General features: G+C 69.2%; 91 protein-coding genes and 5 riboswitches (1 of these 96 running past the window's edge). Of the genes, 56 read left to right on the plus strand and 35 right to left on the minus strand.

Translation table 11 applies throughout. The features are described 5' to 3' along the window. From O9Y01_RS17505 to O9Y01_RS17560, 12 genes are all read left to right on the plus strand, one after another. Nucleotides 1-7,668: amino acid adenylation domain-containing protein (locus tag O9Y01_RS17505; protein WP_442952768.1), on the plus strand; the 7,668-nt coding region annotated here is incomplete at its 5' end. A 7-nt stretch (nt 7,669-7,675) separates the two neighbouring features. Then, the gene (locus tag O9Y01_RS17510) at nt 7,676-8,449 is read left to right on the plus strand and encodes a hypothetical protein (RefSeq protein ID WP_269632898.1); all 774 of its coding nucleotides are present in this window, start codon (nt 7,676-7,678) and stop codon (nt 8,447-8,449) included. A gap of 181 nt (nt 8,450-8,630) precedes the next feature. After that, nucleotides 8,631-9,419, plus strand: a complete 789-nt coding sequence (locus tag O9Y01_RS17515; RefSeq protein WP_269632899.1) for an alpha/beta fold hydrolase — start codon at nt 8,631-8,633, stop codon at nt 9,417-9,419. After that, nucleotides 9,416-9,832: a hypothetical protein gene (locus O9Y01_RS17520; RefSeq protein ID WP_269632900.1), complete on the plus strand. Its 417-nt coding sequence runs from the start codon at nt 9,416-9,418 to the stop codon at nt 9,830-9,832. The genes O9Y01_RS17515 and O9Y01_RS17520 overlap by 4 nt, the downstream gene beginning before the upstream one ends. A 138-nt stretch (nt 9,833-9,970) precedes the next feature. Further along, on the plus strand, nt 9,971-11,362 hold the full coding sequence (locus tag O9Y01_RS17525; RefSeq protein WP_269632901.1) for a thioesterase domain-containing protein: 1,392 nt from the start codon (nt 9,971-9,973) through the stop codon (nt 11,360-11,362). Between the two features lie 96 nt (nt 11,363-11,458). Then, the gene (locus O9Y01_RS17530) at nt 11,459-12,145 is read left to right on the plus strand and encodes a YIP1 family protein (protein WP_269632902.1); all 687 of its coding nucleotides are present in this window, start codon (nt 11,459-11,461) and stop codon (nt 12,143-12,145) included. 1 nt (nt 12,146) lies between these two features. Continuing rightward, nucleotides 12,147-13,364, plus strand: coding sequence for an efflux RND transporter periplasmic adaptor subunit (locus tag O9Y01_RS17535; RefSeq protein WP_269632903.1), 1,218 nt, complete (start codon nt 12,147-12,149; stop codon nt 13,362-13,364). Between the two features lie 30 nt (nt 13,365-13,394). Then, on the plus strand, nt 13,395-14,120 hold the full coding sequence (locus O9Y01_RS17540) for an ABC transporter ATP-binding protein (protein ID WP_269632904.1): 726 nt from the start codon (nt 13,395-13,397) through the stop codon (nt 14,118-14,120). Further along, nucleotides 14,117-15,424, plus strand: coding sequence for an ABC transporter permease (locus tag O9Y01_RS17545; RefSeq protein ID WP_269632905.1), 1,308 nt, complete (start codon nt 14,117-14,119; stop codon nt 15,422-15,424). Before O9Y01_RS17540 ends, O9Y01_RS17545 begins: the two co-directional genes overlap by 4 nt. 69 nt (nt 15,425-15,493) lie before the next feature. Then, the gene (locus O9Y01_RS17550) at nt 15,494-16,801 is read left to right on the plus strand and encodes a TolC family outer membrane protein (protein ID WP_269632906.1); all 1,308 of its coding nucleotides are present in this window, start codon (nt 15,494-15,496) and stop codon (nt 16,799-16,801) included. A gap of 187 nt (nt 16,802-16,988) precedes the next feature. Then, nucleotides 16,989-17,109: riboswitch (glycine riboswitch) on the plus strand. Between the two features lie 575 nt (nt 17,110-17,684). Next, nucleotides 17,685-18,419 (plus strand): hypothetical protein, encoded by a 735-nt coding sequence (locus O9Y01_RS17555; RefSeq protein WP_269632907.1) that lies wholly within the window; start codon nt 17,685-17,687, stop codon nt 18,417-18,419. 49 nt (nt 18,420-18,468) lie between these two features. Then, on the plus strand, nt 18,469-19,047 hold the full coding sequence (locus tag O9Y01_RS17560) for a C39 family peptidase (protein WP_269632908.1): 579 nt from the start codon (nt 18,469-18,471) through the stop codon (nt 19,045-19,047). 77 nt (nt 19,048-19,124) lie between these two features. On the opposite strand, the gene O9Y01_RS17565 is transcribed toward O9Y01_RS17560, so the two are convergent. Then, entirely contained in the window at nt 19,125-20,249 is a 1,125-nt protein-coding gene (locus O9Y01_RS17565) for a branched-chain amino acid ABC transporter substrate-binding protein (RefSeq protein WP_269632909.1), read from the minus strand. A gap of 336 nt (nt 20,250-20,585) precedes the next feature. Between O9Y01_RS17565 and O9Y01_RS17570 the strand changes: the two genes are divergently transcribed. Both O9Y01_RS17570 and O9Y01_RS17575 read left to right on the plus strand, forming a co-directional pair. Next, a complete protein-coding gene (locus tag O9Y01_RS17570) occupies nt 20,586-21,857 on the plus strand; it encodes a putative Na+/H+ antiporter (protein ID WP_269632910.1) in 1,272 nt (423 codons plus the stop codon). A gap of 263 nt (nt 21,858-22,120) precedes the next feature. Next, nucleotides 22,121-23,023 (plus strand): LysR family transcriptional regulator, encoded by a 903-nt coding sequence (locus tag O9Y01_RS17575; protein WP_269632911.1) that lies wholly within the window; start codon nt 22,121-22,123, stop codon nt 23,021-23,023. On the opposite strand, the gene O9Y01_RS17580 is transcribed toward O9Y01_RS17575, so the two are convergent. Then, nucleotides 23,009-23,707, minus strand: a complete 699-nt coding sequence (locus tag O9Y01_RS17580) for a glutathione S-transferase family protein (protein ID WP_269632912.1) — start codon at nt 23,705-23,707, stop codon at nt 23,009-23,011. The two genes, O9Y01_RS17575 and O9Y01_RS17580, sit on opposite strands and share 15 nt — an antisense overlap. 330 nt (nt 23,708-24,037) lie before the next feature. Here O9Y01_RS17580 and O9Y01_RS17585 point away from each other — a divergent pair, with 330 nt between their 5' ends. Then, complete coding sequence (locus O9Y01_RS17585) at nt 24,038-24,664, plus strand: pyridoxamine 5'-phosphate oxidase family protein (RefSeq protein ID WP_269632913.1); 627 nt, start codon at nt 24,038-24,040, stop codon at nt 24,662-24,664. 91 nt (nt 24,665-24,755) lie between these two features. Next, a complete protein-coding gene (locus tag O9Y01_RS17590) occupies nt 24,756-25,097 on the plus strand; it encodes a hypothetical protein (RefSeq protein WP_269632914.1) in 342 nt (113 codons plus the stop codon). A 16-nt stretch (nt 25,098-25,113) separates the two neighbouring features. On the opposite strand, the gene O9Y01_RS17595 is transcribed toward O9Y01_RS17590, so the two are convergent. Next, nucleotides 25,114-26,016, minus strand: a complete 903-nt coding sequence (locus O9Y01_RS17595; protein WP_269633231.1) for a LysR family transcriptional regulator — start codon at nt 26,014-26,016, stop codon at nt 25,114-25,116. 138 nt (nt 26,017-26,154) lie between these two features. On the opposite strand from O9Y01_RS17595, the gene O9Y01_RS17600 reads away from it, so the two are divergent. The 16 genes from O9Y01_RS17600 to cobA (O9Y01_RS17675) all read left to right on the plus strand — a co-directional run bounded on the left by O9Y01_RS17600 (nt 26,155) and on the right by cobA (O9Y01_RS17675) (nt 39,894). Next, nucleotides 26,155-26,703 carry a carboxymuconolactone decarboxylase family protein gene (locus O9Y01_RS17600; RefSeq protein WP_269632915.1) on the plus strand — a complete coding sequence of 183 codons (549 nt, stop codon included), beginning with the start codon at nt 26,155-26,157 and terminating at the stop codon, nt 26,701-26,703. Between the two features lie 54 nt (nt 26,704-26,757). After that, nucleotides 26,758-27,240, plus strand: a complete 483-nt coding sequence (locus O9Y01_RS17605) for a nuclear transport factor 2 family protein (protein WP_269632916.1) — start codon at nt 26,758-26,760, stop codon at nt 27,238-27,240. 72 nt (nt 27,241-27,312) lie between these two features. Next, entirely contained in the window at nt 27,313-28,218 is a 906-nt protein-coding gene (locus tag O9Y01_RS17610) for an HD-GYP domain-containing protein (RefSeq protein WP_269632917.1), read from the plus strand. A gap of 480 nt (nt 28,219-28,698) precedes the next feature. Beyond that, the gene (locus O9Y01_RS17615; RefSeq protein WP_269632918.1) at nt 28,699-29,583 is read left to right on the plus strand and encodes a hypothetical protein; all 885 of its coding nucleotides are present in this window, start codon (nt 28,699-28,701) and stop codon (nt 29,581-29,583) included. A gap of 190 nt (nt 29,584-29,773) precedes the next feature. After that, nucleotides 29,774-29,995, plus strand: a riboswitch (cobalamin riboswitch). Between the two features lie 297 nt (nt 29,996-30,292). Next, the gene (locus O9Y01_RS17620) at nt 30,293-30,934 is read left to right on the plus strand and encodes an energy-coupling factor ABC transporter permease (RefSeq protein ID WP_269632919.1); all 642 of its coding nucleotides are present in this window, start codon (nt 30,293-30,295) and stop codon (nt 30,932-30,934) included. Then, nucleotides 30,931-31,746 carry a precorrin-4 C(11)-methyltransferase gene (cobM, locus tag O9Y01_RS17625; RefSeq protein ID WP_269632920.1) on the plus strand — a complete coding sequence of 272 codons (816 nt, stop codon included), beginning with the start codon at nt 30,931-30,933 and terminating at the stop codon, nt 31,744-31,746. The genes O9Y01_RS17620 and cobM overlap by 4 nt, the downstream gene beginning before the upstream one ends. After that, a complete protein-coding gene (locus tag O9Y01_RS17630) occupies nt 31,743-32,663 on the plus strand; it encodes a sirohydrochlorin chelatase (RefSeq protein ID WP_269632921.1) in 921 nt (306 codons plus the stop codon). Before cobM ends, O9Y01_RS17630 begins: the two co-directional genes overlap by 4 nt. Continuing rightward, the gene (locus O9Y01_RS17635; RefSeq protein WP_269632922.1) at nt 32,660-33,346 is read left to right on the plus strand and encodes a precorrin-8X methylmutase; all 687 of its coding nucleotides are present in this window, start codon (nt 32,660-32,662) and stop codon (nt 33,344-33,346) included. The genes O9Y01_RS17630 and O9Y01_RS17635 overlap by 4 nt, the downstream gene beginning before the upstream one ends. Then, complete coding sequence (locus O9Y01_RS17640; RefSeq protein WP_269632923.1) at nt 33,343-34,476, plus strand: cobalt-precorrin-5B (C(1))-methyltransferase; 1,134 nt, start codon at nt 33,343-33,345, stop codon at nt 34,474-34,476. Before O9Y01_RS17635 ends, O9Y01_RS17640 begins: the two co-directional genes overlap by 4 nt. Next, a complete protein-coding gene (cbiE, locus tag O9Y01_RS17645; RefSeq protein ID WP_269632924.1) occupies nt 34,463-35,782 on the plus strand; it encodes a precorrin-6y C5,15-methyltransferase (decarboxylating) subunit CbiE in 1,320 nt (439 codons plus the stop codon). The genes O9Y01_RS17640 and cbiE overlap by 14 nt, the downstream gene beginning before the upstream one ends. Beyond that, nucleotides 35,772-36,614, plus strand: a complete 843-nt coding sequence (gene cobI / locus O9Y01_RS17650) for a precorrin-2 C(20)-methyltransferase (RefSeq protein ID WP_269632925.1) — start codon at nt 35,772-35,774, stop codon at nt 36,612-36,614. The genes cbiE and cobI overlap by 11 nt, the downstream gene beginning before the upstream one ends. Further along, nucleotides 36,595-37,353, plus strand: coding sequence for a cobalamin biosynthesis central domain-containing protein (locus tag O9Y01_RS17655; protein WP_269632926.1), 759 nt, complete (start codon nt 36,595-36,597; stop codon nt 37,351-37,353). Before cobI ends, O9Y01_RS17655 begins: the two co-directional genes overlap by 20 nt. Further along, nucleotides 37,350-37,748 (plus strand): cobalamin biosynthesis protein, encoded by a 399-nt coding sequence (locus O9Y01_RS17660; protein ID WP_269632927.1) that lies wholly within the window; start codon nt 37,350-37,352, stop codon nt 37,746-37,748. The genes O9Y01_RS17655 and O9Y01_RS17660 overlap by 4 nt, the downstream gene beginning before the upstream one ends. Continuing rightward, on the plus strand, nt 37,741-38,745 hold the full coding sequence (gene cobJ, locus O9Y01_RS17665) for a precorrin-3B C(17)-methyltransferase (RefSeq protein WP_269632928.1): 1,005 nt from the start codon (nt 37,741-37,743) through the stop codon (nt 38,743-38,745). Before O9Y01_RS17660 ends, cobJ begins: the two co-directional genes overlap by 8 nt. Beyond that, nucleotides 38,742-39,134, plus strand: coding sequence for a (2Fe-2S) ferredoxin domain-containing protein (locus O9Y01_RS17670; RefSeq protein WP_269632929.1), 393 nt, complete (start codon nt 38,742-38,744; stop codon nt 39,132-39,134). The genes cobJ and O9Y01_RS17670 overlap by 4 nt, the downstream gene beginning before the upstream one ends. Next, on the plus strand, nt 39,124-39,894 hold the full coding sequence (gene cobA, locus O9Y01_RS17675) for a uroporphyrinogen-III C-methyltransferase (RefSeq protein WP_269632930.1): 771 nt from the start codon (nt 39,124-39,126) through the stop codon (nt 39,892-39,894). The genes O9Y01_RS17670 and cobA (O9Y01_RS17675) overlap by 11 nt, the downstream gene beginning before the upstream one ends. Nucleotides 39,895-39,910: 16 nt before the next feature. Here the strand turns inward: cobA (O9Y01_RS17675) and O9Y01_RS17680 are convergent, their stop codons facing one another. Next, the gene (locus tag O9Y01_RS17680; RefSeq protein ID WP_269632931.1) at nt 39,911-41,443 is read right to left on the minus strand and encodes a phytase; all 1,533 of its coding nucleotides are present in this window, start codon (nt 41,441-41,443) and stop codon (nt 39,911-39,913) included. A gap of 23 nt (nt 41,444-41,466) precedes the next feature. After that, entirely contained in the window at nt 41,467-44,013 is a 2,547-nt protein-coding gene (locus tag O9Y01_RS17685; RefSeq protein ID WP_269632932.1) for a TonB-dependent receptor, read from the minus strand. A gap of 177 nt (nt 44,014-44,190) precedes the next feature. On the opposite strand from O9Y01_RS17685, the gene O9Y01_RS17690 reads away from it, so the two are divergent. After that, the gene (locus O9Y01_RS17690; protein WP_269632933.1) at nt 44,191-45,111 is read left to right on the plus strand and encodes a diguanylate cyclase domain-containing protein; all 921 of its coding nucleotides are present in this window, start codon (nt 44,191-44,193) and stop codon (nt 45,109-45,111) included. Next, nucleotides 45,108-46,178 (plus strand): AraC family transcriptional regulator, encoded by a 1,071-nt coding sequence (locus tag O9Y01_RS17695; RefSeq protein ID WP_269632934.1) that lies wholly within the window; start codon nt 45,108-45,110, stop codon nt 46,176-46,178. The genes O9Y01_RS17690 and O9Y01_RS17695 overlap by 4 nt, the downstream gene beginning before the upstream one ends. Before the next feature lie 39 nt (nt 46,179-46,217). Here O9Y01_RS17695 and O9Y01_RS17700 read toward each other — a convergent pair whose 3' ends face one another. Then, on the minus strand, nt 46,218-46,442 hold the full coding sequence (locus tag O9Y01_RS17700; RefSeq protein ID WP_269632935.1) for a hypothetical protein: 225 nt from the start codon (nt 46,440-46,442) through the stop codon (nt 46,218-46,220). Nucleotides 46,443-46,616: 174 nt separating this feature from the next. Next, nucleotides 46,617-47,759 (minus strand): branched-chain amino acid ABC transporter substrate-binding protein, encoded by a 1,143-nt coding sequence (locus tag O9Y01_RS17705; RefSeq protein ID WP_269632936.1) that lies wholly within the window; start codon nt 47,757-47,759, stop codon nt 46,617-46,619. 167 nt (nt 47,760-47,926) lie between these two features. After that, nucleotides 47,927-48,020, minus strand: a riboswitch (glycine riboswitch). A 207-nt stretch (nt 48,021-48,227) separates the two neighbouring features. Here O9Y01_RS17705 and O9Y01_RS17710 point away from each other — a divergent pair. The 5 genes from O9Y01_RS17710 (at nt 48,228) to O9Y01_RS17730 (ending at nt 53,328) form a co-directional block, all read left to right on the plus strand. Then, nucleotides 48,228-49,631 carry a class II fumarate hydratase gene (locus O9Y01_RS17710; protein WP_269632937.1) on the plus strand — a complete coding sequence of 468 codons (1,404 nt, stop codon included), beginning with the start codon at nt 48,228-48,230 and terminating at the stop codon, nt 49,629-49,631. Between the two features lie 180 nt (nt 49,632-49,811). Further along, the gene (locus O9Y01_RS17715) at nt 49,812-50,225 is read left to right on the plus strand and encodes an acyl-CoA thioesterase (protein ID WP_269632938.1); all 414 of its coding nucleotides are present in this window, start codon (nt 49,812-49,814) and stop codon (nt 50,223-50,225) included. Between the two features lie 22 nt (nt 50,226-50,247). Beyond that, complete coding sequence (locus O9Y01_RS17720; protein ID WP_269632939.1) at nt 50,248-51,417, plus strand: acyl-CoA dehydrogenase family protein; 1,170 nt, start codon at nt 50,248-50,250, stop codon at nt 51,415-51,417. Nucleotides 51,418-51,422: 5 nt separating this feature from the next. Further along, on the plus strand, nt 51,423-52,046 hold the full coding sequence (locus tag O9Y01_RS17725) for a prephenate dehydratase domain-containing protein (RefSeq protein ID WP_269632940.1): 624 nt from the start codon (nt 51,423-51,425) through the stop codon (nt 52,044-52,046). Between the two features lie 562 nt (nt 52,047-52,608). Then, a complete protein-coding gene (locus tag O9Y01_RS17730) occupies nt 52,609-53,328 on the plus strand; it encodes an autoinducer binding domain-containing protein (protein ID WP_269632941.1) in 720 nt (239 codons plus the stop codon). A gap of 34 nt (nt 53,329-53,362) precedes the next feature. Here O9Y01_RS17730 and O9Y01_RS17735 read toward each other — a convergent pair whose 3' ends face one another. The 11 genes from O9Y01_RS17735 to O9Y01_RS17785 all read right to left on the minus strand — a co-directional run bounded on the left by O9Y01_RS17735 (nt 53,363) and on the right by O9Y01_RS17785 (nt 63,799). Further along, the gene (locus O9Y01_RS17735) at nt 53,363-53,707 is read right to left on the minus strand and encodes a four-helix bundle copper-binding protein (RefSeq protein ID WP_269632942.1); all 345 of its coding nucleotides are present in this window, start codon (nt 53,705-53,707) and stop codon (nt 53,363-53,365) included. A gap of 92 nt (nt 53,708-53,799) precedes the next feature. Continuing rightward, nucleotides 53,800-54,363 carry a TetR/AcrR family transcriptional regulator gene (locus O9Y01_RS17740; RefSeq protein WP_269632943.1) on the minus strand — a complete coding sequence of 188 codons (564 nt, stop codon included), beginning with the start codon at nt 54,361-54,363 and terminating at the stop codon, nt 53,800-53,802. A gap of 335 nt (nt 54,364-54,698) precedes the next feature. Continuing rightward, nucleotides 54,699-55,391 (minus strand): glutamine amidotransferase, encoded by a 693-nt coding sequence (locus tag O9Y01_RS17745; protein WP_269632944.1) that lies wholly within the window; start codon nt 55,389-55,391, stop codon nt 54,699-54,701. Further along, nucleotides 55,388-56,065: a glutathione S-transferase family protein gene (locus O9Y01_RS17750; RefSeq protein WP_269632945.1), complete on the minus strand. Its 678-nt coding sequence runs from the start codon at nt 56,063-56,065 to the stop codon at nt 55,388-55,390. The genes O9Y01_RS17745 and O9Y01_RS17750 overlap by 4 nt, the downstream gene beginning before the upstream one ends. A 25-nt stretch (nt 56,066-56,090) precedes the next feature. Then, nucleotides 56,091-57,317: a cystathionine beta-lyase gene (gene metC, locus O9Y01_RS17755; RefSeq protein ID WP_269632946.1), complete on the minus strand. Its 1,227-nt coding sequence runs from the start codon at nt 57,315-57,317 to the stop codon at nt 56,091-56,093. Continuing rightward, entirely contained in the window at nt 57,314-57,967 is a 654-nt protein-coding gene (locus tag O9Y01_RS17760) for a pyridoxine/pyridoxamine 5'-phosphate oxidase (protein WP_269632947.1), read from the minus strand. The genes metC and O9Y01_RS17760 overlap by 4 nt, the downstream gene beginning before the upstream one ends. Nucleotides 57,968-57,974: 7 nt before the next feature. Then, the gene (locus tag O9Y01_RS17765; RefSeq protein ID WP_269632948.1) at nt 57,975-58,877 is read right to left on the minus strand and encodes an HpcH/HpaI aldolase/citrate lyase family protein; all 903 of its coding nucleotides are present in this window, start codon (nt 58,875-58,877) and stop codon (nt 57,975-57,977) included. Between the two features lie 33 nt (nt 58,878-58,910). Beyond that, nucleotides 58,911-59,309, minus strand: a complete 399-nt coding sequence (locus tag O9Y01_RS17770; RefSeq protein ID WP_269632949.1) for a hypothetical protein — start codon at nt 59,307-59,309, stop codon at nt 58,911-58,913. A 42-nt stretch (nt 59,310-59,351) separates the two neighbouring features. Continuing rightward, nucleotides 59,352-60,938: a DHA2 family efflux MFS transporter permease subunit gene (locus O9Y01_RS17775; RefSeq protein WP_269632950.1), complete on the minus strand. Its 1,587-nt coding sequence runs from the start codon at nt 60,936-60,938 to the stop codon at nt 59,352-59,354. Next, nucleotides 60,935-62,221 (minus strand): efflux RND transporter periplasmic adaptor subunit, encoded by a 1,287-nt coding sequence (locus O9Y01_RS17780; RefSeq protein WP_269632951.1) that lies wholly within the window; start codon nt 62,219-62,221, stop codon nt 60,935-60,937. The genes O9Y01_RS17775 and O9Y01_RS17780 overlap by 4 nt, the downstream gene beginning before the upstream one ends. A gap of 48 nt (nt 62,222-62,269) precedes the next feature. Further along, on the minus strand, nt 62,270-63,799 hold the full coding sequence (locus O9Y01_RS17785; RefSeq protein WP_269632952.1) for an efflux transporter outer membrane subunit: 1,530 nt from the start codon (nt 63,797-63,799) through the stop codon (nt 62,270-62,272). 87 nt (nt 63,800-63,886) lie between these two features. Here O9Y01_RS17785 and O9Y01_RS17790 point away from each other — a divergent pair, with 87 nt between their 5' ends. Continuing rightward, a complete protein-coding gene (locus O9Y01_RS17790) occupies nt 63,887-64,717 on the plus strand; it encodes an AraC family transcriptional regulator (protein ID WP_269632953.1) in 831 nt (276 codons plus the stop codon). A 15-nt stretch (nt 64,718-64,732) separates the two neighbouring features. Here O9Y01_RS17790 and O9Y01_RS17795 read toward each other — a convergent pair whose 3' ends face one another. Continuing rightward, nucleotides 64,733-66,742 (minus strand): MaoC/PaaZ C-terminal domain-containing protein, encoded by a 2,010-nt coding sequence (locus O9Y01_RS17795; protein WP_269632954.1) that lies wholly within the window; start codon nt 66,740-66,742, stop codon nt 64,733-64,735. Between the two features lie 110 nt (nt 66,743-66,852). After that, complete coding sequence (locus tag O9Y01_RS17800) at nt 66,853-67,938, minus strand: 3-deoxy-7-phosphoheptulonate synthase (RefSeq protein WP_269632955.1); 1,086 nt, start codon at nt 67,936-67,938, stop codon at nt 66,853-66,855. Nucleotides 67,939-68,293: 355 nt separating this feature from the next. On the opposite strand from O9Y01_RS17800, the gene O9Y01_RS17805 reads away from it, so the two are divergent. Continuing rightward, a complete protein-coding gene (locus O9Y01_RS17805; RefSeq protein WP_269632956.1) occupies nt 68,294-69,949 on the plus strand; it encodes a M64 family metallopeptidase in 1,656 nt (551 codons plus the stop codon). Nucleotides 69,950-70,081: 132 nt separating this feature from the next. Continuing rightward, nucleotides 70,082-71,002: an AraC family transcriptional regulator gene (locus O9Y01_RS17810; protein WP_269632957.1), complete on the plus strand. Its 921-nt coding sequence runs from the start codon at nt 70,082-70,084 to the stop codon at nt 71,000-71,002. Between the two features lie 22 nt (nt 71,003-71,024). Here the strand turns inward: O9Y01_RS17810 and O9Y01_RS17815 are convergent, their stop codons facing one another. Both O9Y01_RS17815 and O9Y01_RS17820 read right to left on the minus strand, forming a co-directional pair. Continuing rightward, on the minus strand, nt 71,025-72,083 hold the full coding sequence (locus O9Y01_RS17815) for an FAD:protein FMN transferase (RefSeq protein ID WP_269632958.1): 1,059 nt from the start codon (nt 72,081-72,083) through the stop codon (nt 71,025-71,027). A gap of 23 nt (nt 72,084-72,106) precedes the next feature. Continuing rightward, nucleotides 72,107-72,541 carry a c-type cytochrome gene (locus O9Y01_RS17820; protein WP_269632959.1) on the minus strand — a complete coding sequence of 145 codons (435 nt, stop codon included), beginning with the start codon at nt 72,539-72,541 and terminating at the stop codon, nt 72,107-72,109. Nucleotides 72,542-72,791: 250 nt separating this feature from the next. Here O9Y01_RS17820 and nosZ point away from each other — a divergent pair, with 250 nt between their 5' ends. The 8 genes from nosZ to O9Y01_RS17860 all read left to right on the plus strand — a co-directional run bounded on the left by nosZ (nt 72,792) and on the right by O9Y01_RS17860 (nt 85,287). Further along, nucleotides 72,792-74,714, plus strand: coding sequence for a TAT-dependent nitrous-oxide reductase (gene nosZ / locus O9Y01_RS17825; protein WP_269632960.1), 1,923 nt, complete (start codon nt 72,792-72,794; stop codon nt 74,712-74,714). A 217-nt stretch (nt 74,715-74,931) separates the two neighbouring features. Further along, the gene (locus O9Y01_RS17830) at nt 74,932-77,595 is read left to right on the plus strand and encodes a NosR/NirI family protein (RefSeq protein ID WP_269632961.1); all 2,664 of its coding nucleotides are present in this window, start codon (nt 74,932-74,934) and stop codon (nt 77,593-77,595) included. After that, nucleotides 77,592-78,875, plus strand: coding sequence for a nitrous oxide reductase family maturation protein NosD (locus O9Y01_RS17835; protein WP_269632962.1), 1,284 nt, complete (start codon nt 77,592-77,594; stop codon nt 78,873-78,875). The genes O9Y01_RS17830 and O9Y01_RS17835 overlap by 4 nt, the downstream gene beginning before the upstream one ends. Further along, nucleotides 78,856-79,803, plus strand: coding sequence for an ABC transporter ATP-binding protein (locus O9Y01_RS17840; protein WP_269632963.1), 948 nt, complete (start codon nt 78,856-78,858; stop codon nt 79,801-79,803). Before O9Y01_RS17835 ends, O9Y01_RS17840 begins: the two co-directional genes overlap by 20 nt. After that, nucleotides 79,800-80,627: an ABC transporter permease gene (locus O9Y01_RS17845; protein WP_269632964.1), complete on the plus strand. Its 828-nt coding sequence runs from the start codon at nt 79,800-79,802 to the stop codon at nt 80,625-80,627. The genes O9Y01_RS17840 and O9Y01_RS17845 overlap by 4 nt, the downstream gene beginning before the upstream one ends. Next, nucleotides 80,624-81,172 (plus strand): nitrous oxide reductase accessory protein NosL, encoded by a 549-nt coding sequence (locus O9Y01_RS17850; RefSeq protein ID WP_269632965.1) that lies wholly within the window; start codon nt 80,624-80,626, stop codon nt 81,170-81,172. Before O9Y01_RS17845 ends, O9Y01_RS17850 begins: the two co-directional genes overlap by 4 nt. An 8-nt stretch (nt 81,173-81,180) precedes the next feature. Beyond that, nucleotides 81,181-81,843: a nitrous oxide reductase accessory protein NosL gene (locus O9Y01_RS17855; RefSeq protein WP_269632966.1), complete on the plus strand. Its 663-nt coding sequence runs from the start codon at nt 81,181-81,183 to the stop codon at nt 81,841-81,843. A 120-nt stretch (nt 81,844-81,963) separates the two neighbouring features. Next, entirely contained in the window at nt 81,964-85,287 is a 3,324-nt protein-coding gene (locus O9Y01_RS17860) for an EAL domain-containing protein (protein WP_269632967.1), read from the plus strand. On the opposite strand, the gene cobA (O9Y01_RS17865) is transcribed toward O9Y01_RS17860, so the two are convergent. From cobA (O9Y01_RS17865) to O9Y01_RS17900, 8 genes are all read right to left on the minus strand, one after another. Next, nucleotides 85,266-86,066 carry a uroporphyrinogen-III C-methyltransferase gene (gene cobA, locus O9Y01_RS17865; protein ID WP_269632968.1) on the minus strand — a complete coding sequence of 267 codons (801 nt, stop codon included), beginning with the start codon at nt 86,064-86,066 and terminating at the stop codon, nt 85,266-85,268. The two genes, O9Y01_RS17860 and cobA (O9Y01_RS17865), sit on opposite strands and share 22 nt — an antisense overlap. Beyond that, on the minus strand, nt 86,063-88,855 hold the full coding sequence (locus O9Y01_RS17870; protein WP_269632969.1) for a nitrate reductase: 2,793 nt from the start codon (nt 88,853-88,855) through the stop codon (nt 86,063-86,065). The genes cobA (O9Y01_RS17865) and O9Y01_RS17870 overlap by 4 nt, the downstream gene beginning before the upstream one ends. A gap of 4 nt (nt 88,856-88,859) precedes the next feature. Further along, entirely contained in the window at nt 88,860-89,255 is a 396-nt protein-coding gene (gene nirD / locus O9Y01_RS17875) for a nitrite reductase small subunit NirD (RefSeq protein ID WP_269632970.1), read from the minus strand. Between the two features lie 9 nt (nt 89,256-89,264). Beyond that, entirely contained in the window at nt 89,265-91,691 is a 2,427-nt protein-coding gene (gene nirB, locus O9Y01_RS17880) for a nitrite reductase large subunit NirB (protein ID WP_269632971.1), read from the minus strand. 66 nt (nt 91,692-91,757) lie between these two features. Beyond that, nucleotides 91,758-92,582, minus strand: a complete 825-nt coding sequence (locus O9Y01_RS17885; protein WP_269632972.1) for an ABC transporter ATP-binding protein — start codon at nt 92,580-92,582, stop codon at nt 91,758-91,760. A gap of 10 nt (nt 92,583-92,592) precedes the next feature. After that, nucleotides 92,593-93,471 carry a nitrate ABC transporter permease gene (gene ntrB / locus O9Y01_RS17890; protein WP_269632973.1) on the minus strand — a complete coding sequence of 293 codons (879 nt, stop codon included), beginning with the start codon at nt 93,469-93,471 and terminating at the stop codon, nt 92,593-92,595. Nucleotides 93,472-93,507: 36 nt separating this feature from the next. Then, nucleotides 93,508-94,704, minus strand: coding sequence for a CmpA/NrtA family ABC transporter substrate-binding protein (locus O9Y01_RS17895; RefSeq protein ID WP_269633232.1), 1,197 nt, complete (start codon nt 94,702-94,704; stop codon nt 93,508-93,510). 340 nt (nt 94,705-95,044) lie between these two features. Beyond that, nucleotides 95,045-95,689: an ANTAR domain-containing response regulator gene (locus O9Y01_RS17900; protein ID WP_269632974.1), complete on the minus strand. Its 645-nt coding sequence runs from the start codon at nt 95,687-95,689 to the stop codon at nt 95,045-95,047. Nucleotides 95,690-95,931: 242 nt separating this feature from the next. Here O9Y01_RS17900 and O9Y01_RS17905 point away from each other — a divergent pair, with 242 nt between their 5' ends. Both O9Y01_RS17905 and O9Y01_RS17910 read left to right on the plus strand, forming a co-directional pair. Further along, entirely contained in the window at nt 95,932-97,713 is a 1,782-nt protein-coding gene (locus O9Y01_RS17905; protein WP_269632975.1) for an immunoglobulin domain-containing protein, read from the plus strand. A gap of 674 nt (nt 97,714-98,387) precedes the next feature. Further along, entirely contained in the window at nt 98,388-100,757 is a 2,370-nt protein-coding gene (locus tag O9Y01_RS17910; RefSeq protein WP_269632976.1) for a M4 family metallopeptidase, read from the plus strand. Nucleotides 100,758-100,877: 120 nt separating this feature from the next. On the opposite strand, the gene O9Y01_RS17915 is transcribed toward O9Y01_RS17910, so the two are convergent. Beyond that, entirely contained in the window at nt 100,878-101,924 is a 1,047-nt protein-coding gene (locus tag O9Y01_RS17915; RefSeq protein ID WP_269632977.1) for an extracellular catalytic domain type 1 short-chain-length polyhydroxyalkanoate depolymerase, read from the minus strand. A 39-nt stretch (nt 101,925-101,963) separates the two neighbouring features. Next, nucleotides 101,964-102,449, minus strand: coding sequence for a hypothetical protein (locus O9Y01_RS17920; protein ID WP_269632978.1), 486 nt, complete (start codon nt 102,447-102,449; stop codon nt 101,964-101,966). Between the two features lie 551 nt (nt 102,450-103,000). On the opposite strand from O9Y01_RS17920, the gene O9Y01_RS17925 reads away from it, so the two are divergent. From O9Y01_RS17925 to O9Y01_RS17935, 3 genes are all read left to right on the plus strand, one after another. Next, nucleotides 103,001-104,734, plus strand: coding sequence for an ABC transporter permease (locus O9Y01_RS17925; protein WP_269632979.1), 1,734 nt, complete (start codon nt 103,001-103,003; stop codon nt 104,732-104,734). Between the two features lie 19 nt (nt 104,735-104,753). After that, a complete protein-coding gene (locus O9Y01_RS17930) occupies nt 104,754-106,079 on the plus strand; it encodes an ABC transporter ATP-binding protein (RefSeq protein WP_269632980.1) in 1,326 nt (441 codons plus the stop codon). Nucleotides 106,080-106,202: 123 nt separating this feature from the next. Then, nucleotides 106,203-109,559: an amidohydrolase family protein gene (locus tag O9Y01_RS17935; RefSeq protein ID WP_269632981.1), complete on the plus strand. Its 3,357-nt coding sequence runs from the start codon at nt 106,203-106,205 to the stop codon at nt 109,557-109,559. Nucleotides 109,560-109,661: 102 nt separating this feature from the next. Here the strand turns inward: O9Y01_RS17935 and O9Y01_RS17940 are convergent, their stop codons facing one another. From O9Y01_RS17940 to O9Y01_RS17950, 3 genes are all read right to left on the minus strand, one after another. Next, nucleotides 109,662-111,221 (minus strand): DegQ family serine endoprotease, encoded by a 1,560-nt coding sequence (locus O9Y01_RS17940; protein WP_269632982.1) that lies wholly within the window; start codon nt 111,219-111,221, stop codon nt 109,662-109,664. Between the two features lie 76 nt (nt 111,222-111,297). Then, nucleotides 111,298-112,713 carry an ATP-binding protein gene (locus tag O9Y01_RS17945; RefSeq protein WP_269632983.1) on the minus strand — a complete coding sequence of 472 codons (1,416 nt, stop codon included), beginning with the start codon at nt 112,711-112,713 and terminating at the stop codon, nt 111,298-111,300. Further along, nucleotides 112,710-113,369 (minus strand): response regulator, encoded by a 660-nt coding sequence (locus O9Y01_RS17950; RefSeq protein WP_269632984.1) that lies wholly within the window; start codon nt 113,367-113,369, stop codon nt 112,710-112,712. Before O9Y01_RS17950 ends, O9Y01_RS17945 begins: the two co-directional genes overlap by 4 nt. Nucleotides 113,370-113,479: 110 nt before the next feature. Next, a riboswitch (glycine riboswitch) is annotated at nt 113,480-113,583 on the plus strand. 9 nt (nt 113,584-113,592) lie between these two features. Beyond that, nucleotides 113,593-113,701: riboswitch (glycine riboswitch) on the plus strand. A gap of 61 nt (nt 113,702-113,762) precedes the next feature. On the opposite strand from O9Y01_RS17950, the gene gcvT reads away from it, so the two are divergent. After that, nucleotides 113,763-114,461: the 5' portion of a glycine cleavage system aminomethyltransferase GcvT gene (gcvT, locus tag O9Y01_RS17955; protein ID WP_269632985.1), read on the plus strand. 426 nt of this gene lie beyond the right edge of the window; 699 of the gene's 1,125 nt are visible here — the first part of the coding sequence; the start codon lies at nt 113,763-113,765; its stop codon lies beyond the right edge, outside the window.

Consider the following 114,461-nt stretch of genomic DNA (forward strand, 5'->3'; position numbering starts at 1 on the left):
GGCAAGGTGGACCGCAAGGCGCTGCCGGCGCCGGCCGATTCGGACTATGCAGCGCGGGGCTACGAGGCACCGCAGGGCGAGGTGGAGACCGCACTGGCGGCCATCTGGGCCGAGCTGCTGCAGCTGGAGCGCGTGGGCCGCCACGACAACTTCTTCGAGCTCGGCGGGCATTCGCTGATGGCGGTCACGCTGGTCGAGCGCATGCGCCAGGCCGGCCTGCACGCCGATGTGCGGGCCCTGTTCCTGCAGCCCACGCTGGCCCAGCTGGCCGAGGCCGTGGGAGGAGCAAGCCTGGACGTGGTGGTGCCGCCCAATCTGATCCCCGAGGGCGCGACGGCCATCACGCCGCCGATGCTGACCCTGGTGCAGCTGGACCAGGCCGCCATTGACAGCGTCGTGGCCGGCGTGGAAGGCGGCGCGGCCAATGTGCAGGACATCTACCCGCTGGCCCCGCTGCAGGAAGGCATCCTGTTCCATCACCTGATGGAGAAGGAGGGCGATCCCTACCTGCTGCCCAGCCTGCTGGGCTTTGCCAGCCGCGAGCGCCTGGAGCGCTTCGTGGGGGCGCTGCAGCAGGTGATAGACCGTCATGACATTCTTCGCACGGGCATGGCCTGGGAAGGGCTGGAGCAGCCGGTGCAGGTGGTGCGCCGCCAGGCGAGGCTGGCGCTGGACTTCGTCGAGCTGGACCCGGCCCAGGGCGATGTGGCGCAGCAGCTGCAGCAGCGCTTCGATCCGCGGCATTACCGTCTGGACGTGCGGCGCGCGCCGCTGCTGGAGGCCCATGCGGCCCAGGACCCAGAGCAGGGCCGCTGGGTGCTGCTGGTGCTGGCCCACCACCTGGCGATCGATCACACGACGCTGGAGCTGCTGGTCGAGGAGGCTCAGATCATCGAGCAGGGCCGCCTGGAGGCGCTGCTGGCGCCGGCACCCTTCCGCAACTTCGTGGCCCAGGCCCGCCTGGGCGTGAGCCAGGCGGAGCACGAGGCCTTCTTCCGGCGCATGCTGGGCGGCATTGACGAGCCGACCACCCCCTTCGGTCTGGGCAGGGCCGGCGCATCCGACTTCGATCTTGCCGAGCATCGCGAGGTCCTGGCCACCCCCCTGTCGGCCCGCCTTCGAGAGCAGGCCCGGCGGCATGGCGTCAGTGCCGCCAGCCTCGTCCACCTGGCCTGGGCCCTGGTGCTGGCCCGAAGTACCGGCCGCCGCGAAGTGGTCTTCGGCACAGTGCTGTTCGGGCGCATGCACAGCGGTGATCAGGCCAGCCGGACGCTGGGCATGTTCATCAACACCCTGCCTGTGCGCATCGACATCGACGAGCTGGAAACAGGTCTGCGCCTGGCTGAGGTCCATTCCATGTTGGCGGAGCTGCTGCGCCACGAGCACGCGCCGCTGGCCCTGGCACAGCGCTGCAGCGCCGTTGACGCGCAGTCGCCGCTGTTCACCTCCTTGCTCAACTATCGCCACAGCCCGCTGCCGCAGCCGACCCCGACCGAAGACGGGCAGGGCGCAGCGGACGAGGGCATGGAGCTGCTGGGCGCTTCCGAGCGCACCAACTATCCGCTGACCCTGGCCGTGGACGACCTGGGACAGGACTTCCTCCTGACCGCCCAGTGCCGTGAGGGCCTGGCGCCGCAGCGGGTCTGCGCCCACATGGTGGAGGCGCTGTCCGTGCTTGCACAGGCGCTGGAAACCGGTCCGGAGCTGCCTGTGGCCTGCCTGGAACCTTTGCCGGCGGCGGAGCGCGAGCAGGTCCTGCGGGCCTTCAACGCCACGGACCGCGTCTATGAAGAGGGTGAACGCTGCCTGCACCATGGCTTCGAGGCCCAGGTGAAACGCACACCCGATGCGCCGGCCCTGAGCATGGATGGCGAGGTGCTGAGCTATGCCCAGCTGAATGCACGCGCCAACCGGCTGGCCCATCACCTGAGCGCCGCCGGCCTGGCGCCTGACGATCGCGTCGGTGTTTGCGCCCAGCGCAGCATCGACCTGGTCGTGGCCCTGTACGCCGTGCTCAAGGCCGGTGCGGCCTATGTTCCCTTCGATCCCACGCATCCGCCAGAGCGGCTGCGGCACATGCTGGAAGATGCCACGCCCGTGGTGATGCTGATGGACGATGCGGGCGAGGAAGCGCTGAGCCAGGCCGGTGCCACGGCAATCCCGGCCCTGTGTCTGCATCTGCAGCGCGATGCGGTGCAGTGGGCGCAGGCCTCGGCGGAGGATCCATTGCCGACGGCACCGGGCTCCGACCATCTGGCCTACGTCATCTTCACCTCCGGTTCAACCGGCAGGCCCAAGGGCGCGATGAACACCCACCGCGCCGTCGTCAACCGGCTCTTGTGGATGCAGCAGGCCTATGCGCTGGACGCCACAGACGTGGTCCTGCAGAAGACGCCGTTCAGCTTCGACGTCTCGGTGTGGGAGTTCTTCTGGCCGCTGATGGTGGGAGCCCGACTGGAGCTGGCACGCCCTGAGGGCCACAAGGATCCCCTGTACCTTGCCGAGCTGATCGATGACGCCGGCGTGACAACGCTGCACTTCGTGCCCTCCATGCTCCAGGTCTTCCTGGATCATGCCGAGCCCGGGCAGGGCAGGCGCCTTCGTCATGTGGTGTGCAGCGGTGAGGCCCTGCCTGCGGGGCTGGCCCGCCGTGCGCTGTCACACTGGCCGAGCGCCGGGCTGCACAACCTCTATGGCCCGACCGAGGCGGCCGTTGACGTCAGCGCCTGGAGCTGCAGGGCCGATGACGCCCGCGCCTTCGTGCCCATTGGCAGGCCCATCGCCAATACGCGGCTCTACATCCTGGACGCTGCCTTGCGGCCGCAGCCCTTGGGCGTGGCGGGCGAGATCCACATCGGCGGCGTGCAGGTCGGGCGCGGCTATCTGAACCGGCCCGAGCTCACCGAGGACCGCTTCATCGCCGATCCCTTCGAGGACCGCCCCGGTGCCAGGATGTACAAGACCGGGGACCTCGGCCGCTGGCTGGAGGACGGCAGCATCGAGTATCTCGGTCGCAATGACTTCCAGGTGAAGATCCGAGGGCTGCGCATCGAGCTGGGCGAGATCGAGGCCTGTCTGGCCGAGCTGGTGCCCGAGGTGGTGGTGCTGGCGCGTGAGGACGAACCCGGGCAACAGCGTCTGGTGGCCTACTACACCGGCGAGGCCGAGGCCGGGCAGCTGCAGGCCCATGCTGCCAGCACCTTGCCCGCCTATATGGTGCCTTCCGCCTATGTGCGCCTGCCCGAACTGCCGCTGAATGCCAATGGCAAGCTGGACCGCAAGGCGCTGCCCGCGCCGGACGCAGACGCCCTGCTGAGGGCCGCCTATGAAGCACCGCAAGGCGAGACCGAGATTGCCCTGGCGGCCATCTGGGCTGAACTGCTGCAACTGGATCGCGTCAGCCGCCACGACAACTTCTTCGAGCTGGGTGGCCATTCTCTGATGGCCGTCACGCTGATCGAGCGCATGCGCCGCGAGGGCCTGCACGCCGAAGTGCGGGCACTGCTCACGGCGGCGTCGCTGGCGGATCTGGCGCGGCTCGTCGGTCGAGAAAGCAGCCAGGTGCAGGTGCCCCCGAACCTGATCCCCGACGGCGCCACGGCGATCACGCCAGAGATGCTGAGCCTGGTTGCACTCGACCAGGCCGCCATCGATCGCGTGCTGGCCGATGTCGAAGGTGGTGCGGCCAATGTGCAGGACATCTACCCGCTGGCCCCGCTGCAGGAAGGCATCCTGTTCCATCACCTGATGCATCAGCAGGGCGATCCCTATCTGCTGCCCACGGTGCTGGGCTTCCCCGACCGCCAGCGCCTGGACCAGTTCCTCGCTGCCTTGCAGCAGGTGATTGCACGCCATGACATCCTGCGCACCGGCATAGCCTGGCAGGGCCTTGAGCAGGCGGTGCAGGTCGTGCGGCGCCAGGCCCCGCTGAATCTGGAGATCGAAACCCTGGACGCTGGCGCCGGTCCCGGTGAGCAGCAGCTGCGCGCACGCTTCGATCCCCGACTGCACCGTATCGATGTGGCAAGGGCACCCCTGCTGCGTGCGCATGCCGCCGAGGACCCGGCCAGCGGCCGCTGGCTGCTGATGCTGCTGGCGCATCACCTGGTGATCGACCACACCACGGTTGAGCTGCTGACCCGCGAGGCCTTCCTGATCGAACAGGGCAGGGCGGATGAGCTGCAGGCCCCTGTGCCCTTCCGCAACTTCGTCGCGCAGGCGCGGCTGGGCAGCAGCCGGCAGGCTCACGAAGAGTTCTTCACCCGCATGCTGGGTGACATCGACGAGCCCACCGCCCCCTTCGACGTGCTGGATGTCCAGGGCGATGGCAGCCAGATCGACGAACACCGCCGCCTGCTGCCGAACGCCCTGGCCACGGCCGTGCGCCAGCAGGCCCGGCGACTGGGCGTGGGCACGGCCAGCATGATGCACCTGGCCTGGGCGCTGGTGCTGGCCCGCGTGACCGGGCGGCGCGACGTGGTCTTCGGCACCGTCCTGTTCGGACGCATGCAGGGCGGTGAGCAGGCGGACCGCGCGCTGGGCTTGTTCATCAACACCCTGCCGCTGCGCGTGAGCGTCGACGATGGGGCCCTGGTGCACAGCCTGCGCAAGGTTCACCGGGATCTCGCCCGGCTGCTGCATCACGAGCATGCTTCCCTGGCCCTGGCGCAGCGTTGCAGCCGGGTGGGGACGCTGGCGCCGCTGTTCACCTCGCTGCTCAACTACCGGCATGCGCCGGCCGAACGGAGTAGCGAGGCGGATGGCTTCGACTGGGACATCGAAGACTTCGGTGGCGAGGAGCGCAGCAACTACCCGCTGGGCGTTTCCGTCGACGACCTCGGCGATGCCCTGGCCGTCACGGTGCAGGCGCTCTCTCCCATCGACGCCGGCCGCGTGGCGGCCCTGCTGGAGCACTCGCTCTTGGCGCTGACGCAGGCGCTGGAATTGTCGCCTTCAATGGCGGTGCAGTCGCTGGACATCCTGCCCGAGCAGGAGCGCGCGTGGCTGCTGGCGCAGGGCGGCGTCGGGCGCGCGGCGCAGGACGTACCAGCGCTGTGCCTGCACGAGCGCTTCGAGCGGCAGGCACAGGCGCGGCCGCGGTCCGAGGCGGTGGTCCATGGCGAGCTGCGGCTGAGCTACGGGGAACTCAATGCGCGCGCCAACCAGCTGGCCCGACACCTGCGCGCCCTGGGCGCGGGTCCTGATCGCTTCGTGGGCGTCTGTGCCGGCCGCAGCCCGGAACTGGTGCTGGCCCAACTGGCCATCTGGAAGACGGGGGCGGCGTACCTGCCGCTGGATCCTGCCTATCCCGCCGACCGGCTGCGCTACATGCTGGAGGACAGCCGGCCCATGGTGCTGCTGTGCCAGGGTGAGGCCGCCCTGCAGACACTGGAGGCTGCAGGCTGGCAGCAGCCCGTGATCGACCTGCAGGCCGATGCCGCGGGCTGGAGCGCCGAATCCGAGGCCAACCTGAGCCGGGAAGAGATCGGCCTGCAGATGCACCATCTGGCCTACCTCATCTACACCTCGGGTTCCACCGGGCAGCCCAAGGGCGTGATGAACGAGCATCTCGGGCTGAGCAATCTGGTGGACGCCCAGGCCGAGGCCTTCGGTGTCCGCAGCGACAGCCGCCTGCTTCAGTTCGCCTCGCCCAGCTTCGACGCCAGCATCTCCGAGCTGGCCCTCGCGCTGGCCAGCGGTGCCACGCTGTGCCTTGCCGATCCTGAGGAGATGATGCCGGGCCGGGCGCTGCTGGGCACGCTGCAGCGCCTTGCGGTCAGCCATGTGACGCTGCCGCCCTCGGCGCTCGCCGCCTGCGAGGAGGCGGGCATGCCCTTTGCAGCCCACACCCTGATCGTCGCGGGCGAGGCCATCGCGCCCAAGGCGGCCCAGGCCTGGGCCGCTCGGCTCAGGCTGATCAATGCCTACGGCCCCACGGAGACGACGGTGTGCGCCACCACGCATCACTGCCTTCCCCAGGTGCCGATGGGCAGTGCGGTGCCCATTGGCCGTCCCATTGCCAATGTCAGCGTCTACCTCCTGGATGCCCAGCGACGCCTGGTGCCGGCGGGCGCCACCGGGGAGATCTATATCGGAGGGATCGGCGTGGCGCGAGGCTACCTCCATCGAGAGGACCTGACGGCGGAGCGCTTCCTGGACGATCCCTTCTGCCCCGGTGGTCGCATGTACCGCAGCGGTGACCTCGGCCGCTGGCTTCCGGACGGGACCATCGAGTTCCTCGGTCGCAATGACCAGCAGGTCAAGGTGCGCGGCTTCCGCGTCGAACTGGGCGAGGTCGAGGCCCGGCTGGCCGGGCACGGCGCGGTACGCGAGGTCTGCGTCACCGCCCGTGCAGACAGCATGGGCGCCTTGCGACTGCTGGCCTACTACACCGCCCACGGCAGCCCTGCCGAGGCGGAGGCGGAAACCGCCGCGCTGAGGCAGCATGCAGCGGCCGCACTGCCGCACTACATGGTGCCCAGCGCCTTCGTTCGCCTGGAGGCCTTCCCGCTCACGCCGAACGGCAAGATCGACCGGCGTGCACTGCCGGCCCCGGGGGCCGAGGGCGCCAGCGCGCTCCAGCCTCCCCAGGGTGCCATGGAGCTGGCCCTGGCCAGGATCTGGGCTGATCTGCTGGAGCTGGATCAGGTCGGCCGTGACAGCCACTTCTTCGAGCTGGGCGGCCACTCGCTGCTGGCCGTGCAGCTGATGGCCAGGATCCGGGGGGAGTTGGATGTCGAGTTGCCGCTGGCTGAGCTCTATCTGCATCCGACGCTGGAGGCGTTGGCCCGGCACATGGAGAACCGCCAGCCGATGGTCGCGGCGCTGACCGCCGTCCGTGCCCAGGGCAGCCAGCGGCCGCTGTTCGTGATGCATGCCCTGGACTGCACAGGCGACTACGCTGTCGAGCTGGCCCGCCGACTCGACCCGGACCTGCCCGTCTACGCCCTGCCGGCGCCGGGCCTGCGCGAGGGCGAGCAGCCGCTGCGCACGATTGAGGACATGGCGCGCCACTACATCCGGGCCCTGCGCAGTGTGCAGGCGCAGGGGCCTTACCGGCTGGCCGCCTGGTCGGCGGGCGGCCAGGTGGCCTACGAGGTGGCCCGGCAGCTGATGGTGCAAGGGGAGACGGTGTCCTTCCTCGGCCTGATCGACACGCTCTACCGGGCCCATGCCATCGTGGACGCGCAGCGCCAGTGGCTGGGCGCTGGCCAGCACCCCCTGGAGCGGCGTGAGTGGGCCTTCCTGCTCGTGATGCTGCAGCACGACCTCGGCATGCCGGCCAGGGAAGTCAAGCGCTTGGCCAAGCTGGACAGCATGGACGCAGTGCTGGCCAAGCTGGTCGAGGATGAAGGGCTGCCGCCTTCCACGGATCTCGCGGGCTTCAGGCGCCGGCTCTGCACGCAGAACGCCTTCGTGGAGGCTATCGAGGCCTACCAGGCCCAGGCGCTGGACCTGCGGGTGCACCTGTTCGCCGCAAGCGAATCGTTGCAAGTCCAGGCGCTGGGCTGGGACCAGCTGCTGGGAAGTCGCCTTAGCATCGTCCGTTTCAAGGCAAGCCACCAATCCATTATGAAAACTCCCGTCATCGACGAACTGAGTGCGGCACTGCAGGCAGCCCTGCACAGTGACGTCCAGTCCCGCGAGACGGTCATCGCATCATCCTGAAGGTCCCATGAGAAAGATCAATTCATTGCATTTCATCGCCGTCGCGGCCTGTCTGATGGCCGGGGGCTCCGTCATGGCCGCTGATTCGCCGGCTGCGGCCCCGCTGGACCAGCGCTCCTATGCCGGGGTGCTCAAGGGCATCGAGGCTTTCGCCGCACACCGGGCTCTGGCGCCCAATGCCTCCCTGAGCTTCCAGCTGTATCCACGCCGGCAGGAGGCCGGGGCGGTCCGGCCGACGCTGGCCATCGTTTCCGGAGGGGCGCGGACGCCGCTGACGCTGGAGGCGGACGGCTCCTTCAAAGTGCCCGTGCGCCCCGACCTCAACGGACCGGGCGCCATGCTGCAGTCCAATCAGCCCGAGGGCAGCTTCGCCTGGCGCCCCGTGGTGCGCACACCCGGTCTGCCCGCCCATGTGAGGCGACTGGGCGATCTGCGCCTGCAGTGCCGGGTGGACCTGAACGCGGGCCTGATGGTGGTGCCGCCCAGCCGCGCCAATCAGGCCCTGATGGCATCAAACCCGGGCAGGGCCTGCGAGATGTCCCAGGCCTTCTACCCGATCTTCGCCGACCGGCCGGTGTTCGAGGTGACGCTGGTGTCCGGCAGCCGACGCCGCGTGCTGCTGACCCAGGAGTCGCTCTACGGCATGGGTGCGCCGGCCAGCCGCCTGCCGCTGCTGGACTGGCCGCATCTTCGCGACCGGGTGGTTCGCTTGCCCTTGCACGACAGCGCCTGGCCGGACGACACGCAAGTGGTCTTCGAATACCTGGAGCCGCTGCCTTGAGCCAGGTGCGGCCAACACCCCTACAAGCACTTTTTTTGAAATCCAATCCATGAAGCAAGCATCCAACTCCCTCCTGTTCATGGCCGGCGACGCTGCCGTCCTACCTGCCCCTTCAGCCCGGTCCCGGCGCGGCTTGGGCGCGCAACTATGCTCAGCCATCGCCCTTGCGGCCCTGGCAGGCTTGGCCGGCTGCGCCTCCGAGCCCACGCGGCCGGAGTCCTCGGACGCCGGCCTGGACAGCAGCAAGGGACGGGTCTTCACCGAGCGCAGCTATCTCCGTGCAGGCAGCCGTCTGCCGGCCGTGGTGCTGCAGGCCGGCCTGCAAGACGACAAGAGCGCCTGGAAGAGCGTGATCCCCGGGCTGTCCCAGCAGCACTTGGTGATTGCCTTCGACCGCCCGGGCCGGGCCGACACGCCCTCGACCGATGCCTCCAGGGACCCCTGCACCATTGCCAGCGAGGAGCGCCGCCTGCTCCAGGACGCCGGTGTGCCGCCGCCGTACATCCTCGTCGGCCACTCCCTGGGGGGGCTCTACCAGTATGTCTTTGCCAAGATGTATCCGGAGGACGTCGCAGGGCTGGTGCTCCTGGACCCCACCCATCCGCGTCACTGGGAAACGGTGCAGGCCGAGGCGCCCGGCGCCGCCCTGCTGATCAAGGGTGTGCGGGCCATCGCCTTCAGCAGCGCCGACCGGCGTGAGTTCGACCAGCAGACCGACTGCCTGCAGCGCATCAACACCCGACAGCCGCTGCGCCAGCCTGTGCGCCTGCTGGTGAGCGGCAAGTTCAAGATGGAGGAGCGGGGCAGCTACGAGCGCATGCTTCAGGGCCTGCGCCAGGACTGGGTGTCCATGACGGGCGCCCGCCGCGGGGCGGAGCTCATTGCTGACTCGGGGCATTACATCCAGAAGGACAGGCCCGATACCGTGATCTCGGCGGTCCAGCAGCTCAGCGCGGAGGTTCGCAAATGAGGGACGCTGGCACCCAAGACCTGGCGGCGCAAGGCCGCCTGCGCGGCCCCTGGCAGGCGCTCGCACTGGCCTCCTTGCTGGCCCTGACCGGTCTGCAGGGCTGCGCGACGGCGGATCTCGGCGGCGGCCAGGCTGCCGCCCGCAAGGCGCCGGAGCAGGTGCTGGTCGTGAACAAGACAAGCCGAGCCGAACTGGTGCAGGCCATGGGGGAGGGCGACAAGGTGCGCTTTGACAGCGGCTGGGAAGCCTGGGTGTACGTCGACAAGCCAGGCGTTCCGTTGCTGGTCGGCCTGATCCCTGTGGTCGGCGAAATCTCCGACGTGATGGAGATGACGGGCACCCGGCGCGAGCTGACAGTCATCCTCGACGACAAGGGCATCGTCCGCAAGTACAAGCTGCGTGCCTCGGAGTGATCCCGAGGGCCACATCTTCAATTGGGAGAACACGACATGGTGAACAAAGAGGGCGAGGCCATCGCCGCTCACCTATTGAGCGACGATTCCCTGCGGGCTGGCTTTGTGCCGCTTCGACAGGGTGGGAGGCAGACGCCGTTGTTCGTTGCACAGGGCCGGAGTACAGGCCAGATCGACCTGCAGGATCTCAACAAGTACCTGTCGGGCGCCATGCCCGTCTACCTGCTGGGACGCCATGCCGGCCGCCATGCCGCCACGCGCGAGGGGCAGGCCGCCAGCATGTTGCGCACCATCCGGCGCATTCAGCCGAACGGGCCCTATCGGCTCGCTGGCGTTGGCGCCTTCGGCATCCTGGCCTACGAGATCGCGCTGCAGCTGCTGGGTCAGGACCAGGAGGTCGAGTTCATCGGCCTGCTCGGGCCGCAGCCGGACCTCGCCGCGGACCTGCCCATGCCGGCCGCGGCGCTCTCGGTCCACCTGTTCGCCCCTGGCGAGCAGGCCGGCTGGAGCGGCAGCCTGCCAGGGCTTCAGCTGGCACAGCAGGGGCCAGGCCTTGGCGCGCGGGCCACTGTGCGCGCATTGGCCGCCCAGCTGATGGTCTTGCAGGCCAAGCCCGAGACTGGCCGCCCCCGTGCGCCAGAACTGGACTACCAGCCCCATATCGTCATCCAGTCCGGGCGACAGAGCCCGCTCAACAGGCATGCGCCGCTCTTCTGCATTCCGGGCGCCGGAGACAGCATCACCGGCTTCGCAGCGCTGGCAGGCGCCTTGGGGCCGGACTGGTCGGTGCACGGCTTGCAGCCGCGTGGTGTTGACGGCCTGATGGTCCCGCATGCCAGCGTCGAAGCCGCGGCGGCCCAGTGCATGAGTGCCATCGAGTCCGTACAGGGCAACGGGCCCGTGCATCTGCTCGGTCATTCCTTTGGCGGCTGGGTCGCCTTCCATATCGCCGGCCTGCTGCAGGCGGCCAACCGGCCTGCGGCATCCCTGACCCTGATCGACAGCGAGGCCCCGGGGACGCAGGGCACGCTCGGCCGTGAGTACACCCCGCTGGAGGTGATGGAGCAGTTCATCGAAAGCCTGGAGCTGGTCGCCGAGCGCTCCCTGGGGCTCAGCAGCGCTGCGCTGGCGTCTCTTGACGACGCCGGCCGGCTCCAGCAAGTGTTCCAGGCGGCGGTCCGGGTGGGCCTGCTGCCGGCACGGGCGCGTCCGCAGCTGTTGCAGGGACCGCTGCGGACCTTCGGCGCGGCGCTGCGTACCGTCTATCAGCCGGGCCCCAGCTGCACGGTGCCGGCGCGTCTGGTCCTGGTTCCAGATTCGCGGCTGCCGGCTCAGGAGGTGGCGCGCAAGGCCGCGGCCATGGCGCAGGGCTGGCGCCAGTTGCTGCCGCAGCTGAGCCAATGGGACGGTCCGGGCAACCACATGACCATCCTGCGCGCCCCTCATGTCAAGGCGCTGGCCGATTGGTGGCTGAGCGACCGGAGCGCCGCGCCCGCCAGCAGACCGTCCACACTCAACATGGTCATCTGACAACGGCACAATCGCGCCGCGAGAATTCCGGGCCTGGCTTGGCCGGTCCGTGATCGCCTGCGCCCCGTTCTTACAAATCAATTAACAAGGCAGATCATGAACAATCTACAAATTGCCAGTCAAATCCTGCTCGAGCCGCAGGCCGCCTTCAACGCGCTGGGGGAGCGCCCCCGCTTCTGGTTCCCCCTGCTGCTGCTGGTGCTGGGCTCCGCAGTCGGCCTCTTCGGCTACTTCCAGATGGTCGACTTCAACTGGCTCAACGACAACATCCTGCGCCCGGCCAGCCAGTCGGGCAGCGACGCGGAGTCCTCCCCCTTGTTGTCCCGCGGCGTCGTCATCGGCACCTCGACGGCAGCCGTGCTCATCGGTCTGACCGTGGCCAGGCTTTTGGAGAGCAGCTACTTCCTTCTGGCCGGCCGCATGGCCAATATCGAGCGCTCCTTCAGGCACTGGATGGCCCTGAGCTGCTGGAGCGCACTCCCGCTGCTCCTGATCCTGCTGGTCTCCATGGGCTTCATGCTGATGCATCCGAACGGGCAGGTGGCTCAGGAGGAGCTCAACGTGCTGTCGCTCAACGAGCTGCTCTTCCATGTCCAGCGCAACAGCCCCTGGCATGGCTGGCTGTCGACCCTGACCATCCTCCATCCCTGGGTCTGGTGGCTGAGCGCAATCGGGGTGAAGGCCTGGAGCGGCCGGTCCATGGCCTTTTCCGTGGCTTTCTCCATGGTCCCGTGGTCGGTCTACTACGGTGTTTGGGCCCTGATCATCCTGGTGCGCGCATAACATGAGCAAAAGCAAGAAATGGGCGGCCGCTGCCGCGATCGCCCTGGTCCTGGTCGTGCCGGTCGGCGTGAAGCTGGCGCGCGGCAAGCAAGTCAAGGACGTCGAGACCGAGAAGGTGGTGCTGCGTGCGCCGTCGCCGTCCATCCTGGCCTCGGGCACCCTGGTCTACGAGAGTCAGGTCACCCTGGTGCCTGAGATCATCGCCCGCGTCAACGAGGTGCTGGTCAAGGAAGGGGACGCGGTGCGCAAGGGGCAGCTGCTGATCCGACTGGAGGACGAGTCCCCTCGCGCGGAGACCTTGCAGCTGCAAGCCAGTCTGCGCCAGTCGGAGCTGCAGGTGGAACGCCAGCGCGTGAACCTGGAAGCCCTGACGGTGCGTGCCAAGCGCTATGCCGAGCTGCGCCGCCATGATCTCGTCGAGCCGACGAAGTACGACGAAATGCAGGCCCAGGTGGACCTGGCCGCCGTCGAGCTGCGCACCGGCCGGGAGACGGTCAAGCAAGCGCAGGCGCAGCTGCGTCAGGCCCAGGACCGCCTGGCCAAGACGGAGATCCACGCGCCCATCGACGGCAAGGTGACCCTGGTCAGCATCAAGCCCGGCGAGACGGCGGTGCCGGCGGCCGTCAGCATCGCAGGCTCGACCCTGATGACCATTGCCGATACGAGCAGCACCTTTGCCGAGATCAACGTCGACGAGACCGATGTGGCTCGGCTGTCCAAGGGGCAGGGGGTTCGCATTGTTCCCGCCGCCTTTCCCGACCGCGCCTTCCGTGGTCGTGTGGAGCAGGTCGCCATGGCCCCCAAGCAGAACCCGGGCCAGAGCCGCAGCTACCCCGTGCGGGTCAAGCTGGAGAACGAGGGCCTGCCCTTCCATCCAGGCATGAGCTGCCGGGCCGAGATCGCCGTGAGCCAAAGCGGCGAGGCCAAGAATCCCGGTGTTCCGGTTCAGGCCGTCCACTATGAATCCAGCGAAGGACGCGACGACAAGACCCGCGCCTTCGTCTTCGTCATGGACAATCGCCGCGCCGTGCGCCGTCCCGTGGAGATTGGCCTGGCCGATGACACCTTCATCGAAGTCACCCGCGGACTGAAGACCGGCGAGACCGTGATCACCGGTCCGGCGAAGACCCTGCGCTTCCTGTCCGACGGCGAGGCGGTGCGCAGCCAGGACCGTGCCGAGGCCCGTGACAGTCACCAAAAAGGCGGCAAGCCGTCCTGACCAGCCGGCCTTGAGCCAAGAGACACCGTCGTGATCGAACTCAGAGACATCCACAAGACCTACTTCCTCGGTGACGCGAGCTTTCCCATCCTTCAGGGGGTCGACCTCCACATCGACCGCGGCGAACTGGTGGCGCTGACCGGCGCCTCCGGATCGGGGAAATCCACGCTGATGAACATCATGGGCTGCCTGGACACGCCCACGCAGGGCAGCTACCGACTGGTCGGCGAGGACGTCGCCAAGCTCGGCGAAGACCAGCTGGCGCGGGTCCGCAACCGACGCATCGGCTTCATCTTTCAGAGCTTTCACCTGCTACCGCGGCAGACGGCCCTGGCCAATGTGGCGCAGCCGCTGGTCTACCGCGGCATCGCCCCGGCCCAGCGCGAGGCCGCCGCCCGGGCTTGCCTGGAGCGCGTCGGCCTTGGCCATCGCGTGGACCACAAGCCCAACGAGATGTCCGGCGGCCAGCGCCAGCGGGTGGCTATCGCCCGTGCCCTGGTCGGCCGGCCGCACCTGCTGCTGGCCGACGAACCCACCGGCAACCTGGACAGCAGGACCAGCGACGAGATCATGTCGCTGCTGGCCGAGCTGCATGCCGGCGGCCTGACGGTGGTCATCGTCACCCATGAACCTGAGATCGCGGCGCGATGCCAGCGCGTGGTGCGCCTGCGCGATGGCCGCATTGACCAGGATTCACGCCGGCCCATGGCCAGCCCCGCCCCCGAAGTCGTTAGCCCGGAGATGAGCACCTCATGAACACAGCAAGCCAGACCGAGGCCCCGGCGGCCTTGGACGACTTCACGGGCGAGGAGGGCAGCGATCAGCGGGTCGGGCTCTATGCCTTGCAAGAGGCCATGCGCTCCGCCCTGGCCAGCATCCGGGCCCACGGCCTTCGCAGCTTCCTGACCATGTTGGGCATCATCATCGGCGTGGCGTCTGTCATCGCCGTGGTGGCCCTGGTGCAGGGGCTGTCCAGCTCGATCTCGCGCCAGTTCCAGAGCCTTGGGGGCAACGCCCTGACCGTGCGCGCAGAGACGCCGCTGGAGGACGAGCTGCGCGGCAAGATCAATCGCTTGCGCCTGACCGACCTGGACCAGATCAAGCACGGCGTGGACGGCATCCGGCACATCACCCCCATCGTCGCGGGCGGTGGCGGCAACGTCGAGATCCGCAACGGCCCCAATGTGGGCACCGGTGTCATGCTGGGGACCACGAGCCGCTACCAGGACGTCCAGCAGTCCTACCCGCGCTACGGCCGCTTCCTGACCGACAGCGACGACGACACGCGACGGCGCGTCGTGGTGCTGGGCGAGCGGCTACGGCGTGACCTGAAGCTCCCGGCCGACCCGTCGGGCCACTACATCCAGATCGGCAACGAGTGGTTCAAGGTCGTCGGGCTGATGGAGCCGCGCGGCGAGATGTTCGGCGTCAGCCAGGACAACTACCTGCTGATGCCCTACCACACGGCACTGTCCGTCACTGGCGTGACGGACCAGCCCGACCTGTCCATCACCTTCACAGTGACGGACATGGACCAGGCGGGCGCCGTCAAGGCACGCGTGAGCAGCCTGTTGCGCCGCGCTCACCAGCTCAAGCAGGGGCAGGCGGATGACTTCATCGTGGAGTCGGCCGATTCGCTGGCCAAATCCTTCAAGGAGATCACCACCATCGTGACGCTGGTGGTCGCGGGGGTGGTGAGCATCTCGCTGCTGGTCGGGGGCGTGGGCATCATGAACATCATGCTGGTGTCCGTCACCGAGCGGACCCGGGAGATCGGCATCGTCAAGGCCCTGGGTGCGCCACGGCACTTCATCCTGATGCAGTTCCTTATGGAAGCCGTGGTACTGGCGATGCTGGGCGGCCTGATCGGCGTGGCCGCCGGCTACGGCCTGGGCTTTGGCATTGCCAAGCTGATTCCCAACTTCCCCGATCCCACCGTGCCCTGGTGGGCTGTGGCGGGGGCCTGTGGCTTCTCAGGCTTCGTCGGCATGGTGTTCGGCATCATCCCAGCCAGCAACGCGGCCGGTCTCGCACCCATCGAAGCCCTGCGCTACGAATAGCAACTCAACACAATCGCCAGCTCTATGCTTTTGAAGCCATTTCTCGCGAGGCGCACGCACCTCGCTCTGGTGCTTGCCGTATCGGCAGCTTGCGGCCAGGTCCATGCGGAGGACCTGGTCCAGGTCTTCGATGCGGCCTACAAGCAGGACGCCGGTCTGCGGGCCGCCCAGCGCCAGCGCGATGCGGCCCTGCCGCGCGCTGCGCAGACCCGGGCGCTGTTCCTGCCCGCCATCAGCCTTGAAGGAAGCAGCACACGCAGGCGGCAGAGCCTCCCCTCCGGCGAGGTCGCGTCCGATAGTGCTCCGCTTTACGGCACCACCACGACGGCGAACCTGGTGCTGCGCCAGGCGCTGTTCAACCGCCAGCACACGGCGGACCTGAGGCGCTCAGGCATCGAGGAGCAGTTGGCACAGCGGGACTACGAGCTGACGCAGCAGGCCTTCATCGTCCAGGTGGCTAGGGCCTACTTCGACGTGCTCTCGGCTCAGGACGTTCTTACGGCAACCCAGGGGAGCAAGGAGTCCATCCATGGGCAGCTCAACGCAGCCCAGCTCCAGTACAAGGCCGGCACCGGCATCATCACCGATGTGCGCGACGCCCAGGCGCGCTTTGACCTGGCTGCGGCCCAGGAGCAGGCCGCGGAGAACGAGCTGCGCATCGCTCGCCTGGCCTTGGCCAGGTTGGCAGGGCGTCCCGGGCTCAGCCCGGCACCGCTGGCCCAGCCTGTGGTGCTGCCCGAACTCGAACAGCGCGAGCTGGCATCGTGGGCCGCCGATGAGGCCGAGCATCCAATCCTGAAGCGTGCTCACTTGACGCTGGCTGCCGCCAGGGCCGGCACCGAGCGGGCCCGCGCAGGCTCCCTGCCTACCGTGGAGCTGGTGTCCTCGCTCGGCTACAGCCGTCAGACAGGCGCTGCCGCTCAGGCCCAGGGCCTTGCCGGTTCCACGCGCCAGGCCAGTATTGGCGTGGAGCTGAACCTGCCCATCTTCGCGGGGCATGCCATCGACAACCGCCTCCGGGAGACCCTGATCCTGGAGAGCAAGGCGGAGGACGAGTTGGAGGCAACGCGGCACTCCGTCGCTGAAGCCACCGAGCGTGCCTACTTCCAGATGCAATCGGCCCGTGCGCAGCTCAGCGCGCTGGAAACAGCCGCCATCTCCAGCCAGCAGTCGCTGGAGGCCACCCAACGTGGCTACAGGGCCGGCGTGCGGCTGAGCCTGGATGTGCTCAATGCCGAGGCCCAGCGCTACGAGACCCAGCGCGACCTGGCCAAGGCACGCTATGCGCTGCTGATGGGCCAGCTCAGGCTGCGCGAGGCCACCGGACAGCTGCGCGCGGAGCATCTGGAAGAACTCAACAAGGCTCTGGCACGCTGAGGGCAGTGTGCTGCCTTGCCATCGTCTAGGGGAATCTACCTGCGGGAAAGCTCCCTAATGACAGAGCTATGACTGTTGGCAATATCGCGCTGCGAATCCAGGAGAGTGACCGTGCTGGCCAAAAGCCTCACGGGACGCCGAAGGCGCAATCTCCCATACACGCTCAGGCCCCGTACTGGACTCGCAATCAGCCGACACTGGAGAGTGGATCACGCGGACATGCCCATGGCCGGTGATCCCACCGAAGGAGCAAGCGGAAGGCAGCGCCTCCCGCGAATCTCTCAGGTACCAAGGACAGCGGGAGCGGCGCGAAGTCTTCACAGGCCAGACCGGGGCTGATCGCTCCGCAGCCTGTGCAGGCTTTGTGATGCAAACCCCTGTCCGGAGTGTCTGATATGTCGTCGGCAGCCCTCCCGCTCCTTTCGACCCTCCCCGCCCGTGCGCCTCGACCTGTGTCCATTTCCCAGTGGGCCAGGCTGGCGCGGGCAGCCCATGGACCGGATGCGGTCCGGGGTCAGGTCTTGCCTGTCCTGCCACCTCGGAGACGCCATCAGCGATGGCGCCGCGTGACCGGCTGCGCCTGACCCCCATCGCCTGACTGCAGCGCAGGCACATCACCCGCAGACATCGACTGGATCCGCTCCCGGGCGGGCAGGCCGCGCCTTGGCGCCTGCCGATCCGCCATGGCGCAGCGCGCCGTCGCACGCATATCGCCGCTGAATGAGTAACGATGCAAGTGAGCGTCCAGCAATAGAGATGCCACTGCACAGCACGTCGAAGCGCCGCCAGGAGAAGGGCGGTCTTCCACGAACCGCCGGGCGGGCCGTACAGGCTGCCTGCCGGCGGGACCCAAGCAGTACCCATCGCAACCGAAGGAGACATCATGTTCAAGAAGAAAGCATTGGTCCTGCCAGGCGCGCTGCTGTGCGCCTTGACGCTGGCCGCACTGCCGGCCTCCGCCGTACCCGCCGGCGGCGAGCGAGGCAACATCGCTCAACGCCAGTCCGACCGCAACCAGGCGCTGATGGCAGCCCAGCGCGGCCTGGGCGAATACCAGCAGCGCAAGCAGCAGTACTACGCCGGCCTGTCCCCGAGCCACATGGCGCTGGAGGTGTCCGATGTCCAGGAGCTGTCGCAGGCCCGGATCGGCGCAGGCTTCGAGATGCACACGGTCAGCCCGCAGGAACTGGCCGCCGGTCGCACTGACCTCAGCGCCATGGCAACGCCGACGGGCAGCTGGCGCTTCGTCGTGCAAGTCGGAGAGCGGCCGGTCGGTCTGGTGACCGTGCAGAAGGCGGAAGGGCGCTGGCAGGCCGTCTCCTTCGGCGGGGCGGGGTTGGCCCGTGAGCTGGATGCGCTGCGCCAGGTCCATGGCAATGCCGACGGCAGCAATCTGCGTTTCATCCGCGTCTACCAGGCTCAGTCGGACCTGCTGGAGGTGGTGTCCGGCAAGGATGGCAGGGCCCGCTACGCGACGCTGCAGTCTGCCCGCGCCGCCCTGCTGCGCCATGGCCTGGCCGCGGGTTCAGGCGAGGCCAACGCTGGCCTGGTGGAAGCGCCGCAGCTGCTCGATCCGCTGCGCACGGCCGTGAGCAAGAACCTGGACACGCTGCGCTGAGCCGCCAGCACACCGACGAACCTTCCCCAAAGAATCGAATGGAGATCGCATGAACGCGAATCTGAAGAAGACGCTGGCCGGCCTGGGTCTCAGCCTGCTCATGCCCCTGGCCTTCGCCCAGTACAAGGCGCTGAACGTGCCCCAGACCATCCAGGAGCACAGCCAGTGGTGCTGGTCGGCCTCCAGCAAGGCCATCATCAGCTACTACAAGACGCCCCCGAGCCAGTGCAGCATCGTCAACTGGGCCTTCGGCATCAACTACGCCTGCGGCAACGGCACCTTCAACTGGAGCAGCTACGCCAACCAGCCCAATGCACTGTACGGCTCGGGTGGCAGTGCCCAGGGCGTGCTGGCCAACTGGGGCATCGGCACCAATGCCTATGCCTATGCCTCGTCCTGGAACGCCATCGTTTCAGACATCAACTACAACAAGCCCTTCATGATCCGCTTCGGCTGGAGCTCCGGTGGCGGGCACATCATGGTCGGGACCGGCTATGAAGTCTGGAACGGCGGCTACTACGTGCTCTACATGAACCCGTGGCCCGGCGAAGGCAATTCGGAAGACAGCTACAACTGGATGGTCTCCGCCAGCGACCACGCCTGGACGCACACCTTGCGCGTGCGCTGACGCCTGTCGACTCCGCCGCAGCACGAGGAGATGAGAGAGGGCTGCGGCGGAGTGGGGCGCTGGATCGGCGATGGGCCTCAGAGGCTCTTCAGCGCCACGACGTCCTTGCCCTTGAAGGTGAAGACCGTGACCGCCGACTGTTTCAGGTCATGCTTCGCGTCATAGGCATATTCGCCGGCCACGCCCATGTAGCTGGACTTCGCGAGGTGCTCGCTGAGCTTGCCCGGGTCGGTGGACTGCGTGGCCTCGATGGCCGATGCGAGCAGGTTGGCGCCGTCATAGAAGGCGGCGGCGTAGGTCAGCGGATCGCGCTTGAACTCGGCGCGATAGCGCTCGACGAACTTCTTGCCCTTATCGCTGCGGTCGATGATGGAGCCACCCTGCGTGCAGTACACGTTCAGCTCGGTGTTGAGCTGGGACAGCGTGGCCGTCTCCGACGAGCAGATGCCGTCACCACCCAGCAGCGGCGTGGCAATGCCCAGCGAGCGCATTTGGCGCAGCATGGGGCCGGCCTGGGCCGAGTAGCCACCGTAGAAGACGGCGTCCGGCTTGGCCGCCTTCACCGAGGTGAGGATGGTGTTGAAGTCGCTGGCCTTGTCGTTGGTGAATTCCTTGGCGACCACCTTGATGCCGAGCTTGCTGGCCTGGTCCACGAACTCCTGTGCCACGCCCAGGCCGTAGGCCGTGCGATCGTCGATGACGGCCACGGTCTTGATCTTCAGGTCCTGGGCCGCGTACACGGCCATCTTGGCGCCGAGCTGGTTGTCGGTCGCGCCGATGCGGAACAGGCGGGCATGGCCCTGCGTGGTGATGCGCGGATTGGAGGCCACCGTCAGCACCAGCACGCCGCCTTCGGCGAAGATCCGGGAGGTGGGCATGGTGACGCCCGAGTTGTAGGGCCCCAGGACGAACTTGATCTTCTTGTCGACCAGTTGCTGCGCCACCTGCACGCCCTGGCGCGGATCCGCGGTGTCGTCGTTCACGTCGAGATCGAACTGCACGGCCTTGCCGCCCACCTTTATCCCCTTGGCATTGAGCTCCTTGATGGCCAGCAGCGCGCCATCGCGGTTGTCCGTGCCGTTGCCGGCCTGCGGGCCCGTGGTCGGGCTCATGAAACCGATGCGGATGCGCTCCTGCGCCTGCGCGCCGAAACAGGCCAGACCCGCGGCGAGCAGCAGCAGGTTCAGGGAATACTTCTTCATCAAAGGTCCTCTTGGTCAGTGGATGGGCAGGGCATGCCCCATGCTCCGGGCCGCCGCAGGCCATGTGCAGGGCCGCAGCACCGGAAGGGAAAACGCGGATGGCGGCACTTTAGGCGATGTGCAAGCGCCGAGCCTTGAGGAATGCTAAAGGCAGCCTCTTGCACGGCCCTTTCCCGCGGGCTCGCGGGAACGCCCCTGCTGGCGAGGGCGGGCCGACCTGTCGCTTGCGCGGTGCGGGGAGGGCGGTGGCAATGGTAAATTCCTGCCTTGGGTGTCAGGTCTTGCGGCCTGGCAGGTTGAGCGCAGGTCGGGCCGCCGCGCGGAGTTTCCACGACCATGCACACCGACACCCTCATCTCCTACGTCGCCCTGGCCCTGTTCGTCCTGGCCCTGGCCCACACCTTTGCCGCCAAGCAGTTCGAGCGGCTGTCCCATCGCTACCCGCAGCACGCCGGCCTGTTTCATCTGCTGGGCGAGGTGGAGGTGGTCTTCGGCTTCTGGGCCCTGGTGCTGATCCTGGCGCTCGCCGTGCTGAAGGATGGCGTCAGCGCCTTGCACTACGCCGAGTCCCGCAACTACACCGAGCCGCTGTTCGTCTTCGTCGTGATGGTGGTGGCTGCCTCGCGGCCGGTGATCGACCTCGTACAGCGGGCGATCGCCTTCGTGTCCCGGCTGATCCCGCTCCCAGGCGCCGTCTCCAGCACCTGGCTGGGCCTGGCGGTGGTGCCGCTCTTGGGATCCCTGGTCACCGAGCCCGCCGCCATGACGCTGGCGGCCCTGATGCTGGCGCCGGTGGTGTTCCGGTCCGAGGTGCCCGAGCGGCCGAAGTACTTCGCGCTGGGCGTGCTCTTCGTCAACGTGTCCATCGGTGGCACCCTGACGGCCTATGCGGCGCCGCCCGTGCTGATGGTGGCCGCGACCTGGCAATGGGACAGCGCCTACATGCTGGCCCACTTCGGCTGGAAGGCCGTGCTGGCCGTGCTGCTCAACGCCACGCTGGCGACCTGGGTGATGCGCAAGCACCTGCAAGAGATTCGCGCAGACGCGCTGGAGGAGGGCGCCAGCGTGCCTGCGCCGGTGCCGCTGGCCGTGGCCCTGGTGCATGTGCTGCTGCTCGCGGGCGTGGTGGTGCTGGCCCATCATCCGGTGGCCTTTCTGGGCCTGTTTCTGATGTTTCTGGGCTTCAGCCAGGCCTATGAGCGCTACCAGAGCCCGCTGATCCTGAAAGAGGCGCTGCTGGTGGCCTTTTTCCTGGCCGGGCTCGTGGTGCTGGGCGGCATGCAGGCCTGGTGGCTGCAGCCCATCGTCTCCAGCCTGGAGCCGCTGGCCCTGTTCTTCGGCGCCATCGGCCTCACCGCCATCACCGACAATGCAGCGCTGACCTACCTCGGCTCGCTCATCGCCGGCATTCCGGTGGAGGCCAAGCACGCGCTGGTCGCTGGTGCCGTGGCCGGCGGTGGCCTGACGGTCATCGCCAATGCGCCCAATCCGGCGGGCGTGGCGCTGCTCAAGCGTGGCTTTGCCGACGAGTCCATCGGCGCCATGGAGCTGCTGCTAGGCGCCCTCGTGCCGACGGCCCTGGCAGCGATCGCCTTCCTTGCGCTGTGAATCCGGCTCCCGCTGTCTGGGCGTAGCAGTCGTAGGGCGGCTCTGGGCTGGGTGGCGTATGCCTGACAGTGCCTCGCCGGCATCTTGAAATTGTCGACAATGTGCATTATGTAAACCAAAGAATATGACTGGAAGGCGTGCCGGCAGCCTTAGCGGTCCGCCAGGCAACACGCTCGCCTATTCCTCCATGACCTGTTGAGCGCAGCACACCTTGCCGGCGTCGTGCCGCCGGCTTCTTGACGCGCGCAGCGACAATGGCCGGCATGAGCCGCACCTCTGCTTTCGACTGGGATGACCTGCGTGTCGCACTTGCCATCGCGGAGTGCGGCACTTTGTCCGGCGCTGCCGCCACGTTGCATGTGAGCCATCCCACGCTGTCTCGCCGGCTGCATTTGATGGAGCAGCGTCTCGGAACACGGCTGTTCGAGCGCACGCCAGGTGGGCTTCGGCCGACGGAGGCGGGAGACGAAATCCGGGCGCTGGCTCTGCGCATCCGAGATGAGGTGGCCGATGTGGAGCGCCGCATTCGTGGGCGGGACGATGGTCACGATGGGCCGGTGCGCGTCACGGCTCCCGATGCGGTTTCCGAGTACCTGCTGCCCCCGGTGCTGGCCGCCGTATGCCGAACACACGACGGACTGCAGCTTGAGCTTCATGTGTCCAACGATGTGGTGTCGCTGGCGAGGCGCGAGGCAGACATAGCGCTACGCGTGACCCGGGCGCCGCAGGAGACCCTGCGCGGGCGTGAGGTCGGCACCGTTGCTATGGCCGTCTATGCGCCGCGTCTTTTGACAAAGGCGAGCGACGACTCGGCATCGCCCAATCACCTGCCATGGATCGGCTTTGACGCTGGTCTGGCCTGCAGCGCGCCCGGAGCCTGGCTGGCGCGCAACGTCGCCGACGACGACGTGCGGTTCCGCGCGAACACCTTGCTGGGCGCCGCGCAGGCGGCGCGCGCGGGCATCGGCTGTGCCGTCCTGCCGTGCTTCGTCGGGGGCTCGATTCCAGAGCTCGTTCGCCTTGGCCCACCGCTGGACGAACTGGCGCAGCCGCTGTGGCTGCTGATGCACGAGGACGTCGCTCGCGTGCCGCGCATGCGCCGCGCGAGCGCGGCGCTGGCTGAGGAGATCGCGCGATCTTCCCGGCTGATGTCAGGCCTCGACTGAGCGCCTCTCAACGGCCGCCGCCACGAGGTGAGCCATATGGGAGCCACGTCCGGCCAGATAGCGCAGGAAGACCTGCCCGTAGTCGGGCACGACGGCTGCGCGCACGCTCGGCCTCACCGCCAGATTGAATCGATAGGCGGCCGTCGCCGGAAGCCCTTGAAGGAGGCGGAAGTCCGCCAGTTGGTCGAAGGTATCCAGCAGCCGGAAGATCGGCGCGAACGCGGCGTCTACCAGGCCGAAGCGAGCACCGTCAAAGTACGGTCCGCCGCTGGACAGCTGTCTCTCCAGCCGCGCAAAGCGTTCGGCGAGCTCCGTTCGTTTGCGTTCGAAGGAGGCCTCGTCCGGCGCCATGTAGAAGCCGAACACGTCGCCGATCACGGCTGAGGCGAACTCGGCCCATGCGCGGTGGCGAGCCCGATCCAGGGCGTCAGCGGGCCACAGGGGAACCCGGTCGACAGCGGCCTCTTCGATGTACTCGCAGATGACGGCGGTCTCGAACACGGCCGTGTCGCCCACCCGCAGCACCGGCACCTTGCCCAGCGGCGACAGCCGGATGAACCAGTCCGGCTTGTCGGCGAGGTCGATGTAGGTTCGCCTGGGTTCCAGTCCTTTCTCTGCGAGCTGGATCGCTGCCCGCTGGGTGTAGGGGCAAAGAATGTTGCTGATGAGTTCAAAGTCGTGCATGCCATTTCCTTGTGGATGAGCGCATGACCTTACGCACCTCCAGCGCGGGGTGCCATCGAAAGCTTGTGCAGGCCGCTGTGCGGAAACTTGCAGCGGCAGACTTCTTCTCGCTCGGCAGTGGCTGAAGTTCGTACCCTGCCCTGCCCTGGAGCCGCCCGCACCAGCGCTGCTCGGCTCAAGCACGCCGCTGTCCCCTGACGCCCGCCGTTGTTCCACTCGCCGAAACAGTGCATTCGGCCCAGCGGCCATTCTGGTTTCGGTCGCACTCGACCATAGTTCGGTCACTCGCTGCATCGCTGGCAGCGATGTCAACGAACACCGGACCGAATCATGAGCCGAGCCTATTCAGACATTGCTTTCACGCCCACCGTGCGTGCCATGCAGCGCCGCATGGGCAGCCGAGCGTCCTATGCCCGACTGGACCAGGCCGAGGACCGCCGTGACGAGCTGACCGAGCGCGAAGCCGAGTTCATCCACGGGCGTGACGGCTTCTACCAGGCCACCGTGAGCGAAACCGGCTGGCCCTATGTGCAGTTCCGGGGCGGCCCGGCCGGCTTTCTGAAGGTGCTGGACGCCAAGACGCTGGCCTATGCCGACTTCCGAGGCAACCTGCAGTACATCAGCGTTGGCAACCTGGAGGGCAACGACCGCGTGTCCCTGCTGCTGATGGACTACGCGAACCAGCGTCGCCTGAAGATCCTGGGCCGCGTGCGGCTGGTGAATGAAGCCGAGGATCCCGCATTGCTGGCCAGGCTCAAGCTGCCGCAGTACCGGGCCGAGGTCGAGCGGGCCTTCGTCATCACGGTCGAAGGCTACGACTGGAACTGCCCGCAGCACATCACGCCGCGCTTCACCGAAGCCGAGATCGAGCAGGCCGTGCAGCCCTTGCGCGCGGAACTCGAGCAGGCACGGCGCGAGCTGGCCCGGCTGCGAAGCGCATTGGCAAAGCAGCCCTAGCCGACCTGGCCCATCACTTTCAAGCCTGACCCGGCGCGAGGCCGCCGGGCCGGGTGAACTCGTCCCGCCTCAAGCCCCCAGGAGTCTCCCCATGCACATCAAGCACATGCTCGCCAAGGCCCGTTCCGACGCAGCCATCACCCCAGTCGAGGCACGCGACGCGATGCTCGGCTGCTTCGTCACCATTCACGGCGAGACGCTCAAGCGCGGTGCCGCACTGCTGGGCAAGCCGCTCAGCGACGAGCAGGCCGAGCACCATGCCACCGTCATCATGAAGGGACTGCTGGGCCCGCAATGGGACCGCCCGAGCAAGGCGGCCCTGGCCGATGCACGCATCCGCATGGACCAGAAGATGAACTTCTCGCAGGCGCCGCAGGACTTGCAGGATATCCACGAGCAAGTCTGCAACCTGATCGTCAGCAAGACGGCCTGAGCCCCCAGCGCCTTCTTCAACCGAGCGGCGCCAGCCGCTCGCGCAGCCGCTCCACAGCCAGATCGATGAACGCCCGCGCCTTGTGCGAGGCGTGGCGGCCTTCCCGGTGCACCAGATGCACCGGGAGGGCTGCCAGCTCGAACGGTTCCAACACCAGCTGCAATGCGCCGCTTCGTACCAGGCCGTCCACCTGGTAGGACATCAGTCGCGTCAGTCCGAAGCCGCCCACCGCGGCCGCAATGGCCGAATCATTGGTGGTGGTCTGCATGCGCGGTGCGAGCCTCACCGCCCTCACCTCCCCCTCCACCTTGAAGCGCCACTCCGGCGCCGGCGTGACGGCATTGGCCGAGATCAGCGTGTGGCCGAGCAAGTCCTCGGGCTGCCGCGGCTCGCCATGCGCGGCCAGATAGGCCGGCGCGCCGCAGATGACGCGGCGCACGCTCCCGACGCGCACGGCTTGCAGCGAGGAGTCCGGCAACTCGCCGATGCGCACGGCCACGTCCACCCCTTCATCGGTCAGATTCACCACCCGGTCCAGGAACCAGCAGGAAGCAGTGACCTCGGGATAACGCTGCAGGTACTCAGTCATGACAGGCGTCACGTGCAAGGCACCGAAAAGCACCGGCGCGGTGACGGTCAGCCGACCACGCGGCGCGCCATGCAGGCCGCTGACCGACTCGTCCGCTTCGGCCAGTTCGGCCAGGATGCGCCGGCAGTCCTCCACATAGCGTGCGCCGGCCTCGGTCACCCGCACGACCCGCGTGGTGCGGGTCAGCAGGCGGGCACCCAGGTGCGCCTCCAGCTCGCTGATGGCCCGGGTGACGGCCGGCGGCGAGATGCCCAGCTTGCGCGCCGCTCCGGCGAACCCGCTGGCATCGACGACCGCCACAAAGACGTTGATGAGATGCAGTTTGTCCAACTGTTCCTCCGCGCGTAACGGTGCATTGCAATTTGAGGTGATTCTAATCATCGACCGATTCAACGACAGTTCAGTCATTCGCCGAACACGTAGCGAATGCCAAGCCGAATCACCTCACAGCATCACGGAGTCTTGACCATGTCCCGTCTCAGCATCCCCACCGTCGACCAATCCCTCGAAGCCGCCAAGCCCCTGCTGGCCGCCGTCGAAAAACAGCTGGGCGTTGTGCCCAATCTGATGAAGCTGCTGGGCCAAAGCCCGGCGGGCCTGGAAGGCTACCTGTCGCTGAATGGCGCGCTGGCCAAGGGCAAGCTGAGCGTGCAACTGCGCGAGCGCATCGCATTGACCATTGCCGAGTTCAACGGCTGCGATTACTGCCTGTCGGCACACAGCTACCTGGCCACGCATGTCGCCAAGATTGGCGCCGGTGAGATCGATGCTGCCCGCGACGGCCGCTCGGACGATGCACGCACCGCCGCGGCCCTGCACTTCGCCCGTCGCGTGGCCGAGTCGCGCGGCCGGGTGTCGGATGCCGACCTGGCTGCCTTGCGCGCCGCTGACTTCGACGAGTCGGCCGTCGTGGAGATCGTGCTGAACGTGGCGCTCAATGTGCTGACCAACTACGTCAACAACGTGGCGCGGACCGACGTCGACTTCCCGCTGGTCGCCGCTCGGCAGGCCGTCTGAAGTTCGGGGGCGGCTCGGCCGCCCCTGTCTTGCCAATGTCAACTTGCTGCCCTCATGAACACGCCCCTCGACACCCCACGCCCTCCTTTGCCGCCCTTCACCCGGGAGACCGCCACGCAGAAGGTCCGCATGGCCGAAGATGCATGGAACACGCGCGATCCGCAGCGCGTGGCCCTGGCCTACACGCCGGACAGCCGCTGGCGCAATCGCAGCGAGTTCCCGCGCGGCCGCGAGCAGATCCGGCAACTGCTCGAACGCAAGTGGGCCCGCGAACTGGACTATCGGCTCATCAAGGAACTGTGGGCGCACGATGGCCACCGCATCGCCGTGCGTTTCGCCTACGAGTGGCATGACGACGCCGGCAACTGGTTCCGCTCCTACGGCAATGAGAACTGGGAATTCGACGCCGACGGCTACATGGCGGTGCGCCACGCCAGCATCAACGACAAGCCCATCCAGGCGCACGAGCGTCTGTTCCACTGGCCGCAAGGGCCTCGCCCGGCCGAGCATCCGGGCCTCAGTGAACTGGGCCTTTGAATCGTCCCTTCCGAGCTCGCGATGAGCTTTCTTGCCGGCCCGAGCCGGCCCACTGACATCACAAGACACGACATGACGACTTCTGAACCGCAAGCACTGAGCGATGAAGTACAGGGCCTGCGCCAGGAGCTGGCGACCCAGCGTCAGGCCTTGCTGGCCAGCCTGCTGGTCTCGGCCTGGATGGTCGAGGCACGCGACCCCTACACTGGTGGGCACCTCTGGCGCGTGGCGCGCATGGCCCATGCGCTGGCCCTGGAATCGGGCAGCACGCCGCGCGAAGCCAGCCGCATCGCGATGGCCGGCTTTCTGCACGACCTGGGCAAGGTGGGGATTCCCGATGCCATCCTGCGCAAGCCGGGGCGGCTGACCGACGAGGAATTCGCCATCATCAAGACGCATCCGCGCGTGGGGGCACGCATGCTGTCCGGCCATCCGCTGGCGGAACTGGTCGTCGGCGTGATCCACCATCACCACGAAATGCCCAACGGCCGGGGCTATCCCATGGGACTCGCCGGCGACGAGATTCCTCGCGACGCCCGGCTGGTCGGCCTGTGCGACGCCTTTGATGCCATGACGAGCACACGGCCGTACCGCGCCGGCATGCCCATCGCCCAGGCCCTGGACATCATCGAGTCCGAGCTGGGGAATCAGTTCGATCTGGCGCTGGGAACCACGTTCCTGCGCATGGGGCGGGACGGTGCCTTCGACGGCATCGTCGGTCATAGCGATGATGGCATCCCGCTGCAGAACTGCCCGGTCTGCGGCCCGACGCTGGTTCGCACGCGCAGCGCGCGCGCCGGACATCACCTGGGCTGCCCAGCCTGCACGGCGCGCTTCACCTGGACTGACACCGAGCAGGGCCTTCAGGCCCTGCCTACGGGCACCTATGCCGAGGCAGAGGAGCTGGAGCCCGCCCTGGACCGCGCGCAGATCGAGGCGCTGGTGCTCGACTGGGCGGATGCGATGGCCGGCAGCTGACGCGCGGCCTGCCCCTTGATTGCCTTCGCATGCCGGACGCCCCGGCCTGTCAATACGTCCCGCCGTCAAGGCCGGGCAGCTCTCATGATTCGAATCTGGCAGGGCAACTGCAGCCAGGCACTCAGCGCAGTATCAGATAGGGATGGCGGCTGTAGACATCGTGACGACGTTCGTAAGATGTAACCACTCGCGAATTCGAGACGTCCTTTCAGACCCACTGTTTTCCCTTGCACTGTTCGCGAGCACCGTGGCCGGCTGCATGCTGGGAATCTGCATTCGACGATTCCAGCCGTACCGTAGAGATTGTCGGATATCACGCTGCCGTTACCGCCGAGCAGAGCTGGCTGATATCCGGTCTGGCATCTGGTCTGGCAGTTGCGATATTTGAACCGCATGCCATGGAGAGCTGCTTCTATCTCCCCTGGTGATGGCCATCTATTCAACGGGCAGGCTGTTCAAGCCCCTACGTGAAGGAATGACATGACTTCCCTTCTCAGCAGAATCAAAGTCACAGCCGTATCTGCGGTGGCCATGCTGCTGCCTGTTTCACAGGCCTATGCCCAACAGTGGCAGCAGATGCCGGGGGCAGCCAAAGCAATCGCCGCGGCGGGCGACAAAGGAGCCGTGCTTGTCGGGACCGATGGCGCCTTTCACGTCTGGGGTGCCGCCGGATCCTGGGCCCGGCTCACCCCGGCGCCGGGCGGGCCCACGCCGAACGCGGTTTCGATCACGTCCTACGATGGCCTGAGATGGGGCGTTGTCGATGCTGACGGAAAGTACTGGTCGGTGGCCCAGAACTTCAGTCCTGTCGGTCCGGCGCTTCCCACTTACAACGCGACTTTGTCGCCCTCGTGCGATTTCGGTCCGATCAACGTGGCGAGCGGGCGGGGTTCCACCCTTTTTGCCACCAAGAAAGGTGATGCCTCCAATGCTGTGTATCAAAGCTTGGGGGGGTGTGCGTCATCACCTGGTTGGACGTCGTATGGAGCAACAAGCAGCGCAATGTCGGTCCCCGCTGGAACTGCGGGAGCGGCGCAACGCCCAGTATTGTGGATAGAAACGCTGCGGGCGGCTTATGGCTGCGTTTCTCGGGGGCTTTGCCTGATCGCTGGTGGCGCTGCCGCGCCCAGTGGCGTGCGCCTCCTGGCGGCTGGCAAGAACACCGTTTGGGTTGCCACCTCGCAAGGCAATGGCCCGGATCAATTGGCCAGATATACCCTAGGCAGTCCGGCATGGAATAACGGAACCTGGGAGGCAAAGGTATTGCCGTCAGGTGTCACGAGCCTCCTGGCAATTGCCGTGTCAGAGACCGACGCTGTCTGGCTCATTGACAGTCAGAAGCGCATCTGGAAGATGGCGCCGTAGCGCAGGGCCGGGGCCAGCAGGATCGTCTCAGCCAGTTACTGGTCTCCAGAGTCCCCTGACCTTGCCTCGCCTCAACAACCGCCGCATTCATGACATCGCCCGGGCGCCCATCGCCCGCTTCATGCGATGGCGAGCGGCCCGCCGGCTGCGCCAGGCCGTGGAAGGCGGTCCGCGCACGTATACTGCGGCCGCACACTGAAGGTGCCAGGTGGTCCGTCCGGACCGGCCTGGTGAAACGGGAAGTTGGTGCGCGGCGCTCCGCTCAGGAGCCCGCAATGCCAACGCTGCCCCCGCAACGGTAAGCAAGGTCAGGGCTGCGCTTGAATCCACTGGACTCCGGTCCGGGAAGGAGCGGCCTGCCGGAGTTCGATACTCCGGACTTGCAAGCCCGGAGACCGGCCCGCAGTGTTTTGGTGCTGATGCTGCGGTGGGCGGCTCGGGCTGTTTGCGCGCCCGGCTCGCCGCCGGGTCGTGCCACACCCCTCCTCCTCCCTCACTCGGTGATTCCTGGCTTCAATCCTGCACGGGGCGTGCAGGCCGGAGGGTTTGTCATGCTTCGTTCCCCCTGACCCCAGACGCTGGCCGCTGAGCCAACGGGCCATGTGCTGACCTTTCTGGGTCCGCGCAGGCCTGAATCCGTCTTCATCTCGAACGGGCTGCGGCGCTGCTGCCGTACGCCCGCGCCTTCCCACACCTGATCGGAAGTCCCATGCATATCGAACCCGGCCTGCTGGCGCCCGCCAAGCTGTTCTTCGCCAATGGCGCCGCCGCACTGCTGCTGGCGCACCACGCCCCTGCCCTGCTTCGCCAGCCGGTCCTGGTGCTGCGCAGCGTACTGGCAGCGCTCTTCTTCACCGCCTGCATGCAGCTCGTCCACCTGAAGGTCGGTCCATCCGAGCTGCATTTCGTGGGGGCCATGCCCATCTATCTGCTGTGCGGCCTGGTGCCCACCCTGTTCGGCTTCGGCCTGGGCCTGTTGATGCAGGGCCTGCTGTTCGAGCCGCAGGACCTGGTCCATCTGGCGGTCAACGCCCTCTCGCTGATGGTGCCGCTGCTGGTCACCCATCAGTTGCTGGGACGCCGCGACCGGCCCCTGAGCCGCCGCTTCCTCCTGCAGCTCGATGCCACCTACTACGCGGGGGTCACCCTGATGGTGGGCTTCTGGCTGGCCAATGGGCAGACGAGCACCGCGCTGCAGGACTGGGCGCTGTTCGCGGCGTCCTATCTCTCGGTGGTGCTGGCTGAGCCGCTGCTGAGCTGGTTGATGGTCCGCGGCGCACAGGCCCTGGCACGGCGCCGGGACGCCCTGGTGCGCCTGTGCTGCGATGAACGCATCAGCGCCGGCGCATGAAGCGCGCGCCACAGCAGCGGCCGGGCACGGTGTTCTTCGTCGGCGCCGGACCAGGCTCACCGGACCTGATCACCGTGCGCGGCCGGGATCTCATCGCCTGCGCCGGCGCCATCCTCTATGCCGGATCCCTGGTCGACGAGGCCGCCACGCGCTGGGCCCCGGCGGGCTGCGTCCTGCGTGACTCCAAGGACATGACGCTGGAGCAGATGTCGGACTGGCTGATCGAGCAGTCCCGGCAGCACGCCACCGTCGTGCGCCTGCAGACGGGCGATCCCGCGCTGTACGGGGCCCTGATCGAGCTGGTGCAGCCCCTGGATGCCGCAGGCGTGGCCCTCGAGGTGGTGCCAGGGGTGTCCTCGGCCATGGCCTCGGCGGCCGCGGCGGTGGAAAGCCTGACTCTGCCCGAGGTCACCCAGACGGTGATCTTCACGCGCGTGGAGGGCCGCACGCCCATGCCGGCGGGCGAGAGCCTGGTGGAGCTGGCCCGCCATCGAAGCACGCTGTGCATCTTTCTTTCCATCACCCTGCTGCACAAGGTCGAAGCCGCGCTGCAGGAGGCCGGCTGGCCCGCGGACGCGCCCATGCTGGTGGTCCACAAGGCCAGCTGGCCGGGGCATCAGCGGGTCCTGCGCGGCACAGTGGCAACGATCAAGTCCCTGTGCCGCGAGGCCGGCATCGTCAGCCAGGCCATGGTGATCGCCAGCCCCACCCTGGGCGCGCGTCAGTGGCCAGACCTGGCCCGTTCCAAGCTGTACGACCCCAGCTTCACCCATCGCTACCGGCGCGCCAGCGCGCCCACGGAGTCTGCATGAACGACACCACCCTCCTGCTCGTGGGCCATGGCTCGCGCGAGTCCGCCGGCAATGCCGAGATCCACGCCTTTGTCCATCAGTGGCAGGCCCGGCAGCCGGGCTGGCGCATCGAGGTCTGCTTCATCGAATTCGCGCCTCCGTCCCTGCACGACGGCCTGCTGCAGGCGGCGGCTGGCGCGCGGCGCGTGCTGGTCCTGCCACTGATCCTCAATGCCGCCGGGCACGTGAAGATGGAGATCCCCGAGGCCATCGAGCACGCGCGGGCCCATGCGCCAGGCGTGGACTTCCTCTACGCCCCCCACCTCACGGCCTGCGACCCCATCCTGAAGATCCTGCAGCGGCGCCTGAAGCAGGCCATGGCGGCGCTGGACATGCCGGACCCGCGCGGCACCGGCGTGATCCTGCTGGGTCGCGGCTCCTCGGATCGCGCCGCCAACGGCGAGATGGCCAAGATGGCGCGCTGGCTGCAGGAGTCCGGCGAACATGAGCTGGTGGAGCTGGCCTTCACCGGCATCACCTGGCCCCGGTTGGAGCGAGTGGTGCAGCGTCAGGCCCTGATCGGCCTGCGCCAGATCGTGGTGCTTCCCTACTACCTCTACACCGGCACGCTGATGCAGCGCATCCAGCGCCAGGTGGCGCACCTGCGCGCGCAGTATCCGCAGCTGCGCTTCGAATGCGGCACCCACTTCGGCTTCGAGCCGGAAATCTTCCAGCTGCTGGAGCAGCGGGTGGCGGATCTGCTGGCGGGCCTGCCCGACAGTCGCCTGCCCTGCGATGGCTGCAAGTACCGCGAGATCGCCCACGAACTGGGCCATGGTCATTCGCACGAGCACACGCACGGCCCGGCGGCGGCGCAGGCTCCTGTGCATGTGCATGGGCACGCGCATGGACATGCGCCCGCCGCGGAGCCCGCATGAGCAGCGTCAACACGGTCACCGAGCAGCTGACCCGTGCCGGGCAGGCCATCGAGCACGACAGCTTCGCCATCATCGATGCCGAGGTCGGCCCCCACGCCTACGAGCCCGGGCAATGGCCCGTCGTGCGCCGGATGATCCACGCCAATGCCGACTTCGAGTTCAACGGCCTCACCGAGTTCCACCCGCAGGCAGTCGAGGCTGGGGTCGCCGCCATGTTGCGCGGCGGCACGCCGGTGGTGGCGGACGTGGAGATGATCTGCTCCGGCCTCTCCGCGCCGCGCCTGGCGCACTTCGGCATGCGCTGCCACCAGTTCATCAGCGACGCCGATGTGATCCAGGCCGCACGCGAACAGGACAGCACCCGTGCCGTGCAGGCCATGCGCAAGGCCCACCGGCTGGGGTTGCTGGAGGGGGCCATCGTGGGCATCGGCAATGCGCCCACGGCCCTGCTGGAGCTGCTGCGCCTGATTCAGGAGCAAGGTGTGCGGCCAGCCCTGGTGGTGGGCATGCCGGTGGGCTTTGTCTCGGCGGCCGAGTCCAAGGCCCTGCTGGCTCAGGAGCAGCGCGTGCCGTGGATCGCCATCCGCGGGCGCAAGGGCGGTTCCACCCTCGTGGTGGCGGCGCTGCATGCCCTGCTGGCCCTGGCGGAGACGCGGCAGCAGGCGCCCCGGAGCCATCCATGATGGACAAGACCAGCCAGCGCGGCACGCGCACCGGCTTCACCACCGGAGCCTGCTCGGCCGCGGCGGCCAGGGCTGCGGTGCTGGGGCTGGTGGGGGGCAGCGTCCCGACGCGCGTGGAGGCACGCCTGCCCAAGGGCCAGCTGATCTGCTTCGAGGTGATCGACGGCCGCTGCGACGCCGAGGCCGCCCATGCCGTGGTCGTCAAGGACGCCGGGGACGACCCGGACTGCACGGACAAGGCCCGGCTCACCGCCGACGTGCGCCTGCTGCGGGACCGTCCGGGTGAAGTGCTGCTGCGCGGCGGTACCGGCGTTGGCACCGTCACCATGGCGGGCCTGGGCCTGGAGGTCGGCGGGCCGGCCATCAACCCGGTGCCGCGGCGCAACATCGAGGAGAACGTCCGCGAAGCCGGGGCTCCGCTGCTGGACGACGCCGGCCTGGAGGTCACCATCTCCGTGCCCCAGGGCGTGGAGATGGCGCGCAAGACGCTCAATGCCCGCCTGGGCATCCTGGGCGGCATTTCCATCCTGGGCACCACGGGCATCGTCAAGCCCTATTCCACCGCGGCCTACCGCGCCAGCGTGGTCCAGGGTGTGCAGGTGGCCGCCACCGTCGGCAAGAGCAGCGGGCACAGCGTGGTCGTGCTGACCACCGGCGGCCGGACCGAGCAGTTCGCCATGCGCGAGTGCGCGGGCCTGCCGCAGGCCTGCTTCGTGCAGATGGGCGACTTCCTGCGCTATGCCCTGGACACCGCGGCCGAGGAAGGGCTGCGCGAGGTCGTCATCGGAGGCATGGTGGGCAAGCTCACCAAGATCGCCCAGGGCGAGACCATCACCCACGCCAACCGCGCCGAGGTGGACACCGGGCTGCTGGCCGAGCTGGCCGCCAGCATCGGCGCGCCTGCCGACGAGTGCGCCGCCATCGCGGCCAATGTCACCGCGCGCTTTGCCGCCGAGCGCATGCAGGCCCTGGGTCTGCTCAATGAATTTCACGACGCCCTGGCGCGCAAGGTGATCAGCACCCTGTGCGCCCCGGAGCGCTATGGCAGCCGCTTCCGGCTGCGTGTCCTGGTCTGCGATTTCGACGGCCAGAAGATTGCCGAGGCCTGCTCGACCCATGCACCTGTCTGACCCCCAACCCTGCCGCGTCATCGGCGTCCTGGACGACGGCGCCGCCAGCCTCGGGGCGCTGGCGCTGGCCCATCTGCGCCGCGCCCGCGTCGTCATCGGTGCGCCGCGCACCCTGGCCCTGTTCGCCGACGAGATCGCCCCCGAGGCCCGCCGCCATGCCCTGCAGGGGCCGCTGGCCCAGGTGCCCGAATGGATACGCGAGGCCCGCGAGGCCCAGCTGCCCGTGGTCCTGCTGGCCACCGGCGATCCCTTGTGCCATGGCATCGCAGGCTATCTGGCGGCGCGCCTGTGTCTCTCGGCCATCGAGGTGCTGCCCAATGTCTCGACCCTGCAGCTGGCCTGCGCCCGCCTGGGCCTGGCCTGGCAGGACGCGCGCATCCTGTCCATCCATGCCCAGGATGCCGGCGAGTGGCAGCCCGGCGCTCCGCCCGATCACGGGCTGCATGCCCTGGCCCAGGCCCTGCGCGAGCACGACCGCCTGCTGGTGCTGACGAGCCCCGCCAACACGCCGGACCGTGTCGCCCGGCTGCTGCTGGCCGAAGGCATGGGCGAGGCCTTCCAGCTGTCCGTGGCCGAATGCCTGTGCACACCGCAGGAGCGCATCCATGCGGACCTTCAGCCGGCCGAGGCCGCCGACCGCCGCTTCGCCGACCCCAATGTGCTGCTGCTGTGGCGGGTGCGGCCCCGGCCGCGGCCCACGCTCTTCGGGCTGCCGGATGCCCACTACGCCCAGCGTCATCCGGAGAAGGGTCTGATCACCAAGCAGGAGGTGCGCGCGGTCTCCCTGGCGCGCCTGCAGCTGCGGGCCGACAGCCGGGTCTGGGACATCGGCGCGGGCAGCGGATCCGTGGGCCTCGAAGCCGCACGCCTGTGCCCGCGCGGCCACGTCTGGGCCATCGAGAAGAACGAGCAGGACCTGGCCATTGCCCGGCTGAACCAGCGTGCGGCCGGCTTGAGCAATCACACCCTGGTGCTGGGCAAGGCACCGGAGCCGCTGGATGCCTGGCCGGATCCGGATGCCGTCTTCATCGGTGGCTCAGGCGGTGAGCTGGACGGCCTGATCCGTCTCGTGATGGCCCGGCTGCGCCCTGGCGGCTGGCTGGTGATGAACTTCGTGACCCTCGAGAACCTCGCCACCGCCACGCAGACCCTGGCCTCGCTGGCGCTGGACTGGGACGTGCTGCAGCTGCAGGCGGCGCGCAGCAAGCCCATCCTCCACATGCACCGCATGGCCGCAGAGAACCCGGTGTGGATTGTCTCCGCCCAGGCCCCCATGGCCACGCAGGAGCGCCGCCATGACGCCTGAGCTCGTGAGCCGCCGCGGCACGCTGCATGGCGTGAGCCTGGGGCCTGGCGATCCCGGCCTGATCACCCGCCAGGCCTGGGCGCTGCTGCAGCGGCGGGACGCGGTCTGGGTCTATCCGGTGCGCAGCGGCAAGAGTGCCAGCTATGCGCTGGACATCGTCCTGCGTGCCGGCCTGCCGACGCCCGCCCTGCACCAGGCCCTGCTCTTTCCGATGAGCTATGACGCCGAGAAGCTGGCGCGCAGCTGGCAGCGTGCCGCGGACTGGGTGCTGCCCCAGCTGCAGGCCGGCCGGGACGTGCTCTTCCTGGTGGAGGGCGATGCCAGCACCTACGCCACCTTCGGGCATCTGGCGCGCACGCTGCGGGCCCTCGATCCCGCCGTGGCCATCGAGGTGACGGCCGGTGTGAACGCCTTCACCGCGGCCTGCGCGACCCTGGCCCAGCCCCTGGCCGAGCAGGACGACACCGTGGCCATCGTGCCCGCCGCCTATGGCGTCAGCGCGCTGGACCGCCTGCTGCCGGAGTTCGACACCCTGGTGCTGTTGAAGGTCAAGCCCCTGATCGATGCGCTGCTGGACTGGCTCCTTGCGCGCGGCCTGCTGGCCCAGGCCCGGCTCATCGAACGCTGCGGCGCACCGGACGAGCGCATCTTCCGCGGCGAGCAGCTGCTGGCCCTGCGCGGCAGCAAGCTCAGCTACCTCTCGCTGATGCTGGTGAGCAGCCCCCTGCGCCAGCGCGGCGAACGCCTGCGGGGCTGTCTGAAGAAACCGCTCGCGGCCCCTGCCCTTCCCCTGACTCCACCCCGGACCCTCGATGAATCCTGCCCCTCCTGAGCTGATGCCACCGCGCGTGGTCCTGGTCGCCATCACCCGCCACGGCGCGGGCCTGGCGGCTCGGCTGGCGCGCGCCCTGCCCCATGCCGAGCTGTGCGTGGCCGCCAAATTCGCCGAGGCCCTGGACGGCCTGCCCAACGCCCGGCATTGCTATGACGGCGCGTTCAGGGACAAGATCGCCGGCCTGTTCGCGGCCTATGACCAGATCGTCTTCTTCGTGTCGCTGGGGGCCGTGGTGCGTCTGATCGCCCCTCACCTGCGCAGCAAGGACGAGGACCCGGGCGTGCTGGTGGTCGACGATGCCGCGCAGTTCGTCATCCCCGTGCTGTCCGGCCACGTGGGCGGCGCCAATGCCATGGCCGAGCAGCTGGCCCTGCTGCTGGATGCGCAGCCCGTGCTGACCACCGCCTCGGACGTCGGACAGACCATTCCCGTGGACATCCTCGGGCGCGAACTGGGCTGGCGGGTGGAAGCGCCCAAGATCAACATCACCCGTGTCTCGGCCGCCGTGGTCAACGGTGAGCCGGTGGCCCTGGTCCAGGAGGCCGGCAGCCCGCACTGGTGGACGCGGCCGACCCCGCTGCCGCCCAACATTCATTGCTTTGACCGCTTCGATGCGGTGGACACGGCGCGCTTCAAGGCGATGCTGTGGATCACCCATGCGCCGGTCAGCGCCAGGCACTGGCAAGCGCTGGAGGAGCGGCTGGTGGTCTACCGCCCCCCGCAGGAGCCCACATGAAGATCGCGCTCGGGCTGGGTTGCGACCGCGGCACCACGCAAGCCACCCTGCACCAGGCGGTGGCACTGGCCCTGGCCCGCTGCGGTGCAGGCTGGCAGGACGTGGCCGCGGCCGCCAGCATCACGCTGAAGGCTGACGAGGCAGGCCTGCTGGCCCTGGCAGACGCACAGGGCTGGCGCTTGCACTTCTATGCGCCTCAGGAGCTGGCCCGCGTGCCCGTGCCCCACCCCTCCGAAATCGTGCGCCGCTACACGGGCACGCCCTCGGTCAGCGAGGCCGCGGCCCTGCTGGCCGCCAGGGCCACGGCCGGCGCCCTGCTGGTCGAGAAACTCAAACACCTGGGGACCGACGGGCGCAACGCCACGGTCTCCATCGCAAGGATGTCCCATGATTGAGAACGAAGCGCCTCCCGGCCGCCGTAGCGGCAAGATCACCCTGGTGGGCATCGGCCCCGGTAGCGAGGCCCACATGACGCAGCGGGCCCGCGAGGCCATTGCCGAGGCCGATGTGGTGGTGGGCTACGTCACCTACATCAAGCTGGTGGCGCCGCTGCTGGAGGGCAAGGAGGTGGTGCGCAAGGGCATGACGGAAGAGCTGGACCGCGCCGTCAGCGCCCTGGAGGCTGCGCGCCAGGGCAAGACCGTGGCGCTGATCTCCAGCGGTGACGCCGGCGTCTACGGCATGGCCGGGCCGACCTACGAGGTGCTGTTCCAGGCCGGCTGGACGCCGGAAGACCCGGTGGAGGTCGAGATCGTGCCCGGCGCCTCGGCCCTCAATGCCTGCGCCGCGCTGGTGGGCGCCCCGCTGACGCATGACTTCTGCGCCATCTCCCTCAGCGATCTGCTCACGCCCTGGCCCGCCATCGCCCGCCGCCTGGAGGCCGCCGCTGCGTCGGACTTCGTGACCGCGCTCTACAACCCCAAGAGCGGCCGCCGCACCCGCCAGATCGTCGAGGCCCAGCGGCTGTTCCTGCGCCACCGCCGGCCGGACACGCCGGTGGCCATCGTCAAGAGCGCCTACCGCCGCCGTCAGCACATCGAGCTGCGCACCCTGGCCGACATGGGCGAGGCCGACATCGGCATGCTCAGCACCGTGCTGATCGGCAACAGTCACACCTTCATGCGCCACGGGCTGATGGTGACGCCGCGCGGCTACGCCAACAAGTACGAGCTGGACGAAGGCGGCATCACCCGCGAGGGCGAACGCGCCGGCCGCTCGCTCTCCACCGGCCTGGAGGGCTGGCTGCAGACCCTGGCCGAGGAGCACGCGGCCGGTGCAACGCCGCAGGCGCTGGCGCTACGCTACCGCCTGCCCGCGGACTACATCCTGGCGGCCCTGCGCGACGCCGCATCGGGCCAGGCCATTCCCTCGAACCTGGAGACCCAGCCATGAGCAGCACGCTCGAGAAGCCCAGCATCGCGCCCTACCGTCGTCACCTCCTGATCTGCACGGGCTCGCGCTGCAGCGAGGACGGCCAGTCGCAAGCGTTGTTCGACAGCCTGGGCGACAAGTTCAAGGCAGCCGGCCTCAACGCGGGCGACTTGCGAGTCAAGCGCAGCCGCGTGAGCTGCTTCGCGGCCTGCAGGGGCGGCCCCATCGTCTGCGTGCAGCCCGAGGGCATCTGGTACTGCCAGGTCACGCCCGAGAACATGGACCGCATCATCGAGCAGCACCTGCTGGGTGGCCGGCCGGTGGACGAGCTGGTGTTCCACCGCGGACCCAGCGCGGCGCTGTGCGAGGCCCCGGCTCCGGCCTGCGCGGAAGAGGGCCATGGCTGCTGAGCGCGAGGACCTGCACGCAGGCCTGGTCTCTATCGTGGGGGCAGGCCCCGGGCCGGCCGATCTGCTCACCCTGCGTGCGCTGGACCGCATCCAGCGCGCCGAGGTGGCGGTGCATGACCGCCTGATCGCTGCCGAGGTGCTGGCGCTGCTGCCGGCGGCGGCCGAGCGCATCTACGTGGGCAAGGCCTCCGGCCATCATGTGATGAGCCAGGCACAGATCCATGAGGTGCTGATCCGCGAGGCCCGGCGCGGGCGGCGCGTGCTGCGGCTCAAGGGCGGCGATCCCTTTGTCTTCGGCCGTGGCGGCGAGGAGGCTCAGGCCCTGGCCGAGGCCGGCCTGGCCTTCGAGATCGTGCCCGGCATCAGCGCGGCCAATGGCTGTGCCGCGGCGGCGGGCATTCCCCTCACCCACCGCGACGTGGCGCAGGCCTGCGTCTTCCTGCCCGGCCACCTGGCCGAGGGCAGCCCCGGCCTGGACTGGTCCAGCCTGGCCCGGCCACACCAGACCCGCGTGTTCTACATGGGCCTGGCACGCCTGACGTCCATAGCCCAGGCGCTGATCTGGCACGGGCTGGATCCCGCCACCCCGGCCGCGGCCGTGATCGACGGCACGCGCAGCAGCCAGCAGGTGCTGGCGGCCCCGCTGCACCGGCTGATGCAGCAGGCCCCGGCCCACGCGGGCCGGCCGGGCCTCTTCATCGTGGGAGAGACGGTGGCCTTGAGCCCGCATTTCGCGCCGGGCTCGTCGGGCGGTGCGTGAAGGCCAGGCAGGCCGGTCAGGGCAAGCGCAAGGCCCGCGCGACCTCGCTCCACGGCAGCAGCTTGAAGTTCTGGCGACCGTCAGGCAGGCGCTTGTGGCCGTCCTGCACCACCAGCAGCCCCTGCGAATAGAGACCGCCGAAGTCGGCCGAGCTCACCTCCAGGCCGTCGGTCTCGGACGCACCATCGATGCCCCGCTGCTCGTTGATGCCGATGCGAAAGCCGCCACGCAACTGGAACGGGGGGCGGGCATCCAGCACCAGGTAGCTGTCGCTGCCCTGGGAGGACACGACAAGATAGCTGGGCCCGCCACGACGCCCCTGGTAGAGGGCCAGGCCCTCGACATCCGCCACCAGCTCCCGGCCGACCGGCATGACCAGCTGCGGCTGGGCCGGGGCGTCGGCCGTGGCATCCAGGGCCCAGATGCCGCGCTTCTCCTCCCCCACGAAGAGCCGCTGCGCTCGCTCGTCCACCACGCAGCCCTCGGGCTGGCTGCCAAGCTTGAACTGCCGCAGCAGGCGGGCGCGCCACGTCCCCTCGTGCCGCTCGATCCGGTACTGCTGGACACGACCGTCCTTGTCGTTGGGAAAGGCGTCGAGCTGGCCGTCCGGCGTGCGGCCCACGCAGAGGCCGTAGATGTCGGCCAGGTCGGTGGGCAGGCGTGCGAGCTCGGTCACATGGCCGCGGCCATCGATGCCGAACAACACCAGCGACTGCTCGTCACGCTGCGTGGCCACCGCGAGGTCCCAGGCGCGACCGCCGGTGCGGATGCCCTGCCGCAGGTCGACATTGTTGATGCGTCCCACCGGCAACAGCTGCCGCTGGCGGCCGTCAAGCCCGTAGACCAGCAGGCCCTGCTTCTTGTTCGTGCCCAGCACCACGCTGCGCCGTCCGTCCTGCGGATGGACCCAGATCGCCGGGTCATCGGCCGCATCCCCTTGCTGGCCCACCGGCTCCGTCTGTGCCGTGGGCTGCAGCACCGGCCATGCCGGACGGGCCGTCGGTGCCGGCTCGTTCAGCCAGCGCCGCGGCCGGCCTTCCGCTTCGGTGGCCACGAACCACTGGCCGACGCCGGCTTCGCCGAACTGCAGCAGACCGCGCTCGTCATCCACGGCACATCCCTGCGGATGCGGCGCCGTGGCCAGGCGACGCACGGGCCGCGCCGACCGCTCGCCCAGCAGCCATTGCTCACTCAGGCCGTCATTGCCAAGCAGGAAAAGGTGCAGCAGGCCCTGCGGGTCACGGTGCAGGCACAGGGCCTCGACCTCGAAGTCAGGCGCCGGCAGCTCGTGGACCGCCAGCCTGTCGCCGCGCACGCGTGCCAGCAGCGGGCGGCTGCGGTCGGCATCCAGGAGGACGGCCACGCGCTCGCTGCCCTCGCCTCGCTGGTCCCAGCGCTTGGCACGCACGGCATGTCGGTCGAGCTCACGGCCCTGGGCATCCAGCAGATGGAGCCCGTTCTTGTCCAGGGTCAGCGCCCGGTCGGCCGCCAGCGCGCCAACGGTGGACGCAGCCAGCAGCGCTGCGGCCAGTGCGGTTCGGATCGTCATCATCATCATCATCGCCCCTGGCATCAGAACAGCGTGGCCTTGACCGACAGCTTGAAGGTGCGACCGTAGCTCTCGTTCTGTACGTTGAAGGGCTGGCTGCCCTGGAAGACGTAGTAGCGCTCGCGGTTGAGGTTGAGCGCTTCAACGACGACCGACCAGCGGCGGTCGAACTGCCAGGTGGCAGAGACGTCCAGCTGCCGCTGGCGATCGACGTAGCGATCCTGGGCTGCGTTCAGGATGTCCGACCCCAGCTCCAGCAGGTAATTGGACTTCTGATTCAGCGCCAGTCGAGCGCTGATCGGCCCCGCCTCGTAGCCCAGCATCAGGTTGACCACCGCATTGGACTGCCCCGGCAGCCGGATGCTGCGGGCCTGCAGCGCCCCCGCCTTCCTGTCGAATCGGGCCACCTCGGCCTTCGAGTCCGTGAAGGTGGCATTGACCCCCACGATCAGGCCTGACAGCGCGCCCGGCAGCATGCGCAGGGGCTGGCTGTAGGCCAGCTCGATGCCGCGCACACGGGCCGAGTCCCCGTTGGCGAAGCTGGTGGCCGTCGTGTACGCGGCCCAGGCGCCGCTACCCGCGAGGTTGGTGGTGTAGGTGAAGTCGCGGATCGCCTTGTCGAATACATAGGCCGACAGCACGCCCTCGCGGCCCAGGATCCGTTCGATGCCGAGGTCCAGGTTGCGGGAGCGCAGCGGGTTCAGGTCCGGGTTGCCGATGCTGGCTTCCGTCGTGCTGGCCAGGCTGATGCCCGGCGCCAGCTGGCTGAAGTTGGCACGGACCACGGAGTTCCACCAGGCGCCGCGCACCGAGGTCCTGGCATCCAGCTCATAGCGGGCGTGCAGGCCGGGCAGCCAATGGCCGTAGCGGCGCTCGCTGCTGCGCTCACTGAGGGCATTGGCGGCGTTGACCTGCTGGCCCTGCGCCTCGAAACGGGTCTGCTCGCGGCGCAGCCCGCCCAGCAGCTGGAGGCGGTCATTGAACTCGTGGCTCAGCTGCAGGTAGCCGGCGCTGATGTCCTCGCCCATGCGGTAGTCGTTCAGCGCCGACTCGCGCACCAGCCGGGCCGGATCGCGGGGCAGTCCGGCAATGCGGGCACGGACGCGTTGCGGGTCGATGGCCACGCCCATGCGGCCGTAGGGGAAGTCCAGCTCCTGCTCGGAGGCAAAGGCCGCCAGCGTGCTGGCGCCTGCGCCCCAGTAGCCCGGGCTGGCGGCGCTGCTGCTCGTGTAGGCCCACTGCTCCGTGTCGTTGCGCTTGTCTCGATGGCTCTTCTTGACGCCGAACTTGAGGGTCGTCGGGCGCCCCGCCAGCAGGAGGCGCCGCTCCAGGTCGAGCCTGGCGTGGGCTTCCCTGTCCTCGCTCCATCGCGCCTGCAGCGTGATGCCGTTCAGCGCATAGGCTGCCGTGTTGTAGAGGGCCACGGGGCCCTGCAGCAGCGGCCGCTGGCTGTCGGTGAAGGAGAGGCCGGCCACATTGTTCTGGCGGAAGCGCGCGTCGTTGATCGACTCCGGCGTGTCCTCGCTGGCCCGGCCCAGGCCGGCCGAGGCCTGCAGCGTCCAGTCCTCCAGCCGTTGTTCGGTGCCGACGTTCAGCGAGTCGATACCCTGCGTGTACTTGCGCTGGCGCAGCCGGCGCTCGGCGCGCGCTGTCACGACCTGACCCTCGGCGAACAGGCCGCCCGGCGTTGCCGCGCTGTTCGCGACGCTGCCGATGGTGAGGCGGTCGCGGACTTCATCGTCGCTGAACCGGCTGAAGAAGGCGCGCAGCTGGTAGCTCTCCCCATCGCGGGGACGGTAGTCCAGATTGGCCGAGAGGGCCCGGCGCTCGCGCACGGGCCGGTAGTCCCGCAGTTCGACGCCGCTCAGGCGGCCATCGGTCCAGGCACCACCGGTCTCGACGTCGTCGGACCCGAAGCGGCGCTTCTCGGTGCTCAGGCCCAGCGCCACCCCAAGGTGCCGAGACTCGCCGAAGCGGCGGGCCCACAGCAGGTGGGCATTGGCGTCGCCCTGCGCCGTCAGCTGGTCGCGCGTGACGCCGAGGCCGACGTTCAGGATGGATTGCGGCAGGTCGAAGGCGGACAGGGTCTTGACGGCGATGCTGCCGCCCATGGAGTCGGCGTCCTGGTCCGGTGTCAGCGTCTTGCTGACCTCCAGGGAGCGCACCATTCCGGCCGGCAGTGTGTCCAGGGCCACGCCGCGGCGGCCGGCCTCGGGCGAGGGCACCAGGGAACCGTTGATGGAGACCGAGTTCAGGTCCGGCCCCAGCCCGCGGATCACCACGTAGCGGCCTTCCCCCTGGTCGCGCTGCAGCGAGACCCCCGGCATGCGCGCGAGTGCCTCCGCGGCGTTCTTGTCCGGCAGGGCCCCGATGTCATCGGCGCTGATGACGCTGAGCACATGGTTGGCCTTTTCCTGGGCGGCCAGTGCCTTGCGCAGGCTCGCGGCCTGGCCGGTGATGGTGACGGCATCCAGCGTGGCACTGGCCTGGGCCTGCGCGCCGAAGGCGGCGGCCAGGCCGAGGCTCAGGGCACTGAGGCGGCAGCAATGGGAACGACGGGAAGGTTTCATGGGATCTCGACTGAATGGGCGCCCGGCAGGCAATGGGGCGCACTGTCCCGAAGCCCCATGGCAGTCGCGTGACATCGACCGATGAGCGCAGGGCTGCCCCCGCCCGTGAGCCGATCGGTCCCCCCTCCCTCAGCGTCTGCGGGAACTGTCACAAACCCTTCCTAGCATCACGCCCCCATGAACATCAGCTCCGCGCGCCGCCTGATTGCCTCCCTGGAGGTGCCGACACTCGCCCCCGTCCTGGGCCTGGCCGGCTTCGGCCGTCTCGTCCTGCTGGCCATGGCGCTGGTGCTGTATTGCTTCCAGGATCAATCCATCGCCAAGCCCCTGGCGCGCTGGAACTGGATGGACATCGTGGGCGAAGGCGGCATGGTGCTCATGGCGGGCGTGTGGCTGATGCAGCTGCGCGCCAGCCGGCCGGCGGGCCGCGTCACCGACCTCCTGTGCCTGGGACTGGCGGCCATGCTGCTGGGCGAATGGGTGGATGCGCTGGACGAGTTCATGCAGCTGCCCAAGTCGGTGCTCTGGGACAACTGGCTGGAGTCGACCCTGGTGCCGCTGGGCATGCTGCTGGTGACGATGGGCTTGCATCACTGGCGCCAGGAGCATCGTGTCCTGACGGAGCAGCTGCTGCGCCGGGAGCGCATCTTCAGGGACCATCGCAGCATGGAGGGCGTCACGCAGCTGGGCGATGCCGGCTACATGACAGCGCAGGTCGGGCTGGAGCAGCGCATGCAGCGCCCGGCGGCCCTGCTGATGCTGGGATTCGAGGACTTCCAGACCGTGGTCCGCGAGCAGGGCCTGGCGGAGGCGGACCGCCTGCTTCAGGCCCTCAGTCATCTGCTGCTGCTGAACCTCCCGCCCGACGCCTTGCTGTGCCGCTACGCAGCCGACCGCTTCTGCGTGCTGCTGCCCGGCGCGCTAGCGGACGCCGCCCAGCGGCAGGCCCAGCACCTGCAGGCCGCCGTGAACCATCTGGGCCACCACACGCGGGCTGGACTGCGTCTGCAGTTGGCCGCGCGCTGCGCCTGGTCCCTGGTGCAGCCGCAAGTGCCGGCCGATGAGCAGTTGCTGGACCTGGCCCGGAGGCTGGTATGAGTTTCTCGCTGAGCTCCTCGCTCAGCCCGGCACTGAGCCCGGCACTGAGCCCGGCACTGTGCGCGCCGCCCGGTTCGCCGGTCTTCGATCTGGCCAGCCCCTGTCTGCCCTGGGAGCAGCAGGCGGCCTGCGTGCTGGAACTGGCCCGCACCCGGGCCGTGGCGCCCGAGGACCTGCTGAGACATGCCGGTCTGGCGCGAAGCGCCCTCATCAGTCCCCGTCAATTGCTAGCCTTGCTGGCCGCCCTGCAGCACCGGCTGCCGGCGACCGACACGCCCTTCGTGCTGGGCCAGCTGAGCCTGCCCGGCCATGCGGGGCTGGCCAGCCACGCCCTGCTGCAGGCCGCCACGCTGGGGGAGGCGCTGGAGCTGCTGTGCCGGTATGCCGGCCGCCTCTCGCCCTTGCTGACGCCTCGCCTGCTGCTCCATGGCGACGAGGCGCTGCTGCTGTGGACCGAGTCCTGCGGCATCCCCGCGGCCCAGCGTGCCTTCGTGGTCGACATGCACATGAGCGCACTGAAGTCGCTGTGCCAGTGGCAGGGTGGAGCTGCACTGCCCTGGCGCTTCTGCTTCAACCGGACGCGGCCGCGGGACCTGTCCCAGCATGTCGTCTTCCTCGGGGCCGAGCTCAGCTTCGGCTGCCAGTTCGATGCCATGCGCCTGCCCGCGGCCCTGCTGTCGCGTCGCTGGCCCCGTGCCGTGAAGCCGAACCTGGCCCAGCGGGCCCTGGAGCAGAACGCCGATCCCGCCGCCGCGGGGCGCGGACTCCTCGCCGCTCTGTATGACTGGTTGCTGCCCCGGTACCGGGAGGCCACGCCCCTGGAGCAGGCGGCCCAGGCTTTCGGCGTCAGTCCGGCGACGCTGAAGCGGCGGCTGGCGCTGCATGGCACCCATTACCAGGCCCAGCTTGACCAAGCCCGAAGCCATGTGGCGCTCTACCTCCTGCTGCTGCAGGGGCGCAGCAGCGACTCGATCGCCAGCGAGCTGGGCTTTCACGACCGCAGCAGCTTCCGGCGCTCGTTCAAGCGCTGGACGGGCCTGACGCCGGGCGTCGCCCTGTCGGGATGAGGGCGCGGCTTGCCAGGGCCGTCTGCCGGCCGGGGCCCCTCACATCAAGCGGCGAAAGGCCAGGTGCGTGATCAAGGGCTCACCCTGGACCTGCTGCACCTGACGTTCGATGACCTCCACCTTGCCGGACTTCGCCATGGCACAGATGTCCTCGGCAACCCCGTCATAGACCCAGGGCAGCTCGAGGGCGGTGCCGCATCGCGGCAGCTCGACCAGCTCGCCGATCCGGGACTCGAGAACCAGTGCTCGTGAAATGGTGCCCATGACTCGCGCCTCCACACGCTCTTCTGCACGTGGCGTTCATGTTGGAGCCGTCATGGAGTCCTCGCAAGCGCAGTCCGTCAAAGCGCTGATCCAGGGCAAGGAAAGTGGTGGCGTGGCTTCGCCGAGGCTGAAGGCCGCCCACGCGGGCGGCCTCTCATGCAGCGGCCAGCCCACTCAGCGCACCACGCCCAGTTCCTCGCGCTGACCGCCCTTGAAGGTGTAGAGGGTCAGGGCTCCGTTCCTGATGTCGCCCTTGTCGTCGAAGGCCACGGTGCCGGTGACGCCCTGCATGCTGAGCTTCTGCAGCACGGGCAGGTAGCGGGCGGGCTCGGCGGAGCCGGCCTTGGCCATGGCTTCGGCCAGGGCCTTGGTGGCGTCGTAGGTGTAGGGCGAGTAGATCTGGACCTCGGTGCCGAACTTCTTCTTGAAGTCGGCCTTGAATTTGTCGAAGCCGGGGCGCAGCGTGCCGTCGATGCCGCCCGCGATGGCGCAGACGACCTGCCCGTCCAGCATCTGGCCCGAGGCCAGCTTGGGCAGCTCCGCGGTGCACACGCCGTCACCGCCGAGGAACTTGGACTGGATGCCCAGCTGCTTCATCTGGCGCAGCATGGGCCCGCCGACGGCATCCATGCCGCCGTAGAACACTACGTCCGGCCTGGCCGCCTTGATGCCGGTGAGGATGCCGGTGAAGTCGGTGGCCTTGTCATTGGTGAACTCGCGCTTGACGACGGTGGCGCCGGCCGCCTTGGCGGCCTTCTCGAACTCGCTGGCGACGCCCTGGCCGTAGGCGGTGCGGTCGTCGATGACGGCCACCGTCCGGGCCTTCAGCGTCTGCACCGCATAGCGGCCCAGCGTGCCGCCCAGCTGGGCGTCGTCCGCCACCATGCGGAAGCTGGTCTTGAAGCCCTGGCGGGTGTATTTGGGATTGGTCACCGAGGGCGCGATCTGAGGGATGCCAGCCTCGGCATAGATGCGGGCGGCCGGGATGGCGGTGCCGGAGTTCAGGTGGCCGACGACGCCGTTCACCTTGAGATCCACCAGCTTCTGCGCGGCCTGGGTGCCCTGCTTCGGGTCACCCGCATCGTCCTCGGCCACCAGCTCGAAGCGTGCCGGCCGGCCACCGATCTGCAGGCCCTTGGCGTTCAGCTCTTCCACGGCCATGCGGACGCCGTTCTCGTTGTCATGCCCGAGGTGGGCGGCCGGGCCGCTCAGCGCAGCCACATGGCCGATCTTGACGAGCAGCGGCTCTGCTGCCTGGGCAGACAGGGAAACACAGGCCGCGGCGACGGCGCCGAGGCGGATGGCGGGGTGGTTCATGGGATCTCTCCTGGGGACGTCAGCGACACGGTGACGCCGCCGGACCTCGGCGGTCGTCGCCCCCTCTGTCGCTGATGCCTGAGAGATTCCTCCCGCCCAGGATGGGGCGGGCTTGCTCCTTCGGCGCGCCGGAAGACGTCATGCAACCGGCAACTCTGCAGAGTTCGTCCACGACATCGGTCCCTTTGCCTGAGAGTTTCCGGGGCGGTTGCTCCTTCGGCGCCGCGCGGGGTGGCGCGCGGACTCTCCCGATGTCGCTCGGGCTTGTGGCCAGCAAGGTCCTCAGCGGGTGGGCTGCACCTTGCAGTGAAGGCTTTGATTATGCCCACGAATCAGGGTTTACCCACAATCAAATCCAGAACCTTTTTGTCAAGTGTGCCAGTAAGACCCTCTTGATGCGGATTCGCGCCCGCAGGTCCATAGTGACCGGGAGCCGCCCTTGCCCTTCTGCTGACGGGAGCCTGCGCCATGAGTGAACACCGCCCTCCAACGCCCGGCCTGCGTGTCGAGCACGATTCCATGGGCACCGTGGAAGTGCCCGCCGACGCCTGGTTCGGCGCCCAGACCCAGCGCGCCGTGCTGAATTTCCCCATCAGCGGGCAGCCCCTGCCGCCCGCCTTCATCCGTGCCCTGCTGCTCATCAAGGGTGCGGCGGCGTCGGCCAATGGCGAGCTCCAGCAGCTCGACGCCGCCGCCGCGCAGGCCATCGCACAGGCCAGCGAGGCGCTGCTGAAGCTGGAGGACGCGTCCCTGATGAAGCACTTTCCCGTCGACGTCTTCCAGACCGGTTCCGGGACCAGCAGCCACATGAATGCCAACGAGGTGCTGGCCACCCTGGCGAGCAGGATCCACGGCGCTCCGGTGCATCCCAATGACCAGGTGAACGCCGGCCAGAGCAGCAATGACGTGGTGCCCAGCGCCCTGCATGTGGCCGCGGCGCTGACGGTCTCGCAGCGCCTGCTGCCCGCGATGGATCACCTGGTGCAGGTGCTGCATCGCAAGGCGGACACCGTGCACGCCCACGTCAAGACCGGCCGCACTCATCTGATGGACGCCCTGCCGGTGCGCCTCAGCCAGGTGCTGGGCGGCTGGGCCGCGCAGGTGCAAGGGGCCCGCGAGCAGGTCCAGGCGGCCCTGCCGTTGATGCAGCGCCTGGCCCTGGGTGGGACGGCCGTGGGCACGGGCGTCAATGCCCATCCGGCCTTCGCGGGGCGCTGCTGCGAGGTGCTGAGCGAGCGCACCGGCGTCGCCTTCGCACCGGGGCCCAACCGCTTTGCGCTGATGGGCAGCCAGGACGCCGCCGTGGCGATGTCGGGCGCGCTCAAGCTGGTGGCGGTGGTGCTGTCCAAGATCGCCAACGACCTGCGCTGGATGAACTCCGGGCCTCTTGCGGGCTTGGCCGAGATTGAGCTGGAGGCGCTGCAGCCGGGCTCGTCCATCATGCCGGGCAAGGTCAACCCGGTGATCCCGGAGGCGGCCCTCATGGTGTGCGCCCAGGTGATGGGCAACGATGCCGTGATCACGCTGGCCGGCCAGTCCGGCAACTTCGAGCTCAATGTGATGCAGCCCCTGGTCGCCCGCAACCTGCTGGAGAGCATCACCCTGCTGACCGCCGTACTGCCGCTGCTGGCGGACAGGGCGATCGCCAGCTTCCGGGTGAACGAGGACCGGCTGCGCGAGGCGCTGGCGCGCAATCCGGTGCTGGTAACGGCGCTCAATCCGCTGATCGGCTACGAGCGGGCTGCGGAAATCGCGAAGAAGGCCTGGCGCGAGAAGCGCCCCATTCTCGAGGTGGCCCTCGAGTGCACCGAGATCGATCCGGACACGCTGCAGGCGCTGCTGGACCCGGCCCGCCTGACCGGTGAGCACTGACGGCTGGAGCGCCCACGTGTCACGCCATCGCAGGGCGGACTGTGATTGGTGACAGTAGTCATCCCCTCTCGAGCCCGCAACACTGCCGCAGGTCCGACGAGCCCCTGCGCTTGGGGCGCCGGCAGCCGAGCGCGCCGCCGCCATCACCGTCGGCCATCCCCCACTTCATCAGGAACACCCATGAGCAAGAACTTTGAAACGCCCATCCAAGTCAAGTACCGGGACACGGATTCAATGGGTCATGTCAGCAGCCCGGTCTACTACGACTACCTGCAGCACGCCTACCTCGAATTCATGTTCAAGGTGCTCTCGGTGCCCAAGCACGAGAAGCTGCCGCACATCATGGTCAAGACGGCCTGCGAGTATGTGCAGCCCGCCATGTTCGGCGACAGCCTCGTCGTGCGCAGCCGTGTCAGCGGCTTCGGCACCAAGAGCTTCGAGATCGAGCACATCATGCACCGCCAGGACGGGCAGGACACCGTGGTCGCCCGCGGCTACTCCAAGCACGTGATGTTCGACTACGAGAGCAACAAGACCACGCCCGTCACCGAGGACTTCAAGGCCCGCATCCTGGACTTCCAGGGCAGCGTCTGAGAGCAGCGGCAGGAGATCCACCATGATGATGCAGTGGTCCGAAACTCAAGCGGGTTTGCAGCGACGCTTCCAGGCGCTGGGCCAGGAGATCGCCGGCATGGGCCCGCGCCAGGACTTCGACGCCGCGCGCTGGCATCGCCTGCGCGAAGCCGGTCTCTGGGAGCTCCTGGGGCAGCGCGAGGGCCATGCCTCCGCGTGGTGGGACTTCACCGCGGCGCTGGAGGGCCTGGCGCAGACGGTGCGCTGCCCGGCCCTGCTGCTGTCGGCCATCGCCCAGGCGGGCATGGTGCGGGGGCTGCAGCGCCATGGCAGCGAGGCCCAGAAGGACCGCTACCTGCCCCTGCTGGCCCGCGGTGAGCTCTGCGCGACGGGCATCGCCGAACCGGGCACGGGCACCGATGTCCGCAGCATCGCCAGCACCCTCACCCCCTGCCCTGGCGGCTATCGGCTGAACGGGAGCAAGTACAACATCGCGCATGCGCCGATGGCCGCTTTCTCGCTGATCGTCTGTCGGCATGCCGATGCCCCGGAGGCGGTGGCCCTGGTCTTCCTCGATCAGGAAACGCCCGGCCTCGTGATCGGCCCGGGCGACCGCAAGCTGGGCAACACGGACCTGCCCACCGGCAGCCTGGCCTTCCATGACGTCTTCGTCCCGCATGCGCAGGTGCTGGGCGATGCTCGGCGCGGGCTGCGGCAGCTGGTGGACATCATTTCCCTGGGCCGGGCCTACTACGGCCTGGTGGCCGCTCACCTGGTGAGCCCCTTCCTCGACGACGCCCTGCAGTACGCCCGTGGCCGCGAGAGCTTCAGGGAAGCCATCGTCGAGCACCAGTACGTCCAGCGCCGGCTGACGGACATCCGCATCGGCATGGAGCGCAGCCGCTGGACGGCCCTGGCCGCGGTCGGCAAGCTCATCAACGAGGAGCCGGACGCCCTGCTGGCCTGCTCCGTGGCCAAGCTGGTGGGCTCCGAGGACCTGATCCGCAGCGCGCTGGACCTGGTCCGCCTCCACGGCAGCCGTGGCTACCAGGAAGGCCCCGTGGCCCTGCTGATGCGCGATGCCCTGGGCTTCGCCAGCGTCGGAGGGACGGAGGAGATGCATCGCAAGAACATCTTCAACCAGATGTCGCGGCCGGCGCAGGCTGCGGCCAGCACTCGGGCGCCGGCTTCCGGGCTGGTTCCTGCCGCGTGAGCGTCATGGCCGGTCCCGCCTGGCGCGCACGGCCACACGTCCTGGATCGGAGGTGCATCGCCCACACCGAGGCCTGGGAAAGCAGCGCGGCCCTGGACCGGCACTTCGGCGCGCCGGAGAATCGCCGGGCCCTTGGCAGCCTGGATGCCGTCCATGCCGCCGTCGCCCAGGGCGATTGCGATCTGGGGCTGCTGCCCCTGGAGAGCAGCCAGGAGGGCATGGTCAACCGCAGCCATGACCTCCTGTTCGCCGGCGGGGTCAAGGTCGTAGGTGAACTGCTGCACGAGACCGGCGACGGGCCGGCATCGCCTGCCTGTGTCCGTTTCGGGCTCATCGCGCCCCCCGAGCACCCGGCTGACGCCCTGGACGACCGCCTGATGGTGGCCGTGGTGCTGCCGGAGCGGACGGGCAGCCTGGCGGACCTGCTGAGGCCCTTGGCGCGCCGCGACATCGCCATCGGGCACTGGTGCGCAAGGCCGGCGCGCCGGGACGGCTGGCACTATCGATTCCATTTCACGCTGTGCGCCCCGGCGGACAGCGAGGACGTCCGCCGGGCCTTGCAGGACGCTGCCACGCAGTGCAGGGAGCTGCGGCTGCTGGGTCGCTTCAGAGCGGCTCGACTGGCGTAGCCGGGCCGCTCAGCAGCCCTCAATTGGCCTCAGGCGGCCCGCGCCTGCCCTTCCGACCCGCCGGTCACGCGAGTCGGACCCCAGGCCTGTGCGCGGGGGAGCTTGGCCGGTACAACCGGCCCGGCACCGCATGAGCAAGGCCGGACGCCGCACATCACTCCCACACGGCATGCCGCGCCCGCGGTGCTGAGAGCCGGCCCCTCCTGATTGCGGTTGACCTTCTCTCTGGACGCCCGGCCGATCCGAGCCGGCCGCCTTCATGGGAGCCGCCAGTGCGCTCAATTGTTTTTCTACTCGCGTAATCAAGCGAGAAATCAGCTATTGAGCGGCAAGTCTTCGGGTCTGCAGGCCTACTTTTCGCCTTCATTCATCGCACATGTAACCAAACGTCACCCGCTCAGAAGGCAGTAGGTGAAGGCCATTTGGGCAAATTGCAGCACCAAATCATGAAGCCCGTCACATATTGTTACGCCGACTCCGGGTTGTCCCCAGAGAATGCATAAAAACGCGAGCACTTAGTTATTTATTGAGTATGGCTGCTCGACGAACATGGGAGTCACACATGCAAGGAATCATTCAGTTCACGGCAGGGCTGCCGCATTGCGCGGCCGGCTTCGAGGATTCGGAATGCGAGCAGGCCATGGCGGCCTTTGCTGGCCGGCAGGGCTTTGACCACTGCCTGTACCTGGCGCACGTCTACCCGCCCATGACCCGCCCCACCGTCATTCAGGCAGGCAACTGCCCCGAGGGCTGGATGGCCGCCTACTCGAGCCAGAACTTTGCCGAGGTCGACCCCTGGATCCGGCATGCCCAGTCGCACAGCAATCCCTGGCTGTGGGACTCCAGCAGCCAGCAGGCGCCCACGCCCTTCTGGCTGACGGCCCTGCGGCACGGCATGCGCCATGGCTGCACGCTGCCCGTGCGGACCGAGCACGGCATCATCGGCGCCATGACCCTGGCCCGTGCGAAGGAGGCTGTGTCGCTGGAAGAATACGGCCAGAAATCGGCCAGCCTGCAGGCCTTCTGCCATGACCTTCACGCAGGGCTGCTGAAGCGCCGCCTGCCGCTGCTGTTCCACCGGCCGGATTCCCAGCTGAGCGAACGCGAGCGAACCATCCTGAAATGGACGGCCGATGGCAAGACCTCCTCGGAGATCGCGCTCATCCTGGGGCTGACCAAGCGCACCATCAACTTCCATGTGGCCAAGGCCACCCTGAAGCTCAACTCCACCAACAAGACGCAAGCCGCGCTGAAGGCGGCCGTGCTGGGCATGCTGTTCTGAGCTCGCGCCGTCGAGCCCTCGCGGCGCGGTCGCCTCAGGCGCTCATCTGCCGGCAGGCCTGGGCGCAGCGGCGGCAGGCCTCGGCGCAGTGCTGGCAGTGCGCGTGGGCATGGACGGCGCAGGTCGCCGCGCAGGCATCGCACACCTCGGCACAGCAGTGGCAGAGCGCGGCGCTGAACTCGCTGTCACGCGCCATGAAACTGGCACAGAGGCGGCAGAGGGCGGCGCAATCCATGTCCAGCGTGATGCAGCGCGCCAGCATGGGGAGCTCGGGTTCGCGAAGGCAGGCGGCGGCGCAGTGGTCGCAGGCATCGGCGCAGGCGTGGCAGGCGGTGATGCAGGCGTTGTACAGCTGAGCATTGTGGGCGCTGGCAGGCATGAGGGTCTCCAGGAGCGGTGGCGGGGAGCCGCGAAGGCGGCAATCCGCATGCCTGCAGCCGGGGCCTCCTCAGCGGCGGCGCCTGCCTGGCATCAGTGGACGCCCAGATAGCCCAGCACGGCGTCCACGATGGCGCGCTCGATCTCGGGCATCGAGAAGCCCAGCGGCGGCTCGATGACGGCCGCATGCACCATGGATTCGATGATGCGCTGGATCACCCAGGCCGCCAGCTGGATGTCCTGGGGCACGATGTCGGCACGGTGCTGCTCCAGGAGTTGCTGGACCCTGGAGAAGATGCCCTTGTCGGAGGGGCTGTCGTTGGGCTTGGGCACTTCGAAGAAGGGCAGCTCCTGCTCCAGCACCCGGTGCAGACGCGGCTCGACCATGTGGGCGGCCATCAACGCCCGCACCATGGCTTCCACCTGGCTGCGCAGATTGCCGCGCTGGCCCGTACCCAGCACCGCCTCGATGACCTGGTACATCTGGCCGGCATGGCGTTCGTGCAGCGCTGCGACCAGGGAGTCCTTGTTGGGGAAGTATTGGTAGACCGAACCCACGCTCACGCCGGCCCGCTCGGCCACGAGATTGGTACTGGTGCCGGCATAGCCGCGTTCCGCCAGCACGCCGGCAGCGGCCTCCAGGATGGCATCAACCATGCGGCGGGACCGGGCCTGGCTCGGGATCTTTCGCGGACCTGCTTGCGTGTTGGGCATCGCGTTTTCGCTGGGAGCAAGATGTCAGGGCATCAGGGAATGTCAGGCGGCCGCTCGCGTGATGGACACGAGCAGGCCTCGAGCGTCTTGGGGACCCTGTGGCCGGCCGCCCGGGAGCAGGGCTCCGGGCCTTCGCCGTCAGATGCGGGTCACGAGGTGACTTGCAAATGCGAGCTTGTATGCATTTTATTGCATAGCCTCAGGCTGGGCATCGGCAGCCGGCTCGGACTCATCCCCCAATCAGGTGACAAGCCGGCGCTGCCAGGTCTGCCCCCGGCTCAGGGCTGGGGGGCCAGCCAGCGATCCAGGAAGCCGCTGAGCCAGGCCATCCCTGCCCGGTCGTGGCGACTGCCCTGCATGCGCTGCAGCGACAGCTGCTGGGCGCCGGGTGCCGACAGCTTGTGCAGCGCGGACTGCGCCCAGCGGTTCATGGTCTGGAAACTGACCTCGGGATGGAACTGCAGTCCATAGGCCGCCGAGCCATAGCGCACGGCCTGGTTCTCGAAGACCTCGCCCACCGCCAGCTGCTCCATGCCGGCTGCCAGACCGAAGCCTTCCCGGTGCCAGTGGTAGACCCGTTCCGGCCACGGCCCCAGCGAGCGGCCCAGCGCAGTGGGCCGTATCGGCCAGTAGCCGATTTCGACCTGCCCGTCGTCCCTGGGCTGTATCGGCGCCCCGAGGTGACGGGCCAGCAGCTGAGCACCGAGGCAGATGCCCAGGAAGGGCTTGCGCTCGCGCAGGGGGACGCCGATCCAGTCCGTCTCCTCCCGCATCCAGGGGTCGGCGTCGTTGGCGCTCATGGGCCCGCCGAACACCACGGCACCGCTGTGGTCCTCCAGCGAGTATGGCAGTGGCTCGCCCAGTGGCGGGCGCCTCAGGTCCAGGGTATAGCCCTTCTGCACCAGCAGCCGCCCCACGCGCCCGGGCGAGGACTGCGGCCGGTGCAGCACCAGGAGCACGGGGCGCTTCATGGCAGCTCCACGTTGAGGACCAGGGCGCTGCGGTCCGGCCGGCCCCTCAGCTCCTCGAAGGACACCATCACGTGCTCGCGGTAGGCCGGCCGCTCGCACAGGCGCTCGTACCAGGCCGCCACATGGGGCAGCGCGGGCCGGGCGATGTCCATCGAGAAATAGCGGTACAGCGTAGCGCCGGCCGGGATGTCGCCCAGACCGAACTGCTCGCCGCTCAGAAAGGGCTGGTGCGCCAGGATGCCATCCAGGCGCTGCAGGTGCTGCGCGCTGAGGGCCAGCTTGGTCCGGATCAGGGGCCAGTCGCGGGACTGCTCCGGCGTGCGCACCAGGGCCCAGAACAGGCCCAGCATCAGGTCCGGCTCCAGCGTGCTCTGGCTCCAGTCCATCCAGCGCTCGCTGAGGGAGCGCCGGTAGGCATCCGCAGGCCAGAACGCCTCGCCCCCGCGGCGCGCCGCCAGGTAGCGAAGAATGGCGTGGGACTCCCACACCACCTCGCCATCCAGCTCGATCACCGGGATGCGCTGGTGCGGATTGAGCCGCTCGAACGCGGCGGTCTCGCAGCCGCCGAAATCGCCGCCCAGCGGCACATGGCGATGGGCCAGGCCCAGCTCGCCGATCAGCCACATCACCTTCTGCACATTGAAGGAACTGCGCCGTCCCCAAACGGTCACCATGCCTGCCTCCTCATTCACGAGTGATCTACAACAATGAATCCATGTCCACGGCCTGCATGCGGTCCAGCCCGGCGCGCAGGTCGGCGATGAGGTCCTGCGGATCCTCCAGCCCGACGTGCAGACGCACGCACTGGCAGCCCGGCTCGCACAGGGCGCGCAGGCGCCCTTCCGAGGCATCCAGCGGCAGGGCCAGGCTCTCGAATCCGCCCCAGGAGTAGCCCAGGCCGAAGTACTTCAGACCGTCCAGAAAGGCCTCCACCGCGGCGAAGGGCACCGGCTTCAGGACCACGGTGAACAGACCCGAGGAACCGGTGAAATCCCGCTTCCACAGCGCATGGCCGGGGCTGCCTTCCAGCGCCGGGTGCAGCACGCGCGCCACCTCCTCCTGCTGCTGAAGCCAGCGCGCGACGGCAAGCGCGCCCTGCTCGTGCTGCCGCAGGCGCACCTGCAGCGAGCGCAGGCCGCGCAGGGCGAGGAAGATCTCGTCCGGCCCCGCGCACAGGCCCAGGTCGCCGTGCAGAGCCTTGAGCGCCGGCCAGGCGCGCGGGGACGCGGACACCGCGCCCAGCATGCCGTCCGAGTGCCCCAGCAGGTACTTGGTGCCGGCCTGGATGACCAGGTCCACGCCCGCCGCATGCGCCTTGAAGAACAGGGGCGTGGCCCAGCTGCAGTCGGCGATGACGCGCAGGCCATGCTGCCGCGCCATGGCCACCAGCGCGGGGACGTCCTGCACCTCCATGCTGTGCGAGCCGGGCGACTCCAGGTAGATCGCTCGGGTGTTCTCCTTCACCCAGCCGCCCAGCTCGGCACCGGTGCCCGGTGGGAAGTAGCTCACTTCGACGCCCAGGCGCCGCAGCAGGCCGTCGCACGCATGGCGCACAGGGCCGTAGACCGCATCCGTGACCAGCACGTGATCGCCCGGCTCCAGGCAGGACATCAGGGCGAGGGTGCAGGCCGACAGGCCTGAAGGACACAGCACCACCCCTGCCCCGCCCTCGAGCTCGCACAGGGCGCACTCCAGGGCCTCGGAGGTGGGGGTGCCGCGCCGGCCGTAGATGTAGGGCTGGGTGCGCCCCAGCAGATCGCGGACCGTGGGGCTCAGGACGGTGGAGGCACGGAACACGGGCGTGTTGACGAAGCCGTGGTAGCGCATGGGGTCCCGCCCCGCATGGACGAGGCGGGTGCCCGTGCCCAGCGCGGGGGCATCGCCGCCGGCCTGCAGGGCCTGGGCCAGGAGGCTGTCGATGCTCATGGCCACAGCAGCTGCCGGGTCCATTGCTGGCCCTGGCGGCGGTAGCGCAGACGGGTGAAGCGGCGCTGGCCATTGGACTGCCAGAACTCCACGTCCAGCGGCTTCAGCGCATACATGGTCCAGTGCTCGGAGGCCAGCTCGGGCTCCTGCTGCAGGCGCTCCAGCTGCTGGGCCAGCGCGCGGTCCAGGTCGGCGGACTGTTCCAGCACCTCGCTCTGGCGCGCAGCGAGGATGGCGGCGCGGGACTTCTCCGGCCGGCTGCGGAAGTCGGCCAGCCCGGCCTCCCGGGGCAGCGCGACCACCTCGCCGCGCAGGCGGACCTGGCGGGCGGTCCCCGGCCAGTAGAAGGTCATGGCGGCCTGGGGCTGGCGCGCCATCTGGCGGCCCTTGGGGCTGGCGGCGTTGGCGGCGAAATGCCAGCCCTCCTCGCCCACGTCGAGCAGCATCACCGAGCGGGCATCGGGCGCGCCGTCGGGGTCAACCGTGGACAGCGTGGTGACCTGCGGCTCGCTGACGCCGCGTTCCAGGGCGTCGTCGAGCCACTGCATGAACAGGGCCTGGGGCGTGGCGGGCACGGCCGAGGTGTCGAAGTCGGTCAGCTGGCCGGTCAGCACCGGCAGCGCCTTGAAGCGTTGGATCAGGGATTCCATTGGGTCTTCACTCCATGCCGAACTGGATGGCCCGCGCGATCAGGCGCTGGGCGGCGAGGTAATCGGGGATCTCGGCCAGGAAGCCGTCGACCACGGCCGCCGGCACGCGCTTGCCGCCGGACTGGCTGCGGGCTTCGTCGAAGGCCTGGATCACGCGGCGAGCCAGGGACAGCTCTGCGGCGGTCGGTGTCAGCCAGCGGTTCACCACTGGCACGAACTGCGCGTTGACGATGGCCTTGGAACGGAAGCCGAGGTCGCGGCAGCGCTGCATGTCCAGCTCGGCGCCTTCGTTGTCGGAGTAGCTGTAGGGGCAGTCGATGGACGGCATGCCCACGGCCGCGCACTCCACGAGAAAGCGCGAACGCACATAGTCCAGCTCATGCCCGGCGCGGGTGCGGCGGGCGCCCATGTCGGCCACCATGTCCTCCGTGGCAACCAGCAAGGCGCTGATGCGGGCGCTGCACTTGGCGATGGCCATGGTGTTGATCAGGCCCTGCGTGCTCTCGATATTGGGCACCAGCTCGGTGGAGCCCGTGGGGATGCCGTACTCGCGCTCGTAGTGGCTCACCGCCTGATCCAGGGCCACGACCTGCATGGGCGTGGAGATGAAGGACATCATGATGATGTCCGGCCGGTGGCGCATGACGGCCTCCAGGTCCTCCATGCCGCCGTTCTCCAGCGGGTTGACGCGGACGGAGGTCAGAATGCCGGCCTCGCGCCAGGCGCTCAGCACCTCGCCGCTGAGCTGGCGGGCCTCGGGGCGCCGCGCCGGCGGGGTGAAGGTCTCCAGCTCCTGCACCAGCACGTCGGCGCCGCAATGGACGCCTTCGAGCAGGGCCTGCCGGTCGGCACCGGCGAGGAAGAGCCAGGATCGGCGCAGGGCCGGGGCTTTCTTGCTTGAGGGATTCACGTCAGATTCCTTGATGGGGGTTGATGCGTGGGTTCAGGCCGCGAGGAGGGACTGGGCCAGGTCCCGGGCCTCGGACTCGCTGGCGACGCTCACCAGCAGCAGGCCGAAGGCCTTCTGCATGGCCTGCGCCTCCTTGGCGGCCGCGGCCCGCTCCTGCGGGTCCGGCTCGACCGTGATCAGGGCGCGGCAGTGCTCGGACAGCGCGTCCTTGTTCGACTTCAGCCACAGCGCGCGCTGCTTGCGGTCCTCCAGCGTCTCCTCGGGCCGCTCGGGCAGGAAGAGCAGCACGAAGGCCTGGGCCCGGGCCACCAGGGCCTCCATCTCGCGGGCCCAGCGCGCGGCGTAGCCGGGCCGGATGGCGTCGTTGCGGAAGGTGACGACGGGGAATCCGTCCATTTCGAACACTTGGGCGGCTTGGATGGCAGCGTCCATGGCTTCTCCTTTCATGAGAGTGGTGAGTGGGCGGCGAGCGGCTCAGCGCTTGCCCGGCGGTGCCTTGGGCGTGAACGGGGGCTTGGCCAGCCACACGACAGCGATGGCCAGCATGAAGACCCAGCCCAGGGCATAGGCCACGTCGTTGAAGGACATCTGGTAGGCCAGCTGGTCCAGGTAGTGGTTCAGGCGGAAGGCGAAGGCGGAGTCACCGGGCGCCAGCGGCGCGGCGGCGGGACCCAGCGTGCCGGGTGGCAGCCCTTCCACGAGGTGGGCGTGGTGCAGCACGGCGCGCCGTTCCCAGACCAGGGAGGTGAGGGACACGGCGAAGCTCGCGCCCAGGGTGCGGCTGAAGGTCGAGAGCCCCGAGGCCGCGGCGATCTCCTGCGGCTTGAGGTCAGACAGCAAGATGGCATTGATCGGCATGATGAACAGCGCCAGGCCCAGACCCTGCAGCAGCTGCACCGCGGCCACGTGCGTGAAGTCCACGCCCAGGAAGAAGCCCGCGCGGATGAAGGACGCCGCGCCGAGGATGGCGAAGGCGCTGCACACCATCCAGCGCATGTTGAAGCGCGGGGCGTACTTGCCCATGAAGGGCGTCATCAGCACCGGGAGGATGCCCATGGGCGCGGCCGCCAGGCCCGCCCAGATGGCGGTGTAGCCCATGGTGCGCTGCAGCCACTGCGGCACGATCACATTGACCGCGAAGAAGGCGGAGTAGGCCAGCACCAGGGTCACCGTGCCCGCCGCGAAATTGCGGTTGGCGAAGAGGCGCAGGTTCACGATGGGATTGCGCTCATGCAGCTCCCAGATCACGAACACCGCCAGGCTCAGCGCGGCGATCAGGCTCATGACGACGATGAAGGGTGACTGGAACCAGTCCTCGTCATTGCCCTTGTCCAGCACCACCTGCAGCGCGCCCACGCCCAGCACCAGGGTGGCCAGGCCGATGTGGTCGACCCGCACGGACTCGGTCTTCTCGGGCTTACCCCGCATCTGCGAGGACACAGTGGCCGCCGCGAAGAGGCCAATGGGGACGTTGATCAGGAAGGTCCATTGCCAGGAGTAGCTGTCGGTGATCCAGCCGCCCAGCAGGGGCCCCGCGATGGGCGCCACCACCGTCACCATGGCGATCATGGACAGCGCAAATCCCCGCCGGTGTGGCGGGTAGATGGACAGCATCAGGGCCTGCGTCGTCGGGATCATCGGCCCGGCGACCGCCCCCTGCAAGGCGCGGAACAGCACCAGCGCGCCCAGGCTCTGGGCCATGCCGCACAGCAGCGAGGCCAGGGTGAAGAGCAGGGTCGACCAGATGAACAGGCGCACCTGCCCTACCCGCTTCACTAGGAAGCCGGTCAGCGGCAGCGCGATGGCATTGCAGACCGAGAAGGTGGTGATCACCCAGGCACTCTGGTTGGTGCTGACACCCAGATTGCCCGCGATGGTGGGCAGCGACACATTGGCGATGGTCCCGTCCAGCACCTGCATGAACACCGCCAGCGCGAGGCCGACGGTGGCCATGGGCACGCTGGGAGGCACGAACTCGGCGCCCGCCGGCGCCGGCGGTGCTGCCGCGGGCGCGCCACTGCCAGCGCCCGGCAGCGCGGCCGTTCCGGCAGCCGCACTCATCGACCGTCTCCCAGCACCGCAGGCAGGGCCGCGGGCCGTCCGCCGCGGACGATGCGCTCGATCAGGCCATCCACGGCGTCGACCTGCTTGCGATAGACATCGGTGCTGAGGCCGGGCCGGCTGCGAGGCTGAGCCACCAGCAGCGGGCCGCTGACGTCATGCACATCCACCGTGGCCCGCATGGACAGGCCCAGGCGCAGGGGATGGCTGATCAGCTGCTTCGGGTCCGTCAGCTCGATGCGCACCGGCAGCCGCTGCACGATCTTGATCCAGTTGCCTGTCGCGTTCTGCACGGGCAGCGGCGAGAAGGCGCTGCCCGTGCCCAGGCCCAGGCTGGCAACGCGGCCGGTGTAGCTCACGGCGTCGCCATAGGCATCGGCACGCAGTTCCACGGCCTGCCCGATGCGGATGTGGGCCAGCTGCGTCTCGGTGAAGTTGGCCTCCACCCAGACCTGGTCCAGGGGCAGCACCGACATCAGCGCGCTGCCCGGCGCCACATGCTGACCCAGCTGCACCGTGCGCTGCGCCACATGGCCGGCCACGGGCGCGATCAGCGCGGTGCGCATCTGGTCCAGGTAGGCGGAGCGCAGCGTCGCGGCGGCCTTCTGGACCTCCGGATGGGACACCACCACCGTGCCGTCCACCAGGGCCTTGCTCCCCTGGTACTGCTGCTCCAGCGAGGCCACGGTGCTCTGCGAGGCCGCCAGTGCGCTCTGCGCGGCCGACAGGGTGTCGCGGGCATGGGCCAGCTCCTCGTCGGAGATGGCCCCGGAGCGGGCCAGCTCCTTGCGGCGCTGGTAGTCGGCACGGGCCTTGTCCAGCGTGACGCGGCGGGATTGCACATCGGCCTCGGCGGCCTGGATGGTGCTGCGCAAGCCGCGCTCCTGCGTGTAGAGGCCTTTGACCTTGCGCATGACGCTGGACAGGTCAGCCATGGCGGAGGACAGGGCCACGTCGCTGTTCGTCCGGTCCAGCGACACAAGGGTCTGGCCCAGGCCCACCGGCTCGCCCACGTCCGCGGCAATGGCCACGACCGTGCCCGCGGTCTGCGGCGTGATCTGGACCAGATTGCCCTGCACGTAGGCGTTGTCGGTTTCCTCCTGCCAGCGCCCTTCCTGCTGGTACCAGAAGCCCCAGACCGCCGCGCCGACGCCGGCACCCAGCAGCAGCGCCCGCAGCAGCAGCGTCCTGCGCTGCCTGGAGGCCGGGCCGCCCGGTTCCGCGGGAGGGACGGATGCCACGCCAGCAGGGGCGGCGCCCTGCACATTCTTGTCTGTACTCATGATTGCTTCCTCTGCGTCGTGATTCATGGCCCTCGGGCCGTCGGGCTGCTAGAGCCTGGGCTCGCCTTCCGCCTGGAAGCCGCCGCCCAGGGCCTTCACCAGCTGCAGGCCGTCCTGGATGCGCTGGGCCTGCAGGGCCGCCAGGCCTTGCTCGGCGAGCAGGAGCTGCTGGCGCACCGACAGGACGTCCAGGTAGCTGCCCACGCCCGCCCGGTAGCGCTGCTCGGCGAGCTGCCAGGCCTCGCTGGCGGCGTCGCGGGCGCGCTGCTGCTGCTCCAGCTGCTCGGCCAGCGAGCGCTGGGCCTGCACCTGGTCCGCGACCTCGTTGACGGCGCGCACCAGGGTCTGGTTGTAGAGGGCGACGGCCTCGTCGTACTGCGCCTCCTGCAGCGCCAGGCCGGCCCGTCGGCGACCACCGTCGAAGAGCGGCAGGTTCAGGGCCGGCGAGAGCTGGGCCATGCCGGCGCCGCTGCGCAGCAGCTCATTCCAGGGCGTGGCGGCCACCCCCACCAGGGCGGCCAGGTTCAGGTTGGGCATGAAGGCCGTGCGGGCGGACTCGACATGCAGCCGGGCCGATTCCACCTGCCAGCGCGCGGCCACGATGTCGGGGCGACGGCTCAGCAGGTCCAGGGGCAGCCAGGCCGGGGCCAGCAAGGGGGCGTCGGAGGGCCAGGCCGGGCGCGTGATCGCCGCCCCTCGCGAAGGCCCCTGCCCGAGCAGGACCGACAGCGTGCTCTGGGCCATGCTCACCAGGCGCTCGGCCATCAGGCGCTGCCGTGCGGCGCTGGCCATGTCGCTGTCGGTCTGGCGCAGCTGGGCCTGGGTGCCCAGGCCGCTGCCGACACGCTGGCGGGTGAGGCGCTGGACCTCGGCCACGCGCTCCTGTTCGGCCTGCGCGATGTCGCCCTGCACATGGGCATAGGCCAGCTGCATGTAGGCCTGGGCGACGGCCACGCTCAGCTGCATGCGGGCGTCCTGCGCCGAGACCTCGGCCGCGCGCAGCCTCCCCAGCGCGGCGGTCCAGGCGGCGTGGCGGCCGCCCCAGAGGTCCGGCGTCCAGTCCAGCTGCAGGCCGGCCTGCCACTGGCGGCTGAAGCGCCCGCCGCCCTGGTCGGGGGCCACGGCTCGAGAGGACTGGCGTTCTCCCTGCCAGCCCAGGCTGGCCGAGACCTGAGGCGCCCGGCTTGACTGCTCCACGCCGGCCAGGGCATGGGCCTGGCGCAGCCGTGCATCGGCCACGGCCGGATCCAGGCCATGGGCCAGCGCGTCGTCGATCAGCGCATTGAGCTGGGGATCGGCCAGCGCCAGCCACCAGTCCTGGCGCGGCCAGGGGCGGGTGGCGGCCGGGGCCGCGGCGCCGGCGGCAGGCACCTGGAGCGCCTGGGCCTCCAGGAGGCTGGCGGCCTGGCCCGGCGGGGGTGGGGTGGCACAGCCACCCAGGGCCGCGGCGAGCAGGAGCAGGCCGGTCAGGCGAGCGGTCCGGCGCGTGGTCTGGCGGCCCTGGCTGGGCATGGCGCCCTGGGCAGTGGCCGCGGCCAGGCGGCCGGCGAATGCGAGTGTTTGCGTGTGGCGATTCATGGTGTTGCCTCTCCCTGACCTGAATTCTTGGGCGGGGTGTCAAAAGCGTGATAGCGTTGTTCGATCTAAAAATAATGATTTCCAGTCATGCCCGACACCGCCCCTCCGATCACGCCCGAACCTTCCCCCGACCTCAGCGAACGGGCGGACGGCCCGCCGCTGATTGCCATCTGGGGCGAGGACGACGCCGGGACCGAATACCGCCTGGGCACCCGCGAGATCGACTGGCACAGCCATCTGCGCGGCCAGGCCTTCTGCGTGGAGAACGGTCTGGTGCATGTGCGTACGCCGCATGGCTCCTGGCTGCTGCCGCCGCACCGTGCCGGCTGGATTCCGCCGGGCATGGCGCACAAGGTCAGCATCAGCGGCGCCATGAGCGGCTGGAGCGTGGTGATCGCGCCCTCGGCCTGTCAGTCCCTGCCGACCACGCCCTGCGTGTTCGGCATCAGCGAGCTGATGCGGGCACTGGTGCGCCGGGCGGTGTCCTGGACGCAGCAGGAGCGGTTGAACCCCGAACAGGAGCGCATGCTGGCCGTGCTGCTGGACGAGATGCGCCAGGCCCCGCACGAGCCCCTGCACCTGCCCATGCCCGAGGACCGGCGGCTGCTGCGCATTGCCAATGCCATCCTGGAGCAGCCCGAGGACAAGCGCACCATGGACGACTGGGCGCAATGGGCGGGCCTCTCGCCCAGCACCCTGGGCCGGCTCTTCATGGCCGAGACGCAGGTCAGCTTCGCGCAGTGGCGGCAGCAGGCGCGGCTCACCCATGCGCTGGAGCGCCTGGCGCGCGGCGACAGCGTCGCCAACGTGGCCGACGCGCTGGGCTACGCCACGCCCAGCAACTTCATCGCCATGTTCCGCCGCTGCTTTGGTGACTCGCCCGCCCATTACTTCGCCCAGCGTTCGCCGAGCCGCTGAGGGGCGGCACCCGGATCAGGCCTGCGCCTCGCGCGGCCGCCTGGCCACCAGGGTGAGGATGTCGTAGCTCAGCACCGTCGCGCCGTGCTGATTCGTGACCTGCACGTCCCACACCACCACGCCCTGGCCGCACCGGGCGCCGCCCTGCGGCTTGTCCTGCTTGCGCTTGCAGGTGAGGCGCGCCTGGATGGTGTCGCCAATGCCCACGGGCTGGATGAAGCGCAGCCGGTCCAGGCCGTAGTTGGCCAGCACCGGCCCCTCCCCGGGCCAGACGAAGAGACCCGCCGCCGCCGACAGCACGAAGTAGCCATGGGCAATGCGCCGGCCGAAGGGCGAGGCGGCGGCGGCCTCGGCGTCGAAGTGCATGTAGAAGTAGTCGCCCGAGACGCCCCCGAAGGCCGCGATGTCGGCCTCGGTCACGGTGCGACGGTGCGTCAGCAGGGAGTCCCCCACCGCCAGGTCCTCGAAGAAGCGCCGAAAGGGATGGACCTCGACGTCCCGACGCGCCGCACCGGGCAGGTATTGCTGCAGGCATTCGCCCAGGGGCACGGGCTCGGCCAGCACGGTGCAGGACCGCAGCAGCGTCTTCAGCGTGGTGCGCACGGTGGCGCGGTCCAGCGCTGCCAGCAGCTCCCAGGCGCCACGCAGCGTCTGCTCGGGGTCCGTGGCCGGGCTGGCTTGGGCAAGGTGTGCGGACGGGCCGTCGAGCAGGTGCAGGAATCGATGGTGGCGGGCCAGGGGCTCGCTCCAGGCGCGGCGGTGGGCGGCATCGGCGCTGGCCAGCACGGCCAGACCGCCGCGGCCGTCACTGCGCGGCGCCTGCAGGGCGGCGTCCAGCGCGTCGACATCGTCATAGGCCCACAGGGCCAGCACCGGGCCCAGCGGCGGCGGGGCGATGCCGGGCCCCTCCCCGCCCGCCGGCTGCTGCAGCTGCACGATGGCGGGGCCCAGAGGATCGCTGGCGAGGTTCTGTGCGCCCTGCGCGAGGGCGTCCTGCAGCCAGGCCTGGGCCCGCAGGCGCTGCACGGCGTCCGCCCCGCTCTGCCAGTGCCGGGCCGGGCGGCTGCCCTGCCAGGTACGCCAGCGCTGCTGCACGGCCTCCTGGAAGACCGCCAGCCGTTCGCGCGGCAACCACACCGTGCGCACCGCATGCTCGTGCAGGCCCTGCAGCGCCTGGATGCCCAGCGCAACGAGGTCCACCAGGCGATCCCACAGCGGGCTGCCGGGCTCGACGGACGCATCCACCACCGCCAGTCCCGGCGCCGCCAGCTGCAACAGCCGTTCCGCGGCGCAGCCGGCCAGGTGCTCCCAGCGCATCTCGGCACTGCCGGGCGTGCTCCAGACCTGCAGCTGGTCCGCGGGCAGCAGCTGCCCCAGGGCCAGGCCGAGGTCCACCCCCACCATGCTGCGAAGCACCGCGCCGCCATGGGGCAGGCCGCGGCGCAGGGCCAGCATCAGGGCTTCCAGCAGCGGGTGCTCCTCGGGGCACAGCACCAGGCAGGCCCGGCCGGCCAGCCAGGCGCGGGCAAAGCCCAGCAGCAGGTGTGCGCAGGGGCGATGCAGGCCCAGCACGAGCACGTCCACGCCCTCGGCGCGCGTCAGGACCTGGGCGGCCCAGCGGCGGCCGTCCTTGTCGAGCGCCAGCGGCTCGCCGTCAGCGGCCAGGGGCGCGTCGCACCATTCCTTCGCGACTTCCTGCGCCAGCTGCCGGACCGCGGCCAGGCCGGCCTCAAAGTCCAGGTGCTGGTCCCAGGGCGCGTAGCCGGCAAGCCAGCCCGCCTGCATCAGGGACTCCCTGTGTTGCTGCAGCTGTTCGCACAGCAGCAGCAGCTGGCGCGCGCGGTCCGGGAAGCCGCCCTGCGCATGCAGCGCGGACGCGGCCTGCCGCAGGCTGGCGAGCTTGTGGGCCAGCTGGGTGGCAGGGTCGGGATCCCGCCGCGTGTCGGCGTTCGATGGGGTCAGGTCTTGCCTGGCGCGCGGGCCGGTGGTGACGTGCGGCAGCAGGTGGTCTGTCTGGGCGTTCATGAGGGGCTTCTCCTGGAATGCGGCGGCCGCCAGCGCACCGCGAGGGCGGCGTGGCGGGCGCGGGAAACGTGATGGGAGCGTGACGGGAAGGTGCAGCGCTGCGCAGCGGCTCAGCAGGCCACTTCAGGCGCCGGCTGGAGGCTCCGGCTGCGCCGCGCACGCACGGCTTCGGCGAGCAGGCGCAGGACCTCGGCGCTCTCGTCCCAGCCGATGCAGGCGTCCGTGATGCTCAGCTCCGGATCGGGCGTCCGGCCGGCCAGCAGGTCCTGGCGTCCCGAGCGGAGGTTGCTCTCCACCATCACGCCGACAATGCTGCGGTTGCCTCCGCTGATCTGCCCGGCCAGGTCCGCGCACACCATGGACTGGCGGTGATGGTCCTTCTGGCTGTTGCCATGGCTGGCGTCGACCACCAGGGCCTCATGCAGGCCCGCCTTGCGCAGCAGAGCGGCAGCGGTGGCCAGGCTGTCCTCGTCGTAGTTGGGCTGCCGGCCGCCGCGCATGACGAGATGGGCGTCGTGATTGCCCAGGCTGCTGTAGACCCCCAGGGTGCCCTGCGGCCGCACCGCCACGTAGCTGTGCGGGTGGCGCGCTGACTGGATGGCGTCCACGGCCACCTGCACCTGGCCCTCGACCCCGTTCTTGAAGCCCACCGGCATGTCCAGCCCCGAGGCCAGCTGGCGGTGCACCGGCGACGCCGAGGTGCGCGCGCCGACGGCCGCCCAGGACAGCAGGTCGTCCAGGTAGCTCATGGTGGCCGGCGCCACGATCTCGTGGGCCACGGGCACGCCCATGGCGTTGAGCTCCTCCAGCAGGCTGCGGCCGATCTCCAGGCCATGGGAGATCAGGCCGCTGCCATCCAGGAAGGGATCATTGAGGAGGCCGGTCCAGCCCAGCGTGGTGCGGGGCTTCTCCAGGTAGGCCCGCATGACGATCTCCAGCTCCTGGCCCCATTGCTCCCGCATCTGCAGCAGGCGGCGCGCGTAATGGCGGGCGGCCATGCAGTCATGGATGGAGCAGGGGCCGATCACCACCAGCAGGCGGTCGCTGCGGCCCTGCAGGATGCTGCGGACGTTTCTGCGGGCCTGCTGCACCGTGGCGGCGGAGGCCGCACTGCGGGGAATCAGGCGCTTGAGCTGCCCGGGCGTCAGCAGCTCACTCACAAAGCCGGGCGCGGCAGGCGCCACATCAACGGTCATGTCTCATCTCCTTCTGATCCGCCGCCCCCCCGGGCAGCGAGTGGATGCGATTGAGCCTCATTTGCAGACCCTGAGGAACTGGCAATAGATGCAAGCAGAAGCCAGCGAGATGGTGACGGCTGTCATACCCCTGGCACATGCAGGGCGCAACAGGCGGCAAAAGTGGCCGGAGGCATCCCCGGGCAATCCCCTGCCGCCCGCGCACAACGCTTTGTCGCGATTGGGGGCACCGGCCTGAATCCGTACAAGGCGAGGCGCCGGGGCCCCGACAAGATCGCACGGCGGCCACGATGCCGCGCCGCCTGCCTCGAGAGGGAGGCCGGACCACTTCACAACACACCTGCGAGACAGCCCCATGAAGACTTCCCCTGCGCTGCGTCGACGCCTGCGGTCGCCGCTTCCCCTGTTCCTGGCCCTTCCCTTCGCGCTGGCATCGACCGCGCAGGCCGAGGACCTGCTGCTGCGCCTGCGCCACGACCCGCTGAACCCTGCGGCGGGCCTGCAGATCAGTCATGCCGAGAAAGGCAGCTTCGCCAGCCAGGCCCAGCCCGGCGAGGCACGCGACGGCGACCTGGTTCTCATCGCCCGGGATGCCAGGGGCCAGGAGCTCTTCCGCCGCAGCATCGCGCACCCCAGCCGCCAGTGGGCCGAGGTGTTCAACCCGGCCACCGGCCAGATCCAGCAGGCCCGCGCCCTGCAGCGCGACGGCAGCGTGGAGCTGCGCCTGCCCTGGTCGGCCCAGGTCCAGAGCGTGGACATCGTCGAGCACAGCAGCCAGCTGGCCGCGCGCAATGCGCTGGCCGGCGCGACGCCCCTCAAGCGCCTGGCGCGGACCGAGCTGGACCAGCTGGCCGCGCGAGGCGCCCTGGACACCAGCCAGCGCGGCCTCGTCAGCAGCCTGGCCACGCCCACCGGCAGCACCGTGCTGTGGAACAGCGGCGCCAGCGGCCAGCGCATGGACATCGTGCTGATCGGCGACGGCTACGCCAGCGCGGACCAGAGCAAGTGGGTGTCCGACGCCCAGAAGATCAGCTCCGGCATCCTGGCGGATCCGCTGTTCGCGAGCTACAAGAACTCGATCAACATCCGCCGCGTGGACATCGTCAGCCCGCAGTCCGGCGTGAGCGAGGGCGGCGTCACCCGCAACACGGCCCTGGGCACGGTGATCGGCTGCTACGGCATCGACCGCCTGGTCTGTGCCGACGAGAGCAAGGTCTTCACCGCCGTCGGCACCGTCACGACGGCGGACGCGCGCGACGTCATCATCGTGGTGGCCAACAGCACGACCTATGGCGGCGCCGGCGGCAATATTGGCACCATGACCATGCACCCGCAGTCCATCGAGATTGCCCTGCATGAGATCGGCCACACCGCCTTCAAGCTGGCGGACGAATACGACTACGGCACCTGCGATGCCAGCACCGAACCCAGCGAGGCCAATGCCACGCGGGCCAGCACGCGCAGCGCGGCCAAGTGGGCCTCCTTCATCAGCAGCGGTACGCCGGTGCCCACTCAGCCGGGCAGCTATGCCAATGGCACGGTGGGCCTGTTCGCAGGCGCCAAGTACTGCACCAGCGGCCTGTACCGCCCCACGGAAAACTCGCGCATGCGGGCCCTGGGCCAGCCCTGGCATGCCGTCAACGAGGCGCGCGCCGGCCAGGTCTTCAACAGCTACACGGGCGGCTCGGGCAATGGCAGCGGCTCGGTGACCGTCAACGGCACGCTCAGCGGCACCGGTGCCTCGGCAAGCTACCCCAGTGGCGGCAATGGCTACTACCAGAGCACGGCAGGCGGCACCTTCACGCTGAAGCTGAGCGGCCCCGCGGGCACGGACTTCGATCTCTACCTCTACAAGTGGAATGGCAGCGCCTGGGCCGTGGCGGCCAAGAGCGAGGGCAGCAGCTCCGTTGAATCCATCAGCTACAACGGCACGGCGGGCTACTACTACGCCCAGGTGAAGTCCTATGCGGGCAGCGGTGCATTCACGCTGAGTTACACCTTCCCCAAGTGACGTTTTCAAGCCTCAGTTCTCAGGGATATCCGCATGCGGACATGCCCTGAGACGGGGCGACAGCTGCCCCCGTGAGGGGAGCGGCTGCGTCAACATCCGGCACGGAGAGAGAGTGCAAGGAAGGAGCCCAACATGCAAGAAAGCATGCGTGCCCTGTGCCGGCCACCCACGCGGGCCGATGTCGAACGGCCAGACGCCGAACGTCCCGCTGCGGATCGCCCGGGGGCCGGCAAGCCCTGGTGCGAAGGGCCTGGCCTGCCCAGGGTCGAAGATGCGCGCGTCGACGCGGCCACGGAGCAGGCCCTGCTCTTCGGGGCCGCGCAGACCGCGATGTTGTTTGAAGGCCTGGCCGGCTTTCTGTTCGTGGTGAAAGACCGCGCGGGACGCTATGTCTCGTTCAATGCCTCCCTGCTGCAGCGCCTGGGCCTGCCGCAGGATGCAAGCCTGCGCGGTCGTACCGTCACGGAACTGTGGCCGGATGCCCTGTCCCGCCGCTACCTGGCCCAGGACGAATGGGTGCTGAGCCGGCGCAGCCCCCTGCTCTACCAGCTGGATCCCATCCTGCTGCCGGGCGGAGGCTCAGGCTGGTGCGTGACGCACAAGTACCCGCTGTGCTCGGCCAGCGGGCAGCTGCACGGCATCCTGTGCCTTTCCAAGGACGTGCCCGGCCTGCGCCGCGATGGGAGCGACGCGACCCTGGTCGAGGCCGTCGACGCCATGACCAAGACCTGCGAGCGCCGCCACAGCGTGGCGCAGCTGGCCGACATGGCGGGCCTGAGCCAGGCGCGCTTTTCGGCCCTGGTGCGGCGGGTGTTCGGCATGAGCCCGCAGGAGTTCATCGTGCGCCACCGGGTGCGCGCTGCCTGTGCCTTGCTGCGTCAGGACGAGGAGTCCCTGATGGACGTGGCCCTGGGCTGCGGCTTCTACGACCAGGCCCAGTTCAGCCGCCAGTTCCGGCGCGTGGTGGGCATGGCGCCCTCGGCCTACCGCCGCCAGTGGACGGCGCAGGCCGCGGGGCCGATGCCCTGGCCCTGGGAGCCCTGGGTGCACTGAGGCCGGGGCGGATCCCCGGCCTTCAGGCGCGCTGCAGCTGCCGGTCCAGGCCGGCACTGGTCCAGAGCTGCTGCGAGCCCTGCCCCTCGCCGGGCCCGGCCAGCATCAGCTCGACGCCCTGCAGGCCCTGCGCCCAGCGGCGCGCCTGGGCCGGTCCGGCCACCATCATGGCCGGCCCCCAGGCGTTGAGCTCGGCCGCACTGCGGCCCAGCAGCGCGAGGCCGTGCAGGCCCTGGCTGGGTTCACCGCTGCGCGGATCCAGGATGTGGTGGAAGCGTCGCCCCTGGCGCTCGAAGCAGCGCTCGTAGTCCCCCGAGGCGGCCAGCACGGCGCCGCTGGCGGGCATGTCGAGGACGCCCAGCCAGCACGTGGGCTCGCGCGGGTCGCGCAAGGCCACGCGCCAGGGGCGATCGGCCTCGGCCTGGCCCAGGGTGAGGATGTCCCCTCCGCCGTTGAGCAAGGCGTTGGCGACGCCCTGCTCGCGCAGCACGGCAAGGCCGGCCTCGAGGATGGGCAGCTTGGCCGCGCCACCGAGGTCCAGGCGCACGCCGGCGCGGTCCAGCGAGGCCCGCTGCCGGCGCAGGTCCAGCGTCAGGTGACGCCAGCCGCTCAGCGGGCGCTGGGCCTGCAGCTCGCCTTCGCCGGGGCGGTGCTCCATGCCGGGGCGGAAGTCCCAGCCCTGGTAGCTGCCCACGGTCGGGTCATAGCAGCCGCCGCTGTCCTGGGCGCGCTGAAGCGCGGCATGCAGCACGGCCATCAGCTCGCCGGGAAGAGGCAAGACCTGACCCTGCCCCGCCACGCTGGCGAGCCGGTCCAGGGGGTTGCCCGCCTCGAAGCGGCTCATCATCGCTGCGAGCGCGCTCATGCGGTCCCAGGCCCTGGCCATGGCCACGCGGGCCAGGGCCTCGGGCACGGCGCTCACCATGAGATCGACCCGGGTGCCCATCAGCACCCGGCTCTCCTGCCACGCCGTAGCCGCGCCGCGCGCATGAGACGGCAGCGCGACGGCGCTCCAGGCCATCAGCTGAAGACCACCCGCCAGCTGCCCCAGGCGGCGCAGGCATTGACGCCTTTGCATCATGTGTCCCTCCGGCTCGGGCTCACTCAGCGCGACTGGTCGGCCATGAAGTCGACGGCGGCCTTGACCTCGTCGTCGGTCAGCGAGGCGCCACCGCCGCGGGCGGGCATCATGCCCTTGGCGCCGGTGAAGCCCTCGAGGGCGTGCTTGTAGAGCACGTCCTTGCCCTGGGCGATGCGCGGGCCCCAGTCGGCCTTGTCTCCGGGCTTGGGTGCGCCGGCCACGCCAGCGGCATGGCACATGGAGCAGGTCTTGCCGAAGACCGACTTGCCGACGGTGTTCTCTGCGGCAGGCGCGGCCGCCGGGGCCGGAGCCGCCGTGCTGGCCGCGGGAGCGGCGGTGCTGGAGGGGGTGGACGGGGCGTCCTGCTTGCCGCAGGCGGCGAGGCTGGCCGCGGCCAGGACGATCAGGGTGCTGATCAGCGAACGGGTGGCCTGACGGCCGCTGGAAATCTGAGTCATGTGTGCTCTCCGCAATGGCCGCTGCTGCGGTGCAGGGGCCGGACAGGGCGGATTCTGTGCATCTCGGAGCGGCCGCACAAGAGCGCCGTTTCCGTTAAAGCTATATTTTTCAGAAAAGTTTCAAACCTTGAACTGGATCAAGGAGGGGAACCCCGGCTTTCCAGACGATGCAGGCCAATCGAGGACGTCCTCCCCCAGCGCTGCGGCGCCGCGTCCCGAAGCCTGAGTTTCATTCACCAGAGGTCACCCCATGAAGGACGAAAAGAAGTTGACGAACGAGGAATCCAGCGGCCTGGGACGTCGCCGATTCATGAACTCCGCGGCGCTGGCCGGCCTGACGCTGGGCGTCGCCGCCTGCGCTGAGAAGAAGAGCGAAGGCGCCCCTGCGGCCGCCGGCAGTGCCCCCGCGGCGGCCGCTCATGGCGGTGGCAATGCCTCGCACCTGAAGCCCGGTGAGCTGGACAGCTACTACGGCCTCTGGAGCGGCGGCCACACCGGTGACGTCCGCGTGCTGGGCCTGCCTTCGGGCCGCGAGATCCTGCGCATCCCCTGCTTCAATCCTGACGCCCTGGTGGGCTGGGGCATCACCAATGAATCCAAGAAGGTGATGGGCACCAAGGCCGACGGCAGCCTGCGCTACACGGTGGCCGATACCCACCACGTCCATGCCTCCTACAAGGACGGCAACTACGACGGCCGCTACGCCTGGGTCAACGACAAGATCAACAGCCGCATCGCCCGTATCCGCCTGGACTACTTCGTCTGCGACAAGATCACCGAGCTGCCCAATGTGCAGGGCTTCCACGGCATCTTCCCGGACAAGGCCGACCCGGTCGATCCGAAGATCAACTACACCACCCGCGTCTTCTGCGGCGGCGAGTTTGCCATCCCCCTGCCCAACACCGGCACGGAGGACAGCAGCAAGTACCGCTCGCTCTTCAGCTGCGTGGACGCCGAGACCATGGAAGTCCGCTGGCAGGTGCTGATCGACGGCAACTGCGACCTGGTCGCCACGTCCTATGACGGCAAGCTGGCCGCCACCAACCAGTACAACACCGAGATGGGCGCGAAGTACGAGGACATGATGTCCGCCGAGCGCGACGCCTGCCTCTTCTTCAACGTGGCCCGCATCGAGGCCGCGGTCAAGGCCGGCAAGTTCAAGACCTTTGGCGACTCCAAGGTGCCGGTCGTGGACGGCACGCGCGACGCCAACAAGGACCCCAAGACCGCGCTGACCGCCTACGTGAGCGTGCCCAAGAACCCGCACGGCGTGAACGCCAGCCCCGACGCCAAGTACTTCATCTGCGCCGGCAAGCTCTCGCCCACGGCCACCGTGATCGAGCTGGCCAAGGTGCTGGACTACTTTGACGGCAAGCTGGAAGCGCCGGACAAGGCCATCGTTGCCGAAGTCGAGCTGGGTCTGGGCCCCTTGCACACCGCCTTCGACGGCCGCGGCAACGCCTACACCACCCTCTTCCTGGACAGCCAGGTCGTGAAGTGGAACGTGGACGCCGCCATCAAGTTCCACGGCGGGGACAAGAGCGCCAAGTACGTGGTCGACCGCCTGGACGTGCAATACCAGCCGGGCCACCTGAACGCCAGCCAGTCGGAGACCCGCGCTGCAGACGGCAAGTACCTGGCCGTGGGCTGCAAGTTCTCCAAGGACCGCTTCCTGCCGGTGGGCCCGCTGCACCCCGAGAACGAGCAGATGATCGACATCTCGGGCGACAAGATGGTCCTGATGGCCGACCACCCGGTGCGTGGCGAGCCCCATGACTTCATCATCTTCAAGCGCGAGCTGGTCAAGCCCAAGCAGGTCTACTCGCTCGAGGACTTCCCGCTGGCGGTGAAGGACCCGAAGGAGTCGGGCGTCGAGCGCAATGGCAAGAAGGTCACCGTGCGCCTGACCTCGCAGGCTCCGGCCTTCAGCATGCGCGAGTTCAAGCTGAAGAAGGGTGACGAGGTCACGCTGATCCTGACCAACCTGGACAAGGTGGAGGATCTGACGCACGGCTTCGCGATCCCCAAGTACAACGTGAACTTCATCGTGAACCCGCTGGAGACCGCGTCGGTGACCTTCGTGGCGGACAAGCCGGGCGTGTTCTGGTGCTACTGCACGCACTTCTGCCATGCGCTGCACCTGGAAATGCGCACTCGCATGATTGTCGAGTAAAGGTCCACCCCCTACGCGCTTCGCGCGCCCCCTCAAGGGGGCACATCCGAAGGACCGGCAAAGCCGGATCCTCGGACGTCGCTGGGGGCGCCACGGCTGCGCCGGGCGCGCTTTGGCGCTCGGGCTCGGTTGGGGTGTGCTGGCGGCGCCGGACACGTTTTCGATGGGAGTGCTTGTCGGGTGACTCGAGACCATTCGACAGGTTGGGAAAGAGAAGATGTCGGTAGTTCTTCGTTTCATCGCGGCCTTGTGGGCCGCGCTTTTTCTTGGCGGATTCGCGGGTCTGGCGCTTGCGGCAGATCAAGCGTCTGCGGCCAGGGCGCAGGAGCGCGGCACGCATCAGGCCTACGAGGCGCACCTGCCGGATGACCTGGCCACGGCGCCGGAGCTGTGCGCGAAGCTGGACTGCGCCGCGGTGTTCCCGGGCGCGGTGAGCTTCTCTGCGCGCAAGGGGCAGCCGCCCTATGTCGAAGCCTACGGTCCGGCCAAGGCCGGCGAGGCGCATGGCCCGCTGCTGGGCTATGTGATGCTGTCCACCGACATCACCGACACCCCCGCCTACTCCGGCAAGCCCGTGGTCACGCTGATCGGCATGGACCGCGAAGGCCGCTATGTGGGCGTCAAGGTGCTCAAGCACTCCGAGCCCATCCTGCTGCTGGGCATCCCCGAAGCCGCCCTGGTCAACTTCAACCACCAGTACGTGGGCAAGTCCGTGCGGGACAAGATCGAGGTCGGCCCCTCGCGCCCCGAGGAGCAGGTGCTGGGCGTGGACGCCATCTCTGGCGCCACCGTGACCGTGATCGCACAGAACCAGGTGATGCAGCTCTCCAGCAGCGCCGTGGCGCGCCAGGTGGGGCTGATCGCGCCGGTGCACCGCGAGCCGCTGAAGGCCATCGAGGCCGGCACCCGATACAGCTGGGAGCAGCTGATCAAGTTGGGCGCCGTGCAGCGCCTGCAGGTGCGGCCGGAGCAGGTCGGCCTGGATCGCGCGTCCGAGCCTTTCATCGAGCTGTGGTTCGGTGACCTGAACCATCCCGATCTCGGCCGCAGCCTGCTGGGCGCGACCGGCTACGAGAACCTGCGCAGCCGTCTGAAGGCCCATGAGCAGGCCTTCTTCATCATCCGCACCGCCGGTGCCGAGTCCTTCAAGGGCTCGGGCTTCGTGCGAGGCGGCATCTACGACCGCGTGCAGGTGCGCCAGGGCGCCGAGTCCTTCACCTTTCGCGACCTGGACTACCTCAACCTCTACGGCCTCGAAGCCGCGGGAGCGCCGGGCTACACCGAGTCGGCCATCTTCATCATCCGCGCGCCGAGCTTCTCGGCGGCCTATCCCTGGAAGCTGGCCTTCCTGGGCAACCGCGTGGACCGTGCCACGGGCCAGCGCAGCTTCGCCAACTTCGAGGCCAAGTACTGGCTGCCCGCCGAGCTGATGCAGGGCGGCCGGCCCGAGGTCGAGGAGGATGAGGCCCCCTGGCGCCGCGTCTGGAAGGCGCGCGCCCCCGGCATCGCCGCCTTCATCGTGCTGCTGCTGGCCGTGACCCTGGTCTATGCCCTGCGCGAACGCCTCACGCGCCGCGCCACGCACCGCAACAAGTGGCCGGTCAATCTCTTCAAGTACAGCGCCTGGGCCCTGTCCATCGCCTTCGTGGGCTTCGGCGTGATGGCCCAGCCCTCCATCACGCAGGTGCTGACCTGGTTCCACTCGCTGCTGTTCCAGTGGACCTGGTCGCTGTTCCTCTCCGACCCCTTCATCTTCGTCTTCTGGATCTTCATCATCCTGACCGTCTTCCTGTTCGGCCGCGGGCTCTTCTGCGGCTGGATGTGCCCCTTCGGCTCGCTGTCCGAGGCGCTGTACAAGGTGGGCGGCAGGCTGGGCCTGAAGCGCTGGCAGCGCCGCGTGCCGCAGGCCGTGCATGACAAGCTCAAGTGGCTGAAATACGGCATCTTCTTCGGACTGCTGGCGGTGTCCATGGTCTCGATGAGCACGGCCGAGATGCTCGCGGAGGTCGAGCCCTTCAAGACCACGTTCCTGGTGGGCATCCTGCACCGCGCCTGGCCCTATGGGCTCTTTGTGTGCACGCTGCTGGGCGTCTCGCTCTTTGTCGAGCGGCCCTATTGCAAGTACATCTGCCCCCTGGGCGCGGCCCTGGCCATGCCCAGCACCTTCCGCTGGTTCGGCCTGCGCCGCAAGATGGACTGCAACAGCTGCAAGGCCTGCGCCGTGGGCTGCGGCGCCCAGGCCATCGACGCGGCCGGCCGCATCGACCACCGCGAGTGCCTGCACTGCCTGGACTGCATGGTGCTCTACACCGACACCGCCGGCTGCCCGCCGCTGGCCAAGGAGCGCAAGCGCCGCGAGCGCGACGGTCTGCTGATCACGCCCATCGGCCGCGACGGCTACTTCATCCCCCTCACCCCCGTGGCACCGGAACTGCCGGCCAAGGTGGCCCAGGGTCCGGACCCGCGCATGCCCACCGAGCCGCAGCAGCCGCCCCACAAGGCCGATGCCACCGGCCTGCGCTGGCTGCTGCTGGAGCTGCGCGACCACCTCTGGCCCTGGAGCCCGCAGAGCCTGCGCGGCCCCCGTGCCCTGCTGCTCGCCGGCGTGGCCTTCGCGCTCGCGGCCAGCGTGGCCTGGGTGCTGGCAGCGACCGGGCGGCTGTCCGGCCCCGCGCTGATCCTGTGGTGGTTCGGCTGGAGCGTCTACGAGGTGCTGATCCGCCTGCAGGGCCGCCGCTACGTCAAGGACGGCCCCTGGTGGCAGGCGAACTACCGCCGCGCCAGCGTGATGGACATGCTCAGCTACGTCGGATTCAAGAACCTGCTGCTGGGCGCCTGTCTCTTCCTGCTGCTCAAGGCGATGGGAGTGCTGCTGCCATGAAGCCCCCCACCGCACGGCTGATCACGGCGCTGCTGGGCCTGCTGCTCAGTGGCGCGGCGTGGGCGGCCACCTGGCGCGTCAAGCCCGGCGAGGCCATCCAGCCGGTGCTGGACCGTGCCGCGGCGGGCGACGTGGTGGAGATCGAGCGGGCCTTTCACGACGAGTCCCTTCGCGTCACCAAGCCCCTGACCCTGCGCGGCCTCGACCGCCCCACGATCAGTGGTGGCCGGCGCGGCGACACCATCCGCGTGACGGCGCCCGATGTGCGCATCGAAGGGCTGATCGTGCGCGACAGCGGCCACAGCCTCAAGGACCAGCACGCCGGCATCTACCTGGCACCCGGCTCTCACCGCGCCGTCGTGAAGGCCTGCGAGCTGGTCTACAACCTCTTCGGTCTGTGGATCGAGAAGGCCGACGACGTGCGCGTCGAGCGCAACAACATCACCGGCCTGCGCGACCTCAACACCTCGCAGCGCGGCAACGGCGTGCAGCTCTACAACACGCATGGCGCGCGCATCCTGGGCAACCGCATCAGCTTCGTGCGGGACGCGCTCTATGTGGACGTCTCCCACCATGCCGAGTTCAAGGACAACGAGCTGCACCACAGCCGCTATGGCACCCACTACATGAACTCCTACTACAACCTGTGGGAGGGCAATGACAGCCATCACAACCGCGGCGGCCTGGCCCTGATGGAAGTGCGGGACCAGACCGTGCGCAACAACCGCACCTGGGCCAACACCGACCACGGCATCATGCTGCGCACCCTGCAGGACTCGGTGATCGAGGGCAATGTGGTGGTGGGCAATGGCCGCGGCTTCTTCATCTACGACGTCGAGTACGCGACCCTGCGCAACAACCTGGTGCTGGACAACGCCGTGGGCGTGCACCTCAGCGCCGGCTCGACCCGCAACACCGTGCAGGGCAACGACTTCATCGGCAACCGCGAGCAGGTGCGCTACGTGGGCAGCCGTGACGAAGCCTGGGGTGACGGCAAGGGCAGCCGGGGCCAGGGCAATCACTGGAGCAACTACCAGGGCTGGGATCGCGACGGCGACGGCCTGGGCGACCTGCCCTACGAGGCCAACGACGTGGTCGACCGCCTCCAATACCAGCACCCGGCCATGGCCCTGCTCAGCGGCAGTCCCGCCGTGCAGGCCCTGCGCGTGCTGGGCCAGCAGTTCCCCGTGCTGCGGGTGCCCAGCGTCGTCGACGCCGCCCCGCGCATGACCCCCCAACACCGCGACTGGAGTACCTGGCGTGACAAGCTCGCACAATGACAGCGGGGCCGTGCTGCAGTTGCGCGGCCTCTGCAAGCACTACGGCGCCGGCCCCACCCTGCTGAAGGCTCTGGACGGCGTGGACCTGGACGTGGCGCCGGGCCAGCTCTTCGGCCTGATCGGCCACAACGGCGCCGGCAAGAGCACGCTCTTCAAGCTGCTGCTGGGCCTGATCCGCCCCACCGCAGGCAGCCTGCGCGTGCTGGGTGAGCCGGTGGACGGCCCGCGCTTTCGCGAGCTGCGCCGTCTGCTGGGCTATCTGCCCGAGAACCTGGTGCTCTATGACAACCTCAGTGGCCTGGAGACCCTGCAGTTCTTCGCACGGCTCAAGGGCGCGCCCCTGGCCCAGTGCGAGACCCTGCTGGATCAGGTCGGCCTGGCCGCAGCCGGCCGCCGTGCCGTGCGCGAGTATTCCAAGGGCATGCGCCAGCGCCTGGGCTTTGCGCAGGCCCTGCTGGGAGAGCCGCGCCTGCTGCTGCTGGACGAACCCACCACCGGCCTGGACCCCGCCGCCATCCGCGACTTCTACCAGCAGCTGGACGCTCTGCGCGCGCGCGGCGTGACCCTGGTCATCAGCTCCCACATCCTGGCGGAACTGCAGGGGCGCGTGGACGCCCTGGCCATGCTCAGCGGCGGCCGGCTCAAGGCCCAGGGCACGGTGCAGGCCCTGCGCGAGCGCTCGGCCATGCCGCTTCGCTTCCTGCTCAGCGGGACGCCGGCCCAGCTGGACGCCCTGCCCCAGCAGCTGCCGGGCCTGATGGAGCGCCTGCAGCTGCAGCGCGAGGGCCCCGGGCAGGCCTGCCTGCGCTGCCCTCGCGAGCTGAAGATGCCGGTGCTGCAGCGCCTGTCCGCGCTGGCCCTGGCGGACCTCGGCATCCAGGAGCCCAGCCTGGAAGACGTCTACTTCGAGCTGAGGGAGGCCGCATGAGCCGTCCACTGCAATGGCATGCGCTGGCCACCCTGGCCGGCAAGGAGTTCCGCGACCGCCTGCGCAACCGCTGGGTGCTGGCGGTGGCCCTGGTCTTCACGGCCTTCTCGCTGGCCATCACCTACTTCGGCAGCGCCGCGCAGGGGGTGGTCGGGCCGCGCTCCATCGAGCTGACCATCGCCAGCCTCGTGAGCCTGGTGATCTACCTGATCCCGCTGATCGCCCTGCTGCTGGGCTTCGACGCCGTCGTGGGCGAACGCGAACGCGGCTCCCTGGACCTGCTGCTGGCCCATCCGCTGACGCGGCTGGAGCTGCTGCTGGGCAAGTACCTGGGCCTGGCCGCGGCGCTGAGCCTGTCCACGCTGATCGGCTTTGCGCTGGTGGGCGTGCTGCTGTGGCAACGCTTCGGCCAGGCCGGGCTCTACCACTACAGCGGCTTCGTGCTGAGTTCCGTGCTGCTGGGCCTGGCCTTTCTGAGCCTGGCCCTGCTGATCTCGGTGCTGGCGCGGGACCGCACCCGGGCCTCGGGTCTGGCCATCAGCCTGTGGTTCGTGCTGGTGCTGGTCTTCGACCTGGCGCTGATGGGCCTGCTGGTGGCCAGCCAGGGTCAGGTGGGCGGCGAGGCCCTGGCCTACGTGCTGCTGCTGAACCCGGCAGACCTGTTCCGCATCCTCAACGTCTTTGCGCTGGACGATGTCCGGCGCCTCTACGGCCTGGCGGCGGTGGTGCCGCCCAGCCTGGGCCAGCCCTGGCTGCTGGCCACCGCCATGCTGGGCTGGATCTTCGCCCCACTGGCCCTTGCCTCCTGGAGATTCAAGCCATGAACACCCTGCCCACCCGCCTGCCTGCGCTGACCCGTCGCCAGGGTCTTGCCCTGGGACTTCTCGGCCTGGTCGGCACCCTCAGCGCCTGCGGCAAGCAGGACGAGGCGCCGCCCGCGCCCAGCGACATCATCGCCGGCCTCAGCTGCGACCTCGACGGCATGCTGCTCGCCGACTACCCGGGTCCCAAGGGCCAGATCCTCTACGTGGGCGAGAGCAAGCCGCACTGGTTCTGCGACACCGTCGAGCTCTTCAACGTGCTGCTCAAGCCCGAGCAGCAGCGCGCCGTGCGCATCGCCTACACCCAGGACATGGCACAGGCCGACTGGGAGATCCCGCGCGGCCACTGGTTCGACGTCCGCCAGGGCTTCTACGTGCTGGGCAGCAAGCGCCAGGGCTCCATGGGACCAACCATCGCCAGCTTCAAGGAGCAGGCCGCGGCCCAGGCCTTCGCCCAGGCCTTCGGCGGCAAGGTGCTGGCCTTTGCCGCGCTGAAGCCGGACATGGTGGACCTCAGCGGCGGCGCCCAGCAGGACAGCCGGATGTGAGTCCCGCCATGGCTACGCAGCGCCCCCTGCCCCTCAGCCGCCGCTGGCTGCTGCTGGGCCTGGGCCTGCCCGCCCTGGCCGGCAGCTACGGCGCCTTCGCGGCCTGGCGCCAGGACCGGGCCGAGGCGCCCGACGAGGCGCAGGACATCTGCCGCGTCGCCCCCCTGCAGGCCTGGACGCCGGCCCTGGGCCGCGACCCGCTGGCCGCCCGCCTGCCGCCGCCTGAGGCCCGCTGCCCGGTCTGCGGCATGTACCCCGCCCGCCAGCCCCGCTGGGCCTGCCAGCTGATCTACCGGGACGGCGCCGCGCACTTCTTCGACGCCGCCCTGGACCTGCTGCTCTATCTGCAGGACCCCGGCCGCCATGCGCCGGGCTACGGCCGGCCGGACATCGCCCGCCTCTATCTGGCCGACGCCTCGGCCCCCGGCGTCGCCTGGCTCCCTGCGGACAGCAGCACGCTGATCCTGGACAGCGCCTGGCCCCCCGCTGCCAGCACGCCCATGCGGCGGGGCGCCCTGCCTGCCTTCCCGGATGCGGCCCAGGCCCGCCGCGTGCAGGCCGCCCATGGCGGCGAGCTGTGGCCCTGGCAGCGCCTGCAGGCCCTGCCCCCTGCGCAATGGCCGCCTTCGCTGCGCGCGCTGGGCCCTCGGCATGTGCACGCGGTGCGCTGATCGCCCGCGCGCATAACCCCACAGCTGCCGACGAATTCCCGGATCGGTGTGCGGGACAGCGCATACTCCGCGCTTGATTCCATGGAGCGGCCGATATTGCCAACCAGATTCGATCGGACGGTGCGCCGGGTGTTCGCAGCCGCGCTGGCAACGACCCTGATCCTGTGCGCCGCCCTCTACAAGCTCAACCTCGACGCCGATGAAGCGGTGGGGCTGGTGACGCAGACCCATCAGCTGCTCGCCAAGGTCTCACTGGTGCGCAACAGCACCCTGCAGTCCGAGCTGGACACCCAGAACTTTCGCCTCACCGGCCAGCCGGCCTACCGCCGTTCCCGGGACCTCCAGATGGTGCGCCGCGAGGCCGCCCTGGCCGGCATCCAGCGCCTGCTCCAGAACGATGCCGCGCAGCTGGGCCGTTGGCAGCAGCTGCGCCAGGTCGTCGACGAGCGCATGGCCATCGCCAACGAGATCGTCAGGCTCCGCGAGGAACAAGGGCAGTCCGCGGCATCGGCCTTTGCCGCGTCGGCGCCGCTGCAGGCCACCCGGGCCCGCATGCACGTGCTGCTGGACGCCATGGAGGGCGAGGCTGTGCGCCAGCAGCAGTTGTACAGCCAGCGCCAGACCCGCACCCGCGAGCAGCTGAGCTGGGCGGGTGCGGTGGTCTCCGCCGCGATGCTGGCCCTGCTGGCCGCGAGCCACGGGCTGATCCGCCGGCAGCTGGCAGCGGCCAACGAGCACCAGCAGGACCTTGCAGAGCGCGAGGAGCACCTGGATGTCACCCTGCGCTCCATCGGCGACGCCGTGCTGGTCACCGACACCGAAGGTCGCGTCCGGCGCATGAACCCCGCGGCCGAGCACCTGCTGGACAGCCCGCTGGACCAGTCGCAGGGCCGCGACGTCGGCGAGCTGCTGAGCCTCGTGGATGCCGACTCCGAGCCCCCATCGCCCATGCCTCTGACGCGCCTGGCGGAGGCCGTCCGTGCCAGCGGCCTGCAGGCCCGGCTGCAGCGGCCCGACGGCAGCCTGTGCGCGGTCAATGTGATGGCGGCGCCGCTCTGGAGCCGCAAGAGGCAGTTCCTGGGCCTGGTGTACGTGGTCCGTGACACCACCGACGAACTGGCCCTGCAGGCCCTGCTGCGCGAGCAGAAGGCGCAGTCCGACCGCGCGGCCCAGGAGCGCAGCGACCAGCTCCTGGAGAGCAAGGACCACCTGCGCAACGTCCTCAGCAATGTGCCGGCCATGATTGCCTACGTGGACAAGACCCTGCGCTATGTCTACGTCAACCGCCAGTACCTGGACTGCTTTGCGCCGGCCCTGGCCGACCTCACCGGCCTGACCGTGCAGGAGGTGCTGGGCGAGGACCGCTACCGGGTTGCCGCCCCCATGATTGCCAGGGTGCTGGCCGGCGAGCCCCAGGACTATGACTGGGAGCCCTTCCCCGGCGTCTGGCAGGCCATCAGCTACGCGCCGCGCCGGCTGGCCGACGGGACGGTGGAAGGCTACTACGTGCTGGGTACCGACATCACCCCGCGCAAGGAGGCCGAGCATCGCATCCAGGTCCTGAATCAGCACCTGGCGGACCATGTCGACGAGCTGCAGCGCGTCAGCCGGGCCCTGCGCACCCTCAGCGCGGGCAACAAGATCCTGCTGCGCGCCCAGGACGAGCAGACCCTGCTGGACGGCATGTGCGACGCCGTGGTCAGTGCCGGTGGCTACCAGCTCGCCATCGTGTGGCAGCCGCATCCCGACAACCCGGCACGGCTGCAGGCCGTGGCGCAGAGCGGCCTGGCTGCCGGCCTCGACTTCCTGCGCCACCAGGACTGGATCCTGGCCGACATGCCCGAGGGCCAGGGCGCCCCGGCACGCGCCATGCGCCTGGGTCTGGCCACCTTCGTGGGCAATATCGCCGAGGATCCGGCCGAGGCGCTGTGGCACCGCAGCCTGGGCGGCGTGGCCTGTGCGATGGCCTGCCCGCTGATCACCGCCGGGCGCTGCTTCGGCGTGCTGGCCATCTACGACCGCCGGCCTTCGACCTTTGACCAGGAAGAGGGCCGCCTGCTGGCCGAAGCTGCCGAGGATCTGGCCTTCGGCCTGGACACCCTTCGCGCCCGCGCCGAACGTCAGCAGGCGCTCGCGGCCATGCACCGGCTGGAGCGTACCGACGCACTGACCGGCCTGCCCAATGGCACCTCGCTCGACGAGGCACTGGCCGCGGCGCTGGAACGGCGGCACGCGGATGCTGCACGGCCCGGCTTCGCCCTGCTGCAATGCAATGTCGAGCGGCTCAAGGACATCAACGACACCCTGGGTTTCAAGCAGGGTGACGAGCTGCTGCGCGAGATCGGCGCCCGCCTGCGCGCCGTGGCGCCCGCCTCTGCCCTGGTGGCGCGACTGCGCGGCGACGAGTTCGCCCTGCTGCTGGATGACTGTGACCGGGCCCAGGCCCAAGGGGTGATCGACGCCCTGCAGCCGGCCCTGGCCCGGCCCGTGGTGGTGGCGGACATCCCTTTGCACATCAACGTCACCATGGGCCTGGTGCTGTGCCCGCAGGACGGCACGAACCTGCATGACCTCTTCCGCCGTGTCGACATCGCCATGCAGCATGCGCGTCGCAAAGGGCTGCCCTGCGCGCCCTTCGAGCTGAGCATGGATCGCGTCAACCCCGGCAAGCTCAAGCGGGCCGGCGAGCTGAAGTGGGCGATCGAGCGCGAGGAGCTGCGGCTCTTCGTGCAGCCCAAGGTGGACATGCGTGAGGGGCGGGTGTCCGGCGCCGAGGTGCTGGTGCGCTGGCAGCACCCGGAGCATGGCCTGCTGGGGCCCGGAGAGTTCATCGACCTGGCCGAGCAGACGGGCCTCATCAAGCCGCTCACCGAATGGGTGCTGGGCCGCACGCTGGCGCAGCTCAAGGCCTGGCAGCCCGAGGGGCCCCGGCTGCCGCTGGCCGTCAACATCTCGGCGCGCAATCTGCGGGACGAGGACCTGCTGCCCACCGTGCTGCGCCTGCACCAGCAGTGGGGCATCGCACCCGGTGCGCTGGAGCTGGAGATCACCGAGAGTACCGTCATGGACGACGCCAGCTTCGCGCTGGGCATTCTGCACGGCCTGCGCGAAGCGGGCATTCCGCTGTATGTGGACGACTTCGGCACCGGCTATTCGTCACTGGCCTATCTGCAGCGCCTGCCGGTGGACTACATCAAGATCGACCAGTCCTTCGTCTTCGACATGACCGTGAGCCAGCACTCGGCCACCATCGTGCGTTCCACCATCGACCTGGTGCACGACCTCGGACGCCGGGCCGTGGCCGAGGGCATCGAGTCCCATGAGCACTGGCGGCGCCTGCTGGGCATGGGCTGCGATGTCGGCCAGGGCTACTTCATCGCCCGGCCGATGCCGGCGGAGCAGTTCCCGGCCTGGCTGAAGGACTACCGGCCGCCAGAGGCCTGAGCGCGGCTGTCCGCCTGCGCATGGGCATTCAGGAACTGGCGCGCTTGCGCCATCGCGGTGACCTCGCCGATGACCAGCACCGCCGGCGAGCCGAGGCCTTCGCGGGCCACCAGGGCCGGCAGCAGGGCCAGCACGCCGAAGGCCTCGCGCTGACGCTCGGTGTGGGCGGCGCTGATCACCGCCACCGGCGTGCTGGCGGCCAGCCCGCCTTCCATCAGCGCTGCCACGATCTCGGCGCACCGGCTCACGCCCATGTAGACGACCAGCGTCAGGCCCGAGCGCGCCAGGGCCGCCCAGTCCGGCGCGCGGCCCCCCTCGCCGTTGTGGCCGGTCACCAGGGCCACGCCGGGCGCGCAGCGGCGATCCGTCACCGAGATGCCCGCGCTGCTGGGCCCGGCCAGGCCCGCGCTGAGGCCGTTCACCACCTCGACCTCGATGCCCGCGGCCTGCAGCGCGTCCATCTCCTCGCCGCCGCGCCCGAAGATGAAGGGATCGCCCCCCTTGAGGCGCACCACGTGCAGGCCCTGGCGTGCCGAGCGGATCATCAGCCCGTGGATGAAGCCCTGCTCGGTGGACGCGCAGCCACCGCGCTTGCCCACCTGCAACACCCGCGTGTGGGTCGGCAGCTCGGCCAGGATGCGGCGGTCCACCAGCTCGTCCACCAGGACCAGATCGGCCTGCATCAGGCGGGTCCAGGCCTTGCGAGTCATCAGCTCGGGATCGCCCGGGCCGGCGCCAACGAGGCTGACGCGGCCGCGCGGGGAAGCGGGTGCATTCATGACGAGGTCTCCAGGGAAGTTGGGGTGGACTGGGCCAGGCGCCGCAGCTGCGGCAGGCAGGAGCCGCACTGGGTGCCGCAACGCAAGGCCGACTGCAGGGCCTGCAGGCGGTCGGCCGGGGTCAGGTCTTGACACTGCTGCAGCCGGCCCTGGATCTGCGATTCGCGCACCCCCAGGCATTGGCAGATAACCGGGCTGCCCGGGGCGCTCGGTCCGGCCGCCTGGGGCGCCAGCAGCTGGCGGCCCAGGCCGGCGACCGGGCGGCCCTCGCGCCACCAGGCGTCCAGCCAGGCACCATCGCCCTGCCCTGCACGGGCCTCGCCCAGGCGCAGCCAGGCCTGCAGACGGGCCGCCTCGCCCTCCCCTTGCAGTCGCAGCAGGCGCAGATGGCCCCGGCGGCCGTCGGCATAGCGCAGCGCGCCGGGCGCATGCAGCGCCAGGGCCTGGGTGAGCGACTGCAGCCAGTCGGCACCAGGCACCTGCGCGAAGGCGGCCTCCAGCAGCCAGCCGGTCTCGCCCGGCGCCGGGCTGGCCACCGGCACGCAGCAGGCATAGCCCGCCTCGCGTCCCAGCGCCAGCAAGGCCTGGTGCAGGCGCTCGGCCTGTGCGTCCGGCACATGGGCAGCGCCCAGAACCTGCCAGGGCAAGGCCAGGCGTTGCAGGCCCACGGTCGCGTACTTCAGCTCGGGCTGGCCCGAGTCCGGGCAGCAGCGGTCCTGGCTCAAGGCGTTGACGCCCTGCAGCGCCGCGCCCGTATCGTCGCGGCCCAGCAGGTACTCGCTGCCCCAGTGCATGGGCAGCCAGGCCTGACGGGGGCCCAGCTGCGCGTCAGCCGTCACCCTGACGTGCAGGCGGCCCCGGGCCGAGCTCACCGTGGCCAGCTCGCCCTCGGCCAGGCCCTGGCGGACCAGCTCATCCGGATGCAGGGCCAGGCGCGGCTCGGGCGCACCGCCGAACAGGGCAGGCACCGTGCCACTGCGGCTCAGGCCGTGCCACTGGTCGCGCAGGCGGCCGCTGGAGAGCTGCAGCGGCCGCTCGACGCTGGGCCATTCCACAGGCGGCCGCCAGCTGATGGGCTGGAAGCGCGCACGGCCCGAGGGGGTGGCGAAGCGATGGTCCAGGTAGAGTCGTGGCCGGCCGGTCTCGGCGCCTTCCGGGCAAGGCCACTGCTGCGGCGCCTGCTCCAGGCGGGCGTAGCTGAGGCCGCCGATGTCCAGGTCCCGGCCTCGCGTGGCCTCGCGGTGCTCGATCCAGGCTTGCTCGGGACCGTCCCAGGCGAAGAGGCTGGGCTGGCCGGGGCGCAGCACGGGTTCCAGACGGCGGGCGATGTCTCGAACGATCTGCCAGTCGCTGCGAGCCTCGCCCGGCGGCGGCACGGCTGCACGCACGCGGCTGATGCGGCGCTCGCTGTTGGTGACCGTGCCCTCCTTCTCGCCCCAGGTCGCCGCCGGCAGCAGCATATGGGCGAACTCGGCGGTGGCGCTGCCGCTGAAGGCGTCCTGCAGCACGACCAGCTCGCAGCGTTTCAGCGCAGCCCGCACCAGGGACTGATGCGGCAGGGACTGGGCCGGGTCCGTGCAGGCGATCCACAGGGCCTTGATCTCCCCGGCCTCGGCCGCCTCGAACATCTCGACGGCGGTCTTGCCCGGGCCCGCAGGAATCTGTTCGACGCCCCACAGCGCTGCCACCTCGGCCCGGTCGATCACGGAGGCCGGATCGCGATGCCCCGGCAGCAAGGTGGCCATGCCGCCCGCCTCGCGCCCGCCCATGGCATTGGGCTGGCCGGTCAGCGAAAAGGGACCGCAGCCCGGCCGCCCGATCTGGCCGCTGGCCAGGTGCAGCTGGATCAGGGACTGGTTCTTGTCGGTCCCGGCGCTGCTCTGATTCAAACCCATGCAGTACAGCGACAGCGTGGCCGGGCTCTGCGAAAACAGCCGCGCGGCCTCGATGATCTGCGCCTCGGGCAGGTCGCAGAGCTGAGCCGCGCGGGCCGGGCTCATGGCCTGCACCTGCTCTCGCACGGCCTCGAAGCCCTCGGTGTGGGCCGCGATGAAGTCCGGGCGGATCCAGCCCTGCCAGATCATCTGGTGCAGCATGGCCTGGAACAGCGCGACGTCGCTGCCGGGGCGCAGGGCCAGGTGCAGGTCGGCGAATTCGGCGGTCTCGGTGCGGCGCGGGTCCACCACGATGATGCGCAGCGCCGGGTTCGCGGCCTTGGCCGCTTCGATGCGGCGGAACAGGATGGGATGCGCCCAGGCGGCGTTGGAGCCAGCGATGAAGAGGCAGGCCGCCTGCTCGATGTCCTCGTAGCTGCAGGGCGGCGCGTCGGCGCCCAGGGCCTTCTTGTAGCCCACCACGGCCGAGCTCATGCACAGGCGCGAGTTGCTGTCGATGTGGGGCGTGCCCCAGAGGCCGCGGGCCAGCTTGTTGAAGGCGTGGTAGTCCTCGGTGAGCAGCTGGCCGGAGATGTAGAAGCCCAGAGACTCCGGGCCATGGGCCGCGCGCAGGGCCAGCAGGCGCTCGGCCAGGCGCTGCTGGATGCCGTCCCAGCTCGACGCCTGCCAGGGCAGCGAGCGGTCCTCACGCCAGCGCGGCGTCAGCAGGCGGCGGCTGGCCAGCACCTCGGGACGCGCCGTCAGGTGCAGGCTGGCGCCCTTGCTGCAGAGCCGGCCGTAGTTGGCCGGATGTTCGGGGTCGCCCCGCACGCCGGTGATGTGGCGGCCATCGCTCTGGATGAGCACGCCACAGCCCACGCCGCAGTAGGCACAGGTGCTTCGCGTCTCCATCATGGTGTCAGCAGCGGCGGCCGCAGGTGCTTGGGGCGAGCGCTTCGGTGCCCAGGCTGGCCAGTTCGCTGGCCAGCAGCAAGACCTGACCCTCGACCAGCCTCACCTCGAAGCGCGGCGTGCGGCCTTCATCCGGCTCCCGGGCGCAGCCGGTGCGCAGCTCGATGGTCCAGTTGTGCAGAGGGCAGGCCACGGCCTTGCCGAAGACCAGGCCCTGGCTCAACGGTCCTCCCTGGTGCGGGCAGCGGTCCAGCAGGGCATGGACCTCGTCATCCGAGGTGCGGAACAGGGCCACGGGGGCCGCCTCGGGAAGCTCGGGGCGCTGGATGCGGCGCGAGCCCAGGGGCGGGATGTCGTCGAGGCGGCAGACCGGGATCCAGCCGTCGTTGGGTATCGTGTGCATGGCGGCTCCTCAGAGGGTTTCGAACTGGCGCAGGTCCACGCGCGCCTTGTCGTGCTCGAACCAGGGGTCGGGTTCATTCGCCAGCGCGGCCTGAAGCTCGGCCCACAGGGCCTGGCGTCCGGGGGCGTCCTCCAGAATGCGGCGGCGGACGTGGTCCATGCCGACGCGGGCAACGTAGTGCACGGTGCGCTCCAGGTACCAGCCCTCCAGGCGGTAGAGCTGCAGGAAGGCGCCGCTGTACTCCAGCACCTCCTCGGCCGTGCGCAGCTTGCACAGGAACTCGGCCACCTCGGTCTTGATGCCGCCGTTGCCGGCGATGTAGATCTCCCAGCCGGAGTCCACGCCGATCACGCCCACATCCTTGATGCCGGCCTCGGCGCAGTTGCGCGGGCAGCCGCTGACGGCGATCTTGACCTTGTGCGGCGCGTACATGCGCCACAGCGCGCGCTCCAGGTCCTTGCCCATCTGCGTGGAGTCCTGGGTGCCGAAGCGGCACCACTCGCTGCCCACGCAGGTCTTCACCGTGCGCAGGGCCTTGGCATAGGCGTGGCCGCAGGGCATGCCGAGGTCCTGCCAGACGGCCGGCAGGTCCTGCTTCTTCACGCCCAGCAGGTCGATGCGCTGGCCGCCGGTGACCTTGACCGTGGGGATGGCGTACTTGTCCACCACATCGGCGATGCGGCGCAGGTCCGCGGCCGTGGTCTCGCCGCCCCACATGCGCGGGATCACGCTGTAGCTGCCGTCCTTCTGGATGTTGGCGTGGCTGCGCTCGTTGATCAGGCGGGACTGCGGATCGTCCGCCGCTTCCTGCGGCCAGGTGCTGATCAGGTAGTAGTTGAGGGCCGGGCGACACGTCGGGCAGCCGTCGGGGCTGGTCCATTCCAGCGCCTTCATGACGGCCTCGCGGCGGATGAGGTGGCGGTCGCGGATGGCGTCGCGCACCTCCTGGTGGCTGAAGCTCGTGCAGCCGCACATCGCCTTCTTGCGCGGCGTGGCCGAGTAGTCGCCGCCGGCGGTGAACATGATCAGCTGCTCGACCAGCCCCGTGCAGGAGCCGCAGGAGGCGCTGGCCTTGGTGTGCTTGCGCACCTCCTCCAGTGTGAAGAGGCCCTTGTCCTTGATGGCCTTGCAGATGGCGCCCTTGCTGACGCCGTTGCAGCCGCAGACCTCGTCCCCATCGGCCATGGCGGCGGCCTTGCTGTGGCCCTCGTGGCCGACGTCCCCGATATTGGACTCGCCGAACATCAGGCGCTCGCGGATGTCGGCGATGCTGCGGCCCTCGCGCAGGAGCTTGAAGTACCAGCTGCCGTCGACCGTGTCGCCGTAGAGGCAGGCGCCGACCAGCTTGTCGTCCTTGATCACCAGCTTCTTGTAGACCCCGGCGTGCGGGTCGCTCATCAGGATCTCCTCGCTGCCCTCCCCGCCCATGAAGTCGCCGGCCGAGAAGAGGTCGATGCCCGTGACCTTGAGCTTGGTGCTGGTCTGGCTGCCCTGATAGCGGCCGATGCCGAACTGCGCCAGGTGCGTGGCGCAGACCTTGCCCTGCTCGAACAGCGGCGCGACGAGGCCGTAGGCGATGCCCCGGTGCGCCGCGCACTCACCCACGGCGTAGATGCGCGGGTCGGTGACGGTCTGCAGGGTGTCGCTGACCACCACGCCGCGCTGGCACAGCAGGCCGGCGGACTCGGCCAGCGCCGTGTTGGGGCGAATGCCGGCGGCCATCACCACCAGCTGGGCGGGGATCACCGTGCCGTCCTTGAATCGCACCTGGCTGACGCGCCCGGTCTCGTCGCCGATCAGAGCCTCGGTCTGGGTGCCCAGGCGGAACTTGAGGCCTCGCTGGATCAGCGATTCGCGCAGCAGGCTGCCGGCCTGCTCGTCCAGCTGGCGTTCCAGCAGCCAGTCGCCCAGGTGCACGACGGTGACGTCCATGCCGCGCAGCATCAGGCCGTTGGCCGCCTCCAGCCCCAGCAGGCCGCCGCCGATGACCACGGCGTGGCGGTAGCGGGTGGCAGCCTCGATCATGGCCTGGGTGTCCGCGATGTCGCGGTAGGCGATCACGCCGTCGAGTTCCTTGCCCGGCACCGGCAGGATGAAGGGCGTGGAGCCGGTGGCGATGAGCAGGCGGTCGTAGGCGGCCTCGGTGCCGTCGGCGGCGCGCACCACGCGGCGGCGGCGGTCGATCTCGGTGACCGCCTTGCCCAGGTGCAGGGTGATGCCCTGCTCCTCGTACCAGCTGAGCGGATTCAGGACGATCTCGTCCAGCGTCTGCTCGCCGGCCAGCACGGGCGACAGCAGGATGCGGTTGTAGTTGGGGTGCGGCTCGGCGCCAAAGACGGTGATCTCGTACAGATCCGGTGCGATCTTCAGCAGCTCTTCCAGGGTGCGGACACCGGCCATGCCGTTGCCCACCATCACCAGCTTCATCTTGTTCATGCGTGCTCCAGGCAAGACCTGACCCTGCCCGCGGCGGATGCGGGCATGCAGGTCGTGAATCGGGGGTCAGGCTTCCAGTGCCGCTTCGGCCTGGGCATGCCCGGCGTAGAGGAAGTCGATCACCGCCTTGCGGCATTGCAGGTAGACCGGGTCCTCGGCCAGCTGCACCCGGCTGCGGGGCCGGGGCAGCGGCACCGGCTGGACCTGGGCCAGGGTCGCCGCACGGCCGTCCGGCGTGGGCGGGCTCATCATCACGATGCGGTCCGAGAGCAGCACGGCCTCGTCCACGTCATGCGTCACCATCAGCACGGTGCTGCGCGTGGTGGCCACGATCTTCAGCAGCTCGTCCTGCAGATGGGCACGGGTCAGCGCGTCGAGCGCACCGAAGGGCTCGTCCATCAGCAGCACCTTGGGCTCCATGGCCAGGGCACGGGCAATGCCCACGCGCTGCTTCATGCCACCGGAGATCTCATGCGGGCGCTTGTAGGCCGCATGGGCCATGCCCACCAGCTCCAGCGCGGCCTGGGCACGGGCCACGAGGCGGGGCCGGGCCTCCTTGGCGGCGAAGACGGTCTCCACGGCCAGCAGCACGTTGTCCAGGCAGCTGAGCCAGGGCAGCAGGGAATGGTTCTGGAAGACCACGGCGCGCTCCGGGCCCGGGCCGGCGATCTCGCGCTGGTCGCACAGCAGCGCGCCCTGGCTGGGCTGCAGCAGGCCGGCGACGAGGTTCAGCAGCGTGCTCTTGCCGCAGCCCGAATGGCCGATCAGGCTGATGAACTCGCCACGGCGGATGTCCAGGTTGATGCCTTCCAGGGCCTTGAACGAGCCCTTGCGGGTCTTGTAGACCATGTCCACGCTCTGGATCTGGATGAAGGGGTTGTTGCCGGTCATGACAGGCTCCTCATTCCTCGAAAGTGAAGCGCTTGGCCAGGGTGACCAAGGCGGTTTCCAGCAGCAGCCCCACGATGCCGATCACGAAGATGGCGACGATGATGTGCTGCACGTTCAGGTTGTTCCACTCGTCCCAGACCCAGAAGCCGATGCCCACGCCGCCGGTCAGCATCTCGGCCGCCACGATCACCAGCCAAGCCGTGCCCACGGACAGTCGCACGCCGGTCAGCATGTAAGGCAGGACCGATGGGAGGAGGATGCGCGTCAGCAGCTTCCACTCGGACAGGTTCAGCACGCGGGCCACGTTGAGGTAGTCCTGCGGCACGCGCTGCACGCCCACCGCCGTGTTGACCACCATGGGCCAGATCGAGCAGATGAAGATGGTCCAGATGGCGGCTGGGTCCGCACTCTTGAAGACCAGCAGGCCGATGGGCAGCCATGCCAGCGGCGACACGGGCTTGAGCAGGCTGATGAGCGGCGAGACCATGCGGCTCGCGAACTCGAAGCGCCCGATCACGAAGCCCAGCGGGATGCCCACCGCGGCCGCCAGCCCGAAGCCCAGGGCCACGCGCTGCAGGGAGTTCAGCACGTTCCAGCCGATGCCCACGTCATTGGGGCCCTTGCGGTAGAAGGGGTCGCTGAAGAGCTGCACGGCCGAGTCCCAGGTCGCGGCCGGCGTGGGGATGGGACCGCCCTTGAAGGTCAGCAGGGCCCACAGGCCGATGAGCAGCGCCAGGCCCAGCACCGGTGGCAGCACCCGGGCGAGCAGGGCCGAGACGTCCAGCGGCTGGCGCGGGGCCTTGGGCCGGGCCGGCAAGGGCTTGTGGACCGGCAGCGGCGCAGCACTCGCCTTGGCCTCGCCCGGGGAATGGAAGACGGCAGACACCATGGGAACTCCTTGAAATCAATCTGAGCGCGGTGTGGCTCAGGCCTTGAGCTTGAAGCCGTCCGCGTAGCGCGCGGGCTCCTTGCCATCCCAGACCGTGCCGTCGATCAGCTTGCTGCTGCGCATCGGTTCCTTGGGCACGCTGACCTTCAGCTGCGTGGCGGCCTCGCGGTAGAGGTCCACCTGGTTGATCTGCTTCGCCACGGCCAGGTAGTCCGGATGCTCCTTGATCAGGCCCCAGCGCTTGTGCTGGGTGAGGAACCACATGCCGTCGGAGAGGTAGGGGAAGTTCACCGCGCCGTCGTCGAAGAACTTCATGTGCCTGGGGTCGTCCCAGGTCTTGCCCAGGCCGTTCTGGTAGCGGCCCAGGATGCGCTGGTTGATGGCGTCGACGCTGGTGTTGACGTAGCTCTTGTCGGCGATGGTGTCGGCCATCTTCAGCTTGTTCTGCAGGCCGGCGTCGATCCAGCGGCTGGCCTCCAGCACGGCCATGATCACGGCGCGTGCGGTGTTGGGGTACTTCTTCGCGAAGTCGCCGGAGCAGCCCAGCACCTTCTCCGGGTGGTCCGGCCAGATCTCCTGGCTGGTGGCCGCGGTGATGCCGATGCCGTCCATGATGGCGCGGTGGTTCCAGGGCTCGCCCACGCAGTAGCCGTCCATATTGCCCACGCGCATGTTCGCCACCATCTGGGGCGGCGGCACGGTGATGACCTTGGCCCCGCCCCAGGGGTGCACGCCGTGCGTGGCCAGCCAGTAGTAGAGCCACATGGCATGCGTGCCCGTGGGGAAGGTGTGGGCGAAGCTGTACTCGCGCTTGTCCGTGGCCATCAGCTTGGCCAGCGAGGCGCCGTCCACCGCGCCCTTGTCGGCCAGCTTCTTCGAGAGCGTGATGGCCTGGCCGTTGCGGTTCAGCGTCATCAGCACGGCCATGTCCTTCTTCGGGCCGGAGACGCCCAGGTGCAGGCCGTAGACCAGGCCGTAGAGCACGTGGGCCATGTCCAGGTCCCCGTTGACCAGCTTGTCGCGCACGGCGGCCCAGGAGGCCTCCTTGCTGGGCACGATACGGATGCCGTACTTGCGGTCGAAGCCCAGCACCGAGGCCATCACGATGGAGGCGCAGTCGGTGAGCGGAATGAAGCCGATGCGGACCTCCTCCTTCTCGGGCTTGTCCGAACCGGCGGCCCAGGCCTGCGGCAGGCTCAGGCTTGCGGCGGTGCCGACGGCGGCTCCCAGCATCTGGCGGCGTTCCTGGCTCATCAAACCCTCCTTGTGACTACGGGACGTGCGGCTCGACATGCGTTACTCCTGAAGACGGCAAAAAACAAAAAAGGCGTCGCGACCTCCTGGCGGCATGCGCGAACGCATGGCTCAGGGGTCGGACGCCTTTGTCCGGAAATGGGAGGCCGAGGGACCCGGCTTCTCGTCGAGGGCCACGCCTTTGTGGCCTTCATGAAGCATTCAGCAGGAAGCGTGCCAGGGCATTTCCGCGGTGTTCAGCGCCTCTGGCGCGGCTTGATGCACCGCAACAAGCCCTTCGTGCATCGCCTTGGTGCGGGCGGAGCTCATGTGGGGCGCCTCATGTGGGGCGCAGAAGGGACTGCGCCTCGATGATGCGCGCCGCCAGCTCCGCCATGGGCAGCTTGCGGTCCATGGCCAGCTTGCGCAGGCGCTGGTAGGCGGCCTCCTCGTCCAGGCCGGCCTCCTGCATCAGGATGCCCTTGGCGCGCTCGATGGTCTTGCGCGCGGCCAGCTGGGCCTGGGCGCGGTCCAGCTCCTGGCGCAGGGCCAGGTCTTGCTCGAAGCGTGCGATGGCGACCTGCAGCACCGGCGCGAGGCGCTGCGGCTGCAGGCCCGCGACCACATAGGCGCTGACACCGGCCTGCAGGGCCCGCCGCATGGGCGCGTCCGCCGGGTCCTCGGCGAAGACGACCACCGGGCGCGGCAGCGCGTCGTTGAGGGCGGCCAGGTTCTCCAGCGTGTCCCGCGTGGGCGACTCGGCGTTGACGATCACCACATCGGGCTGCAGGCGCTGCACGCAGTCGTGGATCAGGGCGGCGTTGTCCACCGTGCCCAGCACCTCGCAGCCCAGCTGCTGCAGCTCCTGGCGCAGCAGCTGCGGGCTGGCCACGCCATCCTCGATCAGCAGCACGCGGATGCCGCGCATGCCCTCCGGCGGCTTGCGCGCCTCCTCACCCTGCCCTGCATTTCCTTGACGGTCCATGCAGGGCCTGGCGCAAGAAACGTGCCGGACCACTCTTGTGCGCACAGCCTGCCTCGCGCCCAAATGCGTACAAGCCATCGAGGGGCCCGGGCGGCATCATCCGCGGCACAGAAAGAGGGCCCGACGCAGGCCCTCCACGCAAGCGGCCCTCCTTGGACGGAACCGCCAGAGAGGGGATCCCCCGTGCAGCGCCGCGATCCGGTGCTGCGATGACCTCTCTGAACTCCATGGAGACTGCTTTCATGTTTGCTCGACTCCTTGGCGCCGGCCTGCTGGCCGGTGCCCTTCTTTGCCCCCAGCCCGGCCGTGCCGGCCCCACCAGCATCGCGCTCGGCGATATCGACAAGGGCACCTTCTGCTACAGCGAGCCGCTCAACCTGCGTGCCGATGTCAGCGACATCAAGGCGGCGTTCACCGCCAGCAACTGGCTCACGACCATCACCGGCGTCTACGGCCGGCGCTGGCCCAGTGGCAAGGCGCTGGCGCAGGCACAGGCCAACGACCAGTACTTCAAGGGCTTCGTGGACACCGGCAGCTTCAACAAGCTGGCCGAGTCCCTCATGGTGGCCATCCACGAGGAGACCCATATGTGGGACCTCGACGGCAGCCGCACGCAATGGAACAGCTACAGCTCCTCCTGGATCGACGACACGACGCAGTTCCTGAAGTTCCCGCTCTATGACGCGGACGGCGGCTTCCCCCGCAGGGAGATCCTCGCCCTGATCAAGGACGACGCGTCCTCCGACATGGACAACCTCTACCTGAAGGACAGCGCCCAGGGCGACTACCACCTGCAGGGCGTGACGGCCGAGCTCAATGCCGGTCTGATGGGCCTGCCCGCCTCGCTGGCCGTGGCCGAGTTCATCGACGGCATCGGCGCCAGCAATGCCCGCGACATCGCGCTGACCAACCTGAACTACCTGCAGCTCTACCTGCGCGTGGCCAAGTCCAGCCACGCGGGCTACTACGCCAAGCTCAAGAGTGACGCCACCTGGCGCAAGTACGTGCTGGTGCAGTTCCTGCGCACGGCCTACTTCATCAACCAGTCCGATGCCTACGCCAGCAAGCTGGGCAGCAGCAAGGTGCCGGCCCTGATCAACCGGGTCTATGCGCCGGAGAACCTGGCCATCCTGGAGGACTTCAGCGGCTACAAGTTCCCCACGCGCATCAGCGACACCTGCATGGGCTCCAGCACCAACACGGCGCCCGTGATCAGCAGCCAGCCGCAGAACGTGGTGGTGACGGCCGGTCAGGCTGCGAGCTTCGGCGTGACGGCCAGCGGTGGCGGTCTGAGCTACCAGTGGCGCAAGAACGGCAGCAATGTGCCCGCCAACGGCAATGCCGCCATCTTCAGCATCGCCAGCGCGCAGGCCGCTGACGCCGGCAGCTACAACGTCGTGGTCAGCAACAGCCTGGGCTCGGTGAGCAGCAGCGCGGCCAGTCTCACGGTCAATCCCGCGGCCGTGCAGATCAGCCTCAGCCCGGCCAACGTCACGCTGAACATGGGCGCGACCCAGGCCTTCTCGGCCACGGTCACCGGCAGCAGCAACACGACCGTGAACTGGTCCGTGGTGGAGGCCGACGGCGGCAGCATCAGCAGCAGCGGCCTCTACACGGCACCGGCCAGGTTGGGCACCTACCACGTCAAGGCCACCAGCGTGGCCGACCCCAGCCGCAGCGCCCAGGCCACGGTCATCGTCAACGGCCCGACCGACTCCGGGACCACGGTCACCGGCACGCTCAGCGCAGGAGGCTCGACCCGCCTCCCCAGCGGCAGCCCGGGCTGGTGGCAGGTCAGCACCCGCTACAACTTCCGCTTCAACCTGAGCGGCCCCAGCAACGCGGACTTCGACCTCTACCTCTACAAGTACGTGAACGGCAGCTGGACGGTGGTCGCCAAGTCCGAGGGGCCCAACTCGACGGAGGCCATCAGCTATGTGGGCGAGGCCGGCTACTACTACCTGCAGCTCAAGTCCTACTCGGGCAGCGGGAGCTACACCTTGAAGTACTCGATATATCCGTGATCGACGGATTCTGGCGCAAGCAATGAAGCATTCATTAACCATTTATTTGTGCGGCATTCAGACTTGTCCCTGACTTGCATACAAGCCAGTCGCACCGAGGCGGTGCAATATGGGTGCAGCCGGGGACAGCGCCTTGAATGGGCCTCTGTCCGTTGAAGCACATGCCCTGGCTTGCTCTCTCTTTGAGCGCCGATCCCCATCGGCGCTCTTTTTTTGCCCGGAGAAACCCGTGGTGCTGCGGGTAATCCGGGGGGGCGTGGTATCCCTGCCTTGCCCGCCTCTTGTACGTATTTGGGTGCCCTCCCCTGCGATTCGTACAAGTGAATGCGGGCGAATGGCGAAATAGTCCGGCCAGACAAAAAGAGCCGAGCCCGGCACATCGCACGAGGCCCGGCGAGGAAGCACCCGAGGCCATGGGGCCAGGTGTGGAAGAAGAGCCGATGAGCCGAAGAAGTCGGCGCCTACCCGGCGGCCGGCGACGAGGGATACGCGCCAGCGACGCGTTGCATTTGCAGGAACCGGATGCCGCCTGGACCGGCCAGGACTCCGCAGTCAGGAGTCCGGCCGGACAGGGCTGCCACGGCGCCCGAGGCGCTCCGGTGTTTGAACGAAGTACCTCCCTGGCCGTCTACCGATGGCCAGCACTTCCATCCTTAGAGCGAGAGAGACAAGCTATGAACAAGACATCCAACAAGGCCCTGCGAACGCTGTTCGCACTGGCCGCAGTGGCCTCGGCCACGCAGGTGCTGGCGGCCGAGCGCGTCGAGCTGGGGCGCGCCAAGGGCGTTGCCGCCGGCCAGACCCTGGCCCCTGGCGCCCAAGGCGCAGCGGCCCTGGGCCTGCGCGCAGAAGACCTGCGCGCCAGCCGCAGCCAGACCTATGCCGACGGCCTGGTGGTGACGCGCCACCAGCAGCTCTTCCAGGGGGTGCCCGTCTGGGGCCATGGCATCGTCGAGCACCGCAGTGCAGCCCGCGGCCTGGCCGCGGCAAGCTCGCACTTCACCGGCGTGATGGTCAACAAGATCGAGCAGGACCTCGCCAGCGCACGCCCCGCGCTGAGCCAGGCCGACGTGCTGGCCCAGGCCCGCGGCCTGGCCCGCGCGATCGACTCGCGCAATGAGCAGGCCCAGCTCTTCGTCCGTCTGGACGACAAGGACAAGGCTCACCTGGTCTATCAGGTGTCCCTGCTGTCCGGCGAGGGCAAGTCCCTGAGCCGCCCCCACTTCCTGATCGACGCCAACACCGGCGCGGTGATCGACCGCTGGGAAGGCCTGAACCACGCCAACGGCACCGGCCCCGGCGGCAACCAGAAGACGGGCTCGTACGAGTACGGCAGCAACGGCCGTCCCTACCTGGACGTCACCCAGAGCGGCTCCACCTGCACGCTCAACAGTGCGGACGTGGTGACGGTCAACCTCAACGGCGGCACCTCCGGCAGCACGGCCCACAGCTTCACCTGCCCCCGCAACACCGTGAAGCAGATCAACGGCGCCTACTCGCCGCTGAACGACGCGCATCACTTCGGCAATGTGGTGTTCCGCATGTACCGCGACTGGTTGGGCGTGCGCCCCATCAGCCAGAAGCTGCAGATGCGCGTGCACTACGGCTCGAGCTACGAGAACGCCTTCTGGGACGGCACCGCCATGCACTTCGGTGACGGCGCCTCGACCTTCTACCCCCTGGTCTCGCTGGACGTGGCCTCGCACGAAGTCAGCCACGGCTTCACCGAGCAGAACTCCGGCCTGGTCTACTCCAAGCAGTCCGGCGGCATGAACGAAGCCTATTCGGACATGGCCGGCGAAGCAGCCGAGTTCTACGACCGTGGCAGCAATGACTGGCTGGTGGGCTACGAGATCTTCAAGGGATCCGGCGCCCTGCGCTACATGGACGACCCGACCAAGGACGGCCGCTCCATCGCCCATGCCTCCCGGTACACCGACTCGCTGGACGTGCACCTGACCTCGGGCGTCTACAACAAGGCCTTCTACACCCTGGCCAAGACCGCCGGCTGGGACACGCGCAAGGCCTTCGAGATCTTCGCGGACGCCAACCGCCTGTACTGGGGCCAGAACGAGACCTTCAACAACGGCTCCTGCGGCGTCATGAAGGCTGCGCAGAGCCGGGGCTATTCGGTCGCCAACGTCATCAGCGCCTTCAACGTGGTCGGCGTGACCTGCCCGAACCCGCCCTCTGACGGCCTGCCCGCCATCAGCAGCCAGCCGGCCAGCGCGACCGTGACGGTGGGCTCCACCGCCACCTTCAGCGTGACCGCCACCAGCGACACCACCCTGAGCTACCAGTGGCGCAAGAACGGCACCGCCATCAGCGGCGCCACCTCGGCCAGCTACACCACGCCGGCCACGACCACCGCTGACAACGGCGCGCTCTTCAGCGTCGTGGTGACCAATGCCAAGGGCAGCGTGACCAGCGCCAACGCCACCCTGACCGTCAAGAGCAGCGACACCACCCTGCCGGTGATCACCAGCCAGCCGGCCAGCGTGACCGTCAACGCAGGCAGCCCCGCGACCTTCTCGGTCACGGCCACCAGCGGCAGCGCCATGAGCTACCAGTGGCGCAAGAATGGCAGCGCCATCAGCGGTGCCACTTCGGCCAGCTACACCACGCCGGCCACCACCACGGCTGACAACGGTGCGCTCTTCAGCGTGGTCGTCACCAATGCCAACGGCAGCACCACCAGCGGCAACGCCACGCTGACCGTCAATGGCGGCGGCACTGGCGGCACCACGGTGACCGGCAGCCTGGTCAGCGGCGGCTCGGCCACCTACCCCAGCGGCAGCCCGGGCTACCACTACAGCTCCGGTGGCGGCGCCTTCAAGATGAGCCTGACCGGCCCCTCCAGCGCTGACTTCGACCTGTACCTGTACAAGTGGAATGGCAGCTCCTGGTCCGTGGTCGCGCGTTCGGAAGGCTCCACCTCCACTGAAGCCATCAACTACAACGGCACGGCAGGCTACTACTACATCGAGGTCTACTCCTACGCCGGCAGCGGCAGCTTCACGCTGAACTACACCCTGCCGAAGTAAGGCCTCGGGGCTCCTGCGGTCGGTGACGCATCGCCGACCGCAAGACCTGACCCTTGCAAGCGCCCTGCGTCTCTCGATGCAGGGCGTTTTTCCTTTGGCGCCTGGCCTTGCGGCCGGGGATCAGCGCCGTGGCTGGGACTGAAAGAAGTCCCAGAGGGTGTCGTTGGCGTTCAGGGTCTGCGAGGGCTGGCCCTTGCCAGGGCGGCTGCGACCGCCACCCGGCCAGCTGTGGCCGCCGGTCTCGGTGGTGCACAGTTGCACCTGCACGCCCTCGTCGCAGCCGCTGTAGCGCTCGCACCAGGCGCCGGGCTTCTGCAGCACCTTCTGGGGCGTTGCCTTGCAATGGTTGCGCTGGACCCAGCGCTGCGTGGTCTCGGGTACGGAGACGAAGTCCATCACCTTGCTGCTGTCCCGGAAGGCTTCGGGGCCGGCGCCGCCGTTGTAGAGCACGTGGTCATCATCCTGGGCATGGATCATCAACACGGGGATGGGCCGGCGCGGCTGGCAGCTGCTGGTGGCATCGGTGCCGGCCACGGCGGCGATGCCGGCCAGCTGCTCGCTGAGCTCGCAGGCCAGGCGGTGGCTCATCATGCCGCCATTGGACATGCCGGTGGCATAGATGCGCCGCGCGTCCACCGACAGCTGCTGCTTGAGGTGCTCGATCAGGGCGCGGACGAAGGCGACGTCCTCGCTGCCGCTGTCCCGCGCAGGACCACAGCAGCCGCCGGCGTTCCAGGTGGCCAGGTGATGGCCTGGCATGCTGCTGTGCCCGTTGGGGAACACGGCGATGAAGCCGGCGCTGTCGGACTTGCTGATGAGGCCGTAGCGGCTGTCATCGGCCTGCAGCTCCATGCTGCCACCCCCGCCATGGAAGGCCAGCAGCAGGGGCATGGGCTGGCCGGCGCGGTAGCCCGGCGGCACGTGGACCATGAAGAGCCGCTCCTTGCCCATCACCTCGAGCCGGCCCTTGTGGGTGCCCGGGCTGGCCAGCGCGGCGTCGCTGGCGGGATCTCCCTTGCGGCCCTCGCGGCGTTCGGCGATGCGCTCACGGATGCGTTCCCGCAGCGTGCCCTGCTGGGCCTCGACCGCTGGCGCGGGGCCCAGCAGCAGGGTGGCCATCAGGCCGCTGAGCAGCGCCATGCGACGCCCGGAAGCCGACAGGATCATGCGCGTTCTCCTCGATGCCGCCCGGGCCTGCGCCGGGCCTCAGTGCCTGTGGGAATGGCCGTGCCCTTCATGCCCTTCATGCCCTTCGTGGTGCTCGTGGCCGCAGCCCGGGCCGTGCACATGGCCCTCGGCCTTCACCGCCACGCCGACGGGCTTGCCGCGCTGCGTGGCCTGTGCGCCATGGTCATGGCCGCAGCCCGGGCCGTGCACGTGGCCATGGTCGTGATGGTGATGCCCATGGTCGTGGCCGTGGTCGTGACCACAGCCACGACCATGCACGTGCGGCGCCGGCGCATGCGGCGCGAGGACGCGGACCAGGGAGCCGTCCTCGCCCACGAGCACGTCGCCGTCGTGCAGCAGCGTGCCTTCGGGCAGCTGCACCGTCAGCGTGCGGCCCAGGCTGTCCGTGGCCTGGAAACGGGACGTGGCGGTCTGGCTGGCGTCCAGGCTGACCTGGCTGGCGCGCTTGAGCAGCACGGCGGCCAGGCCCTGGCCCTGGGGCAGGAATTTGGAGACTTGGGTCATGGTCGATCTCTGGGTGAAGCGCCTGCGTGAAGGCGGTGCAGGGCATTGTCCTTGATCGGACGGGCCAGGCACGGCGAGGGCTCCGGCGTCATTGCAGCGCAGGCGCGGGGCCCGCGCATGTCCGCCCGGTCAAGAAATGCGAAGCAGCCCCGTGGCCGCAGGTGAAGTTTCGTGAAGTCGGGCCGAGGGGCCCACGCGCAGTTGACGGCGCAATTTGTGCGATGCAACAATCGCGCCCGTCTCAACAACGGAGTCCCACGTGGACAGTCCCAGTCCTCAACGCCCCTTCGCGAAGCGTGCCGCAACGGCCTTCGCAGCGCTGACGCACTGAGCCCCGTTGACCGGCGGCCCGGCGCTTCAGCCGCTGCCCCCGCCGCCCCGCTGCCCCCGGAACCTGCCTGAACAGACCCCGCACTTCCGGCGGACCGCCTCGCCCCGTATTCTCCAAGTCCGCCCGCTTCCTGTGGGCCGGCTGAGCCCCCTCGCGCCTCCGTGTGCCGGGGGCGCCAGCCGCGGCCGATAGGCAGCGTGCCCTTCATGAGCGCTCGCCCATGAGCAAGAACACGCGCGAATTCTTTGCCCGCCCGGCCGTCGAAGCCGGCATCAACCGCTGGGACTGGGCCATGCTGCCCCTGGTGCTGGCCGCCCTCGTCCTGCTGGGCTATGGCGCCGCACAGATGGCCCGGCCCTTCGAGATGGGCGATGTGCTGCCCCTGAGCCTGGACCCCATCCAGCTGCCCTACTACCTGTTGCGCACGACCCTGCGCATGTTCATGGCCCTGGCCGCCGCCCTGGTTTTCAGCGGCGTCTTCGCGGTGCTGGCGGCCAAGTACCGCGCGGCCGAACGCGTGCTGGTGCCACTGCTGGACATCCTGCAGTCCATTCCCATCCTGGGCTTTCTCTCGATCACGGTGACGGGCTTCATCGCCCTGTTCCCGGGCAATCTGCTGGGCGTGGAGTGCGCGGCCATCTTCGCCATCTTCACGTCCCAGGCCTGGAACATGGCCTTCAGCCTCTACCAGTCCCTGCGCAACGTGCCGTCGGAACTGCAGGAGGCCGCCCGGGTGTTCCAGCTCTCCGGCTGGCAGCGCTTCTGGCGCCTGGAGCTGCCCTTCGCCATGCCGGGGCTGCTGTGGAACATGATGATGTCCATGTCCGGCGGCTGGTTCTTCGTGGTGGCCTCGGAGGCCATCACCGTGTCGGACCAGAGCATCAAGCTGCCGGGGGTGGGCTCCTACATCGCCCTGGCCATCGAGGCGCGCGACCTGTCCGCCATCGGCTGGGCGATCGGCGCCATGCTGGTGGGCATCCTGCTCTATGACCAGCTCTTCTTCCGGCCGCTCGTGGCCTGGGCCGACAAGTTCCGCTTCGAGGAGAACAGCACCGATCAGGCGCCCCAGTCCTGGCTCCTCAGCTGGCTGCGACGCACGCAGGGTGTGCAGGCCGTCGCGGGCTGGGCCGGGCGCCAGCTGCAGCGCAGCCTGACGCTGTTCCGCCGTCGCCACGATGGCACCTCGGCGCGGGCCCGCCCGGTGCCGCCGTCCCCCCTCGCGCGCCGGGCCTGGGACGCCCTGCTGCTGGCCGCCGTACTGCTCGCGCTGTGGCGCTTGCTCCGCTTCGTGCATGCCGAGGTCGGCTGGGCCGAGGTGGGCCATGTCTTCCTGCTGGGCGGCTACACCCTGGCGCGCGTGCTGGTGCTGATCGCACTGGCCGCCCTGGTGTGGGTGCCGCTGGGCGTGTGGATCGGCCTGAACCCGCGCTGGGCCGGGCGGCTGCAGGCGGTGGCGCAGTTCCTCGCGGCCTTTCCGGCGAATCTGCTGTTCCCGCTGGTGGTGCTGGGCATCGTGCACTGGCACCTGGACCCGGACTGGTGGCTGTCTCCGCTGATGATCTTCGGCACGCAGTGGTACATCCTCTTCAACGTGATCGCTGGAGCGTCCAGCATTCCAGGCGAGCTGCGCTTTGCGGCGCAGAACCTGGGGCTCAGGGGCTGGCTGCGCTGGCGGCGCTTCCTGCTGCCGGCGGTCTTCCCCAGCTTCGTCACCGGCGCCATCACCGCCAGCGGCGGCTCCTGGAACGCCAGCATCGTGGCCGAGTACGTCAGCTGGGGCGACACCACCCTGCGCGCCCAGGGCCTGGGCAGCTACATCGCCGAGATGACGGCCCGCGGGGACTTCCCGCGCATCGCGCTGGGCATCGGCGTCATGTGCGTCTTCGTCATGGGGCTCAACCACTTTGTCTGGCGCCGCCTCTACCGACTGGCCGGCGAGCGCCTGCACTTCTGAACGATCACGGAGGACTCTCATGGCACAAGCCATCATCGAACTGAACGGCGTGGGCAAGACCTTCCGCTCCTCCGACGGGCATGTGCGCCCCGTGCTGGAAGGCGTGGACTTCAGCCTGCGCGAGGGCGAGATCGTCGCGCTGCTGGGCCAGTCGGGATCGGGCAAGAGCACCCTGCTGCGCCTCATGGCCGGGCTCATCGAGGCCGATCGCGGCGAGGTGCGCTACCGCGGCCAGCCGCTGTACGGGCCGGCGCGAGCCATCAGCATGGTCTTCCAGTCCTTCGCCCTCTTCCCCTGGCTGACGGTGCAGCAGAACGTCGAGCTGGGACTCGAGGCGCGCGGCCTGGCCAAGGCCGAACGCGCGGCCAGGGCCGAGGCGGCCATCGAGCTGATCGGCCTGGCCGGCTACGAGGGCGCGCTGCCGCGCGAGCTCTCGGGCGGCATGCGCCAGCGCGTGGGCATCGCCCGCGCCCTGGTCACGGAGCCCGAGGTCCTGCTGATGGACGAGGCCTTCTCCGCCCTGGACGTGCTGACCGGCGAGCGCCTGCGCGAGGACATCCTCGAACTCTGGCAAGGCGGCACCATGCCGACCAAGGCCATGCTGGTGGTCTCGCACAATATCGAGGAGGCCGTGCTGATGGCGGACCGCGTGCTGGTCTTCGCCAGCGACCCCGGCCGCATCCGCTGCCAGCTGTCCATCCAGCTGCCCCGCCCCCGCAACCCGGACAGCGCCGATGTGCGCGCGCTCGTCGACGAGGTCTATGCCCTGATGACGGCCGGCGCCGGCCGGCCTGTGCGCGTCGGCGCCGAGGCGGCCAGCGAGCCCGCCCCCCTCACCGAGCGCCTGCCCGAGGCCGATGTGGCCCGCATGGACGGCCTGCTGGAGCTGCTGGCGGCGCCCCCCTTCGCCGGCCGGGCCGACCTGCCGCAGCTCGCCGAGGCCTCCGAGCTGACCGACGCCCAGATGCTGCCCGTGGCCCACGCCCTGGCCCTGCTGGGCCTGGCCTGGCTGGAAAGCGGCGACCTGCAGCTCAGCGCCCTGGGTCAGCGCTATGTGGACGGCGGCCACGCCCTGCGCCAGGAGATCTTCGGGCAGCAGCTGCTGGACCGCGTCCCCCTGGTCGCCCACATCCGCCACACCCTGGAGCAGGAGAGCAGCGGCCAGCTGCCGGAGAAGCCCTTCCTGCGCCTGCTCAGCGAGCAGCTGGACCCTGGCGAGGCGGACGCCGTGCTGAACACCGCCATCTCCTGGGCGCGGCACGGCGAGGTCTTCGAATACGACTTCCACACGGGCCTGCTGCGCCTGCCCACGGGGGAGCTGGAGGCGCAGGACGAGGCGGTCTGAACCCGCGAGCGCCTGTGCGAGGGGCGCCCCAGGGGCGCCGCCGACCGGCGTTCAGCCCTCGAAAACCGCCGTTCGCGGTGGCCCCAATGGCGGCCACGGAGGCCGGGGCTATGCTCGCGCGCCATGAAAAAGCCCGCATCCCACCCTTTTGCCCCTGCCCTGCTGGCCCTGTCCAGCGCCCTGCTGTGCAGCAGCCTGGCCCAGGCCGCCGAGACGCCGGCATCCCCGGCCGCCCCCGACTCCACCAAGGTCGCCACGGCCGCTACAGCCAAGAAGCCGGCCTGGGACGTCAACCATCCGCCCGGCGAGGCGCAGACCGTCTCCATCGACGTGCGCAGCGGCACCTGGATGAGCGTGGACGTGAGCCCCGACGGCCAGACCCTGGTCTTCGACCTGCTGGGTGACCTCTACACCCTGCCCCTGGCCGGCGGCGAGGCCCGCCCCCTGACCCGCGGCCTGGCCTGGGACATGCAGGCCCGCTTCTCGCCCGACGGCAAGAAGATCGTTTACATGTCCGATGCCGGCGGTGGCGACAACATCTGGGTGATGAACGCCGACGGCACCGGCGCCCGCGCGCTCACCAGCGAAGATTACCGTTTGATGAACAACCCCGTCTGGCATCCCAACGGCCAGTACGTGCTCGCCCGCAAGCACTTCACGGGCACCCGCTCCCTGGGCTCCGGCGAGATCTGGATGTACCACCTGGACGGTGGCAAGGGCGTGCAGCTCAACGAGAAGCCCAACTGGCAGAAGGACCGCGGCGAGCCGGCCATCTCCCCGGACGGCCGCTTCCTGTACTACTCGCAGGACAGCACGCCCGGCAGCAGCTTCCAGTACAACAAGGACGGCAACGGCGAGATCTTCCGCATCTACCGCCAGGACCTGCAGGACGGCACGACCGAGCCCTTCGTGACCGGCCCCGGCGGCGCGGTGCGGCCCACGCCCTCGCCGGACGGCAAGTACCTGGCCTTCGTGCGCCGGGTGCGCGGCGCCGAGGGTCCGCAGTCCACCCTCTTCCTCAAGGACCTTCGCAGCGGCCGCGAGTTCGCGGCCTGGGGGCAGCTGGAGCGTGACCTGCAGGAGAGCTGGTCCGTGCACGGCGTCTACCCGGCCTTCGCATGGACGCCCGATGCCAAGGCCATCGTGGTGTGGGCCCAGGGCAAGCTGTGGCGCGTCGACCCGTTCAAGGGCAGCGCCGCCGAGATCCCCTTCCATGTCAAGGACACGCGGGAGATCCGCCCCGCCCTGCGCTTCGCGCACGAGGTGGCGCCGGCCGAGTTCGACGTGAAGCAGCTGCGCTGGGTGACGGTCTCGCCTGACGGCGGACAGGTCGTGTATTCGGCCCTGGGCCGCCTCTACATCAAGGATCTGAAGGGCAGCACCGGCCAGGCTGCTGCGCGCGCCCTGGGCAAGGACGAAGGCGGCTTCGCCTACTACCCCAGCTTCTCCCGCGACGGCCGCGAGCTGGTCTATGTGCGCTGGGACGATGCGGCGCTTGGCAGCGTCTGGAAGCTGGACCTGGCCACGGGCCGCGAAACCCGCCTCACGCAGGCGCCGGGCAAGTACCTCTCGCCGCGCCTTTCGCCGGACGGCAAGTGGGTGGTCTACCAGAAGTCCAGGGGCGGCTACCTGACCTCGCCGGTGCACGGCCTGGAGACGGGCCTCTTCATCGCCCGCGCCGACGGCCAGGGCGAGCCCCTGCGGATCAGCAAGGACGGTACGGCGCCGCAGTGGGGCCGGGACAGCGAGGCCGTCTACTTCACCCGCAGCGCCCAGACCAGCGAGGTCGACAGCGTGCACAAGCTGGTGCGCCTGAACCTCAAGGACCGCAGCGAGCTGGAGGTTGCCAAGAGCGAGTTCGCCAGCGAGTTCAGCCTCTCGCCGGACGGCCGCTGGCTGGGCTTCGTCGAGCGCTTCCATGCCTATGTGGTGCCGCTGCCGGCCACGGGCAAGACGCTCTCGCTGGCGCCCAAGATGGACGCCGTGCCGGTCAAGCAGCTGGACATCAACGCGGGCGAGTACCTGCAGTGGTCGGGTGACAGCAAGACCCTGCACTACGCACTGGCCGACCAGCTCTTCAGCGTGCCGCTGGAGCAGGTCTTTGCCAAGGGCGAGGGCCAGGCCTGGAAGCCCGCCGAGCAGGGCCTGCCGATCGGCTTCAAGGCGAAGGCCGACAAGCCGCAAGGCCGCATCGCCTTCACCGGCGGCCGCATCGTCACCATGAAGGGCAACGAGGTCATCGACAACGGCACCCTGCTGGTCGAAGGCGACCGCATCGTGGCCGTGGGCGCGGCCTCCGCCGTCGCGGTGCCGGCCGACGCGCGCCGTGTGGACGTCAGCGGCAAGACCCTGATCCCCGGCCTCATCGATGCCCACTGGCACGGCGGCATGGCGGAGTCACGCCTGATCCCGCAGCAGAGCTGGGTCAACTACGCCTCGCTGGCCTTCGGCCTCACCACCATCCATGACCCGAGCAACAGCACGGCCGAGATCTTCACGCAGTCCGAGATGCAGCGTGCCGGCCGCGTGGTGGGCCCGCGCATCTACTCGACCGGCACCATCCTCTACGGCGCCATGGCCGATGTCAGCGCCCTGATCAACAGCTACGAGGACGCCCTCACCCACCTCAAGCGCATGAAGGCCGCGGGCGCCATCAGCGTCAAGAGCTACAACCAGCCCCGCCGCGAACAGCGCCAGCAGGTGCTGGCCGCCGCACGCGAGACCGGCATGATGGTGGTGCCCGAGGGCGGCTCGCTGTTCCAGACGAACATGAGCATGGTGGTGGACGGCCACACCGGCGTGGAGCACGCCCTGCCCGTGGCCAAAGTCTACGAGGACGTGAAGCAGCTGTGGCCGCAGACCGCCGTGGGCTACACGCCCACGCTCAACGTCGCCTATGGCGGCCTGGACGGCGAGCATTACTGGTACGCCCGCACGGACGTCTGGAAGCACCCCATCCTGTCGAAGTTCGTGCCGCGCTCGGTGCTGGAGCCCCGCAGCGTGCGCCGCGAGACCGCGCCCGAGGAGGACTTCAACGTGATCCAGGTCGCGAAGACCGCCACCGAGCTGGAGCGCGCCGGCACCCGCACCAACATCGGCGCCCACGGCCAGCGCGAGGGCCTGGGCGCGCACTGGGAGATGTGGATGTTCGGCCTGGGCGGCATGAGCTCGCTGGAGGCCATCCGCAGCGCGACTTTGAACCCGGCCCGCTACCTCGGCCTGGACAAGGACATCGGCTCCCTGGAGCAAGGCAAGCTGGCCGACCTGGTGGTCATCGACGGCGACGTGCTCAAGGACATCCGCCAGAGCGACCGCATCAGCCAGGTGATGGTGGGCGGCCGCCTCTACGCCGTGCCCAGCATGAACGAGGTCGCCCCGCGCCAGAAGGCTCGCAAGCCCTTCTTCTTCGAGGGTGACGCGGCGGGCACGCCGCTGGATGCCGATGCGCTGAGCGAGGGGCATGGGCATCACGGGCATTGAGGCCCGCGGGGGATCCTGAGTCCCCGGCCCGCGGCCCGATCCCGGCGGGAACAACAAAGGGCGCCCCTCGGGGCGCCCTTCTTCATGGCCGCTTCAGGCCAGTCAGCCCAGCTTCACCGGCACGAAGATCCGGTCCTTGCCGCGCTGCACCAGCAGGGCCACGGACTTCTCGGCGCCCGCCACCACGCTGCGCACCTGCTCGACCGAGCTCACCGGCGTGCCGTTGATGGCCAGCAGCACGTCGCCCGGGCGCACGCCGGCCTGGGCCGAGGGGCCGCTGACCTCGTCGATCACCAGGCCTTCCTTCACGCCGCTGTCACGGCGCTCCTGGGGCTCCAGCGGGCGCAGGGCCAGTCCCAGCTTGCCTTGCTGCGGCGAACTTTCGTCGTCGGACCGGGCCGTGCGGCTCTTCTTCTCGCCGTCATCACCCAGCTTGGCCTTGAGCGTCTCGAGCTTGCCGTGACGCCAGACTTCCAGCGTGGCGGTCTCGCCGGGCATGGCCTGGCCGACCAGGGCCGGGAGGTCGCTGCTGGCCACGATGGGCTGGCCGTTGAACTTCAGGATCACGTCCCCCGACTTCAGCCCGGCCTTCGCGCCCGCGCTGCCTTCCTCGATATTGGCCACCAGCGCGCCCTCGGGCTTGGCCAGCTTGAAGGAATCGGCGAAGCCCTGGTTGACGTCCTGGATGGTGATGCCCAGGCGTGCGTGCTGCACCTTGCCGCCCTTCTCGATCTGCTGGCGCACGCGCTGAGCCACCTCGACGGGAATCGCGAAGGACAGGCCCTGGTAGCCGCCGCTCTGGCTGTAGATCTGCGAGTTGATGCCCACCACCTCGCCGCGCGCATTGAACAGCGGGCCGCCGGAGTTGCCCGGGTTGATGGCGACGTCGGTCTGCAGGAAGGGAACGAAGCTCTCCTGCGGCAGCGCGCGGCCCTTGGCGCTCACCACGCCGGCCGAGACGCTGTTCTCGAAGCCGAAGGGCGAGCCGATGGCCAGCACCCATTCACCCACGCGCAGGTCCCGCGTGCTGCCCAGGGTCACGGTAGGCAGGCCCTTGGCCTCGATCTTGAGCACGGCCACATCGGTCTTGGGATCGGAGCCCAGCACCTTGGCCTTGAACTCGCGCCGGTCGGTCAGCTTGACGGTCACCTCGGAGGCATCGCGCACCACGTGGGCATTGGTCAGGATGGTGCCGTCCTCGGACACGATGAAGCCCGAGCCCTGGCCGCGGGTGGGCATCTCGCCGCCGCGCGGGATCTGGGGCTGGAAGCGGCGGAAGAATTCGTAGAAGGGATCGTCGGGGTCCAGCTCGGGCATGGCGCCACGGCGCTGCGCCTGCGTCTTCACGGTGCCCGTGACGCTGATGTTGACGACGGCGGGGCCCTGGCGGGCGGCGATGGTGGCGAAGTCCGGCAAGGCGGCCGCCGCCATGGGCGCTGGTGCGGCCGTGCTCACGGCGGCAGGCGCGGCGCTGGCCAGCACGGGGCTGGTGGTGGCAACAGGCTCGGCAGGCGCCGTCACCGGCGCGCTGTTGCTGGTCTTGAGGGTGTTGCTGACATGCATGGCACCGGCACCTCCGGCGGCACCAAGCACGCCAGCGGCGACGAGGGCCCAGACCAGGCGGCGGGCCGGGATCATGCGGGTGAGGCGGTGGTCAGTCATGGCGTTCTCCTTTTGGCTGCGGCGACCTGGACGGTCGCGATGGTCAGCACTTTCGAACGCCTCGCTTAGAAACCGCTTAACGAAGCTGAGCCCGGTCTGAGGACGCATCGCCCGGCTCGCAGGCCGGGAGGCGCAGCTCCACCTGCAGGCCGCCCAGGCGACTGGACTGGCTCAGGCGCAGCTGGGCGCCATGGCGCTCGGCAATGGCCTTGACGATGGCCAGGCCCAGGCCGCTGCCTGGCGCCTGCGAGGCCGAAGCACTGCTGCGATAGAAGCGGTCGAAGACGCGCTGGCGCTCGCCGGCGGGGATGCCCGGCCCGCTGTCCTCCACCAGCAGCAAGACCTGACCCTCTCCCGGCGTGGCATGCAGGCTGAGGTCCACCTGGCCGCCCGCGGGGCTGTACTTGATGGCGTTGTCCAGCAGGTTGCGCAGCAGCACGCGCAGGCCTTCGGGCTGGCCCAGGACCCAGGCGGCATCGCAGTCCTGCAGGCCCACGTCCACGCCGCGCAGGCTGCCCAGCTCGCTGGCATCGGCCACGGCCTGGCGGCAGAGCGCATCCAGGGCCACCGGCTCCAGCGCCCGCTGCGCGGCCGCGCCTTCCTGGCGGGCCAGGGACAGCAGCTGCTCGATCAGGTGCGAGGCCCGCTCGATGCCCTGTTCCAGCCGCCGCAGGCCGGGCTCGCCCGCCGTGCTGCTCATGGCGTTGCCCTGCTGCAGCGCCTGCAGCTGCAGCTTCAGCGCGGCCAGCGGCGTGCGCAGCTCATGGGCCGCGTCGGCCACGAAGTGCTGCTGGTCCTCGAAGGCCCTGCGCACGCGGCCCAGCAGGGCGTTGAACTCCTGCACCATGGGCCGCAGCTCGCTGGGCAGATCGCCCGCGGGAACCGGCGCCAGATCGCCTGGCGAGCGGTCCGCCAGCTGGGCGCGCACGCGCTCCACCGGGTCCAGGGAACGGCTGATGACCAGCCATACGACCAGACCCAGCAGCGGCAGCATCAGCAGCGTGGGCATGGCCGTGCGCCAGGCCAGCTGCGAGGCCATGCGCTGGCGCACGGAGAGGTCCTGGGCGACCTGGATCACCTGCAGCGGCGTCTGCACCGAGAAGACGCGGAAGGTGCGCCCACGGTCGCTGACGTCGGAGAAGCCCAGCACCGCGCGCTGCGGCAGCAGCCAGGGTCCGGGTGAGCGGAACATGGAGGCGCCGTCCAGGCTCCAGACCTGCACATGGAAGTCGAAGCTCTGCTGCTCGCCCAGCGGCAGCGAGATGGTGCCGCTGCCCGGCCCCGCCACGCTGCCGCGCAGGGAGAAGGCCATCTGCTGCATCTGGTAGTCGAAGAGCTGGTCGGCCTCGGCCAGGGCCGTGCGGTAGGCGCTGTAGGCCTGCAGGAAGGCCGCCAGCGAGACGGCGGCCAGCAGGAACATCATCAAGCGCTGGCGCAGCGAGCGCGGCATCAACCCGCGCCGCAGTCCCGCCAGCCACTCGAGGCTCTTCATTCCTTGGGGACGCGGTAGCCCACGCCGCGCACGTTCTGGATCAGCTCGGCGCCCAGCTTCTTGCGCAGGCCGTGGATGTAGACCTCGACCGCATTGCTGGAGATCTCGTCCTTCCAGCCGTAGAGCTTCTCCTCCAGCTGCTGGCGCGACAGCACCATCCCCGGCCGGGCCAGCAGCGGCTCCAGCACCGCCCACTCACGCGCAGAGAGCACGACCTCGCGGCCGTCCTTGCTCACCTCGCGGGTGGCGGGGTTGATGGCGACGCCCTTGTGCTCGTAGACCGGCTCGGCACGGCCCTGGGCCCGGCGCAGCAAGGCGCGGATGCGGGCCAGCAGCTCGTGGAACTCGTAGGGCTTGAGCACGTAGTCGTCCGCCCCGGCGTCCAGGCCGGCAATGCGCTGCTCCAGGGCATCGCGCGCCGTGGCGATCAGCACCGGCAGGCTCTGCTTGCGGCCGCGCAGCTGCTTGAGCACCGTCATGCCGTCGGCCTTGGGCAGGCCCAGGTCGAGGATCAGCAGGTCGTAGTTCTGGCTCAGCAGCGCGGTGTCGGCCATCTCGCCGTCGCGGACCCAGTCGACCGCATAGCCTTCCGCCCGCAGCAGGTCCAGCAGGGGCTCACCGATCATCAGGTCGTCTTCGACCAGCAGCAGTCTCATGGCGCGGCACGGGGCGTGGAGAGGGAAAAGGAGAATTCTCCACGCAAGAAAGCCCCCTGCCTTAGCAGCCCCTTAATCTCTTGCCGATGGGGGTGATTCCATGGCTACAATGCGCCCGGTCAGGAGAGAGCTCTCTAGCGGGAGCCGCCGAAGGCGCAGAGGCATTGGTGATCCCACGCTTCGAACGCTCAGGCAAAAGGACTGACAAAACGTTCCGATCGGAACGTTCCTCACTGGAGAGAGACGGGTCTCGAGCCCGTCCACCGAAGGGGCAAGCTGCTGGCGATACGCCGGTGGCCAATCTCTCAGGTAAAGCGGACAGCGAGGGCAGCTCCCCATCCCCGGATCAACGGCCGGGGTGGGGTTCCAGAATGCCCTCGAAGGAATTTGCCCATGTCCGCCCCCGCCGCCGATCTCAAGAAGACCCCCCTGCACGCCCTGCACGTCGAACTCGGTGCCAAGATGGTGCCCTTCGGCGGCTACGACATGCCCGTGCAGTACAAGGCCGGCATCCTGGCCGAGCACAAGCACACGCGCACGGCCGCCGGCCTCTTCGACGTCTCGCACATGGGCCAGCTGCGTCTGGTGGGCGCTGACGCCGGCGCCGCCCTGGAGTCCATCGTGCCGGTGGACATCATCGACCTGCCCGTCTACAAGCAGCGCTACGCCCTCTTCACGAACGAGCAGGGCGGCATCCTCGACGACCTGATGGTCTGCCGCCGCCCCGACGACATCTTCGTGGTGGTGAACGCCGCCTGCAAGGAGCAGGACACGGCCCATCTGCAGGCCAAGATCGGCAGCCGCTGCGAGGTGATCCCCACCCCCGAGCGCGCCCTGCTGGCGCTGCAAGGCCCGCAGGCCGTGACGGCCCTGGCCCGCCTGAACCCCGAAGTCGCCAAGCTGACCTTCATGACCGGCGGCTTCTTCAATCTGGACGGCATCGAGACCTTCCTGACCCGCTCGGGCTACACCGGCGAGGACGGCTTCGAGATCTCGGTGCACAACGACCAGGCCGTCGAGCTGGCCCGCAAGCTGCTGGCCCAGCCCGAAGTGATGCCCATCGGCCTCGGCGCCCGCGACACCCTGCGCCTG

Source organism: Pelomonas sp. BJYL3, assembly GCF_027257975.1.
Classification (GTDB): Bacteria; Pseudomonadota; Gammaproteobacteria; order Burkholderiales; family Burkholderiaceae_C; genus Roseateles_B; species Roseateles_B flavus.

Bases quoted from the DNA above. Each gene is read 5' to 3' on its own strand.
- O9Y01_RS17510 (WP_269632898.1), top strand. From the start codon at position 7,676: ATGAGAAAGATCAATTCATTGCATTTCATCGCCGTCGCGGCCTGTCTG.
- O9Y01_RS17520 (WP_269632900.1), top strand. From the start codon at position 9,416: ATGAGGGACGCTGGCACCCAAGACCTGGCGGCGCAAGGCCGCCTGCGC.
- O9Y01_RS17530 (WP_269632902.1), top strand. From the start codon at position 11,459: ATGAACAATCTACAAATTGCCAGTCAAATCCTGCTCGAGCCGCAGGCC.
- O9Y01_RS17535 (WP_269632903.1), top strand. From the start codon at position 12,147: ATGAGCAAAAGCAAGAAATGGGCGGCCGCTGCCGCGATCGCCCTGGTC.
- O9Y01_RS17545 (WP_269632905.1), top strand. From the start codon at position 14,117: ATGAACACAGCAAGCCAGACCGAGGCCCCGGCGGCCTTGGACGACTTC.
- O9Y01_RS17555 (WP_269632907.1), top strand. From the start codon at position 17,685: ATGTTCAAGAAGAAAGCATTGGTCCTGCCAGGCGCGCTGCTGTGCGCC.
- O9Y01_RS17560 (WP_269632908.1), top strand. From the start codon at position 18,469: ATGAACGCGAATCTGAAGAAGACGCTGGCCGGCCTGGGTCTCAGCCTG.
- O9Y01_RS17565 (WP_269632909.1), bottom strand. From the start codon at position 20,249: ATGAAGAAGTATTCCCTGAACCTGCTGCTGCTCGCCGCGGGTCTGGCC.
- O9Y01_RS17570 (WP_269632910.1), top strand. From the start codon at position 20,586: ATGCACACCGACACCCTCATCTCCTACGTCGCCCTGGCCCTGTTCGTC.
- O9Y01_RS17575 (WP_269632911.1), top strand. From the start codon at position 22,121: ATGAGCCGCACCTCTGCTTTCGACTGGGATGACCTGCGTGTCGCACTT.
- O9Y01_RS17580 (WP_269632912.1), bottom strand. From the start codon at position 23,707: ATGCACGACTTTGAACTCATCAGCAACATTCTTTGCCCCTACACCCAG.
- O9Y01_RS17585 (WP_269632913.1), top strand. From the start codon at position 24,038: ATGAGCCGAGCCTATTCAGACATTGCTTTCACGCCCACCGTGCGTGCC.
- O9Y01_RS17590 (WP_269632914.1), top strand. From the start codon at position 24,756: ATGCACATCAAGCACATGCTCGCCAAGGCCCGTTCCGACGCAGCCATC.
- O9Y01_RS17600 (WP_269632915.1), top strand. From the start codon at position 26,155: ATGTCCCGTCTCAGCATCCCCACCGTCGACCAATCCCTCGAAGCCGCC.
- O9Y01_RS17605 (WP_269632916.1), top strand. From the start codon at position 26,758: ATGAACACGCCCCTCGACACCCCACGCCCTCCTTTGCCGCCCTTCACC.
- O9Y01_RS17610 (WP_269632917.1), top strand. From the start codon at position 27,313: ATGACGACTTCTGAACCGCAAGCACTGAGCGATGAAGTACAGGGCCTG.
- O9Y01_RS17615 (WP_269632918.1), top strand. From the start codon at position 28,699: ATGACTTCCCTTCTCAGCAGAATCAAAGTCACAGCCGTATCTGCGGTG.
- O9Y01_RS17620 (WP_269632919.1), top strand. From the start codon at position 30,293: ATGCATATCGAACCCGGCCTGCTGGCGCCCGCCAAGCTGTTCTTCGCC.
- cobM (WP_269632920.1), top strand. From the start codon at position 30,931: ATGAAGCGCGCGCCACAGCAGCGGCCGGGCACGGTGTTCTTCGTCGGC.
- O9Y01_RS17630 (WP_269632921.1), top strand. From the start codon at position 31,743: ATGAACGACACCACCCTCCTGCTCGTGGGCCATGGCTCGCGCGAGTCC.
- O9Y01_RS17635 (WP_269632922.1), top strand. From the start codon at position 32,660: ATGAGCAGCGTCAACACGGTCACCGAGCAGCTGACCCGTGCCGGGCAG.
- O9Y01_RS17640 (WP_269632923.1), top strand. From the start codon at position 33,343: ATGATGGACAAGACCAGCCAGCGCGGCACGCGCACCGGCTTCACCACC.
- cbiE (WP_269632924.1), top strand. From the start codon at position 34,463: ATGCACCTGTCTGACCCCCAACCCTGCCGCGTCATCGGCGTCCTGGAC.
- cobI (WP_269632925.1), top strand. From the start codon at position 35,772: ATGACGCCTGAGCTCGTGAGCCGCCGCGGCACGCTGCATGGCGTGAGC.
- O9Y01_RS17655 (WP_269632926.1), top strand. From the start codon at position 36,595: ATGAATCCTGCCCCTCCTGAGCTGATGCCACCGCGCGTGGTCCTGGTC.
- O9Y01_RS17660 (WP_269632927.1), top strand. From the start codon at position 37,350: ATGAAGATCGCGCTCGGGCTGGGTTGCGACCGCGGCACCACGCAAGCC.
- cobJ (WP_269632928.1), top strand. From the start codon at position 37,741: ATGATTGAGAACGAAGCGCCTCCCGGCCGCCGTAGCGGCAAGATCACC.
- O9Y01_RS17670 (WP_269632929.1), top strand. From the start codon at position 38,742: ATGAGCAGCACGCTCGAGAAGCCCAGCATCGCGCCCTACCGTCGTCAC.
- cobA (WP_269632930.1), top strand. From the start codon at position 39,124: ATGGCTGCTGAGCGCGAGGACCTGCACGCAGGCCTGGTCTCTATCGTG.
- O9Y01_RS17680 (WP_269632931.1), bottom strand. From the start codon at position 41,443: ATGACGATCCGAACCGCACTGGCCGCAGCGCTGCTGGCTGCGTCCACC.
- O9Y01_RS17685 (WP_269632932.1), bottom strand. From the start codon at position 44,013: ATGAAACCTTCCCGTCGTTCCCATTGCTGCCGCCTCAGTGCCCTGAGC.
- O9Y01_RS17690 (WP_269632933.1), top strand. From the start codon at position 44,191: ATGAACATCAGCTCCGCGCGCCGCCTGATTGCCTCCCTGGAGGTGCCG.
- O9Y01_RS17695 (WP_269632934.1), top strand. From the start codon at position 45,108: ATGAGTTTCTCGCTGAGCTCCTCGCTCAGCCCGGCACTGAGCCCGGCA.
- O9Y01_RS17700 (WP_269632935.1), bottom strand. From the start codon at position 46,442: ATGGGCACCATTTCACGAGCACTGGTTCTCGAGTCCCGGATCGGCGAG.
- O9Y01_RS17705 (WP_269632936.1), bottom strand. From the start codon at position 47,759: ATGAACCACCCCGCCATCCGCCTCGGCGCCGTCGCCGCGGCCTGTGTT.
- O9Y01_RS17710 (WP_269632937.1), top strand. From the start codon at position 48,228: ATGAGTGAACACCGCCCTCCAACGCCCGGCCTGCGTGTCGAGCACGAT.
- O9Y01_RS17715 (WP_269632938.1), top strand. From the start codon at position 49,812: ATGAGCAAGAACTTTGAAACGCCCATCCAAGTCAAGTACCGGGACACG.
- O9Y01_RS17720 (WP_269632939.1), top strand. From the start codon at position 50,248: ATGATGATGCAGTGGTCCGAAACTCAAGCGGGTTTGCAGCGACGCTTC.
- O9Y01_RS17725 (WP_269632940.1), top strand. From the start codon at position 51,423: ATGGCCGGTCCCGCCTGGCGCGCACGGCCACACGTCCTGGATCGGAGG.
- O9Y01_RS17730 (WP_269632941.1), top strand. From the start codon at position 52,609: ATGCAAGGAATCATTCAGTTCACGGCAGGGCTGCCGCATTGCGCGGCC.
- O9Y01_RS17735 (WP_269632942.1), bottom strand. From the start codon at position 53,707: ATGCCTGCCAGCGCCCACAATGCTCAGCTGTACAACGCCTGCATCACC.
- O9Y01_RS17740 (WP_269632943.1), bottom strand. From the start codon at position 54,363: ATGGTTGATGCCATCCTGGAGGCCGCTGCCGGCGTGCTGGCGGAACGC.
- O9Y01_RS17745 (WP_269632944.1), bottom strand. From the start codon at position 55,391: ATGAAGCGCCCCGTGCTCCTGGTGCTGCACCGGCCGCAGTCCTCGCCC.
- O9Y01_RS17750 (WP_269632945.1), bottom strand. From the start codon at position 56,065: ATGGTGACCGTTTGGGGACGGCGCAGTTCCTTCAATGTGCAGAAGGTG.
- metC (WP_269632946.1), bottom strand. From the start codon at position 57,317: ATGAGCATCGACAGCCTCCTGGCCCAGGCCCTGCAGGCCGGCGGCGAT.
- O9Y01_RS17760 (WP_269632947.1), bottom strand. From the start codon at position 57,967: ATGGAATCCCTGATCCAACGCTTCAAGGCGCTGCCGGTGCTGACCGGC.
- O9Y01_RS17770 (WP_269632949.1), bottom strand. From the start codon at position 59,309: ATGGACGCTGCCATCCAAGCCGCCCAAGTGTTCGAAATGGACGGATTC.
- O9Y01_RS17775 (WP_269632950.1), bottom strand. From the start codon at position 60,938: ATGAGTGCGGCTGCCGGAACGGCCGCGCTGCCGGGCGCTGGCAGTGGC.
- O9Y01_RS17780 (WP_269632951.1), bottom strand. From the start codon at position 62,221: ATGAGTACAGACAAGAATGTGCAGGGCGCCGCCCCTGCTGGCGTGGCA.
- O9Y01_RS17785 (WP_269632952.1), bottom strand. From the start codon at position 63,799: ATGAATCGCCACACGCAAACACTCGCATTCGCCGGCCGCCTGGCCGCG.
- O9Y01_RS17790 (WP_269632953.1), top strand. From the start codon at position 63,887: ATGCCCGACACCGCCCCTCCGATCACGCCCGAACCTTCCCCCGACCTC.
- O9Y01_RS17795 (WP_269632954.1), bottom strand. From the start codon at position 66,742: ATGAACGCCCAGACAGACCACCTGCTGCCGCACGTCACCACCGGCCCG.
- O9Y01_RS17800 (WP_269632955.1), bottom strand. From the start codon at position 67,938: ATGACCGTTGATGTGGCGCCTGCCGCGCCCGGCTTTGTGAGTGAGCTG.
- O9Y01_RS17805 (WP_269632956.1), top strand. From the start codon at position 68,294: ATGAAGACTTCCCCTGCGCTGCGTCGACGCCTGCGGTCGCCGCTTCCC.
- O9Y01_RS17810 (WP_269632957.1), top strand. From the start codon at position 70,082: ATGCAAGAAAGCATGCGTGCCCTGTGCCGGCCACCCACGCGGGCCGAT.
- O9Y01_RS17815 (WP_269632958.1), bottom strand. From the start codon at position 72,083: ATGATGCAAAGGCGTCAATGCCTGCGCCGCCTGGGGCAGCTGGCGGGT.
- O9Y01_RS17820 (WP_269632959.1), bottom strand. From the start codon at position 72,541: ATGACTCAGATTTCCAGCGGCCGTCAGGCCACCCGTTCGCTGATCAGC.
- nosZ (WP_269632960.1), top strand. From the start codon at position 72,792: ATGAAGGACGAAAAGAAGTTGACGAACGAGGAATCCAGCGGCCTGGGA.
- O9Y01_RS17830 (WP_269632961.1), top strand. From the start codon at position 74,932: ATGTCGGTAGTTCTTCGTTTCATCGCGGCCTTGTGGGCCGCGCTTTTT.
- O9Y01_RS17835 (WP_269632962.1), top strand. From the start codon at position 77,592: ATGAAGCCCCCCACCGCACGGCTGATCACGGCGCTGCTGGGCCTGCTG.
- O9Y01_RS17845 (WP_269632964.1), top strand. From the start codon at position 79,800: ATGAGCCGTCCACTGCAATGGCATGCGCTGGCCACCCTGGCCGGCAAG.
- O9Y01_RS17850 (WP_269632965.1), top strand. From the start codon at position 80,624: ATGAACACCCTGCCCACCCGCCTGCCTGCGCTGACCCGTCGCCAGGGT.
- O9Y01_RS17855 (WP_269632966.1), top strand. From the start codon at position 81,181: ATGGCTACGCAGCGCCCCCTGCCCCTCAGCCGCCGCTGGCTGCTGCTG.
- cobA (WP_269632968.1), bottom strand. From the start codon at position 86,066: ATGAATGCACCCGCTTCCCCGCGCGGCCGCGTCAGCCTCGTTGGCGCC.
- O9Y01_RS17870 (WP_269632969.1), bottom strand. From the start codon at position 88,855: ATGATGGAGACGCGAAGCACCTGTGCCTACTGCGGCGTGGGCTGTGGC.
- nirD (WP_269632970.1), bottom strand. From the start codon at position 89,255: ATGCACACGATACCCAACGACGGCTGGATCCCGGTCTGCCGCCTCGAC.
- nirB (WP_269632971.1), bottom strand. From the start codon at position 91,691: ATGAACAAGATGAAGCTGGTGATGGTGGGCAACGGCATGGCCGGTGTC.
- O9Y01_RS17885 (WP_269632972.1), bottom strand. From the start codon at position 92,582: ATGACCGGCAACAACCCCTTCATCCAGATCCAGAGCGTGGACATGGTC.
- ntrB (WP_269632973.1), bottom strand. From the start codon at position 93,471: ATGGTGTCTGCCGTCTTCCATTCCCCGGGCGAGGCCAAGGCGAGTGCT.
- O9Y01_RS17895 (WP_269633232.1), bottom strand. From the start codon at position 94,704: ATGCTGGGAGCCGCCGTCGGCACCGCCGCAAGCCTGAGCCTGCCGCAG.
- O9Y01_RS17900 (WP_269632974.1), bottom strand. From the start codon at position 95,689: ATGGACCGTCAAGGAAATGCAGGGCAGGGTGAGGAGGCGCGCAAGCCG.
- O9Y01_RS17905 (WP_269632975.1), top strand. From the start codon at position 95,932: ATGTTTGCTCGACTCCTTGGCGCCGGCCTGCTGGCCGGTGCCCTTCTT.
- O9Y01_RS17910 (WP_269632976.1), top strand. From the start codon at position 98,388: ATGAACAAGACATCCAACAAGGCCCTGCGAACGCTGTTCGCACTGGCC.
- O9Y01_RS17915 (WP_269632977.1), bottom strand. From the start codon at position 101,924: ATGATCCTGTCGGCTTCCGGGCGTCGCATGGCGCTGCTCAGCGGCCTG.
- O9Y01_RS17920 (WP_269632978.1), bottom strand. From the start codon at position 102,449: ATGACCCAAGTCTCCAAATTCCTGCCCCAGGGCCAGGGCCTGGCCGCC.
- O9Y01_RS17925 (WP_269632979.1), top strand. From the start codon at position 103,001: ATGAGCAAGAACACGCGCGAATTCTTTGCCCGCCCGGCCGTCGAAGCC.
- O9Y01_RS17930 (WP_269632980.1), top strand. From the start codon at position 104,754: ATGGCACAAGCCATCATCGAACTGAACGGCGTGGGCAAGACCTTCCGC.
- O9Y01_RS17935 (WP_269632981.1), top strand. From the start codon at position 106,203: ATGAAAAAGCCCGCATCCCACCCTTTTGCCCCTGCCCTGCTGGCCCTG.
- O9Y01_RS17940 (WP_269632982.1), bottom strand. From the start codon at position 111,221: ATGACTGACCACCGCCTCACCCGCATGATCCCGGCCCGCCGCCTGGTC.
- O9Y01_RS17945 (WP_269632983.1), bottom strand. From the start codon at position 112,713: ATGAAGAGCCTCGAGTGGCTGGCGGGACTGCGGCGCGGGTTGATGCCG.
- O9Y01_RS17950 (WP_269632984.1), bottom strand. From the start codon at position 113,369: ATGAGACTGCTGCTGGTCGAAGACGACCTGATGATCGGTGAGCCCCTG.